81 protein-coding genes and 1 riboswitch (2 of these 82 cut by a window edge) are annotated in these 115343 nt (G+C 58.7%); of the genes, 38 read left to right on the top strand and 43 right to left on the bottom strand.

Going from position 1 to position 115343, the window contains the following annotated elements:
- Both GO988_RS02220 and GO988_RS02215 read right to left on the bottom strand, forming a co-directional pair.
- Positions 1–1001, bottom strand: the 5' portion of a protein-coding gene (locus GO988_RS02220) for a Na+/H+ antiporter (protein ID WP_198172471.1). It extends 655 nt beyond the left edge of the window; 1001 of the gene's 1656 nt are visible here — the first part of the coding sequence; it begins with the start codon at positions 999–1001; the stop codon falls past the left edge of the window.
- Between the two features lie 173 nt (positions 1002–1174).
- Positions 1175–2149: a Gfo/Idh/MocA family oxidoreductase gene (locus GO988_RS02215; RefSeq protein WP_232341335.1), complete on the bottom strand. Its 975-nt coding sequence runs from the start codon at positions 2147–2149 to the stop codon at positions 1175–1177.
- 317 nt (positions 2150–2466) lie between these two features.
- On the opposite strand from GO988_RS02215, the gene GO988_RS02210 reads away from it, so the two are divergent.
- Entirely contained in the window at positions 2467–3615 is a 1149-nt protein-coding gene (locus tag GO988_RS02210) for a glycosyltransferase family 61 protein (protein ID WP_157561897.1), read from the top strand.
- On the opposite strand, the gene GO988_RS02205 is transcribed toward GO988_RS02210, so the two are convergent.
- Both GO988_RS02205 and GO988_RS02200 read right to left on the bottom strand, forming a co-directional pair.
- Entirely contained in the window at positions 3616–4887 is a 1272-nt protein-coding gene (locus tag GO988_RS02205) for a homoserine dehydrogenase (protein WP_157561896.1), read from the bottom strand.
- A gap of 56 nt (positions 4888–4943) precedes the next feature.
- On the bottom strand, positions 4944–6149 hold the full coding sequence (locus GO988_RS02200) for a trans-sulfuration enzyme family protein (protein WP_157561895.1): 1206 nt from the start codon (positions 6147–6149) through the stop codon (positions 4944–4946).
- 147 nt (positions 6150–6296) lie between these two features.
- A riboswitch (SAM riboswitch) is annotated at positions 6297–6416 on the bottom strand.
- Positions 6417–6800: 384 nt separating this feature from the next.
- On the opposite strand from GO988_RS02200, the gene GO988_RS02195 reads away from it, so the two are divergent.
- The 3 genes from GO988_RS02195 to GO988_RS02185 are packed head-to-tail and all read left to right on the top strand — an operon-like array spanning position 6801 to position 10713.
- Positions 6801–7388: a (2Fe-2S)-binding protein gene (locus tag GO988_RS02195; protein ID WP_157561894.1), complete on the top strand. Its 588-nt coding sequence runs from the start codon at positions 6801–6803 to the stop codon at positions 7386–7388.
- Between the two features lie 10 nt (positions 7389–7398).
- Positions 7399–8436 (top strand): FAD binding domain-containing protein, encoded by a 1038-nt coding sequence (locus GO988_RS02190; protein ID WP_157561893.1) that lies wholly within the window; start codon positions 7399–7401, stop codon positions 8434–8436.
- 6 nt (positions 8437–8442) lie between these two features.
- Positions 8443–10713 (top strand): xanthine dehydrogenase family protein molybdopterin-binding subunit, encoded by a 2271-nt coding sequence (locus GO988_RS02185; RefSeq protein ID WP_157561892.1) that lies wholly within the window; start codon positions 8443–8445, stop codon positions 10711–10713.
- A 112-nt stretch (positions 10714–10825) separates the two neighbouring features.
- On the opposite strand, the gene GO988_RS02180 is transcribed toward GO988_RS02185, so the two are convergent.
- A complete protein-coding gene (locus GO988_RS02180; protein ID WP_157561891.1) occupies positions 10826–11860 on the bottom strand; it encodes an Atu2307/SP_0267 family LLM class monooxygenase in 1035 nt (344 codons plus the stop codon).
- Between the two features lie 666 nt (positions 11861–12526).
- On the opposite strand from GO988_RS02180, the gene purE reads away from it, so the two are divergent.
- Complete coding sequence (gene purE / locus GO988_RS02175) at positions 12527–13060, top strand: 5-(carboxyamino)imidazole ribonucleotide mutase (protein WP_157561890.1); 534 nt, start codon at positions 12527–12529, stop codon at positions 13058–13060.
- A gap of 23 nt (positions 13061–13083) precedes the next feature.
- Entirely contained in the window at positions 13084–14307 is a 1224-nt protein-coding gene (locus GO988_RS02170; RefSeq protein WP_157561889.1) for a 5-(carboxyamino)imidazole ribonucleotide synthase, read from the top strand.
- 191 nt (positions 14308–14498) lie between these two features.
- Here the strand turns inward: GO988_RS02170 and GO988_RS02165 are convergent, their stop codons facing one another.
- Positions 14499–15392 carry an NAD(P)H-binding protein gene (locus tag GO988_RS02165; RefSeq protein ID WP_157561888.1) on the bottom strand — a complete coding sequence of 298 codons (894 nt, stop codon included), beginning with the start codon at positions 15390–15392 and terminating at the stop codon, positions 14499–14501.
- A gap of 220 nt (positions 15393–15612) precedes the next feature.
- Positions 15613–16482 carry an AraC family transcriptional regulator gene (locus GO988_RS02160; RefSeq protein WP_157561887.1) on the bottom strand — a complete coding sequence of 290 codons (870 nt, stop codon included), beginning with the start codon at positions 16480–16482 and terminating at the stop codon, positions 15613–15615.
- 125 nt (positions 16483–16607) lie between these two features.
- Between GO988_RS02160 and GO988_RS02155 the strand changes: the two genes are divergently transcribed.
- Positions 16608–17738, top strand: coding sequence for an XdhC family protein (locus tag GO988_RS02155; RefSeq protein ID WP_157561886.1), 1131 nt, complete (start codon positions 16608–16610; stop codon positions 17736–17738).
- A gap of 21 nt (positions 17739–17759) precedes the next feature.
- Here GO988_RS02155 and preA read toward each other — a convergent pair whose 3' ends face one another.
- The 9 genes from preA to GO988_RS02110 form a co-directional block, all read right to left on the bottom strand.
- Complete coding sequence (preA, locus tag GO988_RS02150; protein WP_157561885.1) at positions 17760–19133, bottom strand: NAD-dependent dihydropyrimidine dehydrogenase subunit PreA; 1374 nt, start codon at positions 19131–19133, stop codon at positions 17760–17762.
- Between the two features lie 23 nt (positions 19134–19156).
- Positions 19157–20482: an FAD-dependent oxidoreductase gene (locus GO988_RS02145; protein ID WP_157561884.1), complete on the bottom strand. Its 1326-nt coding sequence runs from the start codon at positions 20480–20482 to the stop codon at positions 19157–19159.
- A gap of 152 nt (positions 20483–20634) precedes the next feature.
- Complete coding sequence (locus GO988_RS02140; RefSeq protein ID WP_232341334.1) at positions 20635–21501, bottom strand: nitrilase-related carbon-nitrogen hydrolase; 867 nt, start codon at positions 21499–21501, stop codon at positions 20635–20637.
- Positions 21502–21582: 81 nt separating this feature from the next.
- Positions 21583–22017, bottom strand: coding sequence for a nucleoside deaminase (locus tag GO988_RS02135; RefSeq protein ID WP_157561883.1), 435 nt, complete (start codon positions 22015–22017; stop codon positions 21583–21585).
- 237 nt (positions 22018–22254) lie between these two features.
- Positions 22255–23631 (bottom strand): dihydropyrimidinase, encoded by a 1377-nt coding sequence (gene hydA / locus GO988_RS02130; protein WP_157561882.1) that lies wholly within the window; start codon positions 23629–23631, stop codon positions 22255–22257.
- Positions 23632–23744: 113 nt separating this feature from the next.
- Positions 23745–25097, bottom strand: coding sequence for an aminotransferase class III-fold pyridoxal phosphate-dependent enzyme (locus GO988_RS02125; RefSeq protein ID WP_157561881.1), 1353 nt, complete (start codon positions 25095–25097; stop codon positions 23745–23747).
- Between the two features lie 190 nt (positions 25098–25287).
- Positions 25288–26757 carry a CoA-acylating methylmalonate-semialdehyde dehydrogenase gene (locus GO988_RS02120; RefSeq protein WP_232341333.1) on the bottom strand — a complete coding sequence of 490 codons (1470 nt, stop codon included), beginning with the start codon at positions 26755–26757 and terminating at the stop codon, positions 25288–25290.
- A gap of 233 nt (positions 26758–26990) precedes the next feature.
- Positions 26991–27332, bottom strand: a complete 342-nt coding sequence (locus GO988_RS02115; RefSeq protein WP_157561880.1) for a hypothetical protein — start codon at positions 27330–27332, stop codon at positions 26991–26993.
- Positions 27333–27833: 501 nt separating this feature from the next.
- The gene (locus GO988_RS02110; protein WP_157561879.1) at positions 27834–30311 is read right to left on the bottom strand and encodes an outer membrane beta-barrel family protein; all 2478 of its coding nucleotides are present in this window, start codon (positions 30309–30311) and stop codon (positions 27834–27836) included.
- A 193-nt stretch (positions 30312–30504) separates the two neighbouring features.
- On the opposite strand from GO988_RS02110, the gene GO988_RS02105 reads away from it, so the two are divergent.
- Both GO988_RS02105 and GO988_RS02100 read left to right on the top strand, forming a co-directional pair.
- Entirely contained in the window at positions 30505–32640 is a 2136-nt protein-coding gene (locus GO988_RS02105) for a TonB-dependent receptor family protein (RefSeq protein ID WP_157561878.1), read from the top strand.
- A gap of 236 nt (positions 32641–32876) precedes the next feature.
- Positions 32877–33107 carry a hypothetical protein gene (locus GO988_RS02100; RefSeq protein WP_157561877.1) on the top strand — a complete coding sequence of 77 codons (231 nt, stop codon included), beginning with the start codon at positions 32877–32879 and terminating at the stop codon, positions 33105–33107.
- A 110-nt stretch (positions 33108–33217) separates the two neighbouring features.
- On the opposite strand, the gene GO988_RS02095 is transcribed toward GO988_RS02100, so the two are convergent.
- Positions 33218–35371 carry a hypothetical protein gene (locus GO988_RS02095; protein WP_157561876.1) on the bottom strand — a complete coding sequence of 718 codons (2154 nt, stop codon included), beginning with the start codon at positions 35369–35371 and terminating at the stop codon, positions 33218–33220.
- A 211-nt stretch (positions 35372–35582) separates the two neighbouring features.
- Between GO988_RS02095 and GO988_RS02090 the strand changes: the two genes are divergently transcribed.
- Positions 35583–36443 carry a hypothetical protein gene (locus GO988_RS02090; RefSeq protein WP_157561875.1) on the top strand — a complete coding sequence of 287 codons (861 nt, stop codon included), beginning with the start codon at positions 35583–35585 and terminating at the stop codon, positions 36441–36443.
- A gap of 113 nt (positions 36444–36556) precedes the next feature.
- On the opposite strand, the gene GO988_RS02085 is transcribed toward GO988_RS02090, so the two are convergent.
- From GO988_RS02085 to GO988_RS02060, 6 genes are all read right to left on the bottom strand, one after another.
- Positions 36557–37069 carry a gluconokinase gene (locus GO988_RS02085; protein WP_157561874.1) on the bottom strand — a complete coding sequence of 171 codons (513 nt, stop codon included), beginning with the start codon at positions 37067–37069 and terminating at the stop codon, positions 36557–36559.
- Between the two features lie 98 nt (positions 37070–37167).
- Positions 37168–37794, bottom strand: coding sequence for a cyclase family protein (locus tag GO988_RS02080; protein WP_157561873.1), 627 nt, complete (start codon positions 37792–37794; stop codon positions 37168–37170).
- Between the two features lie 166 nt (positions 37795–37960).
- Entirely contained in the window at positions 37961–40582 is a 2622-nt protein-coding gene (locus GO988_RS02075; RefSeq protein ID WP_157561872.1) for an MGH1-like glycoside hydrolase domain-containing protein, read from the bottom strand.
- 93 nt (positions 40583–40675) lie between these two features.
- The gene (locus GO988_RS02070; protein ID WP_157561871.1) at positions 40676–41491 is read right to left on the bottom strand and encodes a glucose 1-dehydrogenase; all 816 of its coding nucleotides are present in this window, start codon (positions 41489–41491) and stop codon (positions 40676–40678) included.
- A gap of 159 nt (positions 41492–41650) precedes the next feature.
- Positions 41651–42391, bottom strand: coding sequence for a LytR/AlgR family response regulator transcription factor (locus GO988_RS02065; RefSeq protein WP_157561870.1), 741 nt, complete (start codon positions 42389–42391; stop codon positions 41651–41653).
- A gap of 134 nt (positions 42392–42525) precedes the next feature.
- Positions 42526–43653, bottom strand: a complete 1128-nt coding sequence (locus GO988_RS02060; RefSeq protein ID WP_157561869.1) for a sensor histidine kinase — start codon at positions 43651–43653, stop codon at positions 42526–42528.
- Between the two features lie 176 nt (positions 43654–43829).
- Here GO988_RS02060 and GO988_RS02055 point away from each other — a divergent pair, with 176 nt between their 5' ends.
- From GO988_RS02055 to GO988_RS02030, 6 genes are all read left to right on the top strand, one after another.
- Positions 43830–45851 carry a 7TM diverse intracellular signaling domain-containing protein gene (locus GO988_RS02055; RefSeq protein ID WP_157561868.1) on the top strand — a complete coding sequence of 674 codons (2022 nt, stop codon included), beginning with the start codon at positions 43830–43832 and terminating at the stop codon, positions 45849–45851.
- 509 nt (positions 45852–46360) lie between these two features.
- Positions 46361–49486, top strand: a complete 3126-nt coding sequence (locus GO988_RS02050; RefSeq protein WP_157561867.1) for a SusC/RagA family TonB-linked outer membrane protein — start codon at positions 46361–46363, stop codon at positions 49484–49486.
- A gap of 23 nt (positions 49487–49509) precedes the next feature.
- Positions 49510–51054, top strand: coding sequence for a RagB/SusD family nutrient uptake outer membrane protein (locus GO988_RS02045; RefSeq protein WP_157561866.1), 1545 nt, complete (start codon positions 49510–49512; stop codon positions 51052–51054).
- 36 nt (positions 51055–51090) lie between these two features.
- Positions 51091–52356: a PKD domain-containing protein gene (locus tag GO988_RS02040; RefSeq protein WP_157561865.1), complete on the top strand. Its 1266-nt coding sequence runs from the start codon at positions 51091–51093 to the stop codon at positions 52354–52356.
- 74 nt (positions 52357–52430) lie between these two features.
- The gene (locus tag GO988_RS02035) at positions 52431–53318 is read left to right on the top strand and encodes a glycoside hydrolase family 16 protein (RefSeq protein WP_157561864.1); all 888 of its coding nucleotides are present in this window, start codon (positions 52431–52433) and stop codon (positions 53316–53318) included.
- A 299-nt stretch (positions 53319–53617) separates the two neighbouring features.
- Positions 53618–58132 carry a Pls/PosA family non-ribosomal peptide synthetase gene (locus GO988_RS02030; RefSeq protein WP_157561863.1) on the top strand — a complete coding sequence of 1505 codons (4515 nt, stop codon included), beginning with the start codon at positions 53618–53620 and terminating at the stop codon, positions 58130–58132.
- A 122-nt stretch (positions 58133–58254) separates the two neighbouring features.
- Here GO988_RS02030 and GO988_RS02025 read toward each other — a convergent pair whose 3' ends face one another.
- Entirely contained in the window at positions 58255–58443 is a 189-nt protein-coding gene (locus tag GO988_RS02025) for a hypothetical protein (RefSeq protein WP_157561862.1), read from the bottom strand.
- Positions 58444–58671: 228 nt separating this feature from the next.
- On the opposite strand from GO988_RS02025, the gene GO988_RS02020 reads away from it, so the two are divergent.
- The 3 genes from GO988_RS02020 (at position 58672) to GO988_RS02010 (ending at position 62861) form a co-directional block, all read left to right on the top strand.
- A complete protein-coding gene (locus tag GO988_RS02020; RefSeq protein ID WP_157561861.1) occupies positions 58672–59352 on the top strand; it encodes a 3'-5' exonuclease in 681 nt (226 codons plus the stop codon).
- A 66-nt stretch (positions 59353–59418) separates the two neighbouring features.
- On the top strand, positions 59419–61326 hold the full coding sequence (locus GO988_RS02015; RefSeq protein ID WP_157561860.1) for a DUF294 nucleotidyltransferase-like domain-containing protein: 1908 nt from the start codon (positions 59419–59421) through the stop codon (positions 61324–61326).
- Between the two features lie 263 nt (positions 61327–61589).
- Positions 61590–62861 (top strand): hemopexin repeat-containing protein, encoded by a 1272-nt coding sequence (locus tag GO988_RS02010; protein ID WP_157561859.1) that lies wholly within the window; start codon positions 61590–61592, stop codon positions 62859–62861.
- A gap of 51 nt (positions 62862–62912) precedes the next feature.
- Here the strand turns inward: GO988_RS02010 and GO988_RS02005 are convergent, their stop codons facing one another.
- Positions 62913–63968, bottom strand: a complete 1056-nt coding sequence (locus GO988_RS02005) for a LacI family DNA-binding transcriptional regulator (protein ID WP_157561858.1) — start codon at positions 63966–63968, stop codon at positions 62913–62915.
- 272 nt (positions 63969–64240) lie between these two features.
- On the opposite strand from GO988_RS02005, the gene GO988_RS02000 reads away from it, so the two are divergent.
- Positions 64241–67558 (top strand): AsmA-like C-terminal region-containing protein, encoded by a 3318-nt coding sequence (locus tag GO988_RS02000; RefSeq protein WP_157561857.1) that lies wholly within the window; start codon positions 64241–64243, stop codon positions 67556–67558.
- A 71-nt stretch (positions 67559–67629) separates the two neighbouring features.
- Here the strand turns inward: GO988_RS02000 and mgrA are convergent, their stop codons facing one another.
- Entirely contained in the window at positions 67630–68625 is a 996-nt protein-coding gene (gene mgrA / locus GO988_RS01995; protein WP_157561856.1) for an L-glyceraldehyde 3-phosphate reductase, read from the bottom strand.
- Between the two features lie 268 nt (positions 68626–68893).
- Between mgrA and GO988_RS01990 the strand changes: the two genes are divergently transcribed.
- From GO988_RS01990 to GO988_RS01980, 3 genes are all read left to right on the top strand, one after another.
- Complete coding sequence (locus tag GO988_RS01990; RefSeq protein WP_157561855.1) at positions 68894–71158, top strand: heavy metal translocating P-type ATPase; 2265 nt, start codon at positions 68894–68896, stop codon at positions 71156–71158.
- 134 nt (positions 71159–71292) lie between these two features.
- On the top strand, positions 71293–73296 hold the full coding sequence (locus GO988_RS01985) for a CocE/NonD family hydrolase (protein WP_198172470.1): 2004 nt from the start codon (positions 71293–71295) through the stop codon (positions 73294–73296).
- Between the two features lie 120 nt (positions 73297–73416).
- Positions 73417–73914, top strand: a complete 498-nt coding sequence (locus GO988_RS01980) for a cupin domain-containing protein (RefSeq protein WP_198172469.1) — start codon at positions 73417–73419, stop codon at positions 73912–73914.
- 80 nt (positions 73915–73994) lie between these two features.
- On the opposite strand, the gene GO988_RS01975 is transcribed toward GO988_RS01980, so the two are convergent.
- The 7 genes from GO988_RS01975 to GO988_RS01945 form a co-directional block, all read right to left on the bottom strand.
- Positions 73995–74381, bottom strand: coding sequence for a nuclear transport factor 2 family protein (locus GO988_RS01975; protein ID WP_157561853.1), 387 nt, complete (start codon positions 74379–74381; stop codon positions 73995–73997).
- 156 nt (positions 74382–74537) lie between these two features.
- Positions 74538–75617 (bottom strand): DNA polymerase IV, encoded by a 1080-nt coding sequence (gene dinB / locus GO988_RS01970; RefSeq protein ID WP_157561852.1) that lies wholly within the window; start codon positions 75615–75617, stop codon positions 74538–74540.
- 128 nt (positions 75618–75745) lie between these two features.
- Positions 75746–77464: an ATP-binding protein gene (locus tag GO988_RS01965; protein ID WP_157561851.1), complete on the bottom strand. Its 1719-nt coding sequence runs from the start codon at positions 77462–77464 to the stop codon at positions 75746–75748.
- 23 nt (positions 77465–77487) lie between these two features.
- On the bottom strand, positions 77488–77808 hold the full coding sequence (locus GO988_RS01960; RefSeq protein WP_157561850.1) for a circadian clock KaiB family protein: 321 nt from the start codon (positions 77806–77808) through the stop codon (positions 77488–77490).
- Between the two features lie 9 nt (positions 77809–77817).
- Positions 77818–78120 (bottom strand): circadian clock KaiB family protein, encoded by a 303-nt coding sequence (locus GO988_RS01955; RefSeq protein WP_157561849.1) that lies wholly within the window; start codon positions 78118–78120, stop codon positions 77818–77820.
- 32 nt (positions 78121–78152) lie between these two features.
- Entirely contained in the window at positions 78153–79916 is a 1764-nt protein-coding gene (gene kaiC / locus GO988_RS01950; RefSeq protein WP_157561848.1) for a circadian clock protein KaiC, read from the bottom strand.
- A gap of 62 nt (positions 79917–79978) precedes the next feature.
- Entirely contained in the window at positions 79979–80593 is a 615-nt protein-coding gene (locus tag GO988_RS01945) for a sce7726 family protein (RefSeq protein ID WP_198172468.1), read from the bottom strand.
- Between the two features lie 55 nt (positions 80594–80648).
- Between GO988_RS01945 and GO988_RS01940 the strand changes: the two genes are divergently transcribed.
- The 7 genes from GO988_RS01940 to GO988_RS01910 all read left to right on the top strand — a co-directional run bounded on the left by GO988_RS01940 (position 80649) and on the right by GO988_RS01910 (position 86927).
- Positions 80649–81029: a group III truncated hemoglobin gene (locus tag GO988_RS01940; protein WP_157561846.1), complete on the top strand. Its 381-nt coding sequence runs from the start codon at positions 80649–80651 to the stop codon at positions 81027–81029.
- Positions 81030–81089: 60 nt separating this feature from the next.
- Positions 81090–81566: a DinB family protein gene (locus GO988_RS01935; RefSeq protein WP_157561845.1), complete on the top strand. Its 477-nt coding sequence runs from the start codon at positions 81090–81092 to the stop codon at positions 81564–81566.
- A gap of 121 nt (positions 81567–81687) precedes the next feature.
- Positions 81688–82371 (top strand): outer membrane beta-barrel protein, encoded by a 684-nt coding sequence (locus GO988_RS01930; protein WP_157561844.1) that lies wholly within the window; start codon positions 81688–81690, stop codon positions 82369–82371.
- A gap of 629 nt (positions 82372–83000) precedes the next feature.
- Positions 83001–83936, top strand: coding sequence for a glucose-1-phosphate cytidylyltransferase (gene rfbF / locus GO988_RS01925; RefSeq protein WP_157561843.1), 936 nt, complete (start codon positions 83001–83003; stop codon positions 83934–83936).
- Between the two features lie 82 nt (positions 83937–84018).
- Entirely contained in the window at positions 84019–84939 is a 921-nt protein-coding gene (locus GO988_RS01920) for an NAD-dependent epimerase/dehydratase family protein (RefSeq protein ID WP_198172530.1), read from the top strand.
- Between the two features lie 44 nt (positions 84940–84983).
- A complete protein-coding gene (gene rfbC, locus GO988_RS01915; RefSeq protein ID WP_157561842.1) occupies positions 84984–85544 on the top strand; it encodes a dTDP-4-dehydrorhamnose 3,5-epimerase in 561 nt (186 codons plus the stop codon).
- 39 nt (positions 85545–85583) lie between these two features.
- Entirely contained in the window at positions 85584–86927 is a 1344-nt protein-coding gene (locus GO988_RS01910) for an NAD(P)H-dependent oxidoreductase (protein ID WP_157561841.1), read from the top strand.
- A gap of 215 nt (positions 86928–87142) precedes the next feature.
- On the opposite strand, the gene GO988_RS01905 is transcribed toward GO988_RS01910, so the two are convergent.
- Positions 87143–88147: an exostosin domain-containing protein gene (locus GO988_RS01905; RefSeq protein WP_198172467.1), complete on the bottom strand. Its 1005-nt coding sequence runs from the start codon at positions 88145–88147 to the stop codon at positions 87143–87145.
- Between the two features lie 576 nt (positions 88148–88723).
- Between GO988_RS01905 and GO988_RS01900 the strand changes: the two genes are divergently transcribed.
- From GO988_RS01900 to GO988_RS01880, 5 genes are all read left to right on the top strand, one after another.
- Positions 88724–89716 (top strand): hypothetical protein, encoded by a 993-nt coding sequence (locus tag GO988_RS01900; RefSeq protein ID WP_157561839.1) that lies wholly within the window; start codon positions 88724–88726, stop codon positions 89714–89716.
- Between the two features lie 113 nt (positions 89717–89829).
- Positions 89830–91608 carry an OmpA family protein gene (locus tag GO988_RS01895; RefSeq protein WP_157561838.1) on the top strand — a complete coding sequence of 593 codons (1779 nt, stop codon included), beginning with the start codon at positions 89830–89832 and terminating at the stop codon, positions 91606–91608.
- Positions 91609–91784: 176 nt separating this feature from the next.
- Positions 91785–92558: an ABC transporter permease gene (locus GO988_RS01890; RefSeq protein ID WP_157561837.1), complete on the top strand. Its 774-nt coding sequence runs from the start codon at positions 91785–91787 to the stop codon at positions 92556–92558.
- A gap of 174 nt (positions 92559–92732) precedes the next feature.
- Positions 92733–93566, top strand: coding sequence for an ATP-binding cassette domain-containing protein (locus GO988_RS01885; RefSeq protein WP_157561836.1), 834 nt, complete (start codon positions 92733–92735; stop codon positions 93564–93566).
- Positions 93567–93782: 216 nt separating this feature from the next.
- Positions 93783–94658 (top strand): alpha/beta fold hydrolase, encoded by an 876-nt coding sequence (locus tag GO988_RS01880; protein WP_157561835.1) that lies wholly within the window; start codon positions 93783–93785, stop codon positions 94656–94658.
- Between the two features lie 239 nt (positions 94659–94897).
- Here GO988_RS01880 and GO988_RS01870 read toward each other — a convergent pair whose 3' ends face one another.
- The 6 genes from GO988_RS01870 to GO988_RS01845 all read right to left on the bottom strand — a co-directional run bounded on the left by GO988_RS01870 (position 94898) and on the right by GO988_RS01845 (position 106461).
- Complete coding sequence (locus GO988_RS01870) at positions 94898–96361, bottom strand: ATP-dependent nuclease (RefSeq protein WP_157561834.1); 1464 nt, start codon at positions 96359–96361, stop codon at positions 94898–94900.
- Positions 96362–96378: 17 nt separating this feature from the next.
- A complete protein-coding gene (locus tag GO988_RS01865; RefSeq protein WP_157561833.1) occupies positions 96379–97605 on the bottom strand; it encodes a DUF262 domain-containing protein in 1227 nt (408 codons plus the stop codon).
- Between the two features lie 200 nt (positions 97606–97805).
- Positions 97806–102698 (bottom strand): DNA repair ATPase, encoded by a 4893-nt coding sequence (locus tag GO988_RS01860; protein WP_157561832.1) that lies wholly within the window; start codon positions 102696–102698, stop codon positions 97806–97808.
- Between the two features lie 85 nt (positions 102699–102783).
- Complete coding sequence (locus GO988_RS01855) at positions 102784–104952, bottom strand: flotillin family protein (protein ID WP_157561831.1); 2169 nt, start codon at positions 104950–104952, stop codon at positions 102784–102786.
- 94 nt (positions 104953–105046) lie between these two features.
- On the bottom strand, positions 105047–105688 hold the full coding sequence (locus tag GO988_RS01850) for a hypothetical protein (RefSeq protein ID WP_157561830.1): 642 nt from the start codon (positions 105686–105688) through the stop codon (positions 105047–105049).
- Positions 105689–105753: 65 nt separating this feature from the next.
- Positions 105754–106461, bottom strand: coding sequence for a PspA/IM30 family protein (locus GO988_RS01845; RefSeq protein WP_157561829.1), 708 nt, complete (start codon positions 106459–106461; stop codon positions 105754–105756).
- An 842-nt stretch (positions 106462–107303) separates the two neighbouring features.
- Here GO988_RS01845 and GO988_RS01840 point away from each other — a divergent pair.
- The gene (locus GO988_RS01840) at positions 107304–107903 is read left to right on the top strand and encodes a DUF3575 domain-containing protein (RefSeq protein WP_198172466.1); all 600 of its coding nucleotides are present in this window, start codon (positions 107304–107306) and stop codon (positions 107901–107903) included.
- A 253-nt stretch (positions 107904–108156) separates the two neighbouring features.
- On the opposite strand, the gene GO988_RS01835 is transcribed toward GO988_RS01840, so the two are convergent.
- Together GO988_RS01835 and GO988_RS01830 are read right to left on the bottom strand one after the other, a co-directional pair.
- Positions 108157–109821, bottom strand: coding sequence for a Dyp-type peroxidase (locus tag GO988_RS01835; RefSeq protein WP_157561827.1), 1665 nt, complete (start codon positions 109819–109821; stop codon positions 108157–108159).
- 365 nt (positions 109822–110186) lie between these two features.
- A complete protein-coding gene (locus tag GO988_RS01830) occupies positions 110187–110636 on the bottom strand; it encodes a GNAT family N-acetyltransferase (protein WP_157561826.1) in 450 nt (149 codons plus the stop codon).
- 433 nt (positions 110637–111069) lie between these two features.
- On the opposite strand from GO988_RS01830, the gene GO988_RS01825 reads away from it, so the two are divergent.
- Positions 111070–112425: a sigma-54-dependent transcriptional regulator gene (locus tag GO988_RS01825; RefSeq protein WP_157561825.1), complete on the top strand. Its 1356-nt coding sequence runs from the start codon at positions 111070–111072 to the stop codon at positions 112423–112425.
- 35 nt (positions 112426–112460) lie between these two features.
- Complete coding sequence (locus tag GO988_RS01820; RefSeq protein WP_157561824.1) at positions 112461–113372, top strand: MBL fold metallo-hydrolase; 912 nt, start codon at positions 112461–112463, stop codon at positions 113370–113372.
- 199 nt (positions 113373–113571) lie between these two features.
- Here the strand turns inward: GO988_RS01820 and GO988_RS01815 are convergent, their stop codons facing one another.
- Positions 113572–115343, bottom strand: partial view of an OmpA family protein gene (locus GO988_RS01815; RefSeq protein WP_157561823.1) — the 3' portion only. 289 nt of this gene lie beyond the right edge of the window; the window shows 1772 of its 2061 coding nt (coding positions 290–2061); its start codon lies beyond the right edge, outside the window — the gene reads right to left on this strand; the stop codon is at positions 113572–113574.

Below are 115343 nucleotides of genomic sequence, written 5' to 3'. Positions count from 1 at the left end.
CCCAGCCAGCGCCCCAGCCAGTGGCCCAGGTACGAAACCGGAAATACCCAGCCGAGCCGAACAGCAATGGCTACTACGCTCACCAGCAACCCGTAGCCCAGCGTGGGCCAGAATGCCCCCGGCCCCAGCCCGGCCCAAACAGCCCGTAGCTGCAAGCCAATCAAGATAAAAACCAAGCCATTGAGTAGAAAACCCAACACGTTCCAGAAGCTGTGCTTGAGCAAGCGCGTCTGGTTATCGTAGATGTCGTGCGAGCGCCGGCTCATCATCAAGCCCATAAATACCACAGCCAAAACGCCCGAGGCACCGATGTGCTCGGCGGCCAGGTACACGCCAAAAGGCAGCAAAAATGTGAGCGCCGTAATGAGGGTGGCATCGGTGAGAAAATTTTGGATGCGTACCACCACGTACCCTACCCCCAGCCCAAGGGCTGCCCCGCCCACGGCCGCCCACAAGAAGTGCCAGCCCGCATCCCACAGGCCAAACGTGCCACTTACTACCGCCGCCACGGCATAGCGGTAGGCAATAAGCGCCGAGGCGTCGTTCAGCAAGCTTTCACCCTCAAGAATACTCGTGATGCGGCGCGGCAGCCCCAGGCCCTTGGTGACGCTGGTGGCGGCCACGGCATCGGGCGGCGACACAATGGCACCCAGCACAAAGCCCATTGCCCAGCTAAATCCTGGAATAAAATAATGCGCCAAAGCTGCTACCAGCGTGGTAGTGAGCAGCACCAGCCCCACCGCCAGCAGCGAAATAGCCCGCCGATTGGCCACAAACTCGTGCCACGATGTGTTGTAGCTCGCCTCGTACAGCAAGGGGGGTAGGAAGATAAAAAATACCAGGTTGGGGTCGAGCTTCACCGCCGGTAGGCCCGGCACAAAAGCCAGCAGCCCCCCAGCTACTACTAGCAGCACGGGGTAGGGCAGCTTCAGCTTAGGCGCTACAGCAGACAGCCCTACCAGCAAGGCCATGAGCAGAATAACAACAGAAAGGTGCTCCATAGGGGTCGTTATACGGGGCCCACAGCAGAAGCAACTAACCCCCATTATCGCAAAGCCAGCCCAGCCGGTATGCCTCAGTCGCTTGTTCTTGCCTAATTGCTCAGGGTGACGGCACTAGTTCGACCCTAGTCAGCAGTAGGCTAAGCTAGCCGTAATGAAACTAGTAGCTTGCCTTATTCGCCAATAATTTCCAGCTGCCAGGTTAATTCTTCCTCTTTGATGGGGTAGGGCTGGCCGTGGCGAATGGCTTGGTACACTGCTTCAAATAAACCCATGTAGCTGGCGGGCGCGGCGGTATCAAGCGTGGTGGCGAGGGTGCCGCTCGGTTCGGCCACGGTAAGGCGGCCCTCCTCGCCGGGCTGCTCGCGGCCGTAGGCGGGGTCGAGGGGCTTCATGCCGGCTAGTAGCTGCGCCTCCTGCGGGTCGGTACGCTCCTTGCGGTAGCTGCCCTGAGTGCCGTGCAGAATAAAAGCCGGGCCGGGGTCGGCAACGAGCAGGCTGGACGTTAGCCACACATTCAACCCAGCGGGGTAGCGCAGATGAAAGTTGAAAAAGTCTGGCACCTGCGAGCCAGCGCGGTAGCTACCAATTGTTTTTTCGACTGCTAGTGGCCGGCCGAATAAGCTGATTACCTGGTCGAGCAGGTGCGGCCCAAGGTCGTAGACCAAGCCCGAGCCGGGGCGGCCATCCTCCTTAAACACCTTAGTGTGCAGCACTGGCCGGTAGCGGTCAAACCGAAAATGCACCTCGATAAGCTGGCCCAGCTGCCCGCTCTCCACCACCCGCCGCACGGCCGAAAAATCGGTATCCCACCGGCGGTTTTGATAGGCAAACAGCCGGCGGCCTTGTTGACGGGCCAGGTCGCACAATTCCTGCCACTGCGCCACGGACGTAGCCACTGGCTTCTCAACCAATACATGCTTGCCGGCGAGTAGCGCTTGGCGGGCTAGGTCGTGGTGCGTATCGTTTGGAGTATTCACCACCACTAGTTCCAGGGTCGGGTCGGCGAGCAGGGCTTCAATACTGGCGTAGCTGGTAATATCAGGGTAGTCGGCAGCCATGCGCTGCTGGCTGCGCTCTACCACCGACCGCAACTCGAAGCCGGGGTGCTGCGCTAAGAACGGCGCGTGAAAAAGCTTGCCAGACATACCATAGGCCAGCAAACCCGAAGGGATTGGGGAGATATTAGGAATAAGCATAGGTCCAAATATACTTCTTGGCCTTAGCGTAGCGCATAGCACTGAGGCAGCTGGACGAAGCTTCGCAATAGGCGGGCAGAATTAACTCAACAATAGGTGTCTTTACTATTACATTTGTATAAGTACATCTCATTGACATGATATTGCACTTTTCTCGATAATAGTAGTACTGGCCAATAAGTACTACTTATTATGTCAATCTATTTTTAAGCAACCACTACTTTCTGTTTCACACAATTAATTATTATAGTTATCGACCAATTTTTATGAAAAAAACGAAGAAACTACTGAAAAAACTGTTTCCAGTAGTGTTACTTAATAAAGCGCATTTGCACTATAACAAACTGCGCATTAATACCTTTGATAAGGTATTATTCCCAGAACACGCGTTATTAAAGAAAGACTATATTTTGCAGCGCGATGCCTATCCATTCAACGGGACTACCATCGATACCAGGCAGTTAGACCATCGTCTACAGCACCAGATTGAAATCTGGCAAAATTGGACGCAAGATGAATACCTACTTATATACAACCAACCGTGCATAATTGAACCTCGCGCGGGTTGGGCTCTAACTGCTAGCAATAAATTAATTTATGCCTCGCTTGGTTTTAGCAGGGTAGCCTATTTACGTAAGCCAGCTATTGCCGCATTGCGCATGCGCAATAGTAGCATAGAAGAATATACAGAATTAATTTCGTTACGCGACACTGGTGAAGAAAATTATTATCATTTTTATAATGACTTACTAGCTAAGCTTTTCTTTTTAGAAGACAAACTGCATCTAGCAAAGGATATACCTATTTTAATAGCAGCAGCGCTTTATAAAAAGCCGTTTTTTCAGTATTTCCTCCAGCACCCCTATTTACGCGACCGGACATGGATAGTGCAAGACAAACAATACGTACGGAGTTATAAAACGTATTTCTGCAAACCCCTTACTCATACAGCGCCCTATTATGAGCGAGTCCGCTTATTGGCTCTGCCACAAGATATTGCTAGCACAACATTAGAGCGCCGCATCTTTATCACGCGCAGTCCCAAACGCCTACGCTTTATTGAGAACGGCGCAGAAATTGAGCAACTCTGTCTGGATGCAGGCTTTGAAGTAGTAGACTTTGATACTATATCAATAGCAGAGCAGATTCAGACATTAGCAAGTTCGCGCTATGTAATAGGAATTCACGGAGCGGGCCTTGTGAATATGCTCTTTAGAGGTAATAAACCGATGGGGCTGCTAGAGATTTTTCCTCCCGGTGAATATTACGCTTTTCATTATATGCTACTGGCAGCGCAACTCAACTATACTTATGATGGAATGATTGGGGAAATTAGCAAAAATAGATTCTCCGGCAGTTTTTTCGTTTCTCCTGAAGAGTTAAATCAACGCATCCAACATTTATTAAAAAATTAATTAGCGGCTTATTTCATTTACTAATTCGGTTTCTATAGCTGGCCGAGCACCTACTGCTTGGCTAGCAGCCCGCAGCGGACAAGCTAGCCGCACTACGCACACACCTGGCAGGCGCAGCCAAGTAGCCCGCGCCAACTGCCCTAATCCGATAGTGCCGATGAGATAATTGCCCCGCTGGGCCGAGCGCAGTTGCTCGTGCACCACCGTGAAATCGCTTTCATCGGGGACATTGGCTTCGTCCTCAAACGTTACCAGCACGTCTACTTCGGCTGCGTCGGGTGCCAAACTTAGGTGGGCGTTTTGTTGAATTTTTTTGTACTCGTAGCGATAGCCGTAAGTTAGGGCTGATAGGTCGCTGAGCACTGCGGAAGCGGTGGGAAATGCGCCTGCCCCACGGCCTAGAAAGAACTGCCGGTCGGCAAACCCACTCTGCGTCACAAGACCATTGAATTCGTCGTGCACATTCGCCAGCTCGTGGCTGGGCGCTACCAGAGTGGGTAGGACGGCCGCCGCAATAATGCCATTCGGCAGCCGGCGCGCCTCCGCTACCAATTTGATAGCCAGCCCCTGCTCACGGGCGTAAGCCGTAGCCAGTGGGCTGAGACAGTCAATACCCACAGCCAGCAGTTCCTCCGGCCCAGTTACGAGTCCGAAGGCATGGGCCAGTAGCAGTACCAGTTTATTACGAGCGTCAAGGCCCTCTACATCGAGCGCCGGGTTGCTCTCGGCAAAACCCAGCCTTTGGGCCTTGGCCAGGGCATCGGCGTAGGGCTGTCCATCGCGGTTCATGGCCGTGAGGATGTAGTTGGTCGAGCCATTAATAATGCCTTCTACTGAATCGAGCAGGTCGGTGTCGTAGTATTCCTCTAGGTTGCGAATGACGGGTAGGCTGGCGCAAGCAGCAGCTTCATAGAGCAACGGCGTACCCGTCGAGCGCTGCAACTCAATGAGTTCGGGCAGGTGCTCAGCCAGCATTTTTTTATTGGCCGTCACCACGGCTTTTCCATTCAGTAGCGCCTGCTTTACAATAATATAGGCTTCATCAGCATTATCAATCAATTCCACAATTACGTCGAGGCTGGGGTCATCCAGTAGGTCCTGCTTGTCGAAGGTGAATAACTCGGCGGGTAGGGAGCGGGCCTTATTGCGGTCCTTCACTGCGATACGGCCGATGCGAGCGCGCAGGCCGGGCGTGCGTTCTAGCACGGCGTGTAGGCCTTGGCCCACCACGCCAAAGCCAAAGAGGCCGATGGTAATATTGGTGCGAATCATGGTAAAGAATGTAGGGTGGACCCTAGGACCTAGGAGTCCACCCTACGAAGTTTTAATTACGCCAAAGCCGGCTCCAATTCGCCTTCTTTTGTCACTACATGCGCAGCTTTAGCAGCTGCCAATTGGTCGAGAGCCTGAGCCAAATCGGCAATCAAGTCTTCAGCATCTTCCAAGCCCACGCTCAAGCGCACCAAGCCGTCGCACACGCCAGCGGCGCGGCGCTGGTCTACAGGCGTCGACTTATGCGTCATGGTGGCGGGGTGGCAGAGTAAGCTTTTGGCGCCGCCTAGGCTTTCGGCCAATTTAAAATACTTGGTCGAAGTCACCAGCTTTGTAGCGGCTTCGATGGTATCCTCAGCGAGTGCTAGCGCTACAATGCCGCCATGGCCGTCGGGCTGCTGGCGCTGGGCTATTTCGTAGTTAGGATGGCTTTCGAGACCGGGGTAGTACACACGGGCCACCTCAGGGCGCGTTTCGAGGAACTTAGCCACCGCCAAGGCCGACTTGCTGGCCCGCTCGATGCGGAGGGGTAGGGTTTCAATACCGCGAATAACCAGAAAGCAATCGAACGGTCCTAAAATGCCGCCCGAAGCGTTCTGAATAAATTTCAATTCCTTCGCAATCTCAGGGGTCTTGGCTACTGCAATGCCAGCAATGAGGTCGGAGTGACCACCCAGGTATTTGGTGCCACTGTGCACCACGATATCGGCACCTAGCTCGATGGGACGCTGCAAGATGGGCGAAGCAAAGGTGTTATCAACGCAGAGTAGACAATTATGCGCCTTCGCAATAGCCGAAATAGCGGCGATATCCGACACTTTCAGGGTAGGGTTAGAAGGCGATTCCAGCCAGATAAGCTTGGTCTTTTCGGTGATGGTAGCGGCTACATTTTCGGCTACCGTGGTATCACAATACACGATGTCGATGCCCAAGCGGCGATATACATGTTCAAACAGACGAAAGGCGCCGCCGTAAATGTCGTCTATAGCAACTATCTGGTCGCCAGCCGAAAGCAACTTTACTACCGCATCAATCGCGGCCAGGCCGCTGGCGAAAGCATAGCCCGAATGGCCGCCTTCTAGCTCAGCTACCAGGTTTTCGAGGGCGAGGCGGGTAGGGTTGCCCGTACGAGCATAGTCGAACCCCTTATTAACGCCAGGAGCTTCCTGTACATAAGTGGAAGTCTGGTAAATGGGCACTGCAATAGCGCCGGTTTGCTCGTCGACGGGGATGGCGTGGAGGAGGCGAGTGGCAATAGACATGGTAATGGGAAGTTTAGTGTTTGATAAAACAATAAACTCCTGTGTACCTGGCACCTATTCAAGAATCTCTTACCGGAAAGGCATAAAAAAAGCCCTTCCGACAAGTCAGAAGAGCATATACCGTGGCCACGGCAAAGCATCTACGTAGACTTATCTTCTCCTGAAACTTGGCCGGAACCGCGTTTCAGAACAGGAATTAGCACCTTCGCATTGCTGCTGGTTGCTAAGGCATCATAGGGCCTGTCCCTCCGCCTTTCTTGATAAGTGCTCCGGTAAAGGAGCATAGCGCAAAGGTAGAAGCAGAAAATTTGAGAATGCAAGTAGTGAGACAAAATATTTTTTAGCTGCGCTATTAGCGGAAAGATGCTTACCCCCTCTATTTAGCGTGAAACTACACGCTATATTCTCTCTTATATAACGACTTAACCTTACCAGGTATTCCAAAAAATTTATTTCTTATTCATAAGCTACTTCATACCAAATTTATTGCTAGCTATCAAGCTCGTATCTACTAAAATGTTGGGTTAAAAAGCTTATTTAGAACTAGTAAAAACATCAAAACTTCATTGCGGCACGTAGGATTTGAGCAATTCAAAAACGCTGGTTTTGACTAGCTTTTCCGCTTTTTCATTCTCCCTACTCATTGCCCCTATGAGCCTACACTTCATCCAGGAGCCGCTCGATAAAATGCCCCCGGCCGTGGTACCGACCCAGCCGGTAACGCTCAATGTCAACGGCCAAGACCAAACCATTCAGATTGCGCCCTGGACCAGCCTGCTCGACGCCCTGCGCGAGTATATGGACCTGACCGGCACCAAGAAAGGCTGCGACCACGGTCAATGTGGCGCCTGCACCGTACTCGTTAACGGCAAGCGCATTAACTCGTGTCTGGCGCTGGCTACCGTGTACCAGGGCAAGAAAATCGAAACCATTGAAGGCCTCGGCGCTGAGGATAACCTCTCGCCGCTCCAACAGGCGTTTGTGGACCACGATGCTTTCCAGTGCGGCTACTGCACGCCGGGGCAGATTTGCTCGGCGCAGGGCCTCATCAATGAGGGACGCTGCAAAACGGAGGACGAGGTGCGCGAGCACATGAGCGGCAATCTCTGCCGTTGCGGCGCTTATACCAATATCTTGTCGGCCGTGATGGAAGTGCTGCACGACGGTCAAGTAGTGGTAGACAACGGCACGCTCGTGACTATTCCGGCCCAGCCTACTAAATCCAGCTCCGTTAGCTAATTAATTCGCTATGAACAGTTTCACCCTCACCCAAGCTACGGCCGCCGACGAGGCCGTGCGCGACAATACCAGCCACGACGGTGCGGCCTACCTAGGCGGCGGCACCAACCTCGTGGACTTAATGAAGTACAACCTGGAGCGCCCCAGCCACCTCACCAGCCTAGGCTTGCTGCCGCTCACTGACATCACTACCCTGCCTGGCGGCGGCCTGCGCTTGGGCGCGCTGGCTACTAATGCCGACACGGCCTGGCACCCCGAGGTAGAAGCGCGCTACCCACTGCTGAGCCAAACCATCCTAGCTGGGGCTACCCCGCAGTTGCGCAACGCTGCCACCAACGGCGGCAACCTCAACCAGCGCACTCGCTGCTACTATTTCTACGACCTAGCCACACCTTGCAACAAGCGTGAGCCGGGCTCTGGCTGCTCGGCCCTCACCGGCCCCAACCGAGTGTGCGGCGTGCTGGGCACCAGCGAAAGCTGCATTGCTACCCAGCCTAGCGATATGTGCGTGGCCCTGGCGGCCCTAGAAGCCGTGGTGCGCGTGCAAGGCCCTGATGGCGAGCGCACCATCAAATTTGACGACTACCACCGCCTGCCGGGCGACCATCCCGAGAAAGACAATACGCTGAACCCTGGCGAGTTGGTCGTGTCCATCGACCTGCCTGCCGAAGGCTACGCCGACCACTTCACCTACCTCAAGCTGCGCGACCGCAGCAGCTACGCGTTTGCGCTGGTGAGCGTGGCCGTGGGCTTAAAAATGAATGGCAACACTATCGAGAAGGCTCGCTTTGCCCTCGGCGGCGTGGCCCACAAGCCCTGGCGCGACCAGGAGGCCGAAAAGATGCTGGAAGGCCAAACGGCCTCGCCCGACTTGTTCCGCCAAGTGGCCGCCAAGGTGTTTGCCGAGGCCAAAGGCTACGGCGAAGGTTCGCTACACAACTCGTTTAAGATTGAGTTGGGCAAGCGCGCCATCGTGCGGGCGCTCAAGCAGGCCACCGAGATGAGCCAGGTGGTGAACCCGAATGTGTTTTTAAATTCTAATCCGTAAGCTAGTATGAGCCAGACTATTGCTACCCCGCCTACCGTGCGCCTCGACAGCGACGTGATTGGCAAGCCTATTAACCGCACCGACGGCCCGGCCAAAGTAAGTGGCGCGGCCAAGTACGCCGCCGAGTTCGGCGTGACTGGCCCGCTGTGGTACGGCTATATCGTGAACAGCCCCGTAGCCAAGGGCAAAATTACTAAAATCCACGCCGACGAGGTGCTGGCCATTCAGGGCGTGCACAAGGTGTTCTCGCACGAGAATGTGCCCTCCTTTGCGTGGTTCGACCGCGCTTATAAGGACGACGTAGCCCCCGGCGGCTCGCCTTTCCGCCCGCTGCACGAGCCTGAAATCATGTTCAGCCAGCAGCCGGTGGTGCTGGTTGTGGCCGAAACGTTTGAGCTGGCCCGCTACGCGGCTTCGGTGCTGCGCATCGAGTACGACGTGGAGGAGCACAACACGGACCTCAACTCGGTTATCGGCGAAGCCTTCGACGCCCCTAGGGGCAAAACGGGCTTCGTGCCCCCGCCCAAGCCCAAGGGTGATATGAATAAGGCGTTTGCCGAAGCCCCGCACAAGGTGGCCGGCGAGTACATCCACCGCGCGCAGCACCACAACCCGATGGAGATGTTCGCGACCACCGTGGACTGGCTGGGCGATGGCAAGAAGATGAAAATCTACGACAAGACCCAGGGCGCACCCAACGTGCAGCAGTACCTAGCTAAGATTTTCGGGCTGAGCACTGACGAAGCGCGGGTTATTTCGAAGTTTACGGGCGGCGGTTTTGGCTCGGGCTTGCGCCCGCAGTACCAAGTATTTCTGGCCGTGATGGCGGCGCTGGAATTGGAGCACTCGATACGGGTCGTGATGACGCGTTCGCAGATGTTCAGCTTCGGCCACCGGCCCCATACGCTGCAAAAGCTGCGTATTGCCACCGATGAGCAAGGCCACATTCAGGCCTTGGAACACAAGGCGTTGGCCGAGACGTCGCACTTCGAGAACGCGACCGAAACAGTAGTAAACTGGTCGGGTATTCTTTACAATTCGCCCAATACCAACTTCGACTACCAACTGTCGAAAATCGACGTATTCACGCCCCTCGATATGCGGGCGCCCGGCGCGGCCACTGGCAACTTCGCTAGCGAGAGCGCCATTGATGAAATGGCGTATAAGGCTGGCCTCGACCCGCTCGATTTCCGCCTGCTAAACTACACCTACACCGACCCCACCGAAAACAAGCCCTTCACCAGCAAGCGCCTCGATGACTGCTTACACGAAGGCGCCGCCCGTTTCGGCTGGGACCAGCGCAACCCCGAGCCCCGCTCGATGCGCGACGGCAACCTGCTCGTAGGTTGGGGCGTGGCCTCCGGCTGCTGGGATGCTTCCATGCAGAAAGCCGCCGCCAAAGCCGTGCTGTCGGCCGATGGCCACCTCACCGTGAGCAGCGCCACCAACGACCAAGGCGCTGGCACCTACGTTATTATGACCCAAATGGCCGCCCAGACCCTAGGGCTGCCCATGGAACAGGTAACCTTCAACCTCGGCGATACCGAGATGCCCGCGGCCCCCGTGCAGGGCGGCTCCTGGACGGCCAACTCGGTAGGCGCGGCCGTGCAGAATGCCTGCCAGGAAGTAGGCAAGAAGCTGCTCAAGCTGGCCCAAAAGATGGACAACTCGCCCCTCGATGGCGTAGACTTCGAGGACGCGCAGTTCGTGGACGGCCACATCCGCGCCAACGAGGACATCACCCGCTCGGTGGCCATCGAAGACATTCTGGCCGCCAGCGGCGAGAGCAAAATAGAGGCGGAGGGCAAAGCCGGCCCTAACCCCATCAATATGCTGAAGTACTCGATGCACTCGCACAACGCGGCGTTTGTAGAAGTGAAGGTGGACGAGGACCTAGGTACTATCCATGTAACGCGTGTGGTGAATGCCGTGGCCGCCGGCCGCATCCTGAACCCCAAAACTGCTCGCAGCCAAGTGCTGGGTGGCACGGTGTGGGGCCTCAGCATGGCCCTGATGGAGGAAACCTACCTCAACAACGACCTCGGCCGCTACATGAACCACAACTATGCTGAGTATCACATTCCGGTGAACGCCGATATCCACAAAATCGACGTGATTTTTGTGGAGGAGGAAGACGATATCGCCAGCCCCATCGGCGTCAAAGGCGTCGGTGAAATTGGGATGCTAGGCGTCGCCGCTGCTATCGCCAACGCCGTGTACCACGCCACCGGCAAGCGCGTCCGCGAACTGCCGCTGACAAGCGATAAGTTGTTGTAAGATTGAATTGGGTTGAATAGAAAAGCGTCCCGTAACCAATTGGTTACGGGACGCTTTTCTATTCAACCCAATTGATGGGTATTGATTGCGTAGCTCTCACTTTTTCAGAAAATTAGTGAGCCTTGGCTTGGCGTAGCAAAGGCGCGATGCGCGTACCAATCAGCTCAGTGGCTCGGAGGATTTTTTCGTGCGGCAGCACGGCCACGTCCATCTGAAACGTCACCCGTGAGATGCCGCCCAGCGCCTCGCTGTGCCGCTGAATCTTGGTGGCTACTTCTTCGGGATTGCCTACTAGCAAGGCACCTAGGGGGCCAGCCTGCGCGTCGAAGTGCGCCCGCGTGAGGCCACTGCCACCCCGCTCGCGGGCGCGCTTGCTAAACGTGTCGATATAGCCAGGCACAAAATCGGCCACTGCTTCTTCAGTGGTGGGGGCCACGTAGCCCAGCGAGTGCAGGCCCACTTTGAGCTGCTCGGGGGCGTGCCCAGCCCGGCGGCCAGCTTCGCGGTAGAGGTCTACCAGCGGCCGGAAGCGGTGGGTGTCGCCGCCGATGATGGCCACCATCAAGGGCAGACCGAGCGCGCCAGCCCGCACAAACGACTCGGGCGTGCCGCCTACCCCTAGCCAAATAGGTAGCTTCGCCTGCGCCGGACGCGGATACACCCCCTGGCCGGTGAGTGCCGGCCTGTACTGGCCCGACCAACGCACTTTTTCTTGGTCGCGGATGGTTAGCAGCAGCTCCAGCTTTTCGCTGAATAGCTCGTCGTAGTCATTGAGGCTGAAGCCGAACAGCGGAAAAGCCTCGGTGGACGAGCCGCGCCCGACCACCATTTCAGCCCTACCCTGCGAAATCAAATCCAGCGTGGCAAACTCCTGAAATACACGCACTGGATCGGCGGCTGATAGCACCGTGACGGCGCTAGTGAGCCGAATGCGCTTGGTGCGGGCTGCCGCCGCCGCCAAGATGACGGCCGTGGCCGAGTCGAGGTATTCGGCCCGGTGGTGCTCACCGATGCCGAACACGTCGAGCCCCACTTGGTCAGCCCGCTCAATGCGTTCGAGCAGCAGGCGCATAGCCTCGGTACCGCTCAGGTGGTCGCCCCCGTTTTGAAGCAGGTGCGAGGCGAAACTATCAATTCCAACTTCCATCGGATTAAAATAAGGTAGGCTTTAGGAGAGAAGGCGTAAGTTAGAGCTACTGCTTTAGAAAACAAATGTACATACATTTAATGTAAATACATTATTCAAAGTTCCACTCCTACGAAGCTGCCTAATTCGCTTATGCCATGCGCCACAATCAGCTAGCACTGCACCCAGATTCCTCGCCAATTGCTGCTTATAAAGCAGCCACAAATCCCTGAGCGAAATCTTCTAGCTTTAGCTTACCTAGGGCGGGCTTGTGCTGCTCGTAGTCCTAATAATTCACATGCTAGCCGTTAGTAGGCCGACGCTTTATAGCTTGGCCTGCCTCATCCAGATGAGCCTGCCGGTAGCCACCATCTAAGTCGACCAAGCGTTGATAGACCGGACATACTCAGTGAGTTTAGGTGCGGAATCCTGCTGCAGCGCTGGAGGTTAACCAGGCTGGAACCTGTATTTTTCAGGACTCGCCCCGAATTTTAGGAGGCCACTTAGGCTGCCACAGTAAATTTGTGGCCGTGGTAATGGCTTCCCAAGCGAATGTCCATTTCACTGACGGGACAACGCGCAGCTCAGTAGCGGCTGGCCGGATGCGGCTTTTAGCCTGCATTTACGTCCAAAATTCCGTTTTTTCGACCACCTAGGGCTGCCCCGCCCCTTACGATAAGGCTCACCATGAGTACCCCCTCCCCTTCCGATACCCCTAGCCCCAGCGCCACCCTAGATAAGCCATTGGTTGGCGTGGTCATGGGTTCCAGCAGCGACTGGGACACCATGCAGCATGCCGTGCAGATTCTCATGCAGTTTGGCGTGGCCCACGAAGCGCGCGTGGTATCGGCTCACCGCATGCCCGACGACTTGTTTGCCTATGCCGAGCAAGCCGGCCCGCGCGGCTTGCAGGCTATCATTGCCGGCGCAGGGGGGGCTGCCCACCTGCCGGGCATGCTGGCCGCCAAAACCACGCTACCCGTGCTGGGGGTGCCGGTGGCCAGTCGCCACTTGCAGGGGGTAGACTCGCTGCACAGCATCGTGCAGATGCCCAAAGGGATACCCGTGGCCACATTTGCAATTGGCACCGCCGGGGCGGCCAATGCCGCGCTGTTCGCGGTCAGTCTGCTGGCCCTGCACGACCCGGACCTAGCGACCAAGCTGCTGGCGTTTCGCGCCGCTCAAACCGAAGCCGCTCGCGCTATGACGCTGCCCGTATGAACGCCGATAGTCACGTTACAGCCATGACCCCTATTTTCCCAGGCAGTGTAGACGTTGCGGGCCAGCGGGCTACCCTAGGTGTACTAGGAGGCGGCCAATTGGGCCGGATGTTTGTGCATGCCGCCCAGCGCCTGGGGTACTTCACCGCCGTGCTGGAGCCCGACGCGCAAAGCCCAGCTGGGCTGGTGAGTCACCACCACATCCAGACCGGCTACGACGACCCGGCCGGGCTGGCACAGCTGGCCCACCTGTGCCAAGCTATCACCACCGAGTTTGAAAACGTGCCGGCCCAGACCCTGCAAACGCTGGCGCTAACCCGACCCGTAGCGCCTGGCGCGGCCGTGGTGGGCATTGCCCAAAACCGCATCGAGGAAAAAGCTCACTTCGCAGCCTGCGCGGCCGTGTCGGGGGTGACCTGCGCGCCTTATGCGGTGATTGAAACGCCGGCCCAGCTACAGGCCGTGCAGGACGACCGAGCGGATTTGCTGCCCGGCATCCTGAAAACTGCCCGCATGGGCTACGACGGCAAGGGCCAAATCCGCGTCAAAACCGCCGGTGAGCTGGCCGCTGCCTGGGCAGAGCTGGGCAGCGTGGCCTGCGTGTTAGAAAAGATGCTGCCGCTCGCCGCCGAGTGTTCGGTGCTGGTGGCCCGTGGCTGGGACGGCCGGGTCGTCAGCTTCGCCCCGCAGCGCAACGTGCACGTCGGGGGCATTTTGGCCGTGACCCACGCCTACGAAGGAAATATGCCCATCGCCCTGGCCGATAGGGCCCGCGACGCGGCCATTGCCATCGCGCATCACCTTGGCTATGTCGGGGTGCTGTGCGTCGAGTTTTTTGTGGTAGACGACGGCAGCGCGCACGGAGACTTGGTAGTCAACGAGATGGCCCCGCGCCCGCACAACAGCGGCCACTACACGATAGACGCCTGTGACGCGTCGCAGTTTGACTTGCAGGTGCACGCCATGGCGGGCTTGCCCTTGCCCCAGCTGCGCCAGCATTCCCCGGCCATCATGCTCAATCTGCTGGGCGACGTGTGGTTTGACGCTGCTGGTCAACCGCAGGAGCCGGACTGGTACTCCGTGTTGAGCCTACCGGGTACGCACCTGCACCTGTACGGCAAGTTGCAGGCGCGCCCAGGCCGCAAGATGGGCCACCTGACCATCACCGGCCCGGATGTCGCCAGTGTCAAAACCGTGGCGCGGCGTGCCGCGGGGCTGCTCGGCTTGCCAGGGCAGGACGCTATCTAGGGACCAGACTTGTTTCTGACTTGTCTAAATCAGAAAACGTCCATCATGCTTCGACAAGCTCAGCATGATGGACGTTTTTCATAAAACAAAAACACGCTCCGAATTGCTTGCGTTGCGCCAGCGCACCTAGCGACTTTATAAAAACGCCCCGCACCTGTGTAGATGCGGGGCGTTTCGAGTTTTAGAATCGGCTACCTGCCGCTTCCAAAAGCAGCCGCGAACTCCTGGGCGAAATCTTCCAGCTTCACCTTGCTTAAGGCGGGCTTGTGCTGCTCATAGTCCTCGGCTAGGGTGCCGCTGCTCATGCTGGCGTAGATGTCCACGATATCGGCAGCGGTGCTGGGGGGTAGGCCGTTTTGGATGAGGTTGGCGCGCATTTGCTCGTCGGTGAAGGTTACCCAGCGCAGGTCGGGCTGGCCGATGGCGGCCCCTAGTGCCTGTGCTACTTCGTCTTGGGTACGCTCGTCGCTGGCTACATAGCGGATGGTGCGGCTGGCCTGGGCGGCGGGGCTGGTCAACTCTTCGGCGGCCGCGGCGGCAATATCGCTGGGGTGCACCAGCGCCACCCGGTAGTTGCCGGCGCAGTTGGCACCCATAAAGCCAGCGCCTTTTATCATTCCCACAAAGCCGTAATAGTTAGTGAAGAAGGACGTAGGGCGCAGGTGCGTGAGCGCGAGGCCCGGCAGCGCCGCCAGGATTTCCTCCACATCGTGCGAGCCTAGGATGCCGCCGGTGCCGTGGTCGCGGTGGGCGCCCCAGCTGCTGAGTTGCACCACCCGCTGCACCCCCGCTTGCTGGATGGCCTGCGCATAGTGACGACCAATACGTTGGAAATACGCCCGCGAATCGAGTTCGCGGTAGGTGGGCGGCACCATGGCGTACACGGCATCGGCGCCGGCGAAGGTGGCGGCCAGGAAGTCGGCGTCTTCGACTGAGCCAATGGCGGCGGTGGCCCCTAGGGCTTCGATGGTGGCTCGGCGGTCGGGCTGGCTGCTGATGACCGTGACGTTGTGGCCTTGCTGCACTAGCTCGGTAGCAAGCGGCTTGCTAATGTTCCCAAGGGAACCTGTGACGATGATTTTCATAGGGCAAAGCTCCGGCTGGCCGGGGCGCCCTGGAAGGGCGAAAGGGCGGGAAGATTGGGCCGAAGAGCGGAAGCGGCGAAAGCGTTGAGAGACCTTAGCACGTCAGGCTGAACTTGTCGAAGCAGCTCTACTACTTCGTTGAAAAGCGCCTGAATGAAGTAGTAGAGCTGCTTCGACAAGTTCAGCCTGACGCGCAATAAGGATTGGGTAGTCGTCCTCGCTACAATCGCTGCCGGTAGCTAGCTGGCGACACACCGGTATTGTTCCGAAAAAACCGGCCGAACGTGGACTGGTCGGCAAAGTGCAGCGTGTCCGCAATTTGTGCGATGGTCAGGGCTGGGTTTTGTAGTAGTACGCTGGCTTCCAGCAGCACAGCCTCGGCGAGCCACTCTACGGCGCGCTTGCCGGTGGTTTCTTTCACGGTTTCGGCGAGGTGTTTGGGGGTGATGCAGAGCTTGTCGGCATAGAAGGCCAAGCTGCGCTCGGTGGCGTAGTGGCTATTGACCAACTTCTTAAACTCAGCGCTAATCAGCTGGCTACGCGTCTGGATGGCATTCGACGACACATGCTGCGCGCTGTAAATGGGCACAACTTCGTGCAGCAAAATGTGGATGAGGCTCCGCAGGATTTCCTCCCGGTAGGCATGAGGTGCGTCGTATTTCTGCGCGATGGCCCGCAACAAATCCGCGATGGCCTCGGCCTGCGCCGGGGGCAACTCAAAAACGTGCCGGGCATCGCGCTCAAAAAACGAAAAGGTATCGAGGTTTAGGCTGCTGTTAGCCGCGATAAATTCTTTGGTGAAAAAGATGCTCAACGCTTCCATATCAGCCGACATAAACGGCCACTGCTTGATGACGTAGGGTGAGAGCAGCATCACCGAATTGGGGCCGACCTCGTAGGTTTCGAGGTTGACTTTCAGGCGGGCGCTACCGCGCAGGCAGAGGCCGATTTTGTAATAATCGCTGCGATACGGCAGGTCGATGGGCAGGTGAGTCGGCGCGGAGTTTGGCCCCAGAAAGAAAACATCCGTCGGCTTTCCCTGGGGCTCGGAAAAGGTATCTAGCTGAAAAACGGGGATAGTAGCGCTCATAAAGGGCAAAGTACGCGTCGCCGGTTGGGTGCCGGGCACCAATGCAAAACTGTATTTCTTACTAGGCGGTTCTTATAACCCCGCCCCGCCGCCGGGCGTACTGCCAAAGCCAGCCTAAACTACTCATGACTGAACTCCAACGCCTTTTCCTTGCCTACGACCAGCACCGCGCCGCTCAGCGCCCCTGCGCCCTCGCCACGGTGGTGGAAGTCATTGGCTCGGCCTACCGCCGCCCCGGTGCCCGCATGCTCGTGACCGAAGACGGCGAATTAACTGGCGCCATTAGCGGTGGCTGCCTCGAAGGCGATGCCCGGCAGCGGGCGCGGCGGGCCATTTTCCAGGGCGAGCCTGCGCTTGTTACCTATGACACCCGCGACGAGGACGACCCGCGCCACGGCCTCGGCCCCGGTTGCCAGGGCGTCGTGCGCATTTTGCTCGAGCCATTAAACTTTGAAGACGAGGCTAATCCGTTGGAAATCTTGCGCAGCTTTGCCCAGCACCCCGCGCCGGCTGTACTTGCCACTGTATTTGAGACGGATACTACTGGCCTGAAAGCCGCTGTGGGCCAACGCCTGCTGCTCTCCGCGACGGGGGTAGTGCGCGGTACGCCGCTGCTAGCTGTGCCGCTGGCCGAAGCGGCGCATACTACGCTGGCCCAGGGCCAATCGCAGGTGCTTGATATTGAGACTACTGCGGGCCCAGTACGGGCGCTGCTTGAGGTACTCACGCCGCCGCTGCGCCTTGTGGTGTATGGCGCCGGCAACGATGCCCAGCCGCTGGTACATCTTGCTGCCTCCCTCGGCTGGCACATTACGGTGGTCGATGGCCGCCCCAACCTGGCTACCCCCCTTCGTTTCCCCGAGGCGGCTGCGGTGCGCATTGTGCCCGTGCGCGAGCTGGAAACCCAGACGCCCGACCCGCTGGCTTACCACGTACTACTTAGCCACAACTACGCCTACGACTTGGCCGCGCTGCACGCGCTCCTCCCCTCCCCCGCGCCCTACATCGGCTTGCTCGGCCCGCGCCTCAAGGCCCAGCGTTTGCTCGATGAATTAGACACTTCGCCCGCAGCTTTGGTTGAGCAATTGTGTGAGCGCCTGCACAGTCCCATTGGCCTCGACCTGGGTAGTGAAACGCCGGAAGAAATTGCCCTCTGCATTGTGGCCGAGATTCAGGCGCAGCGCAGCGGGCGGCAGGGCCGGCCATTGCGCGAACGGGCCGGCACGGTGCACGTGCCGGCTGATGTCGTTACTTAGCGACTTGCGCTAATAGCGCGCTTATTGCTTACTTACGGCCAGAGCCCGGGCTTTGCCAGGCAGCGTTTTATGGCGCTCCTTGCCCAAGGCCGCCAGCGGCTCGGGTACCCAATGGTGGCGGCCACCGGCGCGCTCATCGTTAAACTCGGTGGGAATGTTGTGCGCAGCAGTGCGCTCATTCCAGGTGAGGTGCTGGGTGCCCTCATCGGTGCGCAGCATCGTAATACACTCGTCCACTGGGCAAACCAGCGAACAAAGATTGCAGCCCACGCAGTTTTCCTCGATGATGGCAGGGGTGCGCGTGCCAGCTTGCAGACGGATGGCCTGGTGCGCGCCATCTTCGCAGGCGGTGTAGCAAAGCTGGCAGCCGATGCACTTGTCGGGGTTGATGCTGGCCTTTACTTGATACTTGAGGTTCAGCTCATTCCAGGGTTTTACGTTGGGTAGGGCTTTACCCACAAAGTCATCAATTCGGTTAAATCCCTTCTCGACCATGTATTGCTCTAGCCCGCTCACCATCTCGCGGATAATGCCGAAGCCAAAGTGCATAGCCGCCGTGCACACCTGCACCGAACTAGCGCCTAGCAAGATGTGCTCTACCGCATCGCGCCAGTTTTCGATGCCCCCAATGCCCGAAATGGGCAACTTGATATGGGGATGCTGCGCGCAATTTTTCAGCATATTGAGGGCGATGGGCTTCACAGCCGGGCCGCAGTAGCCGCCGTTGGTGCCTTGGCCATCCACGATGGGGTAGGGAGAATACTGGTCCAAATCAACCCCCACAATGCTTTGAATAGTGTTTATCAAGGAGATGGCATTAGCCCCCGCGCGCCGCGCCGCCATGGCGGGCTCGGTAATATCCGTGATATTAGGCGTCAGTTTCACAATAACGGGCGTGGTGGCCACCTCCATCACCCACTCCACAATGGTTTGCAGCACCTTAGGCTCCTGCCCCACCGCCGAGCCCATGCCGCGCTCGCACATACCGTGCGGGCAGCCAAAGTTCAGTTCTAGCCCATCGGCCCCAGCATCCTCCGCTGCTCGAATTATCTCGTGCCACTCTTGCCGGCTCCCTACCATAAGCGAAGCAATAACGGCGTGGGCGGGAAACCGCTTTTTCACCTCATAAATCTCGCGCAAATTATCGGCCAACGGCCGGTCCGAAATCAGCTCAATATTATTGAAGCCAATCAGCCGCTTATCGCGGTAATTCACCCCGCCGTAGCGGCTCGACACGTTCACGACGGGTACGCCCAGCGTCTTCCACACCGCGCCGCCCCAGCCCGCATCAAAGGCTTTCATTACTTGGTAGCCAGAATTGGTAGGCGGCGCCGAGGCCAACCAGAACGGATTGGGTGACTTAATACCGGCAAAATTGATGGAGAGGTCGGGCATAGCACTTGAACAAATAGGCAATTTTACTTACTCAAAAAAGCATGAATTCCGCGCGCTGCTACTTTAGCTTCAGCCGCAGCATTTACTACTTCGGCCCCACCGTTGCGAGCATCACCCGAAGTGAAATAGCGCGGGTTAGTCGTTTGGCCCGAGTGGGCATTGGCCACAATGCGGCCCCTCCCATCCATTTCTAACCCCGGAATCAGGCGCAAGAAATCCAGTTGCTTAGCCTGGCCGGTAGCTTTAATTACCATATCGCAAGGCACTATAAACTCTGAACCAGGCACCTCGCTCACTTGCCCATTTACGGTAGCCGTACGCACAAATCGCACCCCTTCCACTACCTCCACTCCCACTACTTCTACGGGCGCCACGTTGAACAATCCTTTCACGCCTACCCCCTTTGCCAGGTCGTACTCAAATGCGTAGGCACCCATTTCGTCTTTGCTGCGGCGATAGGCGAGCGTTACTACTTCGGCGCCCAGGCGGGCAGCTTCGGAGGCGGCATCCATGGCAGTATTGCCGCCGCCTAGCACCACTACCCGTGGCCCTACTGCGATGGCTTGGTGAACTTCTCGCAGTTCCGCAATAAATTCTACCGCGCCCACGCAGTTTGGCAAGTTTTCGCCTGGCAAGCCCAAGCCTGACGTTTTGCCTAAGCCAATACCCAAAAATATGGCGTCGTACTGTGCTTCTAATTCATTGATTTCCGGCAAGGAAGTAATAGGCGAATTATACTTGACCTCGTAGCCAAACTGCCCTTGCAAATACGCCATTTCGGCTAGCGCCTCTTCGTTGGTGATTTTGTAAGGAGCTACCCCATATACCGTCAGCCCCGAAGGCTGCGATTTTGCTTCAAATATTGTTACCTCGTAGCCTAGCGACCGCAATTCGCAAGCACAGGAAATACCCGCTGGCCCAGCGCCGATGACGGCTACTCGGCCGCCATTTGGTGGCCCAGGCCCAAAGAGTTTTTTATTCGCCGCAATTACCTTAGTAGTGGCGTAGCTCTGCAGGCGACCAATTTCTATTGGCTTCACTTCTTGAAGGTTATACACGCAAGCACCTTCACAAAGCACTTCCGTCGGGCACACTTTGCCGCAGGCATTACCGAAGTAATTTGCCTCGTAAATAGTGCGCGCGGCACCCGTATCATTCCCCGTATTTATCTGCCGAATAAACTGCGGAATATCAATACCCGACGGGCAAGCTGTAATACACGGTGCATCGAAGCAAAATAAGCAGCGCGAGCTTTCATACAGCGCTTCGTTGCGGCTCATTAGTGGCTTGAGCTGCGCAAAGTTTTCCGCAAATTCCTGCTCAGTAGTAGGGGTAGAATATTCGGCCATAAACTAATGTTTGACAAAACGTAATGACTGTCCTCGTGAGTAGTGCAAAGCAATTGTCCCAAACAGTTTGGCAGAACGAAATGAAACCAAGAGTTTCGTTCTAATGCGACTGCTTCGCGCTACTCACTGTGCCAGGCGATTTAGCTTACTTTCTACAATTCTACCAATTTTTCGTACGTCTCGGGGCGCCGGTCGCGGAAAAACTGCCAGGTAGCGCGCACCTCGTCAATCATGTCAAGGTCGAATTCGGCTATCAACAATTCATCCTTGTCCTCGCTAGCCTGGCTAATTATTTGGCCGCGCGGGTCTACGAAATAAGAAGTGCCGTAGAAGCGCCCCAAATTCCAGGGTTTTTCCTCCCCTACCCGGTTAATGCAGCCCATAAAATAGCCATTGGCCGCAGCGTGCGCCGGTTGCTCGAGCTTCCAGAGGTACTGCGAAAGACCGGCTACTGTGGCCGACGGATTGTACACAATTTCGGCCCCATTGAGACCAAGCACTCGGGCGCCATCGGGGAAATGCCGGTCGTAGCAGATATACACGCCCACCTTGGCGTACATAGTTTGAAATACGGGGTAGCCTAAATTACCGGGCTTAAAAAAGAATTTCTCCCAAAATCCATTCGTGTGCGGAATATGGTTTTTGCGATACTTGCCCAGGTACGTGCCATCGGCATCAATAACGGCCGCCGTGTTGTAAAGTACGCCCGCCGATTCGCGCTCGTACACGGGCACAATCATGACCATTTGATATTTCTTGGCATATTCGGCCATGCGCTCGGTGGTAGGGCCAGGTACCGCTTCGGCCGACGCATACCATTTGCTATCCTGGCCAGGACAGAAATACGGAGTGCTGAAAATTTCTTGCAAACACAAAATCTGCACTCCCTGGCGCCCAGCTTCCTCAATCAAGGGGATGTGCTTTTGCACCATCGCTTCCTTGATTTCGTCCATAGTGCCTTCGCCTTCGGTCATTGGCAAACTCATTTGAATGAGGCCGGATTTAATTATTCTGGGCATGATGAGTAGGGTAAATTAATGAAGCAAGAAATTTTCAAAACCAAGTACTTATTGCGGGACGCAACTGCCGGCCAATGCCGGTTATTCTTCCATAATATCCTCGTTCCAGAGCGTTGGCTCGGCTTCGATAAATTCATTCATCATATCCACGCACTCCGCTAAATCGAGGTCAATTACTTCGACCCCGTGGCTTTCCATAAATTCGCGGGCTCCGTCGAAGGTGCGCGATTCGCCCACAATGACTTTCGGAATCTTGAATTGCACGATGGTGCCAGCACACATGTAACACGGCATCAACGTACTGTAAATCACCGTATCACGATAAGTTTTTTGCCGACCAGCATTAGTTAGGCAATCCATTTCGCCGTGCTTGATGGCTGAGTCTTCCTGCACGCGCTTGTTGTGGCCCCGGGCCACCAGTTTACCAGCGCGCACCAATACTGAGCCAATCGGAATGCCACCTTGCGAACGCCCTAAACGCGCTTCGTCGATGGCCGCTTGCATAAATTCATCCATACTAAACAAGTTATAAAAGTGGGTTAAAGCTACCCGCTTTCAAGTTAAAGAGAAATTAGGCTGGCAGGTGTTTTTGGTGAAGTATTAGGTAACTCAAAATCAACGTTACACCGCTTACGCGTCACTTCTCTGCTAAATTTTTGAAGCAGCTTAGCCTATAGGATGGGGGTAGGGCTCCAGTAGTTCAACGCTACGAAATGCCCTGTTCATCGCTTTCTAGGCAGTAAGTATAGGCAATTAGAAAACCGGTTTATCGCGCTTAATAAACCGCCCGTATCCTTTGGCCACTTTCGTTTCACCAGCATCTACTGCTACTTGGCCGCGCAATAATACCGTGTCAATTTTGCCGGTCAATTCCCAGCCTTCGTAGGCTGAATAATCGCAATTCATGTGATGGGTTTCGGCCGAAATGGCATGCTTTTTTTGCGGGTCAAAAATTACCAGGTCGGCGTCGGCGCCAATGCTAATGGTGCCTTTGCGCGGGAACATACCGAATATTTTGGCGGCATTTGTAGAAGTGACTTCCACGAATTTTTGTGGTGTAATTCGCCCCTTATTTACACCCTCCGAAAACAATAATTCCATGCGGTGCTCCACAGCAGGATGGCCGTTTGGAATCTTGGCAAAGTCGTCTTTACCCAATAATTTCTGTTCCCACATAAAGGGGCAATGGTCAGTGCCGACTACTTGCACGAGGCCCTGGTTGAGGCCCGCCCAGAGGGTAGCCTGGTCTTTCTTTTCGCGTAGCGGCGGCGACATTACCCACTTAGCGCCTTCGGCCTCGTTTTCGTAAAGCGAGGCATCAAGCAACAGGTATTGAATGCACGTTTCGACTAATACGCGCTGATTGCGCTGGGTAGCGCGGCGCACTTGGTTTAGCGCGCCTTCGCACGTGAGGTGCACGATATAGGCATTGACACCCGTGTAGTTAGCAATATCGGCGAAGCGGCCCGAGGCCTCGGCCTCCGTCACTTCGGGCTGCGAACGGTAGTGGTAGAGCGGGGCGAGCTGGCCCTGCGCCCGGTGCTGGGCCACGAGCGTATCAATCATATCGCCGTTGGTGGCATGGACGGTTACGAGGCCGCCATATTTCCTGACTTCCTGCATTAAGCCCACCAGCTGCGCGTCGTCAATCATGAGCGCGCCTTTGTAAGCCATGAAGGTTTTGAAGGACGTGATGCCTTCGGCAATCATTTCCTGAATTTCCTCTTTGGTATCAGGATTAAAGTCGGTGACGGCCATGTGGAAAGAATAGTCACCTAGGGCGTTTCCGGTGGCGCGCCCGCTCCACTCCTCAAATGCCGAGCGCAGCGAACCACCCTGCTTTTGCAAGATAAAATCGATAACCGTGGTGGTGCCGCCGTGCAGCGCGGCGCGGGTACCAGTCTCGTAGTCGTCGCTGCTAAAAGTACCCATAAAGGGCATCGACAAATGCACGTGCGGGTCGATACCACCGGGCACGATAAGCTTGCCGGTGCAATCAATAACCTGCGCGCCGGCCGGCTGGGGTAGGCCACGGCCGAGCCCCACGATGGTTTCGCCTTCTACTAAAATATCGCAAATACTGTCGGAGTCGGCCGTGACGACGCGGCCGGTTTGCAGAAGTACAGACATAAATTAATGGGCCCCTACCCCCTTGCTCTTAAGAAAGGCAGCCAGGCATTTTTTATTGAAACAGTAAGGCTTCTACGTTCCGCATTCGGCTTCTTGGCCGCAGAGGGGGTAGGCTAATGCGTAGCCGCATCGGCGATTTTGAGCGCCTCGGCGATAATGGCCAAACCTTCGTCTAGCTCATCTCTGGTAATGCTCAGCGGCGGGCAGATGAAAATGTAATTCCAACGCACGAAGGTGTACATACCTAACTCCTTGATTTTGGCCATTACTTGGTTCATCACGCCCATTTGGTCGGGGGTAGCATTCCAAGGCGCCAGGGGCTCTTTGGTTGCGCGGTTTTTTACGAGTTCGAGGCAGCCAAAAAGGCCGGTGTTGCGCCAGTCGCCGATGCTGGGGTGCCGCGTCATCATCTCGGCCACGCGCTGGTCGAGGTAGCGGCCCATCTCGACGGTGTTTTCGAGCAGGTTGTCTTCTTCGTAAATATCGAGCACGGCCACTGCGGCAGCGCACGACACGGGGTGCGCCGAATACGTGAGGCCAAGCGGCAAAGGCTTGTTATCAAACGATTTAGAGATAGCCTCATCGACCATGACCGCACCCAGCGGCAGGTAGCCGGCCGTAATGCCTTTGGCCATGCACATGATATCGACTTTTACGCCGTGATGGTCGGAGCCAAACCACTTGCCGGTGCGCCCAAAGCCGCTCATTACTTCGTCGGCGATGAGCAGGATGCCGTTTTTATCGCAGATTTCGCGCACGCGCTTCCAGTAGCCGGGCGGGTACTTGATGCAGCCCGAAGTACCCGATTCACCTTCCAAAATAATGGCGGCCACGCTGCCCGGGTTTTCGTAGCCGATGATGCGCTCCATGGCATCGGCGGCCCGCTGGGCGCATTCTTCGGGGGTAGTACTGTGCCAGGGGCAACGGTAGGCGTAGGGGTTTTCGACGTGCACCGTGCCGGGCATGGCCTGGCTATCGACGGCAAATTTGCGAGGGTCGCCGCCCACGCTAATGGCCCCGTAGCTGGCACCGTGAAACGATAGATAGAGCGAGACAATCTTATGCCGGCCAGTATAAATGCGGGCCAGCTTCACGGCGTTTTCGATGGCCTCGGCACCACCCAGCGTAAAAAAAGCCTTCGTGAGGTTAGCCGGGGTTATGTCGTTGAGCTTGCGACCCAGGTCGCCGCGCGCCTTGGTTATCATGCCGGGGTAGACGTAGCTCAGCTCGCGCATTTGGGCGGCCACGGCTTCGGTCACGCGCTGGTCGCCGTGGCCGATATTCACATTCATGAGTTGCGACGAGAAGTCAATATAGCGCTTGCCATCGCGGTCCCAGAGGTATACACCCTCGGCCCGCTCAGCACTGATGGGGTTCAGGCCCGCTTGCTTCGACCACGAGAAGAGGGTGTGGTCTAGGTTGTCGCGGAGAATTTGCTCCTGGTCGGTGTCGAGGGTAGGTTGCATGGCAGGTAGTTTAAATCGTTTATCAGCGCTGGTTAATTACCCTTCTTCCTACTAGCAAAAACAGCACTTAATAGTGCTTCCGGTCTACATAAATAATTCTGACCTAACGAAGCGGTAGAGATGCTTCGACAAGCGCAGCAGGACGTGCCTTATATGTGTAGAAGTCTTTTTGGCTAAGTGTCCACCTATTTTAACTCATCCAGTTTACCCGCGACTCCGGATTCCACTTCGTCGTGGTTTTCTTTAGTTGCGTCCAGAACTCGATGGAGCTTTTGCCGGTGATGTCGCAGGCGCCAAATTTTGACTCGTTCCAACCCCCAAACGAGAAGGGCTCGCGGGGCACGGGCACGCCGATGTTGATGCCAATCATGCCGGCGTTGGCGTGGTCCATAACGTAGCGGGCGCTGCTGCCGCTGGCCGTAAAAACGGCGGCAGCATTGCCATACGGGTTGGCGTTTTCGATAGCCAGCGCCTCATCCAGGGTGTTGGTGCGCATGATGGCGAGCACCGGACCAAAGACTTCCTCCTGGGCAATGCGCATGTCAGGCGTCACGTAGTCGATGACAGTGGCACCCACGTAGTAGCCCTCTTCGTGGCCGGGCACTACGGCATTGCGACCATCGAGCAAGACTTTAGCCCCGGCAGCTTCGGCCTCCGTAATGTGCTGTTCGATGCGCGCTTTGGCTTCTTTGCTGATAACAGAACCAAGGTTTTGGCCGGGGATAATTTTGCGGGCTTCCTCCACGATTTTGGCCACAATGCCATCGACGGCGCCCACGCCGACCATGGTAGAGCCAGCCATGCAGCGCTGCCCCGCACAGCCCGACATAGAAGCGGCCACGTTGGAGGCTGTCATCTCCGGATGGGCGTCGGGCAGCACCATCAGGTGGTTTTTGGCGCCACCGAGGGCTACGCAGCGCTTGAGGTTGCTGGTTGCGCGGATGTAAACCACCTTGGCGATTTTGGTCGAGCCCACGAAGGATACAGCTTGAATAGCAGGGTGGTCGCAGATGGCTTCTACGATTTCTCGGTCGCCATTCACAATGTTCAGCACGCCGTCGGGCAGGCCAGCTTCTTTCAGCAGTTCGGCAATTTTCACGGCGCTCAGCGGCACTTGCTCCGAAGGCTTCAAAATCATGGTGTTGCCGAGCACGAGGGCGTTCGGGATGGTCCAATGCGGCACCATGTTCGGGAAGTTGAAGGGGGCAATGCTCGCCACCACGCCCAGCGGCTTGCGTTCGGCGCGGGCCTCTACCCCCTTGCTCACCTCCAAGAACTCGCCTTGGATAAGCTGGGGCATGGAGCAGGCAAATTCTGTTAGTTCGATAGCTTTTTCTACCTCGGCGCGGGCCTCGTCGTACGTCTTGCCGTTTTCTTCGCGCACGAGGTCGGCCAGCGCTTTCATGTCGCGCTCCAGCAGGGTTTTGTAACGGTAAAAAATCTGCACGCGCTCCTTAATCGGCATGGCTGACCACGAAGGGAAGGCGACCTTGGCAGCCTGCACGGCTTCGTCGAGGGCCGCAGCGCTGCTCAGTGGTACAGTCGAAATAAGCTGGCCGCTCAAGGGGCTCATCACATCGAGCGTCGCGGCCGAGCTGTCCACCCCTTGGCCAGCAACGTAGTTGCGAATGGCCGGATACTTCAACGTTTGGACTTCCATGTTATCAGAGGATTAAGCGGGGCGCAAGCTAAGAGTTTTGCGGGATATTTCGCCAATCCTATAATTTTTATTTTGGCCTTCGCTACTAAGGCTCTCCCATAAAACAAAGGGCTTGGCAAAGGCGAAAAGCTATTTTAATAGCTAGGCGATTCTGCTTAAAAATAGGTGGGCCGGCGCTTCCTAGGGTAGGAAACGCCGGCCCAATCACTACTAGTAATAGTGCATAAGGGACGCTACTGCGCCCCGGACTGCCAGTTGCTAGGCTGAGCCAAAATGCTTTCTACTTCCAGTATTAGCGCGGCACTAACCAGCAAATCGTGCAGTAAAAACAGTTCCTCTAGCGAAAACAAGAACACTTGATTAGCTACCGGGCCAGGTAGGCTGAGGCACCGCGCCGTTGCATCGACTACGGATACGGCGTGGTAGGCACATCGCTCGGCTACGATGCCGCGCCACTGCTGCAGTTCGTGGGGTAGCAGGCGCAGGCCCACGTTACCAAAGTATAGGTGCAGGCAGCACTGGCCTGGGCATTGCGCAATGCAACCCAAGGTATTGTGGTGGAGGCAACGCGACATCGCTACTACGCTGGTTTAATGAAAGATGACAAGAATACTGTTGGCTTCTTATCGCAGTAAGCTTAGAGAAGGCCCCAGAAGCGTTGCCTTACTACGCAACGCCAACAGTAGCTTTATTTAGATTTATTCTAAACAGATGCAAAGATATCAAAAGGTAGCCGCACCGCAAGAGCATTATTTAGATAATTTCTAAATAATGCTCTTGCGGTGCGGCTACCTTTTGCTGAGCGTATAATCAGGTGCTAGCTTTTACGTAGCTCCCAAGCCAGTTTCACTGCTACAGCATGGCACCACTATACCTGCAATTGCAGCAGCTACATAGCTTACTAGGGGGTAGGGCCAAATGCTAAAAGAGACGCAAGCTAGTGCGTCTCTTTTTTTAGTGGGCTGAGCAGCTGGGCGGCTGATAGAAAGCGGATTTATTTCCGTCTAGCAATGGTGGCAAAATTGGAAGAGGTAGCCCAACATGCGCTAGGCTAGCCTATCCCCTACCCCTGCTTTCTACTCGAAGCCACCGCCATTGTCCTCTTTTTCCTCTTTGCGGCGCGGCTTGGCGGCTTCGCCGTCGCGGCCAAAACGGTAGCTGAAACTGAGGAAGCCTACCCGCGACTCGCGCTTATTGTAACTCACGGCGTCGAGCCCGTTGCCGTAGGCATTGAAGTTGAAGCGCAGCGTATTAAACACGTCTGAAACCCGCAGCGTGAGGCTACCCCGGTCTTGGGGCAGGAACGTATACTTGGCGGCCGCATCGACGTTGAACGACGTTTGGCGGCGACCCTGGGCCGTTACTACCGGCGAGCGATAGTTGAGCGACACCTGCAAGTCAAGCTTTTTGAGCGGCGTAATCGTCGTGTTTAGTCGGCTTGTGTACACGAAGTTGCTATTTGTGATGTCGCTGCTGGCCACGCTGCCCTGGATGATGCGCCGGAACGCCGAAGCCGTGCCATTCACCTTCCAAAACGAGGCCAGCGGGAAAGAGCCTACTAGCTCCAAGCCGTAGTTTATCTCGTCGCCCAGGTTGATGCGGCTGGTACTCGTGACCTGGTTGCCGGTAAGCGGGTCGGTGACAATCTGGCGGAAAGGCTTGATAGTCTGGCTCTCGACGCTGTAAAACACCGTAGTACTCAGCGAGGCCTTGTTGCCGAACGACTTTTGGTGGCCTAGTTCTACGAGGTCGATGTATTCGGGCAGCAGCGCGGGATTGCCCGTGTTGAAATTGAGCGGGTCGGAGCGGTCCGTAAAAGGGTTCAGCTCACCCTGGTCGGGGCGCTGCACCCGGCGCGAGTAGCTAAGTTGGGCGCGCTGGTCGCGCGGCAGTTCATAAGCCAGCGTGGCACTCGGAAATAAATTCAGGTAGCTGCGCCGAAATTCCTCGCTGGTAGTAACTTGCTGGCCGTGCGTATTTGTCTGCTCAAGACGTAACCCGCCTTGGTAGTGCAGTTTGCCGTGCTCACCGCCCAGGCTAGCGTAGGCCGCCTGAATATACTCTTGGTATAAAAAAATAGACTGTTGGTATAAAACCGGCAGGCTACTCGCAAAATCGTACGTATTATCGTAGCTGCGCCAAGTACTCTTGGCGCCCGTTTCAAGGCGACCTTTTTCGCCCAGCGGCTGCGTAAAATCAACCTGCGCTGCGCCCTGGTTGAGGCGCGTCGTAAAGTTTTGCTGTTGCGTAGCCAAGGCGCCATCGCCCAAATATTGCAGACCAGAAGCAATGGCAGTAGCGCCGCGCAAGGGCGTGTATACTGCGCTGGCGGTTAGCTCGCTGCCGGGCCGGGCGGGCCAAATGCGGCGGTAGTCGAGCGTAATATCAGCCGAGTTGCTGTGGCCGGTGGTAGCATTCTGGCGGTCGCTAGTGCCCACGTACACGGGTTGGCCCAGCGTGCGGTCGTTTTGGCGCGAGTGCAGCGTTTCATCCGCCGCATTTTGGTTGAAGCGCGGCTGCACAGCCAGGGTAAGGGTTTGGTCGGCGGGCAGGCTGTATTCGAGGCCCAGGCGCACGGCGTGCGAAGTAAGGTAAGTTTGGCCGTTGCGGTCTTGGTGCAGAAAAAGCGTGTGCGGCGTGGCCGTAGGTTGCCCGGTAGCCGGGTCGAGTACGGGCGCCACCGTCGTTTGGTCGAGGCTGCCGGTAGTAAAGCGCTGGTCGCGCCGAAAGTCGTACGAGCCAAATGCATTCAGCTTGCCCTTGCGGTAGTTGAGGGTGAGCGAACTCGTATACTTATCGCGGGTACCAGCCCCCACCGACGCCACGCCGTTGAGGCCATCGCGCTGGTTCTTCTTAAGAATAATATTGATGATGCCGCCCGCGCCGGCCGCATCGTAACGCGCCGAAGGGTTGGTAATCACCTCAATGCGGTCGATGCTGCTGGCCGGAATTTGGTCGAGGCTAGTGCCGTTGCCGCCACCCGCCGCGCCGCTGGGCTTACCGTCGATGAAGATGGTGACGCCGCTCGCCCCGCGCAGCGTCACGGCGCCGTTCTGGTCTACAGCTACCGAGGGCACATTTTGGAGCACATCGGTGGCGGTGCCGCCCACGGCGGTCAGGTCTTTCGCTACATTCACCACGCGCTTGTCGAGGTCGGCCGCTACGGTGGGGCGCTCGCCTTGTATCACTACGTCAGCCAGTTGGGTGGCCGCTGAGCGTAGGCGCAACGTACCCAGCTGGGCCAGCGGCGCGGCGCTGCTCAGGCTAAGCACGCGCCGGCCGGGGCGGTAGCCCAGCACATTGGCGCGCAGTACGTAGGTGCCCAGCTTCAGCGCGGAGAGGCCGAATGCGCCCGCTTCGGTGGTCTGGGCATCGGCCACCAGCGTCGAATCGGGGAGGTGCAGCAGCACCACGGAGGCGAAAGGTATTGGCTGGCCGGTAGCCGCATCGAGCAGCGTACCGCGCACGGCGCCGGTTTGGGCCTGAGCTAGCCGGGGCAAGGCGGCTAGCAGCAGCATCGGCAGCAAACCGCCCGCTTTTCTAACATTAAACATACAGCATCAGAATCAGCGGGTAAAGCTACCGGCCGATTCTGTGGGGATTCTGGTAGCGTACTAGAAGGGTTTTGTTCCAAGACGGGCGTAGACCCTGCACCCGCTTACACACCAGGCGTAGCGCGCTCCCACAAGAAATTCTCAAACTTCCGGCTCGCCCAGCCGTTTGGTGCAACAACCTTGTTTTGTATTTATGTTGCATCGCTACCTGCTGGCGGGCCTCCTAAGTTTGCCGGCGCTGCGCCTGGCAGCCCAGGCGTCGGCCACCTCCCCTACCCCCCCCGACACGATTAATGCCCGCGCCTTGCCCTCTGCCACCGTGGTAGGCTATGGGCAGCGGCTGCCCTTGCGGCGCACAGCGGCTGGTGTGGGCGTTATTGATAATACTGTTATCCAGCGCTTTAATGAGAACTCACTGGCTTCGGCAGTGAATACCCTGCCCGGCGTGCGGCTTGAGGAGCGAGCCACGGCCAGCTACCGCATCAGCGTGCGGGGCAGCACGTTGCGCTCGCCGTTTGGGGTGCGCAACGTGAAGCTGTATTACTTCGACATTCCGTATACGGAGGCCAACGGCACTACCCCCCTCAACCTGCTCGACCCCGCGCAGCTTGGCAGAATAGAAGTGCTGAAAGGGCCAGCGGGCAGCGTATACGGCGCCGGCACGGGGGGCGTGGTGCGCCTCGAAAACCGACGCCCGCTGCCCGGCCAAAGCCGGGCGCAGTTGGGCTACTCGGTGGGCTCGTATGGGCTGCGGCGCTTTACGGCGGCGGCCGAAGTGGCGGGCAAGGGCACCAATTATTTTCGGGCCCAGTACGCGCACCAGCAGCTAAGTGGCTACCGCCAGAACAGCGCCCTGCGCCGCGACGTGCTGGCCCTGGATGGCGAAACCGCACCCTCGGCCAAGCAAACACTGGCGGTGCATGCGCTCTATACCGACATCGACTACCAGCTGCCCGGCGGCCTTACTCGGGCGCAGTACGAGCAAGACCCACGCCAGGCGCGGCCGGGCACGGCAGCAGCCCCGGGCACAGTGGTGCAAAAGGGCGCTTACGCCTCGCAAACGGGCTTGCTAGGCATTACGCACGAGTACCGGTTTTCGGATAAATGGAGCACATTAGCCACGCTGTTTGGCCGGGCCAGCCACATTCAGACGCCGTATTTAGTTGACTTTGAGCGCGACGCCAACCTTGGCGGGGGGGGTAGGGCAGTGCTGAACTACCGCGGCGCGCTGGCTGGCCGGGTGCTGCGGGTGCAGGGCGGCGGCGAGTTTCAGGCGTCGTTTCTGGACTCGCGCAGCTACCAGAACCTGGCTGGCGCGCCCGGCCCCTTGCGCTACGACGACGAAATAACAACCCGCACGGGCTTCGTATTTGCGCAGGCCGACTACGAGCTGCCGGCCGGCTTTCTGCTCACGGCCGGCGCCAGCTACAACCGCCTGCGCTACCAGATTGCCCGCGTGTCAAGCGCCGCTACCAACCCCGATGGCTACGTGGTAACGCAGAATTTTCAGCCCAATGTGTCGCCCCGCGTGGCGCTGCTCAAGGAAATTACCAGCCAGGTTTCGGCCTACGCCAGCGTGAGCACCGGCTTTTCGCCGCCCACCGAGGCCGAATTGCGGCCCTCCGATGGCAGCATCAACCGCGACTTACAGGCCGAGCGCGGCACTAGCTACGAGGTGGGCAGCCGCGGCACGCTGCTGCACGAGCGGCTGACGTTTGACGTGGCCCTGTTCGATTTTGAGCTGCGCAACACCATCGTGTCGCGCTCGGATGCGCTGGGTACGCAGCTGTTTGCCAACTCGGGCAACACCCACCAACGCGGCGTGGAGGTGGCCGCCAGCGGCTACCTCTGGCGCCCCGTGCGCGCCAGCCGCAACACCAACGACGGGCAGCCCACCAGCACCAGCTTGCGCGCCTGGGGCAGCTATGCCTACAATCACTTTCGTTTCGGCAGCTACGAATCGGCTACGGGCCAGAGTTTTGGCGGCAACAAGCTCACCGGCACGGCGCCCCACACCCTCAGCGCTGGCCTCGATTTCAGCCAGGAGCTGGGCTTCTATTTCAGCCCTACGGTCAGCCACCAGTCGGCCCTACCCCTCAACGATGCCAACACCGACTACGCGGCCGGCTACTGGATTTTTGGCGGCCGCGCCGGCTGGCGACGTACGCTTTTCAGCAAGCTGGAAATGGACCTCTACGCGGGCGTCGATAACGTGGGTGACCGCCGCTATAGCTTGGGCAACGACCTCAATGCCTTCGGCGGGCGCTACTTCCAGCCCGCGCCGGGCCGCAATTACTACGGCGGGGCTTCGGTGGGCTGGCGCTGGTAGCGGGGGTAGGATACCGCTAGCTTTAAATAAAAAAAACCGATTGCGCAGCCATAAAAGGAAGCGGCAAAACAGCTATCTATTTTACCAATTCTTTATTAGCTGCAACTAACTGCCGAGCTAAAACGCCCTCCAACCTTCTGGGGAACGGGGCGCGTATCAACGGCAGCTACTCGTTCGCCGTACGACGGCTTAGGTTGCTTTTAGGCCTGTATTTTCCCACCCTCTCCCTTTTCTATATGAAACTTACTTTGTTCTTCGTGGCTATTCTAGCGGGTACTTTTGGCACGGCGGCGGCTCAGGCCCCCGGCAGCACAACTACCCCCCTTAAGCGCTCTACCAGCGCTCCTAAGACCGACAAAAACGTCATTATTCGCTCGGGTGGGCAAGGCCACAACAGCGGGCCCGACCCCAAAGGCAAAATCTTGGTAGCGCCTACTACCCCCGCCGCCAGCAGCCCCAAAAAATAGCCGCTCTGGCTAACAAAATTTTCTTCGTTAAGCCACCAAAAGGGGGTAGCAACGCCAAGTTGCTACCCCCTTTTGGTGGCTTAACCTTGTCTACTGACAAGCAGGTATCCCTACAGCGTAACGCCAATGCCCGGCCCAAACAGCAAAAACGGCGTACCCTTGGTGAGCAGGTAGCCCCCGCCCAAGTAGAGGGGAAATGTGAGCCGCGCTCCCGTGCGCACCGGCACCACCGAGCCCAGCACCACAATGCCGAGGTCGCGTTGCACGTCGGCGTTATTAGACAGGTTGAAGGCGTTGAGCGCCACGAAGCCCGCGCCAATGCGGTAGGGCCGCAGGCGGTTAATGCGGTCGGGGGCGTAGAAACTGAGCTGCGCCAACGTGGCCAGGCTGATGCCGCCAAAACTGTTGTACGTGGATTCGCCGGCGTATTTAGTGAGCAAGCCCGCTGGAAAACTCACGCTGATATCGAAGTTGACGTGGCGGCGCAATACCAACTCTATCTGCTGCGAGTAGCCTTTGGTGCTGTACTGCCGGGCATCGTTGCGCACGGTGATAATGATGCGGTACCAGGCGTCGAGGTCGTAGGTTTTGCGGCCCAGCAGGCTATTGAGGCTGAAATTGCCCACCTGGCAGTCGTTGCCTTGGTAGTAGGCGTAGCGCGGCGACGACTCGCCGGGGCAGACAACGAGTTGGTCCACGGTGCGCTGGTCGATGAGGTTGCCCTTGTCGTCCACCGTGCGCACGTCCATGCTCAAATATTGGCGGCCGTAGAGGTTGCCCGCCTCGTCGATGGCGTTGGTATTGAAGCTAAAAACTACGTCGGGGATGGTCTTGTCGTAAAGTACCGGCCCGTTGAGCTGGGTGGCGGGGTGCGGCCCATCGCCGTAGTTCACCTGCACAAAATTGAGCGGGTGGGGCCGCTGGGCCTCTTTCACGTTCAGGCCAAAATCGGTAGCCGTACTGCCATCAAACACTACTACGCGCTTGCGCACGCTGCTTAGCGGCACCTGCACGCGGTAGATGAGGGCTTTTTCGGAGCGCGTGGAGGAATCGGAGGGAATGATGTTGCCGCCGTCGAAGTGGTAGCGGCCCTTCAGCAGCGACTCGCCTTCGAGGCGCACGTCCACCGTTTCGCCGGGGCTGATAGTGGTGTTGCTCGACCAGTCGCCGCCGCGGTGCAGCACGCTGATGGCTGCAATGCGCGGCCGGGGCGTAATGTCAAAATTGGTGATGTACTTAGCCAGGTCGCCATCCTTAATATAGAGGTAGCCATCGGCTTGGCGGTGCGTATTATACACCCGCAACTGGCACAGCACGCGGTCGTTAGACAAATAACTGCGCGTAAAGAGCTCGGCAATGAGCGCACCGCCGGGCTCCTGCTGGGCCTCCATGCGGTAGGTGTGGCGCAGGTCGAAGTTGTGGCCGTCGTCGAGCACAAACTCGGTGCCCTGGCTGCGGCCGGCCTCGTCGTAGGTTACGTCTTTGCGGTCGGCGGTGAGGAAGCGCAGGCGGCTGGCCTTCACCGTAAAATCGAGGCGCAGGGGGGGTAGCAAATAGCTGAGGTGGCCCGCGCCGTCGAGGTGTGGGCGCTCGCTTTGGGCGCGCACCAGCACGGTGTGCGGCCCCAGCGTATTGGGCACAAGGTGCAGAAAAAGGCCGTTTTTCTCGCGGGTCAGCTTGTAGTCGATGTCCTGGTTTTTAGTCCATTCGTTGCTGACGCGCACGTTGGCCAGGTTGTTTGTGCTGATTTCAAGCACCTTCTCTTCGCCAATAAAGAGCTCGGAGCTAGTCAGGCGCACGTCGAGCGTGGTATTGGTGAGGGGTAGCAAACTCACGATTTGCTGGGCCCGTGCCGGGCGGCCCGCCGAATCGGTGGCCGGCGCAAAAGCCAGCCGCACAAACGGCGTCCCGGTGAGGTTGCGAAAGTGCAGCATGCCCCGGTACTCGCCGCCCGGCCCCGCCACCAGCGAGTCCTGCACCACAAAATCGGGCGAGGGCAGCAGGCGCGGCGCCCTACCCCCCGGCCGCAGCGGCACCAGGCGCAGCTCGGCCACCTGGTCGTCGCTGTGGTAGTAGAAGTAGAGGCGCGGCTCGCCGGCCACGGTCAGCATCTGCTCGCCCAGGCTGTAGCGCACTGTGTCGAAGGTGAGCGAGAGGCTGCGCAACAGCGGCGCGGGAGTGGGCGCCTGGGCGCGGGCCGGCGCCGCGCAACCCAACCACCAAGCCAAAATACCTATTACGTAACGCCAATAAAATACTCTCATAGGCGGCAAAGGTCCGTCAGGGCGGCCAGTTGGGGCAAGCTATAGTGCAAATGAGACGTTTTTTTAAAGCCACACCGCGGTGGCAGCCCGCCGTGGCCATGCTACGCAGTAGCTGGCTGGCAAGGGTAGCTACTGCCGCGGGCAGAGCGTAGTATTTCTTCCTCCTTTCACCCGACCTTCGAGCCGCGTTCTCTTCTTATTCCTTTTTTCTGTGATGCGCTGCTCTTTTTGGGGTGGGCTGCCGAGTGCCCTGCTGCTGGGGCAGCTAGCTACCGCCGCACCCGTCCCATCCGATTCGGCCCGGGCCCCTACCCCCCTGCCGCGCCTTACGCTGGGCCTGGCCTCGGCCACCCGCACCACCTACTTGCAGCGGGCGCCCGAGCCAGCCGACGACCAAGGCTACCTGGGTACTACGCTTACCTACCAGGCGCCCCAGGGCTTGCTTAGCTCGCTCTACCTCAACCATTCGTACAACTACCGCAAGCTCGGCGAACCTTTTATTAATTATGGCGAACTGATGGTGGGCTGGCAATCGGTGCGCGATTCGGACACGTACTGGACGGTGCAGTACACGCACCTGTTTTCGTACGGCGAGAGCGCCTTGGTGCAATCGTCGCTGCACAACAACTTCAGCGCCAGCGTTACGCAATTTTTTGGGCTGGTGACGGCCAGCCTCAGCGCCGACGTATTTGTGGGCAAGGCGCACGACGTAGTGCTAACCGCCGACCTCAGCCACCGCTTTCAGCTGCCGGCGTTCGCCCACGACACACTTTCGTTGGAGCCTACTATCGAATTAGGCACGGGCAGCCAGCACTTCTACGCTTCTTCACTGGCCCAAACCACGCAGGTAAAAACCCGCAAGCGCGGCGGCACCACTACCGTCACAGCCGAGCCCAGCTCGCCAGCCTTTAACACACTGGGCTACACGTTGTCGGCGCCGCTCACCTACACGGCAATGCGCTACGCGCTGGCCTTCACGCCGAGCTACCTGGTGCCGCTGCACGTACCGGCAGGGGGTAGCGATACGGCTTTTTTCTATTTCACGCTGGGCATTACGCGCTCCTTTTGGTAAGGCGGTAGCGACGCCACTGGCTCACTCTTGCTTTAGCCAAGTTGCGGGCTCAGGCCAACGCAGCCACTCTATTTCGGGGGTTTATGAGCCTGTAAAGCATTGCCCTACCCCCGCTACGCGGCCGGAGCGGTGGGCAGGTGCAACTGCGCTACAATCTGCGCTACTTGGTTTTCGATGGCATTGTTGATGTCAATACGCAGGCCATACGTGGGTCTTTCGAGCGTAGCGAGCTGCGAGTCAAGCATATTGGCCTTCATGTAGTGGTCGTGGCGCCCTTCGAGGCGCGCGTGCAGTACCGCGGGGTCGCCGTCTAAAAACACCCAGTTCAGGGGCGCTTGGGCGCCGGCTTGCAGCGTTTGGCGGTACGCTTCCTTGAGGGCCGAGCAGGCGAGCACGGCGCCGGTGCTGCGCTCCCACTCCCCAATTTTGGTGGCCAGCGTAGCCAACCAATCGTGGCGGTCGGCATCGGTGAGCGGATGGCCGGCAGCCATTTTAGCTACGTTGGCGGCCGAGTGAAAGTCGTCGCCATCGTAAAACGGCCGGCCTATCTGCTTGGCCAAGCGCTCGCCCACAGTGGTTTTGCCACAGCCCGACACGCCCATGACAATGATGATTGGTTGGTTCATTTTCCTAAGCTAATGGGCTGATACCTGAGAGCTACTAGCGCTGGGCAAGAGAAGTTTAATAAAAAGTCAATAGCCAGCGGCTACCAGCCAGTGGCCCGCTACAAAGGTCGTAGCAGTACTCGCGCCGGAGCACCATCGCTGCCCACAATAAGCAGCGGCAGGCACATCAGCTCATAGGCGCCGGGCGCAATGTGCTGCAAGGCAAGGCCTTCAATCACGCAGATGCCCGCATCGAGCAGGGCGTGGTGCGCGTCGGCCTTTCCTACGGACAGGTAATCGACGCCTACGCATACCACGCCCGCGTCGCGCAGGTGGCGGGCAGCATCGCCGTCGAGGGCCACAAAATCGGGCTGAAACGGCGCGGTGCTCCACTCGCCCGCCGAAATGCGCGTTTTGAACAGCAAGCGGTCGCCGGGCTGAATGTCTAGTTGCTGCACTTCGGCCAGGCTAATGCTTTTGGGGTCTTGGATGGCCACAACCCGCGCCGGCCCCAAAAGGCGGTCGAGGTCGAGGGTAGTAGTGTCGCCGCCGTCGCTGCGGAAGTGCAGCGGCGCATCAACGTGCGTACCGGTATGGGCGCTCAGGTGCAGTTCCGTTACGTTGGCATCATCGCCGCGGTCCTGGCTGAGGGTGCGGCGCACACTTACGCCGAGGTTGTCGGGCCAGTGCACCATCTGGTCGTGCATGGGGGTAGTGGCATCGAGCCAGGGAACGGGGGTAGGCATGCGGCGTTAAGTAATGAGTAGCTAGTGAATAAGGATGTTGCTGACTGTAGCGCAGTTGCCGGCTAGCTTGGCCAGAAAGCAGCAGTTGCACGATACTGCGCAACTGCGTGGTAAGCTCACCGTGCGCTTTATACTGCTTACTCAGGCAAAGGGGGGTAGGCAGCAGCTATGGACGTGGCTGCAACAGCTTCGCAATCAGCCCCGTCCAGCCAGTTTGGTGGCTGGCACCGAGGCCGTGGCCCGTATCGCCGTTGAAATACTCGTTGAATAAGACGTAATCCTTGAAATTAGGGTCGTGCTGCAAGGTGTTATCGGGACCGAAGCAAGCGCGGCGGCCGGTTTCAGGGTCACGCAAAAAGAGCTTGGTGAGGCGCTCAGTAAGAGCGTCCGCTACCCCGAGCAGCGTGGTATACTGGCCCGAACGCACGGGATACTCCACCTTAAAGTCATCCCCAAAATAGTGGTGAAAGCGCTGCAACGCCTCCACTATCATAAAGTTAACCGGCATCCAGATGGGGCCGCGCCAGTTGGAATTACCGCCAAACAAGTCCGTCTGCGATTCGGCCGGCTGGTAGTTCACCGTGATGTCAGTGTCGCGAAAAACGTACGGTTTGTCGGCGTACACGCGCGACAAACTGCGCACCCCATAGTCAGACAGAAACTCCTCCGTGTCGAGCATGCGGGCCAGCAGCCGCTTGAGGCGGTGGCCGCGCAGCAAGCTCAGCAGGCGGGTAGCACCTTTACCGGGCTCCTGCCAGTGCGACACCAGCGCCGCCAGGTGGGGCCGGTTGGCCAGCAGCCAGTTCATGCGAGCCAAAAACTTTGGGGCGCTTTCCAGCAAGCTCTCATCGAGCACCTCTACCGCAAACAGCGGAATCAGGCCCACCATGGTACGCACTTTCAGCAGTTCGTGGCCGCCGTCAGACGTGTTGAGGGCGTCGTAGTAAAACTCATCTTCATCGTCCCAGAGGTTCAGCGCAGCGTTGCCCACGTTGGTCATGGCCTCGGCGATGTATAGGAAATGCTCAAAAAACTTGCTGGCCAAATCCTGGTACACCGGGTTAGTTCGGCTCAACTCCAGCGCGATGCGCATCATATTGAGGGCAAACATGGCCACCCAAGCCGTACCGTCGGCCTGCTCTAGGTAAGCGCCGTGCGGCAGGGTAGCCGACCGGTCGAACACGCCAATGTTGTCGAGCCCCAGAAAGCCGCCCTCGAAGATGTTGCGTCCACCGCGGTCCTTGCGGTTTACCCACCACGTGAAATTGAGGAGCAACCGGTGGAAAACAGTTTGCAAAAAGGCTACGTCGCCCTTGCCGCCTCGCCGCTTCTGGTCCATCTTAAATACCCGGAACGCGGCCCAAGCATGCACCGGCGGGTTCACATCGCCGAAGCGCCATTCGTAGGCCGGCAACTGGCCGTTGGGGTGCATATACCAGTCTTGGCACAGCAGCCGCAACTGGTTTTTAGCAAATTCCGGGTCGAGCTGCGCCAACGGAATACAGTGAAAAGCCAGGTCCCAAGCTGCGTACCAGGGGTACTCCCAAGTATCAGGCATTGAAATAATGTCGTTGTTTTCCAGCGTTTTCCAGTCGGCATTGCGGCCGTGCTGGCGCTCGGGCGGGGGGGCAGGCTGGCCGGGGTCGCCAGTTAGCCAGCTGGCCACATTGTAGTTATAAAACTGCTTGCTCCAGAGCATGCCGGCAAAGGCTTGGCGCTGCACCAGCCGGGCATCGTCGCTGGTCAGGTCGTGCTGTATTACGGCGTAAAAGGCATCGGCTTCGTCCTTGCGCTGCTGGAAGAGTTGGTCAAAATCGGCAAAGGGCTCGGCCTGCCCTACTGGGCCCAGCCGCAGGCGTACCTGCCGGGTAGCACCGGGCGCCAGCGTCAGGTGGTAGTGCGCAGCGGCTTTGGTGCCGGTGCGCGCCGGGTTTAGCGCATTATCTTGGCCATCGACCACATAATTGTTGATGCCATCCTTGAAAAACTGCTCCGCCGAGGCCGTGCCAAACACGCGCTCGCAGTTGGTATTGTTATCGCAAAACAGCAACTGGGGGCTGCCGTCGGTATACCATGTCAGCGCACCCAGGCCACGGTGCGCCACTTGCACGTGGCCCTCGGGCGTAGCACTGAGACTTGGGCGGTAGTCGTCATAGCCCAGCACCCAGGTATTGCGAAACCACGCCTGAGGCAGCACGTGCAGGGTAGCCTCGTCGGGCCCGCGATTCACGAGGGTATACTGAATCAGCAGGTCCTCGGCACTGGCCTTAGCGTATTCAATGAAAACATCGAAGTAGCGGTTTTCGGCAAAAACACCCGTGTCCAGTAGCTCAAACTCGGGGTCGTGGCGGGTGCGCTTGGCATTCTCGGCCAGCAGCTGCTCGTAGGGAAAAGCACCCTGCGGGTACTTGTACAGCAGCTTTTGGTAGGAGTGCGTGGGGGTATTATCCAGGAAATAATACATTTCCTTTACATCTTCGCCGTGGTTACCCTGGGCCCCACTCAGGCCAAAAAGCTGCTCTTTGAGCATCTTATCCTGCCCATTCCAGAGGGCTAGGCTGAGACACAGGTGCTGCTGGTCGTCGCAGAAACCGGCCAGGCCTTCTTCCCCCCAGCGGTAGGCGCGGCTGCGGGCCTGGTCTAGGGTGGTGTAGTTCCAGGCATCGCCGCCGGCCGAATAATCTTCGCGCACAGTACCCCACTGGCGTTCTGATAGGTAGGGGCCAAAGCGCCGCCACAGCTTCTGGTTTTGGTCGGCTTCGGCCAGGCGTTGGTGTTCGGGGGTCATGGCAATAAAATGGAGCGCGAACTCTGCGAGTCCGCGCGTGGGTCGTTTGGCCAGGCGTGCGATGCGCGAACTCGCAGAGTCCGCCCTACGGCCCTACCCCCCCGCCGCAAACCCTGGGTACAGGGTCATGCCGCCGTCCATGAAGATGGTTTGGCCCGTGATGTAGTCGGCCTCGTCCGAGGCAAGCCAAGCGGCCAGTTGGCCAATGTCGTCGGGCTCGCCCACGCGGTCGTACGGGATGAGCTTGAGCAAGCTGGCTTCGGCCTCGGGCGTGCCCCAAGCATCGTGGTTAATATGGGTTTTAATAGCCCCCGGCCCAATGCTGTTGACCCGGATTTTGTGCGGCGCCAGCTCTTGAGCGGTGCTTTTCATGAGCTGCATAATGCCGCCCTTGCTGGTGGCGTAGTTGACGTGCCCGGCCCACGGAATGACTTCGTGCACGCTGCTCATGCAGATAATTTTGCCCAGCGCCTTGCTGACTTCGGGCTGCGGGCCACGCCGGAGAAACTCGCGGGCGGCTTCGCGCACGCATAAAAACTGCCCGGTCAAGTTCACGTCAATCACTTTTTGCCACTGCTCCAGGGTCATGTCCACGAAGGGCGAATCGACCTGGATACCCGCGTTCGACACCACAATGTGCAGGGTGCCGAAATGCTGCACGGCCTGCTGAAACATGGCCTGCACTTGGTCTTCTTTGCTCACATCGGCCTGCACAATGTAGCCCGTGCCGCCGGCATCGGTAATCGTTTTGAGGGTGGCATTGGCGCCATCCGTATCGTGGCCGTAGTTAACGACCACCGAGGCGCCGTTGGCAGCCAAGGCAATGGCAATAGCGGCGCCGATACCGGAGCTGGCGCCCGTCACAAGGGCGTACTGCCCAGCTAAGCGGGGCGAAGATGTTGCGGGCATAAGGCAAAAGCAAGTGAAGCAGCCGCGCAGCGGCCGGGCTAAATAGCCGCGTTTAAGACGCGGGTTGGGCCCCTAAGGTTGTGCTCCTGCCGCCCAATTTGCAATCCTCACCTGTGCTTCATGCCCCAGCTAGTAGCCGGGGGGTAGGCAAGCGGCCGCCTAGCTCCAGCGGCTCAGAAACTGGCCAAATGGCTCCTTGTATTGTTCGCCCACTGGAATGGTTTCGGTGCCAATTTGCACCGTGAGGCGGCGCACGGACTCTATTTTATCGAGGGCCACAATAAACGAGCGGTGAATGCGCATAAAGCGCCGGGCGGGCAGCTTTTCTTCCATCGCCCGCAGGCTCATCAGCGAAAGCAGGGCCCGGGGCGTGCTCTTGAGGTGCACTTTCACGTAGTCTTTCAGGCCTTCCACGTACAGAATATCGTTGAGCGCGACCCGCACAAGCTGATATTCTACTTTGAGGAAAATGTGCTCTTCCTCGGCTGCCGGGGGGGGGGTAGGCTCGCCGGCACCCTGGGCCAACTCGGCGTAGGCGCGGGCTTTGTTGGCGGCGCGCAGAAACTCCTCGTAGTTGAAGGGCTTCACCAAATAGTCGAGCGCATCGACCTTGTAGCTTTCCAGCGCATACTGCGGAAAGGCGGTGGTGAATACGATGCGCGGTGCCTGTGCCTGCTGCCCCAGCACGCGGGCCAGCTCTAGGCCCGTCAGCTCCTGCATTTGAATGTCAAGGAAGGCCACGTCTACTTTCTCTGGGATATCGTGCAGGCCCTTAAGGGCTTCGACGCCGCTGCCGTAGCGGCCAACAAGCTGCAAGAAAGGCGTTTGCTCGATGAAGGTGCAAAGAAGGGCTAAAGCCAGGGGCTCGTCGTCGACGGCAATGCAGGTAATAGGCGTCATTATTTTACTGGTTATTTATTTGCTGATGAAGGGTTAATGAATGGTCCCATTTGGGTAGTTAACGGAAAAATGAATACCCTGGCTTGTTGAAGCTGCGCAGTAACAAGGCCTACCTTCTGTTAACCGTTAACCATTTAGCCATTCACCTCTAATCTCAACTTCACTTCAAACTCGTCGGCGGGGGTGTGCTCCGTCACGGCCAGCGAGTAGTGGCCGGGGTAAAGCAAGTCGAGGCGGCGGCGGGTATTTACTAGGCCGATGCCATTGGAGCCGGCTAGGTCGGTGCCGGCCGCGGCAAACCGGGTATTGCGCACTTCTACCACTACCTCACCGGGCGTAGGCTGTTGCAGGCCAATATAAATGTGGCTAGCCTGGGTGGCGGCCACACCATGCTTAAACGCGTTTTCGACAAACGGCAGCAGCATCATGGGAGCAATGAGGACTTCGTGCACCGGGTCGGGGTGGTCGAACGTCACCTGTACGCGGTCGGTGAGGCGCAGCTGCATCAGGGTAATATAGTCCTGAATAAATGCCACCTCCTTGCTGAGGGGGGTAGGGCCCGCAGCGGTGTCGTAGAGCACGTAGCGCATCATGCGCGAGAGGCGGTGCAAGGCGGCCCGCGCCCGGTCGCCGTCGATGAGCGTAAGCGAATAAATATTGTTGAGGGTGTTAAAAAAGAAGTGCGGATTAATCTGCGCTTTCAGTAGCGAAAGCTCAGCTTCGACGCGCTGCTGGTCGAGGCGCTCGCGCAATTGAGCTTCGCGCTGCCAGTTTTGCACCACCGTAATGGCCGTGCCAATGCCCAACACCAGCAGCGTGATAAGCAAGCTTACCAAGTCGAAGCGCGTGCCCCGGGGCGGGGGTGGCCCCGGCTGGCCGCCGGGCCCCGCACGGCGAGCCAAAGAGCCATCGGCCAAGCGGACTCCTGCCGCCTGAAATGCCTCGTGCATCAGCGTGGGCAAGTGCATAGCCGACTCGAGGGCCCGGCTCAGCAGCAGGATGGTAGCTGCCGTAGCTACCAGCACTGCTACAAACCAGCCCGTGTGCCCGCGCAGAAGCAGGCGCGGCACACTTACGCGCACCGTGAGGTAGAAAGCGGCCACCCACAGCACCCACAGCACGCCCTGCTTTATCCAAAATTGCACGGGCAGCACCACGTGGCCCGCCATGGGCTGAAACAATAACAACGTGAGCGCCAATAGCCCCCAGGCCAGCACGTGAATGAGGGGCGTGAGGTAGCGCCGAAAGGAAAAAGCGGCCATGGTGAATATAGATACTACCCAAAAGTACCGGTGCCGGGCGCCTGCCGCCGCATACTCCCGACTACCAGGCCAATTGTACCGACTGCAACTCGCCTTTCTCCGGCCAAGGTGGTTATTATTTTCCGCTAACTTTAGCTCCTCATTGCTATCCTTTCCCACCCAATCTTACTTTACTTGTGTTAGCTGGTTTATTGCTCGCCTGGCGGCTGGGGCCGCTGGCTTTCTATGGCCGCGCGGTGCGGCCGTGGCTCGCCTTGCTGTGGCTGGGCTTGTTGCCCCACTGGGCCGCCGCTGCGGCCGAAGATACCTTAGTGGTTAGTCCTGCGCACCCAGCCCAGTTTCTAGACACCCGCTTCTACAGCGTGTTTGAAGACACTACCGGGCGCCTACCCCTGCACTTGGTCAGCAGCCCTGCTTGGGCGGGGCGCTTTGCCTCGCTGGCGGGCACGGCGCAGCCCGATAATATTCAGCATCTGGGCAGTACCTATTGGTTGCGGCTTACTGTGTGTGCTCCCCCGCCTACCCCCACCCAAGACTGGTACCTGGAGCTTTACGACGCCCACACCGGCGCCGCCACCTTCTACAGCCCCCACGGGCTAGGGCCTACCCCCCTCGCCTTCGACAGCGTCGTGACGGGAGCCAACTACCCCTTCGCTAGTCGCCCGCAACCTTATAAGAACTTCTTGTTTGGGCTGCCGCAGCGCGGGGGGCAACCGGCTACTTACTACCTGCGCTTGCGCTCCGACACCCGCACCAGCTTCCGGGCAATGCTGCACAGCGGGCCGGGCCTCATCCCCGAGCTCAGCCTGCAATACTGGCTGCTAGGTGGCTTCTACGGCGTTTTGTTCATCATGCTGCTGTACAACCTCTTCCTCTATTTCTTCCTGAAAGAAGTCTCGTACCTGCATTATGTGCTGTACGTACTGAGCGGGGCGCTGCTCTTTTTATCAGAGGATGGCTTGGGCTTTCAGTACTTGTGGCCGGGCAGCCCGCACCTTAACCACTTTATTGGGGCGGCCGCACCGGTGCTGCTGTTGCTCACTTTTGCGCAGTATGCCCGCACCTTTTTAGATACGCCGGCCCGGCTGCCGGCCCTCGACCGGACCATTCGGTGGGTAGTGGCCTTAAGCATGGGCCTGTTGGTGCTCGATATGGCGGTGGTGCACTCGGGTATCAGCTTCTGGCTTTACCTGCTGCCGTACGGCCTGCTTTACTACGCTGCGTGGCGGGCCTACCAAAGTGGGCTGCGGCCCGCCCGCTACCTCTTGCTGGCCCAGGCCTTGGTAGCGGGCAGCTTGGCTTTTCTTATTAGTCGCAAGCTGGGGTTTGCCTTTTACAACAATGCTTACACTGTTTATAGCCTCAACGTAGCCTTTGTGATTGAGGTAGCGGTGCTCAGCTATGCCCTAGCCGACAAAATCAGGGGCATCATGGACACTACCCTGGATACGCAACGGCGCCTGTTGAAGCAGCTGCGCAAAAAGCACCATGCGCAGGACCAATTGGTAGACCAACTGCGCGAAAACCAAGCCCTCAAAGACCAGCTTAACACCGAGCTAGAAGCGCTCGTGGCACGCCGCACCGACGAATTGCGCCAGCAAAATGATACCATCGCCACCCAAAATCGCGAGTTGCTGGAGCGCAATAGCTTGCTGGCGTTGCAATCAGCCGCCATCGAGCAGCTCAACCGTGACCTCAGCCGCGACTTGCAAGCTGAAAAAACGGCCCGCATCCAAGCACGCGAGGTAGACTTTGGCGAGTTCAGCCAATTATTTCCCGACAAGGATGCCTGCCTTCGCTACCTCGCCGACTTGAAGTGGGCTACCGGCTACCGCTGCCGCAAGTGCAGCAACGAAAAAAGCTGCGCCGCCCGCGAGCCTTACGCCCGCCGCTGCACCCGTTGCCGCTACGTGGAGTCGGCTACTACTGGTACGCTACTTCAAAAGTGCAAGTTCGCCGCTGAGAAAGCCCTATATGCTGTCTTCTTATTACACGCCCATCGGGGGCACTACGCCCCCGCCGAATTAGCCCGTGTGCTTGAGTTGCGTCCTGCCACAAGTTGGGCTTTCGCCCAAAAAGTACTTGCTGCTTTACAGCGCCGCCGCCAAGCTGATAACTACGAAGAAGGCGAGCCCTGGACGCACCTGCTACTGGAGGTAGAAATGGAATTGGAGACGCAGGAAATGGGTGACAACTAGTAATCGTTGAGAACAGCAGCTTTCCACCAGTTAAAGGGCATTTCCGACTAAAAAATGTGTTGGTCGGTGTCGCAATCGTTTGCGGACGATTTTTTTTGGCAAAAAGCGATTACTTACTCATTGTTTTTTAGCCTCTCCAAAGGTGTTCTTAAAACGCAACAAACCGCTTTTAGAGCCCCGTAAAGCCCTAAAAGCCGTGTGCTTTAAGCGTAAAATGGTTCGTATCTAAACGAAAAAAAGGGCTTTTAAACCTATTCTGTGAAGGTTTAAGAAGTTTTTTCCTCGGCTATCCTTGCTATTTTTGACCTCTGAGAAAATTGTCACCTAGCAGGTAGTAGTCTTTTTAAGCTTCTCCATCCGGGTGATACCGTCTCAGTCAATAGTAACCACCTAATCACTTAGCCCCTTTCTCTGCTTATCCCACCCAATGCCCACCGCCATGACAGACTAATCCTGCTACTGTTCTTCGTCTTCATTTACTAGTCCCACCCAAAATTTCATTCACCTTCATGAAGCGCAAGCTCTATTTGACTCCACCGTTTCGCCATGCAGCGCTGCTGCTAGCGTGTGGGCTACCAATTACCACGCGGGCGGCTCTCCCAGAATTATACAATTCCACACTTAACGTAACGGCTGATGTGCCTGTGACCGGCCGTGTGGTTGGTGCCGACGGCAACGCCCTACCTGGGGTAACAGTGCTCGTGCGCGGCACTACTACTGGTGCCTCCACCGATGCCGATGGCCGCTTCTCGCTGCGAGCGCCTGAAGGCAGCACACTGCTGTTCAGCTTCGTGGGCTACGTATCGCAATCGGTAGCGCTAACGAGTGCCAACGCCGGTTCTTTTAACGTATCACTACGCGAAGACACCCAGCAACTTAACGAAGTAGTAGTAGTGGGCTACGGCACCCAGGAACGAGGTAGCGTAACCGGCGCCATCTCGTCGGTAAACGGGCCAGAGCTCACGCGCCAGCCCGTGGCCGACGTTACGCAGGCGCTCCAAGGCAAGGCTTCGGGCGTAACCATTACCTCAAACGGCGGCGCTCCTGGTGGTGCAGCCGGTACCTCGGTGCGGATTCGCGGGATAACGTCTGCTGGCAACAACTCGCCCTTGTATGTTGTGGACGGCTTTCCATTGCCAACTCCGGGCGATGGCAGCGAAAATCAGCTTAACGCCATCAGCCCTAACGATATCGAAACCATTGATATCCTGAAGGATGCTTCGGCTACGGCTATTTATGGGGTGCGCGCAGCCAACGGGGTAGTCATCATCACGACCAAGCGCGGCAAAGCCGGCAGAGCCACAGTGAATGTGGATGCTTATGCAGGCGTGCAAAACGTGACCCGCAAGCTCGATTTGCTTAACGCGCAGCAATATGCGGTTATCAATAATGAAAACCGGATTGCTGCGGGCCTACCCATTGTAGTAGATAAGCTGCGCGACCCAGCAGCGCTAGGAACGGGCACCAACTGGCAGGATTTGGTTTTCCGGCGGGCCAAAATTCAGAACTACTCGCTGTCGACGACGGGGGGTAGCGAGAAGGCTAGCTATGCGCTGTCGGCCACGTATTTCCAGCAGGACGGCACCATTGTAGGCTCTCAATTTGAACGCTTTACACTGCGCGCCAACGGCGATGTACGGGTAAATAAGATTCTGAAAATCGGCAATAGCATCTCGCTAACTCACCTGGAGGACCGCCAAATCACGTCGAACAGCGGCGAGTATGGCACGGTGCAGCAGGCACTGCGTATTCCGGCTACGGTGCAGGCCTATCGGCCCGATGGCTTCTGGTATGAGCCTACTGGCTCAACCGATAACTTCATCGAGGAAAACCCCTTAGCCGCGGCGCTGCTGAACAACCAGAAGTTTTCGCGTAACCGCGCCATCACGACGTTCTACGCCGAATTGGAGCCGCTGAAAGGGCTGCGCTTCCGTACCAACGTGGGTGCTGACCTGATTTTCGACAACTTCAACTCTTTCCGGCCCACGGCGCCGATTTTGGCTGGCTATACTTCGCGCTACAACATTGCCGGCGCATCGGCCACGTCTAGCTACGCGCCAAGCTACCTCATCGAGAACACGGCCACTTACGACCGCCTATTTGGTGGCAAGCACCAGGTAACTTTCCTGCTGGGCCAGTCGGCGCAGGAATTTAACTATAGCAACGTAGAGGCTTACCGCACGCTGTACTTGCGCAACGACCTGCAAACCATCAACTCAGGTCCGATTAATACGCAGCTAGCCAACGCAGGCACTATCAACCCAGCGCAGCATTTGGCCAGCTACTTCGGCCGTCTCAACTACGAGTTTGCCGGCAAGTACCTGCTGTCGGCCGTAGCCCGCTACGATGGCTCGTCGGTATTTCCTCCCGGCAACAAGTTCGGCTTCTTCCCCGGCGTATCGGCCGGCTGGCGCATCTCGGAGGAAGAATTCCTCAAAGGCAACAGCACGATTAGCAACCTAAAGCTGCGTGCGGGCTACGGCAAAGTAGGTAATCCCCTGAACGCGGGTCGGTTTGCTTACCTCTACTCCATCAACTTCGGTATCACGTATCCGTTTGGCCCCGACGGCACGCTCAACACAGGTGGTGCCCCTACCCGCCTCGCCAACCCCAACCTGCGCTGGGAAAACAACAACCAGACGAACGTGGGCCTGGACATGGGCTTCTTGGACAACCGCATCGAGTTGTCTGTTGACCTCTACAACCGTAACTCGCCCAACCTGATTGCGCCGGTGCCGGTGGCTAACCTGTCAGGCACCTATGAGGCAGTAAACACCAACGCAGCCTCGGCCTATAACCGCGGCATCGACGTATCGCTGACTACCCACAACTTCACGGGCTCGGGCGAAACGCTGGGCTGGACTACCACCCTCAACGTATCGGCCTACAAAACGCGCCTCGAATCGTTGGGTGCTGGCCTGCCCTACAACGGCTTAGGCTCGCTGAGCGGCACCATCGTACGCTACGACCAAGGCCAGGCCTTCGGCGCCTTCTACGGCTACGTGGCCGATGGCTTGTTCCAGACTGCTGACGACGTGAAGAACCACGCTACCCAGCAGGCAGGTACCGCCCCCGGCGACATCCGCTTTAAGGACTTGAACGGCGATGGTGTGGTGAACGCCGACGACCGCACGTTTATCGGTAACCCGAACCCGAATTTTAACTTCGGCATTACCAACACCTTGAACTACAAAGGATTTGACCTGAGCTTCTTCATTCAGGGCGTACAGGGCAACGACATCTACAACCTGAACCGCTACCTCACGGAGAGTGCTTTGTATGGCCAATCGAACGGCAGCACGCGGGTGCTCAACCGCTGGACCGGGCCCGGCACCAGCAACGACGTGCCCCGCGCCATCAACGGTGACCCCAATAACAACCTGCGGGTATCGACCTACTACATCGAGGATGGCTCGTACGTGCGCCTCAAAAACCTGACGTTGGGCTACACGCTGCCTAAGAGCATCCTGACTCGCCTCACGGCTACGCAGTTGCGCGTGTATTTCACGGCGCAAAACCTGGTTACGCTCACCAAATACAGCGGCTACGACCCCGAGGTAAGCGCCAGTGGCGTCGACCTAGGCATCTATCCGCAGGCGCGGGTATTTATGGGTGGCGTCAACATCGGGTTTTAATCTTCTTTCAATTCCCACTAGCAATGATTAATACGAAATACACCTGCGGCGCCTTCTTATTATCCTTGGGCTTGCTCACCGGCTGCGGCGAGAAGTTCTTGGATGAGAAGCCTGCCGACCAGATTACGGACGCTAACTTTTACCAAACCCAGACCGACGCCATCCAGGCCGTAACGGCTTCTTACAGCGAGCTCACTAAAGAAGGCCAGTACAACGCGGCCCTGTGGGCCATGGATATTATGGCCGACATCTCGACGGTGGGCGGCGGCGGCGGCGGCGACGGCATCGAGTACCAGCAGCTCGAAAACTTTAGCATTCCGACCACCAACTTTGTGGCCACGCGCCTCTGGCAGGGTAGCTACATCGGCTTGGGGCGCTGCAATATTGTGCTGCAGAAAGTGCCGCTCATCACTAACATCGACCCCGCTATCCAGAAGCGCTGCCTCGGCGAGGCGCAGTTTCTGCGGGCTAAGTTCTATTTCGACCTGGTGCGCGCCTTCGGCGATGTGCCCTTGCTCCTTACCCCCCCCGCCAGCGTGAGCGACGCTAACATTGCCCGCTCGCCCGCAGCCGACGTGTATAAGCAGATTGAGCAGGATTTGCTTGCGGCCATTACCAACCTCCCTACCTCCTATAGTGGCGCCGACCTAGGCCGCGCCACCAAGTGGGCTGCCACGGGCCTGCTGGCCAAGGTGTACCTCACCGAAGGCAATAAGACCGGCGCAGCCGAGCAGGCCCGCGCGGTTATCAACGGCTCGGGCAAGAGCATGTGGGCCAATTACGGCGATAACTTCAAGGTGGAGAACGAGAACGGCAAGGAGTCGCTGTTCGAAATTCAGTACATCAACGGCCGCAACCAGTACGACCGCAACAGCGTGGGCTTCGCGGGCAACGAGTTCTTTGGCCCACGCGGCCAGGGCATTACTCCGCAAAACGGCTACGGCTTCAACGTGCCTGAGCCTGACTTTGTAAATGGCTACGAAGCCGGTGACACCCGCAAGGCCGTCACCATTTGGGCCCCTGGCGATACCTACCCAGCTGACCCCACCAACCCCGGCGTGCGTACGCAGCCTAAGTCGCTGCCCGGCTCGCCGTTTGGCTACGACTGCAAAAAGTGGTTTGTGGGCAAGGTGAACACCAACGTGTGGGATTCACCCCTCAACATTCCAGTGCTGCGCTTAGCAGAGATGTACCTCATTCTGGCCGAAGCCGTAGGGCCGACTACCGAGGGGCTAGAAGCTATTAACAAGGTGCGCCGCCGCTCGTTTGGACTCGACTACAACACGCCTTCGGCGGCTCACGACCTGACTGCTTCGAGTGGCAACTTCACCGATGCCGTTATCCGCGAGCGCAAGTACGAGCTGGCATTTGAGTTTGACCGGTGGTTTGATTTGAAGCGCCTCAACGGCACGGCCAACGGCCTGCTGCCCGTGATGACGGCCCAGACCAACTACCTGCGCACACTTGGCATTCAGCGCGGCACGCCTACGGCTAACAACCTGGTGCTGCCCATTCCGCAGTCGGAGCGCGACGCTAACCCCAATCTGTCTCAGAACCCAGGCTACTAAGCCCCTTTTCACGGAAAATTTTAGCCTATCTCCTTCATGAAAAATACTTGGAACAAAGCAGCCTGGGCGCTAGTAGCCAGCCCACTGCTTTTGGCTTCTTGCAACAAAAACGACAAGGGCAGCCTGGAAGGCGCCGCGCCCACGGCTAGCTTCACCAGCGTGGTCAATGCGTCGCAGTACCCCGTTACGGTCACTTTTACTGATAACAGCCAGAACGGCTTTGTTAACCAGTGGGACTTTGGCGATGGCACGCTCGGCACCGGCACCACCGTTACGCACACCTACACGCAGGCTGGCACTTACAAAGTGCGCCTGGTAGAGTCGGGCCGGGGTGGCACCGGCTCGACGCCCCAAACCGACGTGGTTATTCCATCGTCGTGCGGCAGCGCGGGTTTTTCGGTGCTGACCAACTGCCAGAGCAACGCGGCTTCGGCGCGGGTATTCACGTACTCCAACGCGGCCGGCGCTATCAAGCGCCTCGATGCCAACAATAACGTTATCTCTTCTTCGGCGGCCAACTCGCTCTCCTCCTGCCAGGCCGACGACCAGTTCACGTTTAGCGGCACTTCGGCTAGCTATACCTACGAGAGCAACGGGGGCACCTACGCCAACGGTGCCTGCGGCGATTCGCAGTCGGGCGGCACGACTTTCGTGTACAAGCCAGGTACGGGCACGTCGTTGGGCCAGATTATTTTGGGTAAGGCAGGTGCCTTCATCGGCGAGCCAGTTGCCGTTACGAACCTGACCTACGACATCATCGAAGCCAGCAGCACTGTGCTGCGCCTGCGTGGCACGCTTGCCGACGGCACCAAAACGGAGGTGACGTTGGTACCCTACGACGCCGTAACCCGCGTGAAGCAGCTGCTGACCAACGGCACCCAGAAAACTTGGCTGCTGGATAACTCGCAGGGCGCCGCCATTGTGGTGGGCACCGAAAGCGCCCCTACCCAGTATTACGCCGGTGGCGCAGTGGGCAGCCTGCCCGGTTGCCAGGCCGATGACGAATTCACGTTCTCGGCGGCCAATGTGTACACCTACGATGCCAAGGGCGAAACGCTGGTAGCGCCCGCTGGCACTTGCCAAGCCCCGCGCTCGGGCTCTTCGCCCTTCACGTTTGGGCCGGCCGATGGCGCCGGGCAAGCGCAGTTTGTGCTAACCAAAGCGGGCTCGTTCATCGGCATTACCGATGCTCCCGACCTCACGTACCGCATCCTATCCATCACCGATAAGAACATGCTACTGCGCGCCGGCACCGGCAAAAACGGCGGCACCATCTTCACCATGAAGCTAGTGGCTAAGTAAGCGCGCCGCCCAGCTATTTTTCAACTTTGAAGTGCCCGGTGAACTAGTTTATCGGGCACCTCCTTTTCCCTGCCATGCTACCTCTCTCCTTTTCCCTACCCCCCCGCGCTCGCTTGGGCACTAGCTTCTTGCTGGCCCTGGCCCTGAGTTCCTGCACCGAAAACAAGACGCCCGATATTCCGGCGCCTACCCCCAACCCCGTTAGCACGGCCCCCAATGCTGAGGTGCGCGACTTTGCCCAGTATACCGAGCTGATGTGGAGCGACGAGTTTAATGGTGCCGGCCCGGCCGATGCTACCAAGTGGGCCTATGACACGGGCAATAACAATGGCTGGGGCAACCAAGAGCTGGAAACCTACACCACTTCGACTGACAACGTTTCCCAAAATGGCGGCAACCTCGTCATTCAGGCCATGCGGCAGGCGGGCAGCACCGGCTATACCTCGGGCCGCATCCTCACCAAGGGCAAGCAAAGCTTCCAGTACGGGCGCATTGATGTGCGGGCTAAGCTGCCGCAGGGCCAGGGCATTTGGCCCGCCATCTGGATGCTGGGCAGCGACATCGACCAGAATAACTGGCCCAAGTGCGGCGAAATCGACATCATGGAGCTGCGCGGCCAGGAGCCTACCAAGATTCTCTCAACCATGCACTACGGCACTACCACCGCCGACCACCAGTACAAGGGCATCGACAACGTGAAGCTGCCCGGCAACGCCAGCTACGCCGCCGATTTCCACGTGTACAGCATCGTGCGCGCCAAAGACCAGATGCAGTTCTTCGTAGATGGGGCCAAGTACTACACCTTCACGAGCAGCGATGCCTCGCCCTACCCCTTCAACAACCCGTTCTTCATGGTGCTGAACGTGGCCGTGGGCGGCAACTTCCTGGGCAACCCCGACGCCTCCACTGTGTTTCCGCAGCAAATGCAGGTCGATTACGTTCGGTATTATCAGTACAAGTAAGAAAGCAAAACCGCCTACCCCCTGCCTGCAACGGCGCCACTTCGGTGGCGCCGTTTTTGTTGGCGGCCACTGCGAATTGGTGGGGTTGGTGGGCTACATTTTTGGGGTTGACAGAGAGCTTGTCCGTATTTACGAAAGCGGCCAGATTGATTTTTGGCATCTTGGCCGCGCGTTTTGGCGTAGGCTTTGCACAAAGAGCAAAACCCACCTGTTCAGGTATAAGGCCGTGAATTTCACCGGTCAACAAGCTCATTCAGTGTTCATGTCGGGCAGTTCTATTTAGTGTTTTCTGTTTGTCCATGACTCCGACCACCGACCTATCCGCAGCTACCTTAGCGGGTGCCGACCAACCCGCGAAAGAAGCTAACCTGGCGCTCGTTTTTCGCCAAAAAGAAGCGTTGCTGGCTGACTACCTGGCGGCTTTTGCGGTGGTTTACTACCGGCAGCCGGCCGAGCGGGCGCCCGCGCAAGTGCAGGCCACGCTGCACATCGAAACGGCCGACACGGTGTTTCCGCCAGCTACCGTCACGCTCCAGCTCGCCGACACCTTCACGCTGGGCGAGGTGGCCGCCGAAGCGGCCAGCCGCCTGCCCATGGTGCTGGCTGGCGTGGCCGAAGAGCTGGGCGCGGCCATCACGCGCTGCCGGCTGTCGTTTCCGGCACCCGAGGCCCAAACCCCCGAGCAAACGTGGTGCGTCACGGTGGCCTTCGGCACCGGGCTCGATGAGGCGCCTACCCTCGGCTTTAGCTGTCCCGGTTCGCCCACCGCGCCGCGCGAGACCGTGTATTTGCCCGCGCACGTGCAGGCAGTTTTTGCCCAACTTAGCAGCAACCCAGCCGAGCCGGTGGGCTACGTGTTCTTTCTAGCCGAGGAGGAAGTAACGCAGTTGCGCCAATTTCAGACGGTACCGCCGCAGGTGCCCGAAGGCGGCCCCCAGCAACTACACCAACTGTTCGAGCAAACTGCTCGCGCTTACCCCAACCAAGTGGCCTTGAGCTGGCTGGGCCAGCACTGCACCTACCACGAACTCAACGAGCAGGCTGACCAGCTGGCCGCGCGCTTGCAGCAACAGGGCGTGCGGGTCGGCGATTTTGTAGGCTTGTTCATGGCCAAATCGGTCGAACTGTACGTAGGCATGCTGGCCGTGCTCAAGGCTGGGGCGGCTTACGTGCCGCTCGACCTTTCATTTCCGGCCGACCGCGTCACCTACATCCTCGGCGACTGCGGCGCCCGCGCCCTGCTCACCCACCACGCGCTGCCCGCAGGCTTTGACACTTGGCCGGGCCTGGTTATCGACCTGAGTTTGCCGGCCCTGGCCCTACCCCCCCGCGTAGTGCCGGCGGCGGTGGGGCCCGATTCTATCGCCTACGTCATTTACACCTCGGGCACCACGGGCCTGCCTAAGGGCGTGCTCATTCCGCACCGCAGCATCTGCCACTTGGTGCGGGCCGAGCAGGTATTATTTCAGCCTACCCCCCAAGACCGGGTGGTGCAAGGCTTTTCGGTGGCCTTCGATGCCTCGCTCGAAGAGCTGTGGCTAGCTTGGGGCGCGGGCGGCACCCTGGTGCCGGTGCCCGAAGAAACCATGAAAGCGCCCGACGCGCTACCCAGCTTTCTAGTCGAAAACCAGGTCACGATTTTCTCTACGGTGCCCACGCTGCTCTCGCTGTTGCCAGCGGGCATTCCTACGCTGCGGCTGCTCATTTTGGGCGGCGAAGTATGTCCGCCCGAACTGCTAACTAAGTGGGCCAGCCGCCAATGCCGCGTGGTAAATACCTACGGCCCCACCGAAGCCACCGTCGTGGCTACGGCCGCCGACTTTGTACCCGGCCAGCGCCTCACCATCGGGCGGCCGCTGGCGGGCTACGAGGTGCTGCTGCTCGACCAATTGGGCCAGCTCGTACCGCTGGGCGCGGCTGGCGAGCTGTGCATTGGCGGCGCGGCGCTGGCCGCCGGCTACCTCAATCGCCCCGAGCTGAGCGCGGCCAAATTCAATACCGTCAGCGAGTTGCAGAATGGCTTTGCGGGTCGCCTCTACCGCACCGGCGATTTGGCGCGCTTTGAGATCGATGGCAATATTGACTTTTTGGGCCGGATTGATACGCAGGTGAAAATCCGGGGTTTCCGGGTCGAACTGGCCGAAATTGAGAGCTTGCTCTTGCAGTGGCCCGGCATTCGCAATGCGGCCGTAGCCCTCAAGGAAGGTGCCGATGGCGTCAAAAAACTCATTGCCTACCTCATCCTCGACCCCAACCAACTGCTCGACGAAAAAGCCGTGCGCGCTTACCTGCGCGAGCGCCTGGCGCCCTACATGCTGCCCGCCGCGCTCGTGCCCCTCACGGCGTTTCCGCTGCTCACCAGCGGCAAGGTCGACCGCAAGGCCCTGCCCTACCCCGTCGGCGGCGCCCAAGCGCCCACCCGCGAGCTGGCTCTACCCCGCACGCCGCTCGAAAGCGCCATTTACGTCGCCTGGCAGAAACGTTTCGACACCGCCGACCTATCCATCACCGACGACTTTTTCGAAATTGGGGGCAACTCACTGCTTGCCTCGCTCATCATTTCCGAGATGCGCCAGCTGCCTGATTTTCAAGGCCTATCGGTGAAGGAAATGTACACCCGCCGCACCATCGAGGCGCTAGCAGCGGCCGTGGCGGCACAAGCAGCTGGCAGCTCTACCCCGCCCACCGACGCGCCAGCGGCCCCTCCTTTACTGCGAGCCTCCTACGCCACGCGGGTGGCCACGGCGGCCTTGCAGTTGGTGAGTATTGCGGTGTTTTATGCCGTGCCGGTGCTGCTGCTCAATCTGTCGTTGCTCTATCGCCAGGCCATTGCGGGGTGGTCGTACCCGGCTTTGCTGGCGGCGGGCGCAGCGTCGGTGCTCCTGTACGTGCCGCTGGCCTGCCTGGTGGTGGTGCTAATGAAGTGGCTGGTTATCGGGCGCTTCCAGGCCGGCGAGTACCCGCTGTGGGGCTTCTATTACTTCCGGTTTTGGGTTGTAAAAAAGCTGGTGGAAGCCGCGCCCACTCAGCTATTGTCGGCCACGCCATTTTTGGCAGTTTTCTACCGCCTGCTGGGCGCTAAAATTGGCAAAAACGTGTACCTCGGCAGCACGCGCCTGCTATGTTTTGACCTGCTAACCATCGGCGACGGCGCCAGCGTGGCCCGCGAGGCGGCGCTGCTGGGCTACCGCGTCGAGCACGACCGCCTCATCATCGGCCCCATCACGGTGGGTCAAAATGGCTACGTAGGCCTGCGCGCCATCATGGAAGGCGATACCAGCTTGGGCGAAGCGGCTGAGCTAGACGACCTCTCGGTGCTGCCCGCCGGCCAGCAGGTGCCGGCCCGCGAAGGCTGGCTGGGCTCGCCGGCGCAGCGCACCCGCGCGGTGGCCCCTACCCCCCCGCGGGCAACGAGGCCAGCCGGGGCGGGCTACCTCGTAGCGCAGGCGCTGGCCCTTGCGCTCATGCTATTGGTGCCGTCGGGGGCCTCATTGCCTATTCTGGCCATTATATATGAGATGGGCGAGCGCGTCGGCGCCGAAGCCTCGCTACTGGCTATGTTGCCCCTCGCGGCCCTCTACGTGCTACTGCTAATGGGCGCCCTGGCCCTCACCAAGCGCTTGGTGGCTGGCCGCCAGGCCGATGGCACCCTACCCCTGCACAGCCTGGCCTACGTGCGCCACTGGGTAGCCGATGCTGTGCTGGCGCAAAGCCTGGCGTTGCTTAAGTCACTCTACGCCACCATCTACACGCCGTACTGGCTGCGGCTACTAGGCGCCAAAATAGGCTACCGGGCCGAGGTTTCGACCCTCAACCACATCTCGGCCGACCACCTCACGGTGGGAGCTGGCGCGTTTCTGGCCGACTCGGTGAGCGTGGGTGCGCCCCGCGTGCAGCACGGCGTAGTTAGCATTACGCCCACGGTGGTGGGGCCGCGTACTTTCATTGGCAACGGAGCGGTGCTGGCGGGCGGCACTGTACTGGGGATGAACAACTTGATTGGCGCTTTGTCGTCGGCGCCGCTCGTTACGCCGCCTGATGGCACGTCGTGGGTGGGCTCGCCGGCCTTTCTACTGCCCAACCGGCCGGTGTCGACCTCCTTTGCTCCCGAATTGACTTTTGCCCCGCCTACCCACCTGGTTTGGGCGCGGGCCATCATCGAGATTTTCAAGATTATCCTGCCCTTTACCTTCACTTTTATCACGTTTGCGGTGCTCTACCACTACTGCTGGCGGCACTTGCAGTACTACCCCTTTTGGAGTAGTGTGGGGGTAGGCACCGGCGTGTTGGTGGGCCTGATTTTCGGTTTTTCGCTGCTTACGGCGCTGCTCAAGTGGGTGCTTATCGGCCGCTACAAGCCGTCCGAAAAGCCGTTGTGGTCGTCGTTTGTGTGGCGCAACGAATTAGTTAACTCTCTGTGCGAAAGCTACGTGTACACCTATTGGGAAGCACCGCTGCTGGGTACGCCGTTCGCTACTTGGTTTTTCCAGCTTATGGGCAGCCATTTTGGCCACTCGGTGTACATGGATACCACCGAAATCACAGAATTTGACCTGGCCTGGGTGGCCGACCACGCCGTGCTCAACAACGGCGCCACCATCCAAACGCACCTCTTCGAAGACCGCGTCATGAAGATGTCGACCCTGCGCATTGGCCGCTATGCCACGGTGGGCACTTCTTCGGTGGTGTTATACGATTCCGTAATTGGGCCTGGTGCCACCCTCAAGAGCCTTTCGCTACTCATGAAAGGCGAGCAGCTACCCGCTAATACGCGCTGGCAAGGTATTCCAAGCGCCTTTATTTCGGCTGGCTAGGGCTAGATAACCTATTTATATAAACACAAAAAATGGCCACCTCAAGCTACCTCCGCTCTCATGAGGGGGGTAGGCTGGGGTGGCCTTTTGGTTCGCAGCCGGTGGCTGGCTACCGCCTGTGCTTACTTGGTAGTTCTCTGTTTGGTGGCTGCCGTAATTGGCGGCACCGCTTTGCGGGCCGCGGCACTAGTAGTGGGCCGGGCGCGGCGCGGCGGGGTAGCCGGCGCACCCAGGTACTCACCTCGGCCAATGCCTAAAATTTGGGAGATAAGTTGCAGGCGGTCAGCCGACATAGTTGGGTAAGTTTTCATGGTGTGAAAGAAGGATAAGCAGGAAGTACAGCAAATATTGGTACCACCCATTGTCGGCACAATACCGACTTTTAGGTATTTTTCTCCGCTAGCCTATATACTCCTTTTCGCTCTGTATGGTTTACGCCCAATTATATATAAGCTAAATGCTACTCGCTATGCCCTATAAAAGAGGTTAAGCGCCAAAGTCTTCGTAACTTTATTGCCCATCCCACCCGCCTTATCGCCGTGTCCGACTACCTGCTCTTCGTCGATACCGAGACGTCGGGTCTGCCCACCGATTGGCGGCGGGCTTACGGCGAGCCAGGTGCTTGGCCCCACGTTGTGCAGGTTTCGTGGCTGGTTTATACCCACGCGGGCGAGTTGGTGAAGACCGAAAACCACTACGTGCGGCCCAGCGACTACGACATCAGCCCCGCGTCGGCGCAGGTGCACGGGCTCACGCTGGCCTACTTGCACGAGCACGGGGAGCCCCGCCGCCAGGTAATGCAGTGCCTGCACGACGACCTGCGGTACTACCAGCCCATGGTAGTAGGCCACTTCGTAGAGCTTGACTACCACATGATTGGCGTCAGCTTTCACCGCGCTGGCCTCTCCAACGCCTTGCTCGGGCTGCCCACGTTTTGCACCATGCGCCTCACTAAGCGCTTCTGGCAGCCGCTGCACCAGCAGTACCTGCGGCTGGCCGATTTGTACCAGCGGCAATTTGGCCGGCCCATGCTGCACCAGCACGATGCGCTAGTCGATGCGGAGGCCACCGCCCAGTGCTTTTTCGATTTGCGCCGCAAGGGCGACATCGATGAGCAGGCCCTGGCCGACGGCCCCCAGCTACTGCCCCCAGCTGGCATTCCGCCCCCGCCTTCGCTGCGCGAGTCGTTTCGGAAGTTCTGGCGCGGGCCCGCGGCGTAGCTGCCGGCCCTGCTACCCTACCCCCCGAGTTGCTACCAAGCGGCGCCGGCCTACTAACTTGTGCCCATGACTGACCGCCTGGCTTTCCTCCAAACCGTTGCGCCCTTCGACCAGCTACCGCCCGAGGTGCTCGAAGAAGTGGCGGGCCTGCTGCAAGAGGTGCACCACGCCCGCGAGGCCATCATCTACCGCCAGGGCGAAACCAAGCTGCGCGGCGTTGACCTGGTAGTAGAAGGCGCCTACGACACGTTTTTTTACGATGCCCAGGGCACGCGCCGCTTGCCCGAAGATTACGGCCCCGGCACTTGCTACGGCGGCGTGTCGGTGCTGCTCAACAAAAAGCGCTCGCTGCGTACCGTGCGGGCACACGCCGGCACGCGCGTTTACTTTCTGCACCGCAACGACTTTCGAAGCTTGTGCCTGGGCTATGAGTCTTTCTTCCAGTATTTTACCACGCGCTACGGCCGGTTGATGCTCGACGATGAGTACGCTCAATTTGTGCAGCCCGGTGCCCAAAGCCCACAAAATTTCATCGCCGCCGACCAGCTCTACTCGAAGCGCATGGCTACCGTAGAGCTGCGCGAGGTGCTCGCCTGCCCCGCCAGCACGCCTACCCACGAGGTGGCCCGGCGCATGGCCCGCGCCCGCAGCAGTTGCTACTTCGTGCTCGATGAGGAGGGGGGTAGCATTATCGGCTACGTCACGGATATCACGCTGCGCGACAAGGTGGTAGCCGGCCTCGGCGATGCCCGTCAGCCCATTGGCACGTTCCTCGACGCCCCTACCCTATCTATTAGCAGTGAGGCCTTTGTGTATGAGGCACTGCTGCTGATGTTCCGCACCAAAACCCGGTATTTGCTGGTAGAAAGCAAGGGTACTTACCTGGGGTTTATCAGCCGCAACAAGTTACTTACCGACCAAGCACAATCGCCCTTCCTGTTTATTCAGGGCGTGAAGCAGGCCGTGTCGCAACTAGAATTGCGGCGCAACTGGCAGAAAGTGCCCGACATTGTGCACCAATTGCTCGACCGCGGCGTGAAGCCCGAAATCGTTAACCAAGTCATCACGACGGTGGCCGATACCATTGCCCTCAAAGTAATTGAGGGGGTGATTCAGGAGTTGGGGCCGCCGCCGGCCAAGTTCGTATTCATGGTGCTGGGCTCGGAAGGCCGGCAGGAGCAAACCCTGCTTACCGACCAGGACAACGCTATCATTTACGAAGACAAAGCGAACGAGCAGCGCGAGCTGGTACGCGAGTACTTTTTGCATTTTTCCGAATTGGTGTCCGACCGGCTCAATGCCATTGGATTCAGTTTCTGCGACGGCGGCTTTATGGCCAAAAACCCCAAATGGACACACTCGCTCTCGCACTGGAAACGCAACTACCAGGAGTGGCTGCACGAGTCGAACCCCGAGGCGGTGATGCGTTTCGCGGCGTTTTTCGACTGCCGCTACCTCTATGGCGAAGAAGCCATTATGGACGAGCTACGCGTGTTTCTGGATGCTGAATTGCAGCAGCCGCTCGACCGCTTTTTGCACTACATGGCCCGCAATGCTTTGCAGTACGAGCCGCCGCTGACGTTTTTTAATAACATTCGCACCTTTGCGGTGGGCGACCAGCAAGTGATTAACCTGAAGAAAGTGATGTCGCCCATCGTGGACTTGGTGCGCGTGTTCTCGCTCAAGAACCGGGTTTTTGTCACCAATACCGGTGCCCGCCTAGCAGCCTTGCGCGAGCTGGGTATCTTCCGCGACAAGGACTACCACGAGTTGCTACAGTCGTATTACTACCTCATGGGCATGCGCCTCAAAAAGCAGGCTGCCCAAATGATGCACGACAAGTTACCCCCCGACAACTACCTCGACCCTAAGGCTTTGACTAAGGTTGAACTTGTGACGCTCAAAGAAATTTTCAAAGTTATTGCCGATTTCCAGCTAAAAATCAAGGTTAGCTTTTCGAAAGCGCTGCAATAAAGACGTTTTTATGTAGGGGCATTTTAAGCCCCCACTTACGCTTGCTCGTCAAGCCTAAGTGCCGGCTATGCTCGAGGCTGGCGCAAACTTGGCGGGCTGGGCCCTACCACCTTCATCTCGTGTCGCACTTATTAGTAGCTCGCCGGCCGAGCTGCTGCACTTTTCAGTGGTAGCACTGATGTAGCGGTGGGCAAGGGATAGGGTTCTTTGCGGGCAGTCGACCTCGCGCAGCGCAGCTCGCCTTTACTTTATGTGTACCACACATGGCTAAGCAATGGATTAACGCGGCGCTGGATGGCGGGCCGGGTTTTGCCGATAAGTCGTACTTTTTCCACGATAATCAGTACGTCCGTTACGATTGGCAACCGGGCCAGGACCGGGCCGAGTTTGGCACCGTGCTCACGGCGCCCGCCTGGAATATGCCGCCCCTTTTTGCCGACAACCCCGACGGCATGCTCGATGGCCAAGGCCCTTACCAAGGCAAGGTTTACTTTTTTAAAGGCAACCAGTACAGCCGCTACGACTGGGCCGGCAACTGCCAGGACGCAGGCTACCCGCAGGCCCTTTCTGCTTGGGGCTTACAGGGCGCGTTTGCCAGCATCGATGCCTGCATGAACGGCCAATTGGGGTACGCTCCGTATGCTTATTTCTTGAAAGGCAGCCAGTACATGCGCTATGAGTGGGCCACCGACCGCCTGTCGGAAGGCTACCCCCGGCCGCTGACTGCCTGGGGTTTAAAAGGAGCTTTTGCCAGCGGTATTGATGCCTGCGTGGCAGGCAAAGGTGATTATGCTGGTAAATCGTACTTATTTAAGGGGGACCAGTACGTGCGCTTCGACTGGAAAACGGGCCAGGTTGACGCCGACCCCCAGCCTATTTTGGGCAACTGGCCGGGCCTGCTCGAGCTAGTAGCAGCGGGTAGGGCAAAGACTACGGCCGCGCAGTGGCTAGCACAGGCGCAGCAGCAAGTGGTGGCGTACACGGCCGCACTCAATGGTGGGCCAGCTTTTGGCTTCAACCAAACGGTATTTGAGCAGGCCTTGGCCACGCACTTCCACCTGGCGCCTACCCTGCCCACGCCGCAGCGCCTCCAGTACCTGACGGCCATCAACCAGACCATGAGCGCGATATGGCCCAAGTGGGACGCTAGCCAGACGCTGTTTAAGGCCCGCACCGATGCCGAGGCCACGGCCGATGGCGGCACCAAAAATGGCAAGCCAGTTCGGGCTTATTTCACAGGCGTGTTTATTGGTTTCTCCGAGAATTTTGTGCGGGATACCGGCCCCTATTGTCAAGCCGCCGTCTTGGTTCACGAGACGGTGCACGCCGTTGACGCCGTGAGTGGGGAGCCTAATAACCACATTCCGGAGTGGTTTGAGCTACCCCGACCCAAAACCGGAGACGCGCCGCCAAAATATTATGCCGAGCAAACCCAGGACGAGGCCCTGCATAACCCGTCGAGCTACGCCGCCTTCGCGCAACACATTTTTTATGGTGAGGACCGCCGCTACGGGGCCGGCCGGCCCACTGACTAGCGTAGGCACAACCACTTCCTAAACAAGCAAGTAGCAAGCTGGCCGCCCCTTTTACTCCTTACCCCCCTGCCCATCGTGCAGCGACGACTCGCGCACGATAAGCTTGGGCTTGAGCACAATAGGGCGGGGCGGATTTTTGGACTTGCTGGTGGGCAGCATTTTTTGCAGCAACTGCACGGCAGTTTGGCCCATTTGCTCGCAGCGTTGGTCCACGGAGGTGAGACTTGGCTCGGTAAGGGCCGTGAATACTTCGTTGCTAAAGCCCGCCACGGCTAAGTCTTGCGGCACGCGCAGGCCCTGCTTTTTGGCAATTTGCAGGGCACCCACGGCCACTAGGTCGTTGGAAGAAAATAGGCCATCGGGGCGCTGGGCGGCGGGGCGGCGCAGCAGCTGGCGCATGGCGGTGGCGCCGCCGGCCTGCGTTTGCTCACAGAAGATGGTCAGGCGCGGGTCGGGCGCGAGGCCGTGGGCCGCCAGCGCATCGAGGTAGCCCTGGTGGCGATTTTTGAGAATGCTTAGGTTGAACGGGCCGGTGAGGTGCGCAATGCGGCGGCAGCCCTGGGCGAGCAAGTGCTCGATTACCTGGTAGGCCCCGAGGTAGTCGTTGAGCGTTACGGTGCTCACATTCTGGCCTTTGAAGCCCTCGACGGTGCGGTCGAAAAATACCAGTGGCACATTTTGCTGACGCACATCTTCGAAGTGGCTGAAATCTTGCGTGGTGTTGGCCAGCGATACCAGAATACCTGCCACTTGGGCACCCATCATCAGTTCGATAGCCTGTTTTTCCTGCTGTACGTCCTCGTTCGATTGGCAAATCATGACGTTGAAGCCCGCTGCGCTGGCCTCGGTGGCAATGCCGTGGATGACCTGCGGAAAAAAATACCCCGTGATGTGCGGCACCAGCACGCCCAGCGTATTGCTGCGCCCGCGGCGCAGGCCCGCCGCTAGCGGGTTGGGGTGGTAGTTGAGCTCCTTGGCCAGCTGGCGCACGCGCACCTTGGTGGCCTCGCTCACATCGTGGTGGTCGGCCAGCGCCCGCGAAATAGTGGAAGCTGACAGACCTAGAGCCTTGGCCAAGTCGGTGATGGAGGCGCGGCGATGGAGCATGAGCGGAAGAAATACGTGGGTCAAACGGAAAGCAACTACCTAACAGCCGGCGGGTGCGCGTTGCATTATTTAGCAAAGATTGGCGTTGGTGCCAGTATCCCTGCCCCCGCAAGGCCGCAAAATAGCACCCCCTACGCCAATAAGCCCGGCCCTACCCCCTGCCTAACGCGCGAGCTGGCCAGTCGAAACAATAGTACCTACGTATGTGGGGCAATAGCTGGGCTAATTAAATAGTAACTTGCCGTGTTTGCCCGGCAATCGTAGTTTGCTTTATGAAGTCGTTTTCCCTCTGGCGCGTGCTGGGTGTTGGCTTTTTTCTCTTGCTGCTGGCGCTTGGGCTGGCCGGCTGGCTGCTGAGCAGCCGCTACGGCCAGCGCTATGCCCGGCAGCTGGTGCGCGAGCAACTCACCCGCAACTCGGAGCTGGTGCTGGCGCCGTTCGACGTCGACTTCTCGCTGTGGCAAGACTTTCCGCACCTCACGGCTTCGCTTAATCACCTTACCCTCACCGACACTACCCACCGCCGCGCGGTGCCCGTGATGCGGGTGGGCCGCGCCGATATGCGCCTCGAACTGCGCGAGCTGCTGCACGGCCGGGTGCAGGTAACGCGCCTAACGCTGCACGACGTGGCCATTGGGCAGCGGGTAGATTCGCTGGGCCACAGCTGGGGCCTGCGCGGCAAGCAGCGGCCGGCACAAGCAAAAGCACCTAAAATCAATCTGGCGCTGGATTCTATCATTATTCACAATTTTGGGATATTTACGCGCAACGACTACATCCACAGCGCCTTAAAAGGGCGCGTTTTTCAGGCGCGGCTATCGGCGGTAATTAAAGGGGGCGTGTTGCAGGTGCAAGGCCGCTTGCAAGGCCGGCTCGACCAGTTGCGCAACCGCAGCGGCAACCTCCTCACCAACGAACCAGTGCAGATGTGGCTGCACTACCGCTATGATTTTGCGCAGCGCCAGGGCAAGTTCTCCAATACCAGCGCGACCCTCAACGGCGACACCATCCACATCAGCGGCACCCACACGGCCGACATGGCGAGCGGGGCCGGCCCACCCCGGGGCACAGTGCTCGACCTGCGCTTTGCCGGCTCCCAGCCGCTGCTGGAGGTGCTGCACGCGGTACTGCCGCCCAGCGTGCGGCCCCTGCTTACGGGGGCGGCCAGCACGAGCAAGGCCCAAATTACCTACTTGATGTCGGGCCTGAGCGGGCCGCTGGTACGGCCGCACATTGTATTGCACTTTGGCTTGCAAGGGGCCAATATTAAGTGGCCCGATTCGGCGCGGCGCATCGACCACTGGGATTTGCAGGGCACTTACGACAACGGCCCCGCCCACTTGCCCCAAACGATGTCGGTGCGCCTCAACCAGTGCCGCATCTACTCGCCGGTGGGCCAGCTCGATGTAGCTTTTCTACTGCGCGATTTCCGGCGGCCCTTCATCGATGGGCACCTGCGGGGGCGCACTCAATTGCCCCAACTAGTGGCGCTGCTGTCGCCGGGCCGCTGGCACGCCCACCAGGGCACCGCCGACCTCGACGTGCACCTGCACGGCCTGCTGCCGGCCATGGGCCCGCGCCGGCGCGGCGATTTCCGCAAGAATATGTCGGTGCGGGGGGTAGCTACGCTGCACGATGCGGCCTTCGAACTGGCCGGCCGCCACAGCGACCTGCGCCAGCTTAACGTGCGCATCGGCATGAACGACAGCCTGTGGCACCTTTCCAATGCCTCGGGGATGCTAGGCGGCATGAAGTTTCAGGCCACTGCTACTACCACGTATCTGCTGGATTACCTGACGGGCCAACACCCTACTACCACCATCCGGGGAGATTTTACGGTGGATGAGTTGGACCTGGGCAGCATGCGCCAGATGTTGCGGCCGGGGCAAGCGGTGCTGCTAGCCAACACCCGCCGCGTCCGCCGCCAGCCGCGCACCCTGGCGGCGCGCCAGCGCATTGCCACCACGCTGGGCAGCCACCTCATCCCGCCGGGGATGCTGCTCGATGTAGCGCTGCGATGTGGCCGCCTGGCCCTGGCCACCGACACCCTGCGCGACTTGGCGGTGCGGGTGCGCCACGATGGCGAGCGCATGCAGCTGACAGGCATTAAGGGCAAGCTCTGGGATGGGGTGGTCACGGGCGAGGCCCAGTGGCCCACCGACTCAGCCAACCGTGTGGCGCCGGTGTCCTACGCCGTTGATTTTCATTTTGACACCCTCAGCTACAAGCATCTGTTGAGCCGGCTTTCGCACCCGCCGCGGCGCTCGGCCAAGACGCCGCGCAGCCCCGCCATCCGCGAGCTGCTGCTGGCGGCCAATGGCAAGCTGAGCTACGAAATCAATACCATGCTGCTGCCCAATGGCGAAAGCTTGCGCGACATGCACATGCGTTTCGACAAGGAAGGCTCGACGCTACGCCTGCCCTACCTGCACTTCATTGCCCCGCAGGGGGGGGTAGGCACCGGCTCGGCCATCGCGGTGCTGTCGGGCCTGCACCTGGTGGCCGCCGATGCTACTCTCGACCTGCGCTATCCTACCCTCGACGTGCCCGAATTGCTGCGGATGCTGGCCAGCGTGGCGCCGCCGCCCGCCGACTCGGCGGCCGCGGCGGCCCGCCAAGTGGCGCGCACGGCTCGCCGCACGCGCCGCACGGCCCGGCTGGGACCGCAGAGTTCGCTCATTACCGATGGCCGTTTTTCGGCCCTGCTGCACGTAGAGGCCGACCAAGTGCACTACGGCGCGGTGCACGGCCGCGACTTTCGGCTGGTGTCGCGGTTGCAGGAGGGCGAGGCGCTGCTCGACGACTGCACCGTAAATACCTTCGACGGCCGCGTGACGCTGCGCGGCCGCCTTATTACCAACGCCGGGCGCCAGCACCACCCCTTGCAGGTGCAGGCGTTGCTGGAGGATATTAAGCTGCCCGAGCTGTTTGGCACTGCCACCGACATGCAGCTCAACGTGCTCAGTCGCGACAATATTCAGGGCACGCTGCGCTGCGCTGCCGCCCTGCGCACCGACCTCGACGCCAAGTTTTTACCTGACCTGGAACAAACCAACGGCTACGTGCGCGCCAACATTCGCGACCTGGAGCTGGTGAATGTCGAAGCCCTCGAAGACGCTTTTAAGCTACTGAAAAAGCGCACCGGCCACTTGTTTTTTGAGCCCGTGAGCAGCGAGTTTGTGTTGAGCCGGGGCCAGCTGCTTATTCCCAGCTTGCGGCTGAACAGTAACCTGACCGAGCTCGAAGTCAGCGGCCGCTACGACTTGGACGGCCGCGCCAACCTCTTCATCGGCATGAACCCGGTGCACGCCTTTTTGGGCAACAACGACAAGCGCATCACCCGCATTCAGGCCGGCGAAACCGTGAGCCGCCGCGACCCCAAGCTTACCTACGTCAACCTGAGCCGCGAACTGCCGCATACCAAGTACCACGTCAAGCTTTTTCAGAAGAAAGAGCAGCACGACGCCCAAGTGGCCCTGCGCCGGCAAACCCGCCAAATCATTCTTACGCAGCGCCTCGACACTACGCTGCGGCTGCTACCCCGCACGCCGCTCACGGCCCCCCCGCCCCGGCTCATCACGGCCCCATGAGTGAAAAACCAGCTACAAAAAAGCCCTACCCCCCGGCGCGGGGGGTAGGGCTTTTCGCTTAGGCAAGCTCCCTATTTCACTATTTCGTCGATGCGCGCCAGTTCCTCGCCGCTGAACTGGTAATTGGCCAAGCAGCCCACGGCGTCGGTAATCTGCTGCGGCTTGCTGGCCCCCACAATCACGGAGGTGATGCGCGGGTCGCGCAGCACCCAGGCCAGCGCCATTTGGGCCAGCGACTGCCCGCGGGCCTGGGCCAAGTCATTGAGCTGCCGCGCCTTTTCGAGGTTGGCCGGGGTGAGTTGGCCTTCCTCAATGGCGCCGTTGCCCAGGCGCCGCGCCGCCCGCGAGTCGGCGGGTATACCCTGCAAGTACTTATCCGTCAGCACGCCCTGCGCCAGCGACGAGAACGCGATGCCGCCTACCCCCTCCTCGGCCAGCACGTCGAGCAGGCCGTTTTCTACCTCGCGCACCAGCAACGAATACTTGGGCTGGTGGATGAGGCAGGGAGTACCCAACTCGCGCAATACGGCGCAGGCGCGGCGAGTTTCGGCGGGCGAGTAGCTCGAAATGCCCACGTACAGGGCCTTGCCCTGGCGCACCAGCGCGTCGAGCGCACCCATGCTTTCTTCGAGGGGGGTAGCGGGGTCGGGGCGGTGGTGGTAGTAGATATCGACGTAGTCGAGGCCCATGCGGCGCAGGCTTTGGTCGAGGCTGGCTACCAGGTATTTGCGCGAGCCGCCATCACCGTAGGGGCCGGGCCACATGCCGTAACCAGCTTTGGTAGAAATAACCAATTCGTCGCGGTACGCCCGAAAATCGTCCTTATACAACCGCCCAAACGTCTCCTCGGCGCCCCCGGCGGGCGGGCCGTAGTTGTTGGCCAGGTCGAAGTGCGTGATACCCGCGTCGAAGGCCGTGCGCAGGATGGCGCGGCAGTTGGCGAGCGTATCTACTTCCCCAAAATTTTGCCACAGCCCCACCGACACGGCGGGCAGCTGCAAGCCGCTGCGGCCGCAGCGGCGGTATTCCATCGAGTCGTAGCGGGCGGGGTTGGGGGAGTAAGGCATGATATGGGGAGGAGATAAACCAGTTTACGCGGTCAAAACTACTCGCAGCCCGCTAGGTTTGGGCCACTGCCGCGGTTAGCAGCTTCGCTACCCCCCGCCAACCGCTCGCAGCCTATGGGTTAGCCCGCCGGCGGGCGACGAATTATGCACTTCAGCGGCCGGATTTAATACCAACTTCGGCGCAGGTCAGCTGTTCCTTTATGGATGGGTTATGAGCAACCGACAAATATTTCAAGTACCTCATAGCCAGCATTTACAATACCCAACTATGGAATCCGCTACTAAAACGGAGACGCTCGACATCGAAGGCATGACCTGTGCTTCGTGCGCGGCATTCGTGGAGAAGTCGCTCAGCCGTACGCCGGGCGTGCAGCGGGCGCTCGTCAATTTTGCCACCGAGAAAGCCACCATCGAGTACCTGCCGGGCCAGGCTACCCCCGCCACGCTGAAGGAGGCCGTGGTCAGCGCGGGCTACGGCGTCACGGAGCGCGCGCCCGACACCAGCGCCGCCGAGCGCAGCGCCGAGCTAGACCGCCAAAAAGCGCTGGCCTACCAGCACCTCAAGCGCCGCTTTGCCGTGGCCGCGGGCCTGGCCCTCGTCATCATGCCGCTGAGTATGCTCATGCTCTGGCCCGCGCTAGCCGCGCACGTGCCTATGCAGGGGCTCAATTACTTCCTACTAGCCCTGGCCCTACCCGTGCTGGGCTACAGTGGGCGCGAGTTCTACGCATCGGCCTGGAGCGGCTTTCGGCACCGCACCGCCAACATGGATACCCTGATTGCAGTGGGCACCGGGGCGGCGTTTCTCTACAGCGTGGCCGCCACCGTAGCGCCGGGCTTTTTCACGCGCCAAGGCATCCAGCCGGCGGTGTACTACGACACCACGGCCACCATCATCGCGCTCATTTTGCTGGGCAAAGTGCTGGAGTTGCGGGCCAAAACCCAGACGTCGGCCGCCATTCGTTCGCTGCTGGGCCGGCAGGCCAAAACCGCCCGCGTGGTGCGCCCCAGTGGCACCGAAGTAGACGTGCCCCTGGCGCAGGTGCAGCTCGGCGATGTAGTGCTGGTGCGCCCCGGCGAAAAAGTGGCCACCGACGGCGTTATCACCGAAGGCCATTCCTCGCTCGACGAAGCCATGCTCACCGGCGAAAGCCTACCCGTGGAGAAGGGGGTAGGCGACTCCGTGTTTGGCGCTACGCTTAATAAAACCGGCTCTTTCCGCTTTAAAGTGACCAAAGTGGGCGCCGATACCCTGCTAGCGCACATCGTGAAGCTGGTGGAAGATGCCCAAGGCAGCCGCGCGCCCATTCAGCGGCTAGCCGACAAGGTGAGCGCCGTGTTTGTGCCCACGGTGGTGGTGATTGCCCTACTCACATTTGTGCTGTGGTTTGCTTTGGCGCCGGTGGGCACCCGCCTGCCGCTGGCGCTGGTCAACTTCGTGGCCGTGCTCATCATTGCTTGCCCGTGCGCGCTGGGCCTAGCCACGCCCACGGCCATCATGGTGAGTACCGGCAAAGGCGCCGAGCAGGGCGTGCTCATTCGCAACGCCGAAGCGCTGGAAAAGGCCTATAAAGTCGATACCGTGCTGCTAGACAAAACCGGCACCATCACCCACGGCGAACCCGCCGTGACGGATTTCTTCGCCCCCGGCCAAGACCTGGCCCACTTGTTAGCGCTGGTGGCCGCCGTCGAGCGCCAGAGCGAGCACCCGCTGGCCGCCGCCGTAGTGCGCTACGCCGATGCCCAGGGGGGTAGCAAGCTGGCTACCAGTAGCTTTCAAGCGATAGCGGGCAAAGGCGCCGCCGCCACGGTAGCCGGCCAGGCCGTGCTCATCGGCAACTACCGCCTGCTGGCCGATGCTGGCCTCACCTCTCCCCCCCCGCTGGCGGCCCAGGCCGAGCAGCTGCTGAGCCAAGCGAAAACCGTACTCTACGTGGCCGTAGCTGGCCAGGCCGTGGGCCTCCTCGGCGTGGCCGATACCGTGCGCGACACCTCGGCGGCAGCCATTAAGCGCTTGCAAGCCCAGGGCATTGAAGTGGTGATGATGACGGGCGACAACCCCCAGACAGCCGCCCAAGTGGCCGCGCAAGTCGGCATCACGCGCTACTTTGCCGAAGTCCTACCCCCGGATAAAGCGGCCACGGTGAAGGCCTTGCAGGCCGAAGGCCGCACCGTAGCCATGGTTGGCGATGGCCTTAATGACGCGCCCGCGCTGGCCCAGGCCGACATCGGCCTGGCCATCGGCGCGGGCACCGATGTGGCGATGGAAGCCGCTGGCATCACCCTCATGCGCTCCGACCTTCACGGCGTGGTCACGGCCATTGAGCTGTCGCGCCAGACTATTCGCACCATTAAGCAAAACTTGTTTTTCGCGTTCATTTACAACGCATTGGGCATTCCAATTGCGGCCGGGTTGCTGTATCCTTTTTTCGGCATTCTGCTCTCGCCCATGCTGGCGGCCGGGGCCATGGCCCTTAGCTCGGTGTCGGTGCTTACCAACTCGCTGCGGCTGCGCCATTTCTCTGCTCGCTAATTCCTACTCTACCCCCTCGTTCGCAAGCTGGGGGCTTTGGCGGCGGCTTGTATGCGAGCGGGCAGGGGGGTAGGCGGCGCCAATTGCTAGCCGGGCGTTACTTTCCAGCTTTCCAAACGCTTTTTGCCCTAGTTATGCCCCGCCCCGGCTCTCTGTTTTTTGGCTTGACTTTACTAGCTATTGGCGCACGGCCGGCCGCCGCTCAAACCCCGGCGCCCACCCGCGCCCAAGACTCGCTGTTTGTGCGCCAAAACTACCGCAAGCTCGAAAAGCTGCTGCCCATGCGCGACGGGGTGCAGCTCGCCACCCTCATTTACGTGCCGCTCGATGCTTCCAAGGCGCATCCCTACCCCTTCCTGCTAGAGCGCACGCCCTACTCGGCCGGCCCGCGCGGCGCCGATGCCTACCCCACCCGCGGCCCCGGCCCCAGCCGCGAGCTAAGCCAGGAAAAATACATCTTTGTGTACCAAGATGTGCGCGGGCGCTACCTCAGCGAAGGGCAGTTTGAGGAGATGACCCCCGCCCTACCCCCCGCCGCTACTGGCAAGGCCCGGCGCCCCGCCAAGGGCCAAACGCCGCCCCACGACGAAAGCACCGACACCTACGATACCATCGAGTGGCTGCTTCAAAATGTGGCCGGCAACAACGGCCGCGCTGGCCTCCTAGGCATCTCTTACCCTGGCTTTTACGCCACAGCCAGCCTGCCCAACGCCCACCCCGCGCTGAAAGCCGTGTCGCCCCAGGCCCCGGTTACGGACGAGTTTTTGGGGGATGACGCGCGGCACAATGGCGCGTTTTTTCTACTCGACAACTTCGATTTCACAAATTATTTCGACGTGCCCCGGCCCCAGCCAGTGGCTACGTATGCGGAACTGTTTCCGCTGAAAATCAACGACGCTTACTCGTTCTTCCAGCAGCTTGGGCCGCTCAAAAATGCCAATGCACCGCAGTATTTCAACGGCCGGGCGCGCATCTGGAACGAGTACCTGGCGCACGATACCTACGACGCGTATTGGCAGGCGCGCAACATTCGGCCGCACCTTACGGGCGTGCGGCCGGCTGTGCTGGTTGTGGGCGGCTGGTTCGACGCCGAAGACCTGTTTGGTGCGCTGCACACCTACCAAGCCATCGAAAAGCAGAACCCCGGCGCCACCAACCGCCTCGTGATGGGCCCCTGGACCCACGGCGCCTGGAGCCGCCCCGACTGGAGCAACTTCGGCCCGCTTAGTTTTGGCCAGAACACCGCGGAGCACTACCGCCGCACCTTAGAAACGCCATTTTTCAACTATTACCTCAAAGACAAAGGCGCGTTTAACCCCGCCGAGGCTACGCTGTTCGACACCGGCACCAACGAGTGGAAAACCTACCCTACCTGGCCGCCAAAAAGGGTTGAAAGCCAGCCGTTGTATTTCGAGCCTGACCATTTCCTGGCTACCGCCAAGGAGTTGGAGGCTACCACCAAGCTTAGCGGCGCGGCAACGAATCCGCTTCTTATGCGGGCGCCGGGGTTTGATAGGCTGGCGGCAACTTTTGACGAGTACGTGAGCGACCCGGCCCACCCGGTGCCGTACACCAACGGCGTATTTGCGGGCCGCAACAACCAGTATATGATAGAAGACCAGCGCTTTGCCGCGCAGCGGCCCGACGTACTGGTGTACCAAACCGAGCCGCTAACGCAGGACCTGACCGTGGCAGGCCCCCTGGTGGCGGACCTCTGGGTGAGCACCTCGGGTACCGACGCTGACTTCATAGTCAAGCTCATCGACGTACTGCCCGACGATACCCCTACCCCCGCGCCCAACCCCGACCATCTAACCCTGGCCGGGGCACAACGCCTGGTGCGCGCCGATGTGTTCCGGGGCCGCTTTCGCAACAGCTTTGAGCACCCCGAGCCATTTCGCCCCCATGTGCCTACTCAAGTAAAATATGAGCTCAACGACGTGCTACATACCTTTAAGCAAGGCCACCGGCTGATGGTGCAGGTGCAAAGCACCTGGTTTCCGCTCGTAGACCGTAATCCGCAGCCCCTCATGAGCTTGCCTACTGGCCAAGAGCCTGATTTTCAAAAGGCCACCATTCGCATTTACCACGAGCCGGCGCATCAATCGGCCATCCGGCTGCCGGTGCTGGGGAAGTAGCCGCGTAGCTGCCGCACGCCTTATTGCCGTACAAATCCCTCTATGAAACGGCGAACCTTCCTGCCCTTATTGGGCCTGGCACCTCTTGGCTTGGCCGCCGGCCTCCGTAGCGCGCACCTTATGCAACCCGAAAAATTTCTTTTCAAGGACGACGGGCAAATCCCTAACAGCCCCTACCCCCTGCTGCTGTACCGGCAGGCGTTTGTGGCCCGCGATGCGGCGGGCGCCGCGTGGCTAGAAAGCAAATTTGCCCAGCATAACTGGACTAACTCCTGGCGCAACGGCGTGTATCCATTTCACCACTACCACAGTACCTCGCACGAAGTGCTGGGCGTGTACGCGGGTTCGGCCCTGCTGCACGTGGGCGGCGAGGCGGGCCAACAGGTAGCCGTGCAGGCCGGCGACATCCTCGTGATTCCGGCGGGGGTAGGGCACAAAAACCTGGGTAGCCAGGGTTTAGGCATAGTGGGCGCCTACCCCGACGGCCGCGCCTGGGACGTGAACCGCGGCCTGCCCGGCGAGCGCCCCCAAACCGACAAAAACATCGCCGCGCTTCCACTTCCCAGCACCGACCCACTCCTCGGGAAAGCTGGCGGCCTACTAACTAGCTGGAAGTAGATAAGTATACCCCAGCTCGTGCGCCAGCGCTAGACGCGCCCCCCGAGCTGGGGTATATTCTAGTCTTGAACCGTTTTGGGCTATGCAGCTTGCTTTTGGGCGTGCCAAAGCACGAGTTGCCAGCCTTTTTCGGCGGTTTTGATGTAGACTACTACGTATTTGATGCGGGTAAAGGAGGGCTGGCCATCGGCGCCGGGGCCAAGGTCAATCTGGATGAGAGCGTTGACGATGGCCGTGTGGTCGTCGTTATAAGGGCGCACGGTTAGGGCCTCGATGTCTACTTTGTCGTAGCGGCTCTGGCCGCTGGCAATGGAGGCGAGGTAGCTGGCTTTGCCGTCTTGGTGGCCATTGGAGTGGGTGTAAATGAGGTCGTCGGCAAAAATGCGTTCGAGCGTGGGCAAGTCTTTGGCTACTTGCGCGTCGAAGCGCTGGCGCTCCAGTTGTTCTATTTCCTGAATGGCAGACATTGGGTAGTGGTGAATGGGTACGTATTCGCGTAAAAGAACAGCAGGCTACCGCAGCAAACGCTGGGCCTGGCCATTGCCTAGCCAATAAGTCTTTGACGCTGAGCACAATACTTAATTCGGCAACTTGGCGCTTTCTGCTTCCGTAGCCCTACCCTCTCAAAAAAGCGTCAGCTGCCCGCTGGGGTTCGGCGCCTCCCCTACCCCCAAGTTAGCGAGCGAGATGCCCACCAGGCGCACGCCCTTGGGCAGGGGTAGCAGGGCCGCCAGCAGCTCGTGGCCGTGGCGCTCCAGCTCGCGCTGGTTGGGCACGGGCGCCGGCAGCGTACGGCTCCGGGTTATCTGCTGAAAGTCAGCGTATTTTACTTTAAGCGTGACGGTACGGCCCGACTCGCCGGTGCGGGCACAATAGGCCCACACCTTGGCCACCACCGGCAACAGGGCGGCCAGCAAGTCGGGCAGTTCGTGGAGGTCTTGGGCAAAAGTGGTTTCGGCGCCCACCGACTTGCGCAGGCGGTCGGCCTGCACGGGGCGGTGGTCTTCGGCACGGGCAATGGCGTAGTAGTAGCGGCCAGCTTTGCCAAAATGCTGCGTTAGCAGCGCCTCGGGCTGCTGGCGCAAATCGGCACCGGTGAAGATGCCCAGCTGGTTGAGGCGCGCCGCCGTTACCGGCCCAATGCCGTGAAACTGCCCCACCGCCAGCGCCTCCACAAACGCCAGCCCGCGCCCCGGCGGAATCACGTATTGGCCGTTGGGCTTGCGAAAATCGGAGGCCAGCTTGGCCAGAAACTTATTGTACGACACGCCCGCCGAAGCCGTGAGCTGGGTGCGAGCCAGGATTTGGGCCCGAATGGCCTGGGCAATTTTGCTGGCCAGCGGCTCGTGCTGGAGGTTGTGCGTCACGTCGAGGTAGGCTTCGTCGAGGGCTACGGGCTCGATAAGGGGCGTGTACTCGGCAAATATTTCGCGGATTTGCCCCGACACTTCCTTGTACACCTCGAAGCGCGGCGGCACAAACAGCAGCTCGGGGCACAGCCGCCGCGCCGTGCTGGCGGGCATGGCAGAGCGCACCCCGTACTGGCGCGCCTCGTAGCTGGCGGCCATCACCACGCCGCGCTCGCGAGTGCCGCCCACGGCCAGCGGCCGGCCGCGCAGCGCCGGGTCGTCGCGCTGCTCCACGGAGGCGTAAAACGCATCCATGTCGAGGTGAATGATTTTGCGGATTTCGGGCGAAGTCAACTCTTTCGTAAATCGAAGCCAGGCCAACTGCCTACCCCTGCCCGCCGGGGCGGGGGGTAGGGCAACTGAGCCGCCGCGGCAGGTGGCGTTAAGCTATAAGCTAAACACCTTGGGCGGCGCCGGTGGTTCTACGGGGCTGGCTGCTGCGGCAAGTACACCACAAAGGTCGAGCCCACGCCCAGTTCGCTCTGCACCTCAATGCGCCCCCCCGCGTTTTCCACCATTTTCTTCACCATATACAAGCCAATACCGGTGCCTTCGACGTGGCTATGCAGGCGCTGAAACAGGCCAAATAGCTTTTGCAGGCCAGCGGCATCCAAGCCCAAGCCATTGTCTTGCACCGTAAGCTGTACGTAGCCATCGGGGCGGCAATGGGCGCGCAGCTGCACGCGCAGCGGCCGCTCGGGCGAGCGGTATTTAATGGCATTGCTGAGCAGGTTATACACCACCGAGCGCAGGTTTTTTTCCAGGAAGGGCACCGGCGGGCAGCTGTCCATATCCAGCTCCAGCTGGGCCGACGCCGCTTGCATAAGCGGCTCTAGGTCGAGGCACACATCGTGCACCACGGCGGGCAGGCTCACCAAGGCGGAGTTTTCGGAGCCGCGTTGGAGCTTCGCCACATCGGTCAGCTGTTCGATGGTGCGCTTAAAGCGCTCCACCGAGTCGCCCATCAGCCGCAGGATGTTAGCTACCGGCGCAGCGCGCTCGGTGGGCAGCTCGTCGAGCAGCGCATGCAGCAAGCCCTCAATGTTATTGACGGGTTGCTTGAGGTCGTGCGAGGCCGTGTACACAAAATTGTCGAGGTCAGCGTTGACGCGCGTCAGCTCCGCGTTGTTGTCGCGCAGCTGGCGCTGGGCTTCGGCAATGCGGCCCAGCGCCAGCTTGTGCTCGTGGATGTCGGTGAACGTGCCAATCCACTGAATAAGCTGGCCCTGCTCGTTGAAGGAGGGGTAGGCGCGGCCCAGCATCCAGCGGTACTCGCCAGCGGCGTTTTCAAGGCGGCATTCTACTTCCAGCACCGCGCCAGTATCCAGGCTGTGCTGCCACATGGCCATGGCGGCCGCGTGGTCGTCGGCGTGGATGCGGCTGGTTATCTGCAAGTCGGAGCGCCGCGCATTCTCCCCCGCAAAGTCATACCAGCGGCGGTTGAGGTAGGAGTTGAGGCCGGCGGGCGTGGCCGTCCAGGCTATCTGCGGAATGCCCTCCAGCAGGCGTTGGGCTTCGGCAGCGGCCTGCTCTACTACCTGGCGGGCAGCCTGCTGGTGCACCAGCTCCTCATTTTTGGCCGCAATTAGCCTGTTCTGCTCAGTTACGACCGCCCGGATGCCAGCAATTTCTTGCTGCGCCGACAAATCGGTGACCAGCACGGCCAGCGCCCGCGCCCCGTCAAATACCTGCACGTTCATCGACACCGCCGAGGGGAGCAGTTCGCCGCCGCGGCTTACCAGCGGCAATTCGCCCCGCGCTTTGCCGGCCCAGCCCCGCACCAGCAGCCCAGCCCAGTACTCGCGGAAGGCGGGGGGCACGAAGCCATCGAGGCGATGGCCCATCAGCTCGGCCAGGGGGCAACCCAGCAGCCCGGCCAGGGCCGCGTTGCAGTACAGCACCGTGCCGTCGGGGCTAAGCAACAAGGCGCCCTCATTCATCTGCTCAATGAGGGTGCGGTAAACGTGGTCGGCGCCTTCGAGGGTAAAAATGCGCGGCCCATCGGCGCCCTGAATCGCTAGCGCATCAATGGCGCCGGTGCGCACGGCCGTAATTAGCTCTTCGGCTTCGCGCAACTGCTCGCGTAGCTCATCGTTTTCACGAGCTAGGGTAGCGGCGAGCAGCGTAGCGTGGTCGTTCATGCGGTGAATAGGAGCCGGAGCTTCTAGAAGGGCGGCAGCGATAAGCCCAGCACGGCCAGCACCTTGGCGCGGTCCGAGAGGTCGCCCACGAGCTGGCGCCGGGGTAGGGGCCGCTGGCGCAGCAGCGTAGGGGCCGCCACAATCTGTTCGCGCCGGGCTAACTCGGGCTGCTGGTAAATATCAATAATTAGCAGCTCGTAGCGGCCGGGCAAGTACAACTCACAAATTTCTTTGATGTTGCGCACCGCCCGCGTCGAGTTGGGGGTAGCACCCGTAATAAATAGCTGAAAAATATAATCAGCTTCAACAAGTAGCGGCGAGGCCGGGGCGGCGGGGGGTAGCATGGGCACGGGCTAGGCAGAAGCCCGCGGGCGAATATCCAGGCCCACCAGCACCCGCTCCTCGTTGGAGAGGTCGCCGATAATCTTGCGAATGGGCTCGGGCACTTTGCGCACCAGCGTTGGGATGGCCAGTATCTGGTCGCCCTCGGCTAACTGCGGATGCTCCAACAAATCAATTACTTCCAAGCTGTAGCGCCCTTGCAGGTACTGCTCGCAGTAGCGCTTGAGGTTGGCCAGGGCAGCCGCCGACTTGGGCGTTTGGCCCGCTACATACAGGCGCAGCTCCCAGCGGTTGTCGTCGAGGGACGGGGGCATATCCGCAAAAGCTTCCTTCGGTTCTATCATCACTAGTCTTGTACGAGGGGCTGAGCTGGGGCGTTGGGCCCAGCGGGGGGGGTAGGCAGCCGGGCCTGGCTGCCGCTGGCAATGGCGCTGTGCCCTTGGTTGATGGCTTGCTGGCGGGCGTGCTCCTCGTCGTTGACGCGGCGCAGCTCCTCCTCCACCGACTCAAACTCGGTGCGCAGGTTGGCAATAGTGGCGTCGAGCACCCGGCGCTTGCGCTCCAGCTCGCGGTCTTTGCGCTCGAGCTCGTACTGCTGGGCCACCAGCCGGGCCTGCTCCTGGGCGCGCTGGGTGAGGCGGCTGGCGCCCGTCACGATACCTGCCGGCCCGATAACTACGTCGAGCAACTCGATGCCCGCGTCGGTTACCAAGAACTCGCGCACCTGGTTGGAGTGCGACATGCCGCGGGCCTTGAGGATGCTCAGGCCGCGGTTGCGTTCGCCTACGCCTTCGAGGTCGCGTACCGAAATCCAGGTATCAACCAACGACGACACGCCTTCTTCGGTCATTTCCATGCGCCCGTCGCGGGCGCTAATCAGGGCCGTAAACAAGGCCGTGATGCCGTTTACTTTCAAAAAATCGATGAGCCGCGTGAGCATGCTGCGCACCTCACTGAGGGTGCCCACCGAAATGAGGTTACTAATGGGGTCGATGACAACGGCTTGCGGCTTAAACTGGGCAATAGCCTTGTGCACCGTCACGAGGTGGCGCTCGAGGCCGTTGAGGGTAGGCCGCGAGGCCTCGATGCGCAGCAGCCCTTGGTCGAGGCAGGGCTGCAAGTTGATGTTCACCGAGTGCATGTTGCGAATAAGCTGGGCCGGCGACTCTTCGAAGGCGAAGTACAGGCAGCGCTCGCCGCGCTGGCAGGCCGCCAGGGCAAACGAGGCGGCCAGGGTGGTTTTGGCCGTGCCCGCCGTGCCGGTAATGAGGGTGCTCGTACCCCGGTACCAGCCGCCGCGCGTGAACATGGTATCGAGGCCGGGCACGCCCGACGACACTACCTCGTTCGACACCTGGTGTTCGAGGCGCAACGACGTCACGGGCAGCACCGAAATGCCATCTTCGCTGATGATGTAGGGGTATTCGTTGGTGCCGTGGGTGCTGCCGCGGTACTTCACAATGCGCAGCCGCCGGGTCGTAATCTGGTCGATAACGCGGTTATCGAGCAAAATCACGCAGTCCGACACGTATTCTTCCAAGCCCTGGCGGGTAAGCGTGCCCTCGCCGCGCTCGGCCGTGATAATGGTCGTCACGCCCTTATCCTTGAGCCAGCGAAACAACCGGCGGATTTCGGAGCGCAGCACGCTTTCGTTGGGAAAGCCCGAAAACAGCGCCTCAATGGTGTCGAGCACTACGCGCTTGGCCCCGATGGAGTCGATGGCGTAGCCCAGGCGAATAAACAGGCCGTCGAGGTCGTACTCGCCGGTTTCTTCAATTTCCGAGCGGTCGACGTGCACGTGGTCGACGCGCAGCTGCTTGCTAGCCTGCAAGGCCTTCAGGTCGAAGCCCAACGACGTGACGTTGGCGGCCAGCTCGTCGGCAGTTTCTTCAAACGTCATCAGCACGCCTGGCTCGCCAAAGTCGCGGATGCCGCGCACCAAAAACTCAACGGCCAATAGGGTTTTGCCGCAGCCCGCGCTGCCGCACACCAGCGTAGGCCGGCCCAGAGGTAAGCCGCCCTCGGTTACTTCATCAAGCCCCTCAATGCCCGAGGGCGCTTTAGGCAGCTTCGACAAAGTATTGAGTGGCCGGTCAATATGGTCTTGCATGAATAAAATAAAGAGAATTAAGATAGGAAAGGTACACCGCTAAGCCCGCACTTAGGCTGGCCCTACCCCCGCCGATGCGCTTGGCGGCGCTGCCTCACCCGGGCTGCGCGCTCGCGCTCGGCTTTGCGCTCTTCGCGCAGCAGCAGGCGCTCGGGCAGGCGGGCAATGAGGCGCTCGCGCACGTATTGCGCCAGGCTAGAGAGTGGAATGGTGTGCGAGGTGCGCAAGTACTGCGCCACCTCGCGGCTGCGCAGGGTGCTGGCTCCGGCCAGGCCCCGCGCCAGCAAAAACTGCTTTACTTCCTCTAGCAGCAGCATACGGGCCAGGGGCGGGCGCTGCACGGTGGCGTTGTAGCTGGCTGCGCGGTGCGGGCGCAGGGCGGGCTGCGCCGCCTCGGCCACCAGCACGCCTACCCACTCGGGCAGCAGCGGCAGCAGCTTGGCCAGGTGCTTTTCGGTAACTACAAACGTCACGAAGTCATATACTTCGGCGTAGCACCGCAGTTGGTTGGGCACGCGCTGCAAGGTATCACCGTCGCCCTTCACCTCGTAGCCGTGCATAAAGGCGGGCGTGATGTGCACCACATCGGCGCGGGTGGTGCCGGTGGGTAGCTCGTCCACGTACACGCCGCCCGCGAGCAGGGGGTAGAGGCGGGCGCGGATTTCGGGGTCATTCATCGCAAGCCCAAAGCTACCTTGCATCGGTTTCGTTTTCCTTCGCTCCCTACCCCCCATGTCCGACATCAGCACTGAGGCCGACGTTAAAACGCTGGTCGATAGCTTTTATGAGCGCGTGCAGCAGGATGCGCTGCTGGCCCCCATTTTTCTTGACTTCGCCCACGTCGATTTCAGCCACCACCTGCCGCAGCTCTACGACTTTTGGAGCGGCATTTTGCTGGGCACCAACCGCTACCGGGGCTTTCCTATGCGCAAGCATTTTCCGCTGCCTATTAGCCTGGCGCACTTTCAGCAGTGGCTGGCGCTATTTACGGCGGCGGTCGATGCGCACTTTGCCGGGCCCACGGCCGAGCTGGCCAAGCAGCAGGCCGTGCACATTGGGCGCGTGTTTGCCACGCGCCTTGGCCTGCTCCAGCCCACGATTGATGGGGCGTAGCCCCTACTTACACTGTAATTATATACTACGTCGAGCTTCTCATTCCCTACCCCCTCTTTTATGGACCAGCCTACCCGCACCGCCCTGGTGGCCGAACTAACCCAGCTGCTGGCCGGCGGCAATGCCCACGCCACCTTCGAGCAGGCCTGCGCCGACCTGCCGGCGCCCTTGCGCAACCAAGCGGTGCCGGAGGTGCCCTATACCATCTGGCAGCTGGTCGAGCACGTGCGCATTGCCCAGTGGGACATCGTGGAGTTTTGCCTGAACCCGGCCCACAAGTCGCCCAAGTGGCCCGACGGCTACTGGTCTAAAAGTGCCGTGGATGAGGCCGGTTGGCAGGCCACACTGGCGCAAATCGCCCACGACCAGCAGCGGTTTATTCAGCTGCTCGAAGCCCCCACCACCGACCTATTTGCCCCCCTGCCGCACGGCGATGGGCAAAATATTTTCCGCGAAGCCCTTTTGATTGGCGACCACGCGGCCTACCACACCGGCGAAATCATTCTGGTGCGGCGCCTGCTGCACGCCTGGCACTAAGGTAGCCAGCGCGGCTAGCGCTAGACCACGGCTCTATTTGAGTATTTCAACACTGCTGTGCAACGCTTGGGCAGGCCACGGCTTCTTAGGGGTAGCTTCGTTTTTTCACTTCCCCGACTTTATGCCTTTCACCCAACTCGCCTGCGGTGCCCTGCTGCTGAGTTTGCCCACTGCCAGCCTGGCGCAAGGCGCCGACCCGGCCCCTACCCCTCGCTTTTACGGCGGGCTGGCATTTTATAGCAGCGACTACCAGCGGCTGGGCAACTACTACCCAGGACTACGCTTGCCCGTGCAGGGCACCGTGGGCTACCAGCTGCGGCCCCGCTTGGCAGTACAGCTGGGGGTAGCGTACAGCGGCTCGTCGTATGACTACGCCAATGCCGGCCTGCGCTACAACGGCCCCAACACGGCCAGCACCTACTACCAGTACAGCGGCACCAATGGCCTGCGCAGCACGTCAATAGCGCTGCTGGGGCGCTATACCCTCACGCGCAAGCCGGCCCACCGCGTGCAGTTCGACCTGCTCGCCGGCTTTACCCTGGAGCATTCGGCGTACCGGGAAGCCGGGAGCGTGCTCGACAGCGTGCAGCAGGGTAGCGCGGTAGCCTCGACTTTCGACGAGCGCTATGCCCATGATAACCTGCTGTTTGGCGCGGGCCCCAGCGTGCGCTACCGCCTGGGCGCCCACTTCGAACTGCTGTACGACTTGCTGTACAACGCCAACATCAGCACCAACCGGCTGTACCAAATTCAGGGCGTCACGACTAGCAGCGCGCTGGGCCTGCGCTACCGGTTTGGCCGCTGAAAACTGCTACTAAAACCGAACACTAAAAAAGTCTCGCCGGCCGGCGAGACTTTTTTAGTGTTCGGCCGGGAATGCGGCAATCTCCACTATTCGCGGGCTACGCTAATTTATTACCGGTGCAGCACCTGGCTGCTGCCCACGCTAGGGCTTAGGGCAGCCAACCAGCAGCACTGGCTTTAAGAGGATAATAACCTTAGCCGGCCACGATGCTACCGCTTTGGCTTGCAATAAGATTAGCATGGGCTCAGCAGAGCAATAATACTAAAATAAGAAGATTAACTATTTCAGTTACTTCTATTTATAGTGCTATAAACTTTCGCTTTTTATATAGTATTCTACCTACAAAATACCAAACCAGCTTACGAGTATAACCAGACTCACAATATCATCAGAACCAAGCGAATGACTGCCTTAAATAGTTGCCCACTTAACAAATAGAAACTTTATTTGCGGCAAACTTCACCAAAAACTCATTTTCTCTTTACCCGCATACCCGCAGGCTGGTAGTGTTTCGGCCTTTTGCAAAGTGCCTATTATTTCTATTTTGCTGCTGACCTACTTACTGGCTGGCTGGGCCACAGCCCCCAGCTTAGCTTCTTTTTTCCTTCCCACCCTTTGTAGATTTTTTCATGAAAGCGGTAATCCTAGCCGGTGGCTACGGCACTCGCATCAGCGAGGAAAGCGGCATCCGGCCCAAACCCATGGTAGAGATTGGCGGCAAGCCTATCCTATGGCACATTCTCAAAATTTATGCCCACCACGGCATCACCGATTTTGTGATTTGCTGCGGTTACAAGGGGCATATGATTAAGCAGTATTTCGCTGATTATTTTTTGCTCAATTCGGACGTGACTTTCCGCATGGACCGCAACGAGATGCGCATTCACCGCAGCAATGCCGAGCCGTGGACGGTGACGCTGGTGCACACGGGCCACAACACCATGACGGGTGGCCGGCTGCGGCGGGTGCGCGAATATGTAGGCGACGATACGTTTTGCCTGACCTATGGCGACGGGGTGAGCAACGTAGACATCAGCGCGGCTGTGGCCCACCACCGCGAGCAAGGGTGCCTGGCTACCCTCACGGCCGTGCGCCAGCCGGGCCGCTTTGGCGTGTTCAACCTGAACGAAGAGTCGGCGGCGGTGCTGGACTTTACCGAAAAACCCACGGGCGCCGATACTCCCTGGATTAACGGCGGCTTTTTTGTGCTTGAGCCGGGCGTGTTTGACTACATCGAGGGCGACGAAACCATTTGGGAAAAAGGCCCCCTGGAGCAGCTGGCCGCGCAAGGCCAGCTAACTGCTTTCCGCCACTCGGGCTTTTGGCAGCCCATGGATACCCTGCACGACAAAAACGTGCTGGAGTCGTTGTGGCAGAAGGGCGAAGCACCCTGGCACGTGTGGGGCCCCGAGCCACAATGGGTTCCCGCACCCGTGCTGTTTGCGGCCCCAGAGGCGCGCGGGCGCGCCCTACCCCTCTCCCTGGCCTTGTCACGGGCAATATGGGCTACGTTGGCCCCGGCGTGGTCGAGCACCTACGCCAGATTTTTCCAGCAGCTGAATTGATTGGTTACGACCTGGGCCTGTTTGCCCACTGCCTCACGGGCGCCGAACGCCTGCCCGAATCGCGCGCCAGGAGTTTGGCGATGTGCGCCAGGTGCCGGCCGCGCTGCTGGCCGGCGTGGATGCCCTTGTGCACCTGGCGGCCATCTCGAACGACCCCATGGGCAACGCCTACGAGGCCGTGACGATGGAAATAAACCACCGCGCCGGCATCGCGCTGGCCCGGCAGGCCAAGGCAGCTGGCGTGCGCGCCTTCGTGTTTGCCAGCTCGTGCAGCATCTACGGCATGGGCGGCGAAGACGCCAAAACCGAGACTTCGGGCGTGAACCCGCTCACGGCCTACGCCCGCTCGAAGGTGGCGAGCGAGCAGGACTTGGCCCCGCTGGCCGACGACGACTTTGTGGTAACCTGCCTGCGCTTTGCCACCGCCTGCGGCTGGAGCGACCGCCTGCGGCTCGACCTAGTACTCAACGACTTTGTAGCCAGCGCCGTCGCCACGGGCGAAATCAGCATTCTGAGCGATGGCACGCCCTGGCGCCCGCTCATCCACGTGCGCGACATGGCGCGGGCCATTGAGTGGGCCATCGGCCGCGCGGCGGCTAACGGCGGCCATTTCCTGGCCGTGAATGCCGGCTCGGCCGAGTGGAACTACCGCGTGAAGGAGCTGGCCGAGGCAGTGGCCGCCGCCCTGCCCGGCACCCGCGTGCACGTAAACCCCGCCGCCGCGCCCGACCTGCGCTCCTACCGCGTCGATTTTCGCTTGTTTGCACAATTGGCCCCCGGCCACCAGCCCCAGCACAGCCTGGCCGCCACCATTGCCGAGCTGCACGAAAAGCTGCTGGACATGGGCTTCCGCGACCCCAATTTCCGCGGCTCGCGCCTCATGCGCCTACGCGTGCTGGCCACCCTGCGCGAGCAAGGCAAACTTACCGAGCAGCTAACCTGGGCCGGCACCCCGGCCCCGCGCCCTACCCCCCTGCCGCTGGCCGAGGCTGTGGCGGCGTAGCCGCCGGCCAGAGTTGCTGCTCGTTTTCTACTACTGACTTAGTTATGATTTTTACGGAGACTAAACTGGCGGGCGCCTTCATCGTTGATGTGGAGCGCCGCACCGACGAGCGCGGCTTTTTTGGCCGCTCGTGGTGCGCGGATGAGTTTGCCGCGCACGGCATCTACCTGCCCCCGCTGCAAGCCAACCTGTCGCACAACCCGACCCAGGGCACGCTGCGCGGCATGCACTACCAGCTGCCGCCCCACGAGGAAAGCAAGCTAGTGCGCTGCACCCGCGGCGCCCTCTACGACGTGATAGTGGACCTGCGCGAAGAATCCTCGACCTACGGCCAGTGGGTGGGGGTAGAGCTGACGGCCGACAACTTCCGGCAGCTGTTTGTGCCGGGGCGCTTTGCCCACGGCTTCCTCACGCTGGCCCCCAACACCGACGCCGCCTACCAGGTATCGGCCAAGTACGCGCCCGGGGCCGAGCGCGGCCTGCGCTGGAACGACTCCGCCCTGGCCATCGCCTGGCCCGCCGTGCCGCAGCTGGTGTCGGCCAAAGACCAGGCGCACCCCGACTTTCAGCCGCTGGCCATCCCTACCCCCGCCGCTAGCTACTAGGGCGGCGGCCACCCTGTTCACTGCTTCTTTTTAGTAGGTATGCTATTAATTGACAACGCCTTGAAAGCTCGCCAAGCCGCCGGGCGCCCCATTCGGGTGGGCATGGTGGGCGCGGGCTTTATGGGCCGGGGCGTGGCCCGGCAAATTTGCCGCTACGTGCCCGGCATGACGCTGGTGGCGATTGCCAACCGCACGCTTTCGCAAGCCCGCCGGGCCTACGACGAGGCCGGCGAACTGGGCACGCAGGAGGTGTCGTCGGTAGCAGCGCTGGAGCGCTGCATCGAGCTGGGCCAGCCTGCCATCACCGACGATGCCCTGCTGCTGAGCCGCGCGGGCGGCCTCGATGTCCTCATCGAAGTAACCGGGGCCGTGGAGCACGGCGCGCACGTGGTGCTCGAAGCCATCCGGCACGGCAAGCACGTGGTGTTGCTCAATGCCGAGCTCGACGGCACGGCGGGCTCCATCCTGAAAGTGTATGCCGACCGGGCGGGGGTAGTGTACACCGTATCGGATGGCGACCAGCCCGGCGTGACGCTCAACCTGGCGCGCTTCGTGCTTGGCCTGGGCGTGAAGCCCGTGCTGTGCGGCAACATCAAGGGCCTGCACGACCCCTACCGCAACCCCACTACCCAAGAGGGCTTTGCGCGCCAGTGGGGCCAGAACCCGAGCATGGTCACGAGCTTTGCCGATGGCAGCAAAATCAGTTTTGAGCAGGCCGTTATTGCCAACGCCCTGGGCATGGACGTGGCCCAGCGCGGCATGCTGGGGCCCACCGTGGCGCCCGGCACCCCCATTAGCAAAGCCGCCGAGTGGTACCCCCAGGACCTGCTGCTGAGCGGCGGCCCCGGCATTGTGGACTACGTGGTGGGCGCCGAGCCCGGCCCCGGTGTCTTCGTGCTGGGCACCCACGACGACCCGGTGCAGCAGCACTACCTCAAGCTCTACAAGCTGGGCCCCGGCCCGCTGTATTGCTTCTATACGCCCTACCACCTCTGCCACTTCGAAACGCCCAACTCGGTGGCGCGCGCCGCTTTATTTCACGATGCGGCCCTCGCCCCGCAGGGTGCCCCGCGAGTAGAAGTAGTCACGGCTGCCAAAATTGACCTGAAGGCCGGCGAAACCCTCGACGGCATTGGCCACTACATGACGTACGGGCTGGCCGAAAACTACCCCCTCGCCCGCCAGCAAAACCTGCTACCCCTTGGGGTGGCCGAAGGCTGCATGCTGCGCCACGACGTACCGAAAGACCAAGTCCTCACCTACGCCGACGTGGTAGTGCCCGAGGGCCGCCTAATCGACCAGCTGCGCCGGGAGCAGGATGCTTACTTTGGCACGCCCGCGCCAGCCGCAGCTGCCCTAGCCGCCGAGGAAAGTCGCTATTGATTTAGGCGCCTTTTTGGGCCGCTGCCGCTTGGCCCTCCTTTAAAAGCCCGGCTCCCTAGCCCCCTACTTGTTGGGGCCGGAGGGCGAACTTTTAAAAGCCCGGCTCCCTAGCCCCCTACTTGTTGGGGCCGGAGGGCGAACTTTTAAATGAGGGCGGGGGTCAAGTTTTCAATTTGGTACGCGGGCGGCGCCCTACCCCCATCAAATACGGTGAGCTAGTTTTTTTTGGCGGAAGCCAGCAGCGGCTGCGCCAATTCTTTCACCTTGCGCACCACCGTTTTGCTGAGCCCGTACCGCATAAAAACCAGGGAATGGCGAACGGCAACCTCCAGCCCAAATTTCTTGCGCACATCCAGGGCAAGAATCGAATCTACGAAGTAATTAAACAGCGTATCGGGCGCAAAACTTTCCTCCCATACCTGCCGGGCCAGCTTCGCTTTTTCTTGCCAGTGCAGCTCTTCTTTTTCCAAAATCTGCGGAATTTCGCTGACGCGGCTTTCGGGCACAAACACGGCAAATTTTGTCCAGTCGGCGCCAGCGGGGCACACCAATTCGTCGGAAATAATAACGGGCACCCGCCCGGCGCGCAGGGTTTCGAACAACCGAATGGAAGACGGCCCAAACCCCTTGGGGCACAGCACAAACTTGCTGTTGGTGAGCAAGTTGGCGTAGCGCAATTGCAGGTCTTTCGGCCTGTCGTTCACGTACATGGCTACGTTAGAAATCAGTACGTTTCCGCGCGGATGCGTCAGCTTGGCCACCTCGTGGCGGACGGGCGAGCTGGTGGTGGCGCCGTAAAAAGAGAACAGGAATTGTGGCTCGTTCGAAAAATCGCAGGTGATGTACGGGTTTATCGTTTCGACGTAGGGGCCGGCTGCCATGCGCGCCGGGGCAAACCGGTTTTTGGGCATGCACATGTACATGCCCGGCAAAATATACCAAGGCTTGTCGTGGGGATTGTACATGAAAACTTTTGCCGGGTATTTCTTAACCAACGGATGGTTTTTTAGCGCCGAAAAAAAGTAGTCTGCGTGGTAGCGCGAGTTCTCGATAAAGAGAATAATATCCGCTTCGTCGGGGCTCGAAACTACGGTGTGCTTTTGAACGCGGTCTTGCGCCGCGAATGCTCGAAAAGCCGAAATCGGCTCGGGGTCGGGGTAGGCGGAAGTCACGTAGACTTTTGCCCCAGGTGCAACAGTTGAAAGAGTAGAATTATTCATACGCAGCGGCGTAAAACGATGCATTGAAAGGAGGCCTGCGCTAAGCGGCTGGCTGGGCTATCGGGCAAGAAATACGCCATTTCCACTACAAGCCCGGGCAGGCAAGTTCTTGTAGAATACTTAGCGGCTATATAGCGGCTACATGCCGCGAAATATACCAGCTAAAAGCGCACGAGGGGCGTGGTTGGGCGTGATTAAAACCGTCATTTTGGACCTTCTCAGACGCGCACGCAGCAGCTAGCCGCCGTACGCTATTGGGCGGGCGGTAGTCCGTTCTTTTTGCTGGGCTGCCAACTCAGCTGCCGCCATTAGCGGGGGTAGGCGCTGGCTGCACCTGGGCCTATCGGCTAGGTTGGCCATTGCCGTTTTAGCAAAAATTGCTTTCCATTTTGAAAAAAAAGTGCTGAATACATTTTTAGTACAGCAGCCTTTTACAATGTAAAATTCTTATAATCTGTACGTTAACTGCAAGGCATTTTCGCAATAGCTAATCCGGCACTGGTATTGGCATAAGGAAAGGGTGCCCGCTGAGCGGCGGGCTTTTTAGCAACCCCTACCCCCTTTACCTCCGTGCACATGAACACACTTGCTTCGTTTTCTTCCGATTCGCGCCTGCCCAAGTGGCAGCAACCCGAAAAAGTCGCCGGCTGGGTAGTGCTGGGCGGCGCGGCTGCGGCCGGCGTGTACTACTGGGGGCAGATTGTGCCCTACCTCGTTGACATCGTGTTCAATAGCGTGAAGCTAGGCATTGGGCTAGGAGCGCTGTTCGTGCTGTTTTTGCTGGGCACGAATAAGCGAATCCAGACCGGGCTCTGGTACGCTGGGCAGCGGGTGCTGCGCACGCTGGCGGGCATCTTCGTCAACACCGACCCCATTGGCATCATGGAGGACTACATCTCGAACACCGAGAAGGAGGCCCGCCAGATGGAAGGCGAAATCGGCCACATCGAGGGCGCCCATGAGCTGGTAAAGCGCAAGCTCGCCGCCAACGAAGCCCAGATGAAGGAGTACCTGGCCCTGGCCGACTCGGCCACGCGCCAAAACGAAAAGGACGCTGCTGAGGCCTACGCCAGCCGCGCCGCCCAAATCCTGGACTACAACCAGCGCCTTCAGCCCATGGCCACTACCACGGCCAACGTGAGCGTGGTGATGCGCCAAATTCTGAAGGCCGCCCTGCGCCAGATTGACGGCAGCAAGTTTAAAGTGGGCCTCTTGAAAGACGAATACGAGCTCGTGAAACGCACCAGCTCAGGCATGCGTGCCGCCATGAACATCCTGCGCGGCGACCCCGACAAGAAGTACTTCTTCGACCTCGCTACCGACCGCGTGGCCCAGGATATGGCCCAGCAACTTGGCCAGATTAAGCAGGCCATGCGCTACTCGCAGGAGTTCGTGAAAGAGATGGACATCCAGAACGGCGTGATGAGCGAGAAAGGCCAGCGCCTGCTCGACCGCTACCAGAAGGGTGACTTCAACGCCTTGCTGGACAACACCAAGGCACCCGTTTCCACTTCCGTAGCTGCTACCAAACAACGCTCCGATGATGCCTATTCTAGCCTGCTTGATTAGTGGCTGCCTGGCGCTGCTGCTGATTGCGGTGCTGCTGTAGCACCCCTACCCCCGGCGGCGCGGGGCACCTCCCCGCGCCACTTTTCCCTCACCTTTTCTTTCTCTTATTCATAATGACAACCCGCGGTAAAATTGTGCTGGGCGTGCTCTTCTTCGCCCTGCTTTACTTTGGCATTAACAAGCTGATTGCCAGCAATCAGTTCTTCAAGAAAGCTGATACGCAGTCGGTGCTGCTTAGCTCCATCGAGCTACCCGCTGCGCAAAGCAGCAACCGCGCTACTCTGGTGGTGCCGCTGGCCCCGCTGCCCGGCACCGCGCCCGCCGAAGACGGCGCCCCCGTGGTGTGGGAAGTGATGGCCTGGAACAGCCAAATGGCCGGCATGCTCGCCAACGGCGGCCCGCGCACCACGCAGGGCTCGGCGCTGGCCGCCAACAAGGTTGATATGCAGATTGTGCGCCAGGATGACGTATCAAAAATGCAGGCCGACTTGGTAAAAAACGCCCTGGATTTGCAAAGCAACCCGCAGACACCGGGCCTGATTGTGAGCATCATGGGCGACGGCCTACCCGCCTTTTCGGCCGTGCAGAGCCAGCTCGAAAAGGCCGGCACGCAACTCCAGATTATTCCGTATTCGGTGGGCAAATCGTTTGGCGAAGACAAGCTGATGGGGCCGAAGGAGTGGCTGGAAAACCCCAAGGCGGCCCTCGGCAAAACCATTGCCTGCTACCTGCGCGACGGCGACCAGAACATTGCCCTGAAATGGTGCGCCGATAACGGCCTGAAGGTGAACCCCGACGAAACGACCTACGACCCCGAAGCCGTAAACTTCATGGCGGCCAGCGACTTTTTGGTGGCGGCCGAGAAGTACATCACCGGCAAGCCCGAGAGCCGCGTGAAGGTGGTGGGCGGCCACAGCACCGGCGTGCAGGTGGACGTAGCCGCCGACGCCGTTGCCACCTGGACGCCCGGCGACGTGAACATCGCCAAGCAAAAAGGCGGCCTCGTGAACATCGTTTCGACCAAGGACTACTCCAACCAGATGCCCAACATTATGGTGACCACCAAGCGCTGGTACGACGCCCACCAGCCGGCCGTAAAGAGCATCATGACGGCCTTTGCCGTGGCCGGCGACCAAGTAAAAAGCCACCCCGAGGCCCTAACCCGCGCCGCCGATATTTCGGCCCAGGTGTACGGCGACCAGGACAAGCCCGGCGCCTACTGGCTGAAATACTACAAGGGCACCAGCGAGGCCGACCGCACCGGCCAGGTGGTAGAATTGGGGGGTAGCAAAGCCTTCAACTTCAACGACAACCTGACGCTTTTTGGCCTCGACAATGGCGGCACCAACATTTACGCCGCCGTGTACAAAACCTTTGGCGACGTGCAGAAACGCCTCTACCCCAAGGAGCTACCCAGCTACGTGCCGCTCACCCAAATGCTCGACCTGACGCTGCTGAAGCAGCTGCAAGCCCAGTACAAAGGCAAAACCCTCGCGCCCGCTGAAACCCAGCAGTTTGCCGCCGACGATGAAATCCGCCGCAGCGTGAGCAAACGCGCCTGGAACATCGAGTTCAACACTGGCCAGAGCACCTTTACCCCCGCCGCCCAGCGCGAGCTAAGCCAGCTCTTCGACGACCTTGTGGTAGCCGGCCGCCTCAAAGTGGCCGTGCACGGCTACACCGACAACACCGGCAACCCTGCTGCTAACCAGCAGCTTTCGGAAGCCCGCGCCGAGGCCGTGGCCCACTGGCTAGAAGCTAAAAGTGCCAGCGCCTTCCCGCAGGGCCGCGTGCAGGTGTACGCCCACGGCGCCGCCGAGCCAGTAGCCAGCAATGCCACGGAAGCCGGCAAGGCCCTAAACCGCCGCGTGGAGGTGGTGCTGGGCAACTAAGCTAGCTTCTACATAAGCCCCGACACGCTACCTAAGCACTGTGTCATGCGGAGCACAGCCGAAGCATCTCTACCGGTGAACCTACCCTTAACGCTGGCAATGAAGCGGTAGAGATGCTTCGACTTCGCTCCGCTGCGCTCAGCATGACAGTCGTTTAGGTTAACCACAGCCCTACTATGAACTCCCTTTTCATTCCTAATGCTCACCCGCGCCGCGCCACGTTTGCCGCGCTGGTGGCGGCTCAGGTTTTCCTGCTGCTGGCTATCTGGCTGTTCTACCCCCTCCAGATTTTCCCACGCCTCGGCGAGGTGCTGCGGGCATTGGGTAGCCTCATCACCAGCCAGGGCTTGCTGCAAGAGTTGTGGGCTAGCCTCACCACGGCCTGGCAGGCGCTGGGCATCGCAACGGGGCTAGCGCTGGTGATTTCCTACCTTACGGCGCTGCCGTTTTTCCGGCCGCTGGCCTATGCTGCCAGTAAAATGCGCTACCTCACGCTCACGGGGCTCACGTTTTTCATGGCCTTGCTGCTCAGCTCGGGGCACCAGGTAAAACTAACGGTGCTGGTGTTTGGGGCCACGGTATACCTCGTGACGGGCATGACGCAGGTTATCCTCGGCACCACGCAGGAGGAACTGGACCACGCCCGCACGCTGGGCCTGGGCGAGTGGGGTAGCTTTTGGGAAGTGGTGGTGCGCGGCAAGCTCGCCGCTATGCTCGAAGTAGTGCGCCAAAACTTCGCCATTATCTGGACCTTGATAACGCTCGTGGAAACGCTCTATCAGTCGGAGGGCGGCATCGGCTTGCTACTCTACAAGCAAAATCGCTACCTGCACCTCGACGGCGTGCTAGCCATTCAGCTCGTGATTTTGGCGGTGGGCATGGCGCAAGACTACGCGTTTGAGGCGATTAAGAAAGCCGTATTTCCCTATGCGGGGCTAGGGGCAGCCTGACGCAGGCGCCTCGTCACCCTCCCCCGAAAAGAAGGAGGTAGCCTAACGACTACAACGATATCTTTTTAAATAACAAGCCTAGAAGACCTCCAACTTTACCGCAGCCCCCTTACTAAAGCGCAGGGGACCAGCCGCGCAGGAGTTTTGTGAGGCACCACGTTAGACGATTTTCCCATGACCGCCCTACCCCACTCCTACAAATCACCGCTGCTTACCCTCGACCACGTGTCGATGCGCTACGGCGACGACCTCATCCTACGCGACCTCAATGCCCAGGTGCTCGACGTAATTCGGCCCGGCATCAGCCAGGGGCAGGTGGTGGGCATTTATGGGCGCTCGGGCATTGGCAAGTCGGTGCTGTGCCGGCTGCTGGCGGGCCTGGCAGCCCCAAGCACCGGCACCGTGCTGGTAGGCGAGGCGCAGGAGCCCGTGCAGGCCGGCATGGTGGGCTACGTGCAGCAGCGCTACCCCCTCTTCCTGCACTACTCCTTGCGCGACAACCTCTTGCTGGCCGCTCGCCGCCACCACGACCCAGCCGAGGCCAAGGTGCGGGTCGAACATTATCTCGAACGGTTTGGCCTCTTGGCCCACGCCCGCAAATACCCGGCGCACCTCTCGGGTGGGCAGCGGCAGCGGGCGGCCATTGCGCAACAGCTGCTGTGCTCTGAGCACTTGATTTTGCTTGATGAGCCGTTTTCGGGCCTCGATGTAGCGATGATTGACGAAGTCAAGAAAATCATCGTGGAGGTCACGACCATGGACGAGCTAAACACCGTGCTCATCGTGTCGCACGACATTGCCACCACCACCGCCCTCGCCGACCGCCTCTGGCTACTGGCCCCCGAGCGCAGCCCCGACACCGGCCAGTTGCTGCCCGGCGCTACCCTCAGCCCCCGCCACCAGTACAACCTAGCCCAGCTCGGCCTGGCCTGGCACCCCGCCGTAGAAAGCGAGCCCGAATTTGTGGAATTTGTGGAAGGTATCAAGCAGGAAATCCGGTTGACGTAGGTACTGGCGCGTGTTTGGAAATTGAGAAAACATCATTTCTGTCATGCTGAGCTTGTCGAAGCATCTCTACCGCTTCATTGAAAAGCCGCTCAATGAAGCGGTAGAGATACTTCGACAAGCTCAGCATGACACGAAGGTTGAAACCTCAAACACGTTCTTAGAAATCGCTATATTCGTCGGCGCGGCGGTGTCACTCTGGCCATTGCGCCTGGTTTTATGCGATTTATATTGCTAATCGGGCTGTGGCTGTGGGCTGTGGCATCTCTTGCCCAGCCGGTGCGCCCGCACTACGTCCGAGTGGCTGATTCGCAGCTTTACGTGGAGGAAAGTGGCCACGGCCCGGTGCTGCTCCTGCTGCACGGCGGCCTGCTCGACCACCGCCAATGGGCCCCGCAGGTGCGGGCTTGGAGCCGCCACTTCCGGGTGCTGAACTGCGATATGCGCAAGCACGGCCTCACCCACGACGGCGACTCGACCGTCCTAAGCTCCGACGCCCTAGCCACCGTACTCGACTCGCTGCACGCGCCCACGGCCTACGTGCTAGGCCACTCGCTGGGCAGTGTGGCGGCCCTCGACCTGGCGCTGGCTTACCCCCAGCGGGTGCGCCGACTAGTGCTGGCCGCCCCCGGCCTCATTGGCTACGACCTCAACCACGACTCGGTACTGGTGGCCAACAGCCGCCTGGAAGACGCCGCCCGGCAGCGCCACGACACGCTCAGCTACATCGAGTACTTTGTGCGCTCGTGGGTAGACGGCCCGCACCGCCAGCCCGCCCAAACGCCCCCGGCCCTGCGCGCCCGCGCCACCCAGCTGGTGCGCCAAAACCTTACCCGCCACCAGTGGGCCACCCACCTAAAATTCAGCTACGAACCCACGCCCCGCCAGCGCCTGGCCGAGGTGCAGGCCCCTACCCTGGTGCTGGTGGGCAGCCTCGATATGCAGGATATTCTCACCATCAGCCAGGAGCTAGGGCAGCGGCTGCCACATGTCCGCCGCGTGGTGCTGCCGGGAGCCGCCCATTTGCTCAACCTAGAGCAGCCCCAGCGCTTTACCCGCGAGGTGCAGGCTTTTCTATTGGAAAAGGAAAAGTAGCCTATGCTACCACGGCAATGTCTACTTCTTCGGCACCTAGGGGGCCGGGGTCGTAGCTAAACGGTTCGAGCTGGCCGTGGGCGGCACTGGCAGCTAGGGCTTTTACTTCAGCCATTGGGCAGGTAGTGGTTTGGTTTGGAGAAGGGTAAAACAGGCGTTTCACTCGGAAACGGGCAGTTGCTTCCTCCAACCGTTAGCGGGCGGCTAGGTTTAGGGTTTTGGTGTGATATGGTTTAAACTCAACTAGTAAAATTTCTTTGTATACCGGTAAAGCACGCCAAAGCATCCGGCTCATTTTCAGTATCCTCAATCCAAACGCGAAACATATTATTCAGCATATGCTCTTCACTAATGGCTAAGAAATCAGATAAATCTCTCGACCAATCATGGTGATTCGAAGCTTCGAATTGATTCAATCCTAATTCTAAATCTTGCTCACGAACAGCTAACCTACTTGCTAGGATTGAGTAATTTCTCCTAAAATAATTACGCAGAATAATCTCTGGCGCAGACGATGTTGGCAAGAAATCATAGTACCAATCTATTCTTCTTCTGTCTATTACACTAGCTCCGGCGTCACGTTGGTCCCCATCATAAAGGCCGATTATTTTCAACCAATTGTTTGAAGTTTTAGGCATAGAATATAAAATAGAAGAAATTGCAGATACAGAACCGGCTATAACTATATCAAATCTCCTTGCTAAATCACCATCAAAATGCGCTAATATAATCTTTGCAAAAATCTTACTTGCTAAATCCTCAACAAATAATATACCCGTATAAGAGAAAGAAATTCCAAGAATCATATTCAATTGAAAGTGATTCGGGTTTTCTATGATAGATATTCCGGCAGCACTTTTAGATACTATCTTTATATGGCTTAATGGAACATTAGAAACAATACCCATCGAATGAGTAGTAATAATTGACCATATACCTTTTTTCAGACTAGCATTTGCAACATAATTCATTAAATGAATTTGTGCTTTAGGAGATATAAATGATTCTGGTTCCTCAAGGAAAAGAATAGAATTATTAGCTGCTCGCCTTATAGACCAAATAAGTAAGTGAGCAGCTAACTCCCCTAGGCCCATCATCTCTATTCCATATGAAACACCATTTTCAAGCACTTGAAAATATGGGATAACATCTTCAAAACCACTAACTTCATTTTCACCAAAATCATCTATCTCATAAACATTACACGATTCATAATTTTTACCTGTAACATAAGAAAGAAGATTTAATTCCTCAGCGTCATACTCCACCGACCCGAATGTTTCCAATATTTCTTGTTTATCAGATAAAGAGGAGAAAAAGTCAATTAACCTAGAACTTTTGTTAGCAGATTCTATATAATTTATCTCGGAAGATATTTCTGCACCATTAACTATACCATGTTTTGTATATGAATTTGCATTGCCATTCTCAGAAACACTAACAACTAAGCTAGAGCCACCAAATCTATTTTTAATAGAGTATGGCAAAGGCTCTGAAATATTTTTAATTGACAGCAATAACGCATTAAGCAGAGTTGTTTTTCCAACGCCATTTGCCCCACATATTATTGTTATACCACCAGAGAAAGATAACCTTCCGCTTCCCAAACCTAAGACGTTGGAAAACTCTAGGCCAAGAATCTTACTCTGAAATTGCTTTCTGTACAACCCACGCCAAACATCTAATGCTTTTGCAAAACGCATAATACGAGATTAACAGATTATTCAATATGACCATTCCAACCATTTTCAATCATTTTTGCAACATAATTTTCAGCACTTCCTCTCGCAAATTTTCCATAATTATGTAAACCTTTAGCTATAAAATCAACCTTATCATAATTCATCGGCATGAAACCCATATTATCGCCATCGGAAAATAAGACAAATAATGTCCAGACAACAATATCCCTAGAAAGGACAGATGAAACGTCTGCTACCCGAGCACTCGCTCTATCATTATAAATTGCCATCAAATTACTTTCAAATTCAGTTCCTTTATATTGAATAAATTCATCATCATACATAAAATTAGCTTGACGAACACTAAGAATATTCTTAGAAGATAAACGGAGCCATTCGAAATACCTTGCATATCTTACAAAATACAAGTCATTGAAATGCGGATTATTATGTATATTATCACATATAAACCACATCCACGTATAGAGCGTAGCCTTATTAAATTTAAAAATACCGCTACTAATACTTAAAGCATCATGCAAAAAATAAATCCCTCTTTCAACAAGAGTTATAGTTTTGCCGCTAAATGGCTCATCAAATCTGTATCTATTTGTCAAGCTATAGGCGGTAACTTTTTGCAATAAATCACCAACCTCTAATGAATAGCATACCCTTGCTATAATATCATCATAAGCCATTCTAGAATTTGAAAAGCCTATATCTTCTTTCCCGAGCCCTAAAACATTTAGTAACTCAACTAAACCTTTTATTTGCCCTCTTGCCTCGCCATAAAAAGCATTTCTTTGCTCAGCAGAAGTTAAAGAAACAGGCTGATTAAGCCTGAAAAACAATTCCCCTGGCTCCTGTGGAGAATAATCAGTTATTTTAAAAAGCCGGATTGTAAATTGGTCAAATCTTCGACGCCATTTGTCAGCCAAGTCAATGTAATATAATCCATTTAAATTAAGAATATCATCATTGACAGGGGCAATAGTTCCATCTATATAAAAGATACCATTGACAAAATCCCTTATTGCAGCTAACCTCTGCTGTCCATCTAAAACATCAAGTTTAGATGAATCTTTAACCTCAACTACATGGATAGGAGGTATATGCCAATCTCTAAGTATACTATCAATTAATCTTTGCTTTTTTGCGATACTCCATACTTCTCCTCTCTGGAAATCTGGCTGGAGATTAATATCGCCATCTTGAATACGTTTAATAATCGTACTTATGTCCGGGTCGGATGGTAGTAAGCGCATGTGCGTTCATCTAATGTAAAAATCAAATAGAAGCTCTGTCGCTTCCTATGAGCCGAGCCATCCTAAACATCTTTTATGTATACTTAAGGCATCTCTACTTGTCACACAAGCCCTGTATGTCTGCCGAAGTTTAGGAATCTATCATCAAGTATAAGGCAGAGGAGTGTTAGTGAGTCAGCTTCTTGCTATACTTTACACCCCTACTCCCGCCCCAGCGCCTCGCGGATGCCGCCGATGCCGCCGGCGATATGCTCTAGCTGGGTGAGGACCTGGAGCAGCTGGCCGCCGCTGCTGGCGCGCAGGTTGCGGGCGAAGGTGGCTTTGATGTCGGCCCAGCGGGTGGCGTCGGCGGGAGTTTGCCAGCCGAGCAGCTCGCGGAGCTTGAGCAGGTTGGCTTCGGTGCCGCTGGTGAGGGTCTGGGCTTCGCTGGTGTAGTGGGTGGCGAGCAGGGCCTGGATTTCGGCGTCGTTCTGGATGGGGCTGACTTTTTCGGCCAGCTTGCTCATGTTGCGGTACGAGCCCTGGAGCTTGAAGGGCGGCTCGGTGCGGTAGTCGTTGGCCTGGGCCGCCGAGCGGATATACTCCTCGTTGACGCGGGCCACCACGTCGCGCAGCGTCAGCAGCTTTTGCAGCACGGCCACGTACTCCGCGATTTCCTGGGGCGAGTGGGTGGCCTCGAAGGTGAGGCCGGTGCTGTCGCCGGTTTCGGCCAGGCGCAGCAGCGGGTACACGTCGGCCTGGCTTTTGGCCACGAGGCGGGCCAGGGTGGGGTTGGCCACCAGCGCGTTTTCGATATAGCTGAGCAAAAAGGCGGGCCGGGTGTCGCCGATGATGTCGCCGAGGTTGTAGATGTCGGCGCGGTTGGCGAGCATGTCGGGGATGCGGAACTGCTCGCCCGACTCGGTGTAGGGATTGCCGGCCATCACCACGGCCACCTTGCGGCCCCGGAAATCGTAGGTTTTGGCGCGGCCCTGGTACACGCCCTCTATTTTGCGCTGGGCGTCGCAGAGCGAGATAAACTTCTGCAAAAACTCGGGGTTGCAGTGCTGAATATCATCGAGATATAGCATCACGTTGTCGCCCATCTCGAAGGCCAGGTTGAGCTTCAGCAGCTCTTCGCGGGCGCCGGAGTTGGGGGCCTGGGCGGGGTCTACGCTGACGACGGCGTGGCCGATGGCCGGGCCGTTGATTTTCATAAAAATCAGCCCCAGGCGGTTGGCCACGTATTCGAGCAGGGTGGTTTTGCCGTAGCCGGGCGGCGAAATGAGCAGCAGTAGGCCCATGAGGTCGGTGCGCTTGTCGGCCCCTGCCGTGCCGATTTGCTTGGCCAGGTTGGCCCCGATAAGCGGCAGATACACCTCATCAATGAGCTTATTGCGCACAAACGAGGCCAGCACCCGCGGCCGAAACTCGCTGAGGCGCAGCTCGTCGGCGGCGCGGGCCAGCAGGTCTTTTTTGAGGTGCTGGAAGGCCTCGAACTGCGGCACCACCGTCTGGACGTAGCGGTGCAGCCGCTGCCGAAACTCCGGTAGGTTCAGTACATACGTGCGGTCCTGAATAAGTGGGTGGCTGCCTTGCAGCCCAGTAAGTATTTCGCGCAACGGCGTCTGCACCACGCGGGCCGCATCGTGGGTCGCGGTAACCAGCAGCTGCGCAGCCTCCTCTTGAAAATCAAGTAGCTCCTCCCCTACCCCCGCTTGCTGCGCAAACGACCGCAGCCACTGCCGCACCAGTTGAAACTGCGCGGCGGGCTGGTCGGCCAGCGTCGCCACGGAGCTTGTGTACTGCTCCTGGGCGTTGCGCTCGGCCAGCGAGCGCTGAAATTGCTGCACCAGTTCGCTGGATTCGGCGGCAATGACAAACGTTTCGCCGCGGGTCAACTCATAGAATAGATACTCGCCTGCTTCGGCCACGTCATCCAGCGCAAACAGCCCGGTAGCCTCGGCAAAGTCCGCCACGGCCTGCTGCAATTCCTGCATCAGACCCCGAAACTCGCGCGCATCGGGAAACACTTGCAGCAGCACCCCAATGCCATGCAACTGCCGCTGCCAACTGGTGCGGTTGGCCTCGGGCGCAAAGCGCTGCCAGTAGAGCGCCGCGGCCGCCCGCAGCTTGCTCGGGTAACGCAGCAAGCCGGCGGCGCGCGTGAGGCGCACGAGCGCGGCGAGTAGCACAGCGGCATCGGCATCGTGCACGCCTTTGAGGTAGCCCTCGGCGTAGCGCGGCGCCATAAACTGCTGCACGTAACTCGTTATCTCTTCGGTAGTTAGCTTGGATAACTCTTCGACAGATAATGTGGCAGGCACCTCGCCGTGGGTGGGGGTAGGGCGCTCGGCGGCCTGCATCACCAGCCACGCCAGGTATTCGGCCCGGTACACCGTCGCGTTTTCCGAGGCCACAGTTTGGTCCCACACGGGGCGGGCCGTGAGCACGGCGGGGTCCGTCACTTTCTGGAAGAAATTGGTGCCCGTAAGGTGGTAATGCAGTTCACCATCGCGTAGCACCATGGTAAGGTCCAGCGGCTGGGTGTTAACGGTAAAAGCGTAAGAACCAAACTTTAACGCCTGCCCGCCATCCGTAAACAGCTCGGCGCGGTCTTTGAGCTGGCGCACGGCATCTTCCTTCACCGTTTTGAGGCGGCTCTGCAATTCATCGGCCTTCACGGTGTCACCAAGGGCTAGCAAATCCTGCACCGTTTGGCGCACTTTTTCGACCAGCATATCAGCGGCAAAATAGCCGTTAATATCGGCCAGCGTTTCGAGGCGCGTGAGCCGGTTTTGCACTGCTTTAATAATACGCTCGGCCGATTGCGCCAGCGCCGAAGCCCGTTGATTGCGCGCTTCCACCAAGCTCACCTTGCGCGCCTCAAACGCCTCGTACACCGTTTCGCGGCGCTCCGCAATTTGGGTAAGAAATTGGTCGAAGTCGGGGAATTTACCTTCCAATTCTTCTAGCTGCACCAGCAGCTTAGTGCTGTATTCATCGCACTTAGCAGGCGTATCACTGAGGTCCAGATAATTCACTAAAGCCTGCTCCAGTAGCTTGAGCTGAGCTGTGAATTCGGCCTGCGCCTCGGTGCCAGCCAGCGCCTGCCGTCGCCGTTTCAAGGCCGCCCGAATTTGATTGAAGCCCGCGTAAATCGTGGAAATACTATCGATAATGCGCGTGGTTTGCGTAGGGTCATCCATCGGCAAATTGCCCACTACTTCAATCAGTAGCTCCAGCTCGCTCGATACGGCGTTGGCTTCCTTTTCACGCTCGTTGGCCTCGCTCACTTTCTGTATTTTTTCTACGCTATCGGCGATGGCTTGCACGCGGGTAGCGTAGGGTTTCAGCGCGTCGGGCCGCAGCAGAAATTCGATGGTTTGGCCGGCAACCTGCTTGCTCGTCTCAGCGAGGTCGGTGGCGGCTTTTTCTACAACGGGCACATCTACGTAACGGAGTTCTTTCAGCGAAATCACCTCGCCCCGCGTGGCGCGCAGTTCGGCTAGCAGCCGCACGTATTCGTTAACTTCCGTCACGTCGGCCATGCGGCTGATGCGGGCGCGTAATTCGTCGGCCTGGCTTAGTGCGTGCTGCACGGCCTCGGCCGTGCTCTTTCGGATACCGCGCACTTTATCAAACTCTTCCACCGCCGCCGTAGCCGTTTGCTGAATGTCGCGTAGCGGCTCAGCTAGGTTTTGGGCGTCGGGGTCACCTAGCCAGTAGTACACGTCGGCCAGGGTGGTCGTGCGCCGAATTAGGTCGAGGTATAAGCCCGAATAACTATCCTCTTTGCCTACTAGCGTTAGTACTTCCTGCACTTCCGCCATGGCCCGCACAATCTCCTTGTTGCCTAGCTTATACAGCGCCGAATCCTGCGTCACTGGTAGCTCAAAATCGGGGGCTACGTATGGCGTTTGCCAGATTTGAACCGCGTGGTGCTTTTTGGCTTCGGCATCGGGCCGCAAGTAGCACAATTCCCCATCCTCAAACAAGGCGTAGCCGCTGCACACAATGGGGTTATCTACCCGTTGCGCAATTAGGTTGTACGACAATAATAAATACGTACCGTTCTCCTTATTGTAAAATACATACAGGAAGTCCTCCCCGTTAGGCGATGCAATGCGCTTCTCAAACAGCATGTCGCGCAAGCTATTTTCGAATAATTTTCCTTCGCCAGTTTGTAAATAAAACCCGTGCGGAAAAATCAGCCCTTGGCCGTCGGGTAGCAGTACGCAAGCGTCAGCCAGGGCGTCGAGGCGCTGGGCCGTGCGCAGCTTACTATTGAACAAGAAATACCGGTACGCCTGCTCTTGGTAAGGCCGAATTTTCAACAGAATTAAATTGTCAATTACGGCGTACTGAATTTCGGAATCGTCAAGTGTCTGGTCTTTATCAGCTACTGGCTCGGCCAATATTCCGCGGCCGGTTTCGGTATTATTCTCAACTTTAATAGTTAAGTCGCCTCCGATTGTTTCAACAAAAACCTTGTTTTCGATGCTAATATGCGGGTATTTGCCAGCCACTTGCATATCGCGCGTGGCGCGCTTCCAGGTGAATTCGTGCTGCGCCGGAAATGTATACTCGTGGTCGCTGCGATTGTCGAGGTAGGTAAGCGTATCATCCTTCAGCAGCCACTTAAAAGTCTTGATATCATTCGGGGTTTTACCCACCCGAAATATCATGAATAAATGTGGCCCTAGCACCGCAAATTTCACAAATTGGGTGCTCTTATAATACCGGTATAAATTCCGAAATTCCTCTAAAAATTGCGAGCTTTCCAGCAGCTTCAAATCTAGCGACCGAAACTCACGGTTGGTATATTCATATACCCCGAAAACATCGCTCAATTCCGTTTCCGTTTTCAAGCCAATTACGACGTTGAAACCAAAGATGAATTTGTTACCCACCGGCACCATATCCCACGGCACGCAATTATTGGTGGTCGTGATGCGCGTCGTTCCGAGCAAGCGTGTATCGATGGCCCCGAATACAGTTTTGCGTTCAATATTCAATTTTTCGAGCCGCGCTTGCAGGTCAGCGCCGCTCCTTTGCAAACGGCTGCGAAGGATTTCGTAGGTACCGCCTTCGAGTTGGGGAGTGGGTTCCATAGGAGGGGAATTGCCCCATTGGTTAGCATCCACTCCTACTAGAAGTTGGCTAGCCAATGGGGCAACTAAGGGAGAATTAACATCTTTATTTCAAATCAATCGACTTCACCGATTTATCGCTTATCCCCAGGGCTGCTGCTGTACTAGCCAGCTGCGAAATCGTGCTTCGCGTAGTTTCATCACCCGCTTTATTCATCATTTGCAGGAGTAGCGCAGAGACACTCAGGTTTTTCATGTCTTCGCTGCTCAGGCCAAATTGATTGACAAATTTTCGCAGGTTGGTTTTGAAATCGCCGCCCCTATTGTGGTCAAAAAATGTGCCTTTCACCGTGCTAAGCACCTCACTGTTGTGCACGGCACGGTCGATAGATTTGCCTTTCGTAATGGACCCAATAATCTGGTCGAAGAACATAGTTTCGCCGCCAACGATGTCAATTTTAGCGGCTTTCAAGGCTGCCCCAATCACGTCGGCTTGCGAGGCCGCAATATCCTTTTGGATATTGATTTGAGCCAGTTCCACTGACTTTTCTTTGTCTAGGCGCAGTTTGAATTCTTCGTGGTCTTTGCCTACCCCGTCGAGTTTTTTCATGGCGTCGGCCTTGGCTTCAATACCCTTAGCTTCAACGGTGAATTTCTGTTCATTGACAACAGCTTCTGCTAAGCCTTTTTTCTGGTCAGCGACGGCACGGGCTTCTACCACGTTCGCATCAGCGAGGCCTTTTTCGCGGTTGACTTTGGCGGCAACAAAGCCGATTTTTTCGTCGGCTTCAGCCTGGGCAGTGGCTTTGACTTGAATGGCCTGGGCTTCGGCGGCCGAGGTAAGTTGCATCACGGCGGCGTGGGTTTCACCTTCTTTCTGGTGCGCCACGGCTTTGGCCTGCATTACCTGGGCCTCGGCTAGGCCCACGGCGGCGGCTTTGCTAGCCTCGGCATCGGCCATGATGCGGATACCTTGGGCACGATGGTCGGCGGCCGTACGCTCGCCCTCGGCGTCTATTACAACCTGCTTCGCGCGGAATTCTGCCGCTTGCTTTTCCATCTCGGCAGTACCAACGAAGTTGATGGTGCTGGTTTCGTTTAGCTGCTGGGCGGCAGTCACGGCCACCAACTTTTCACGGTCAGCCTGGGCCTGAGCGCGGGTATCTTTAATGCGTTCTTCTTCCTGCACGGTCGCTTTTTCTACCGTAATGCGCTCGCGGATGATTACCTGAATATTCTTGCGCTCCTCTTCCAGCGCCTTATCTTTTTCGATTTGGGCCAGGGCCACCATGCGCTCGCGCTCATTGGCTTCCAAGGCTTTGGCCTGGGCTACCCGCTCGGTTTCGATGGCGTCGGTGCGCTGTTTGTTGCGCTCAGCCACCAAGATTTGCCGGTCGCGGTTTTGCTCCGAAACCTTAATTTCTTCCTCCGTAACGATGCGCGCCTTCTCGCCTTTCAGGCGCTCTTCCTGACGCACTTTTTCGGTTTCGGCAGCTTCGCGAGCTTTTATGCTGGCAATTTCGCGGTACTGCTTTTCCTGATTCTCGGCCAGTTGTTTTTCGAGCTGCAAGATGGTTTCCTGAGCTTCTACATCTTGCTTTTTAATCGTTTTCTGCTGGTCGCGCTGAATCTGATTGGCTTGGATTTTCTGCTCCGACGTCAGCGCAATAATCTTCTTAATGCCTTCCGCATCCAAAATATTATCCTGGTTGAGCGACGACAAAGGCGTTTGCTCCAAGTAATCAATGGCACAATCGTCGAGCACATAGCCGTTCAAATCGGTACCAATAATGCGCAGAATTTCCTGCTTGAATTGCTCGCGTGAATTATATAATTCAATAAAATCAAAGTGCTTGCCCACCGTTTTCAGCGCTTCCGAAAACTTGGCGTCAAACAGCGCTTCGAGGGCTAGCGGGTCGGACGCCCGATGCGCGCCAATGCTTTGTGCTACGTTTACTACATCGTCGTGCGTTTTATTTACCCGCACGAAAAAATTCACCTTCACGTCGGCGCGCATGTTGTCTTTGCACACCAAGCCTTCGGCCCCCGCGCGGGAGATGATGATAGTTTTTAACTTAATATCCATTACCTCCAGCTTGTGCAGCACAGGCACAATAAGGATACCGGAAAAGGACACTTTAGTATCGCCCATACCAGTGCGTACCAGGGCTTCGCCTTGCACAGCCTTCTGGTACATACGGGCCACAATAGCAATAAATCCAATTAATAAGACGCCGAGCACCAATAAAACAGCCCAGGAAATTTGTGTAACCATGAGAAAAAGTAAAAATGCCGAATAGGTAAAAATTGAAATGGAAATTCAAAATCAGGAAGTAAAATCTTCGCCTTAATGCAGCCTTAAGGGATTGCTACCCCATGGTATACGCCTCTATTAAGTAGCAGCGCCGCTGGGCATCGTAATCAATTACCAGGGCGGATTCGCCTTTTGCCAGCGCGCGCGACAAGGCACGCACGTTGAGCATGAGCGGCGCACCGTCGATGTGCACAGTAGCCTGGCCGAGTTGGTCGGTGGTGGCGGGTAGCAGCACGGTGCACACTTTGCCTAGGGCAACAGCACCGCCGTCGTGGTCTTTTTCGAGCGCTGCAAACAGTTTGACGAAGGGTAGCGTCAGGAATTTGGCCAGAAAAATACTTCCCACAAATAGCGGCAGCAGAAATGCCAGTCCCCGCAGCAGCGACGTGTTGCCGGTGTAGTAATTGGCCAGGATACTGCCCACCCACAGCGGCAGCGCCACGAAGCTGATAAATACCATCAGCGGGATGCGACCTAGGTTGAAAAATGCCAGTGCGCCATTAAGCCAGTCGGAGTCGCCGCTGGGTAGGTGGGCCCCATCCGTATGCACCTCCAGGTGGCCTCCGAGGTGCAGGTCGGCCGTTTTAAAGTCCAGCAATCCGACAATAACCGTGAGCCAGTACAACAGTACAAACACCAGCAACCCGGTGGCAACCAGGTTGGGGGGTAGTACGGCAGCTTGTAAAAGTTCAGTCATAAAGTAAGCGCCTTCCAGTCGAGGTAACTATCGCTGGCTAGCTCCATTCATTACACGGCGTAGGCCTATCTAGTAAGGCCAAGCTTGGCTTTGAGGGCTTGTAAGTCTTCGGCCGCCTGCCCTACCCCTGCCTGCCCGATGGCCTTATCAATCTCGGCATCAACGCTCTTGCTCTCCTGCGCAAGCTCACCGTACGACTCGGCCAGCGCCTCCTGCACGGCTACTTTTTCCTTCATGCGTTCGAGCAAGGCTACTGTTCCCGACGAGTCGAGCTGCGCCAATTGCTTGTTGATGTTGACGGTGGCGGTGCTCACCACGACGCGGGCTTTAAGGGTTTTCAGTTCGTTTTCCCACTGGCTGATGGTGGCTTTTAGTGTCTGCACGCTCTGGTCGAGTTGGGCGGCCGACTGCTCAAACCTGGCTTGGTCCTGGGCTGAGCGGGTAGCGTGGGTTTCGTTTTCAGCTTTTTTGAGCAGCGCCTCAGTGGCAAGGCGGTCAGCTTCGGCGGGGTCGAGGTCGCCTTTGTGGGCGCGTTGCAGCAGCAATACGGCCTTATTTTCATAATCGGCGGCCTTGGCGCGGAAGGCTTCAGTTTCGTTGCGGGCACGGATAGCCATAGCCTTCACTTCGGCCAAGCCATGAAGGGCTTTGTCTAGGTCTTGGCGCAGGTCGCGCAGGCCTTGCTCGGTGAGGTTGATGGGGTCTTCGAGCTGATTGACAGCGGCGTGGGCTTCCGACTGTCCGATTTTGAAAAGGCGCTGCAAGATATTCATGTCGCAGAAAATGAGGAGGGTAAGACTTGGAAAACTAAGTCAGCGCACAATCAAAATTTTTGAGCTACTGAGCTGAAAGGCAAGGAGAAGTATAGGAGGTAACTAAGCAATTATAGTCGTTATCTATGGCTGAGTTAAGAGCGCTCGGCTTTACCGGCTCAGCCCCGGTAAAAGTAGCGCAAACTCCGACATATAATTAGAAAGCGCTTGCGCTTAATGTTGCACTTTGACGCTAAGATTCTTCAGTAGCTACCCCGCGAAGGGAAACCTTATAATGCATTGCCAACCTGTTTGCAACGCTTCACTAGCCGCGGCAAAGCGACTCTTGGTCAATAGCAGTTTTCCAATTCACGTCGCCCCTATATTTATTGGCGTATTAATACTTGGCAAGGTTCTATTTTGCTACATAACTGCCTCGCTATTTCGCACGACATCACCGCCCTTGCCGACCACCTCTGGCTGCTGCCCCCTGGGGTAGCGCTGGCACCAGCTGGCTACCGCCTGGCACTACCCCCGTCCCCCGCCACCAGTTTAATTCGGCTCAGTGCAACCTGGTTTAGCACCCAACGTGGAGTCCACACTTGAATTCACTTAGTATTCGTGGCCGAGAAGTAGGCAGGAAATACGGGGCAGCTAGCGCGTATGGCGCTAACTATTAAACCAGCTAAACCAACGAGCGGTGGCGAGGCTAGCGGGTTAAGTACCTTGGCGGCATGAAGCAACTCTTACCGTTTTTGTTAGCTGTACTACCCTCTTTTAGCTGTGCGCAATCCGCCTTTCCTTTTCCAGATAAACTTCCGGTAAAAGCGCCCGTTTCACCGCCTTCGGTGCCAGCGCTTACCTTGAATTTTTCGCCTCTCGCTACGCTCGACCCAAATACTAGCACGCTACTTTTTGGCGTTGAATACCGCCTAAGCCAGCGGATAGGGGTAGCGGCAGAATATGGCGCCCGCTTTCGCCCGCTTCAACTCACTGGCTTCGGCCTGACCAAGAATAAAAACGATTACCACTACTACAAAATTAAGGCGGAGGTGCGCTACTACTTGCCGCCCATCGATAAGCACCCGCACCAGGAGATATATATGGCGCTGCAACCGTTCTTCGTGCCGCAGACCTATACCCGCTACAACGATAACTACGTTGTGAACGACATTCACATCGGCTACGACCGGGCCGATGTCAAGAAAACGGTAACGGGCCTAGATTTTAAGCTGGGCTTCATTTGGCACTACGGCCCCAGCTGGCAGCTCGAAGTAGGCGGCGGCCTGGGCATCCGCCACGTTTCCGTGGCTTACCAAACCGACCGCGAGTTTTTGGAGCAACGAGCTAATCAGTTTCAGGTCAACATGTTCAACCAAAGCGAAAAGCCCGGCTCGGGCCTCGATTTTGACGTGGCCACCGTATGCAAAGTCGGCTACCGTTTTGGCCTGCCGCGGCGGTAGCCAATGGCTGCATAGCCGCTACGGGTCCCTACCCCCTCGTTAGTTTCTGAGCGGTTAGTGCCTGGGCACCAGCCACGGGCTACCCAGTATTTTACTTGCTTCTGCCGCTAGCTATTGCTTTCGGCCTAGTTTAGGCGGGTCTGGCACCCAGGTTTGCCCAATACTTGGTTGGGCTTAAAACTAAAATTGGGGGAGGCAGGCTACGTGGTAGGTAGCCTGCCTCCCCCAATTTTAGCTTTAAGCTCGGTGCTAGCTAAGAATGTACATTCACGACGCCGGCGCCGACATCGGCTTTATCGGGCACGAAAAGCTGGAGCATAGGGTCTAGCACCACCACCTTTTGGAGCAGGCCCGGGTCGAGGTGAAACAGGGTTTCGTCATTCAGCTGATGAAGCAGCTGCTCGTTACGCATTGCCGGGCCGCCGGGCTGCTCGGCCACGCTGGGCGTTTTGGCAATAGTGCCAGTAATAACTGGTTTGGGCCGCAGGCTCTGCAACATGCTCAGGCTGGGCGCGAAGAAGTACTCGCCGCCTCGCATAGTGATGAAGTCGCCGAAGGGCACGTCTTTTCTAGTGTTGGCGCCGTAGCCAGTGGGCCAGTGGTACACAGTAGCTCCCGCGGGCTGGCCAATAAGGGGGTCTTTGCCCGTGCCGGGTTGCGAAAAATCGGGGCTGTTCACCCACGACTGCTGCACAAATTCAAACTGGTTGGCTATGTTGGCCACGTAGCACATAAACAGCAGCCCTACCCCCCCCGTTGGCTGGTCCTCGGGCTTATCGGATAAGTCGCCGTTGGCATCACGGATGCGGGGCTTATCCTCGAAGGGAATCCCGCGGCGCACCAGTCGTTTGTCTTTATTAAACACTGGCCCGGCGCCGTCGGTGCGCGCCGCCGACTTGCGGATGTGCGCAAAGAATGGGCATTTCGACGCGCTGTTTGGGTCAGCAAAATCGAAGTTGTTCTCCTGGTGCCCCAGCGGCGGATTAGTGGCATCGCCGTGCAGCATTACCGGTGTGCCGTCCTCGAAGCGGCCCACGGCCCAGGCGCCAATCAGCTCGGCTTGCTCGGCTTGGGCTTCCGTCCAGGTGGCTTCGTTAGCAGGCAGGTTGAAGACGGCTTTGGCCACCTCTTTCTCGCGGGTTTTGAAGCCGCGCACGTTCTGCTCCAGCTTTCTAAACACGAAGTAGCTGCCCATACTGTTGGCATCTTTGCCGCCGGGGTCGGCCACCAGCATCAGCGAAGGCGTGGCCTGGGGGTTCCACTTAGTGCGGTCGCCCGGGGCGGGCAGCTCGTTGGCAAAAAACACCGGCTGGCTGATGCCGTCCACATAGTTATTGTGCTCAATGCCTTCGCCTTTGGCGTTGCGCAGCACCACGCCGCGCTCCACGGCTACCACATCGGCCTTGCCCATCAACGACAGCTTGATGGCCCGTGTAAGCGAGCGGGCCTGGTGGACGTCGGCATCGGCAATAAGCACCATGGCGTGAATCACGCCGTTGGCGCCGTTCAGGCCGGGGCTCCAAGTGGACGGGTTAGGGTCTTTTAGCGCCGGGCCGGAGGCCTTCATGCCAGCCCGGAATTTATCGGTAGTGACACCCGGCATTTTGTCTGCCACGCCCAGGTATTTGTAGCCTTCGGCCGACAAAAAAAACGACGTGAAGATGCTACCCGGAATACGCTCGTCGTGAAACAGTTGGGTTTCGTCGAACTGCTTGCGAGCCGTGGTTACGAAGACGCTGCTGAAGTTGGCAATCCAGGTGCGCACCGCGTTAGTCTGCCCAGTTTTGAAGCTCAAAAACAGGTTGAAGGTAAACTGCCGGCCGTGGCCTTTCAGGATGTTGCCCTGCAAGTCGCTGAGGATGGGGTCGGCGGGATTAACGGGAAATTGGGAGAGAAACTGGGCTGCTGGCATATGCATGGACGGGTAAAGGGTGGAATACAGTATCAACTTGCCCGCTAAGCACTGATGCTTCGGGGCCCACCCGCGGCACTTGCCGCCAATAAGCAGGCTTCAGGGCAACTAAGTCATTATTTTAAGCGGCAGCTACTCTCTTTTCTCAGCCCCTGCTGGCCCTACCCTCTTCCTAATCGCCCTACCTCACTGCCATCATTCACTACGATTGCAACCTCTTCATTGTATTTTCAGAAAGCATCGCAAAAGTATGGCTACCCCCTCCCACGCGCATCAGTGCCAACACTGAATATCAATTAAATAGCCACCTTGCTCCCTTCAGGCGCATAAGCCAGTAGTAGCCCGCTGGGTCGCGTTGGCTTCGCTAAGCCCTACCCCCTCACCATGTGCACGTGCGGAATCCCGTCTTCCAGATACCCTTCGCCTTCCTGCACAAAGCCAAAGCTTTCGTAGAAAGCCAGTAAATACTGCTGCGCCCCAATCTTGATGGGCTGCCGCCCAAACTGCGCCTCGCACTGGGCAATGGCCTCGTGCAGCAGCTGCCGGCCCAAGCCGTGGCCCCGGTGGCGCGGCGACGTCACGACCCGCCCAATGCTGGCCTGCGCGTAGCTACGCCCCGCCGCAAACAAGCGGGCATACGCCGCCAGCTCGCCCGCTTCGGTGTGGCCCAGCAGGTGCAGGGCGGCCTGGTCGTGCCCATCAATATCCTGGAAGGCGCAGGTTTGCTCTACTACAAAGACTTCGCTGCGGAGCTGTAACAGGGCGTAGAGTTCGGCAAGCGTGAGGGTGTCGAAAGGCTTGGTAGTCCAGTGCAGGGGCATTCGCGGGGGTAGGTTAGTCGGTTGAAGGCACAAAGAAAGTCGGCAAGATTTTCTATTTTAAATCAAGAAGCTACGTAGCCCTGATTCAGCCCTCTCCTATCGAAATAACAGGCGTCGCATACTAATTTGATTTTAGCGAATTCTTCCGACTCATCGTTCCACTCACCAATTCCCCTAGCACTTCATCGCAAGCGTCGCACCAGGCATTGAGTGCTTCGTTTGCGTAGGTTGCATTAGGGTCCGTATCGAAGGGTTCGTAGAAGCCGACCGGTGTATGCAGATTCAGATGCTGACAGACGTAGGCAGGGTAGCGCGCTCCATGCGTACCACACGCTACTACTTTTTGAGTATCACTCATTAATTACGGGTTAAAAATTCGAAAGGTAGCAGCCGCTGCCTGCCGTTCTTTGCAGCCGTAAAAGCCACTCTACCCATGCCCACCGGAACCCTGCTCCTCATCGACGACGAAGCGCGCTTGCGCCAGCTACTGGCGCAAGTTTTGGAGCTGGAAGGCTACACTGTGGTGCAAGCGCCCGACGCCTACCGGGGCCTGGCGCTGCTGGGCCAGCACGCGGCCGAGGTGCTGGTGGTGCTCAGCGACGTGAAGCTGCCCGATGCCCACGGCGTCGATTTGCTACCCCGCTTTAAGGCGCTGGCGCCCGAGGCCGAGGTGGTGCTGCTTACGGCCTTCGGCACCATTCCCGACGGAGTGCGGGCCATGAAGCAGGGCGCATTTGACTACCTCACAAAGGGCGATTTTGAGCAGCAGCTGGTGGTAGTGGTAGAGCGCGCCGCCGAAAAAGCGCGCCTGCGCCGCCGCGTAGCCGAGCTCGAAAAGCGTATGGGCCAGGCGCATACCTTTGAGAGCATGATAGGCGAGGCGCCCGCCCTGCGCCGCGCCCAAGACCTGGCCCGCCAGGTGGCACCCACCGACAGCACCGTGCTGCTCGAAGGCCCTACCGGCGCGGGCAAGGAGCTGTTTGCCCAGGCGCTGCACCAGGCCAGCGGGCGCAAAAGCAAGCCCTTCGTAGCCGTCAACTGCTCAGCCTTCCCCAAAGATTTGCTCGAATCGGAGCTGTTTGGCTACAAAAAAGGGGCCTTCACGGGGGCACTTGCCGATAAAAAAGGCCTGCTCGAAGAAGCTAACGGTGGCACACTGTTTCTAGACGAAATCGGCGAACTGGAGCTGAACGTGCAGGCTAAGTTTCTGCGGGTGCTGGAGCTGCAACAGTTCACCAAGCTTGGCGACACCAAGCCGACGAGCGTGAACGTGCGCCTAGTGGCCGCTACTAATCGCAATCTTAAGCAGGAGGCTGCCGAAGGGCGCTTTCGGCCCGACTTGTACTACCGGCTGTCGGTGTTTACCATCGTGGTGCCGCCGCTCAGCGCCCGCCCGACCGATGTGCCACTGCTAGCCGCGTTTTTCTTGCAACATTTCGCCGCACGGCTAGCTAAGCGCCTACCCGGCTTCGAGCCCGAAACCCTGGACTTATTGCAGCGCTACCCCTGGCCTGGCAATGTGCGCGAACTCAAAAACGTGCTGGAGCGCGCCGCCATTTTGGCCCCGGTGGGCCAGCCGCTGGCAGCAACGTACCTGCCCGATGAGTTTCACGTGGGGCGCCCTACTCCCCCACTGGCCGACGACGAAAGCCTGCGCGGGTTGGAAGCCCGGCATATCCGCAAGCTCATGGGCGAGCTAAGCGGCAATAAGCCCGAGGTGGCCAAAAAGCTGGGGATAGGGCTCACTACGCTCTACCGGAAGCTGCAGGAGTATGGGGTAGAGGGGTAGGGCGCCCGCCAGGATAGCCGCTTTACTTTGCTGCCATGAAAGCCCCGCTCCTCGCGTGCCTCCTTGGCCTCACTTTTTCGGCGTTTGCGCAAAATCAACAGCTTATTGTCCTCGGCGTAGCGCAAGATGCGGGCTACCCCCAGCTTGGCGCCGCCCAAGAGTTTGCGGCCGTAGAGCTGGGGCAGCGCACGCGGCAAAAAGTGGTGGCGCTGGGGTTAGTGGATGAAAAAGCCGAGCAAAAATTCTTGCTGGAGGCTACGCCCGATATGCCCGACCAGCTTTTCGCGCTCAATGCCTTTTGGCCCACGCCCGGCACACTGCCAACGGGCATTTTTCTTACCCACGGCCACATCGGCCACTACACCGGCCTGATGTACCTGGGGCGCGAGGCGAGCGGGGCTACCGCCGTGCCCGTGTACGCTATGCCGCGCATGGCACGCTTCCTGACCACGAACGCCCCGTGGAGCCAGCTGGTCACGCTCCAGAACATCAAGCTATTGCCCCTGGCCGATGGCCAGGAAATCACCCTTAATCCGGCGCTGAAAATCAAGCCGTTTCTGGTGCCGCACCGCGATGAGTTTACCGAAACCGTGGGCTTCGAGATTACGGGTAAGCACCGGAAAGCCGTCTTCATTCCTGATATTGACAAGTGGAGCAAGTGGTCGCAAAACTTGCTCGACGTTATCAAGCACGCGGATTATGTGCTGCTCGACGCTACCTTTTACCGCGACGGAGAAATTGCGCGGCCAATGGCCGAAGTGCCGCATCCCTTTGTAGAAGAGACCATTAAACTGCTGCATAGCTTGCCAGCGAAGGAGCGAGCCAAGGTGTATTTTCTGCACTTCAACCACACCAATCCCCTGCTGCAACCCGATAGCCCCGAGCGGCGCGCCGTGCTACAGCAAGGGTTTCGGGTGGCGGAGGAAGGGCTGACGCTGGATTTGTGAGCCGGGCGGGCTGGTTAGAGGGGGTAAGAAAGGTTGCGTACAACCCAAAAAAACGTCATGCAGAGCGTAGCGAAGCATCTCGCGTGCAGCAGTAATCCAATCGTTCAACGAGGTGAGCGAGATGCTTCGCTGCGCTCTGCATGACGTTCTTTTGGGTTGTACGCAACCTTTCTTACCCCCTCTCAGAAGCTGCACCAGGCTACTTACCCGTCACCTTAAACTCGGTGCGGCGGTTGAGTTGGCGGCCGCCTTTGGTAGTGTTGGGCACCACGGGGCGGGTATCGCCGTAGCCGGCGGCGGTGAGGCGGCTGGCGGCAATGCCGTGCTCGGTGAGGTAGGCTACCACCGCCTGGGCCCGGCGCTGGCTGAGGTCTTGGTTGGCGGCCGGCTTGCCCACGTTGTCGGTGTGGCCGGCCATTTCGAGCTTGATAGCGGGCTGCTCGGTGAGTAGCTTGTGCAGGCGTTCGAGTTCGGCGGTGCTTTCGGGACGCAGGGTGGCTTTGCCGGTGTCGAAGAAGATGTTGTTGAGCACGATAACGACGCCTACCTCCAGCTTTTTAAGCAGTACATCCTTCACCACTTCGGCGTAGGCGGCGGTGGCGGGCAGGTCGAAGTTTTCGGAGTGAAACAGGTAGCCTTCCTGCCGCACTACAATGCCGTAGTTGGTGCCCGAAGGCAAACTTACGAGGTACTTGCCCGAGGTAGCGTTGCTGTGGAAGGTGGCAATAGTTTGGCCCGAAGCGTTGTCAATCAAGTCGATGTTGGCTTCGAGCGGCTGGCGGCTGGCGGCATCCGTGACGGTGCCCTTGAGGATAGTAACCTGGGCCGTGGCCACGGCCACGGGCGGCGCGAGCAGCGTTTGGGGCTGGGGCGCGAGGCGCGAAGCCAGCAGCTGGCTTTCTTCGCTGAGCAGAGGCGGCTTTTCGGGGCCTAGGAAGGTGATGCGGTAAATGTCTTTGCCGCCTACCCCCCCCGGCCGGTCGGAGGAATAATAGCCGTGCCGGCCCGAGGCGGAAGCCACAAAAAACACGTCGTCGTCGGGGGTGTTGATGGGCCAGCCCAGGTTTTCGGGGGTTGTCCACTGGCCGTTGCGCAGCGTCGATTTAAAGATATCGTAGCCGCCCATTGAGTTGTGGCCTTCGGAGGAAAAGTACATGGTTTTGCCGTCGGGCATCACAAACACAGCTTCTTCGCCGTAGGGCGTGTTGATGGTGGTGCCCAGGTTTTCGGCCGGCTTGGTGCCGTCCAACTCCACCTTATAAATGTCGTGGCCACCGTGCCCGCCCTCGGGCTTATCGCTCACAAAGTACAGGTAGCGACCATCGTAGGAGTACGCGGCCGACGACTCGTGGTAGCGCGAATTGATGCGAGCACCCAGGCGCTGGGGCTTGTCCCAAGCCGTACCCTTGAGGCCCGATTCGTAGATGTCGCCGTTGTTTTTGTCCACGTACACCAGCAAGCGCTGGCCGTCGGGCGCCAGGCCCACGGTGGCGTCGTGGCCGTCGGTGTTCACGGGCGAGCCGAGGGTAGCGGCGGGGCGCCAGTTTTTGCCCGCCCAGGCGGTTTGGTAAATATCCTCAAAGTAGCTGTCGCCGTTGGGGTCTTTGGGCGCGTTGGGGCCGCCAGGGCGGCGCGAGGTAAAAAGCAGCGTCGCCTCATCGGCCGACACTACGGGCCCGTAGTCGGAGTACGGCGAGTTGACCTCCGGCCCGGCATTGTCGATAAAGACGCGCACCGGGTGCTTGGCTAGCTCCTGGCCATTGCGGCACTCCCGAATGCGGTTGGCCACGTCGCTCGCCGTGATGGGCGCTTCGCCTTCGGCCAGTTTAGTACTGCTGCCGGGCGTGCACTGTTGGTATTCCTTAATGGCTTCGGCCCACTTGGCATTGAGGTGCAGCGCACGGGCCAGCAGGTAATGCTGGCGCGGCGTGCTGGCCGGAGCCAGCGCCTGGGCCCGCTTGAGGAAAGGCA

This window comes from Hymenobacter ginkgonis (assembly GCF_009755225.1).
GTDB classification, from domain to species: Bacteria; Bacteroidota; Bacteroidia; order Cytophagales; family Hymenobacteraceae; genus Hymenobacter; species Hymenobacter ginkgonis.
The sequence above is the reverse complement of the archived record's forward strand: the minus strand, read 5'-3'. Positions and strand labels throughout refer to the sequence as shown.

Coding starts and splice junctions, on each gene's coding strand:
- GO988_RS01990 (WP_157561855.1), top strand. CDS start 68,894: ATGGAATCCGCTACTAAAACGGAGACGCTCGACATCGAAGGCATGACC.
- GO988_RS01845 (WP_157561829.1), bottom strand. CDS start 106,461: ATGAATATCTTGCAGCGCCTTTTCAAAATCGGACAGTCGGAAGCCCAC.
- GO988_RS01820 (WP_157561824.1), top strand. CDS start 112,461: ATGAAAGCCCCGCTCCTCGCGTGCCTCCTTGGCCTCACTTTTTCGGCG.
- GO988_RS02035 (WP_157561864.1), top strand. CDS start 52,431: ATGCTACCTCTCTCCTTTTCCCTACCCCCCCGCGCTCGCTTGGGCACT.
- GO988_RS02120 (WP_232341333.1), bottom strand. CDS start 26,757: ATGGAAGTCCAAACGTTGAAGTATCCGGCCATTCGCAACTACGTTGCT.
- GO988_RS02110 (WP_157561879.1), bottom strand. CDS start 30,311: ATGTTTAATGTTAGAAAAGCGGGCGGTTTGCTGCCGATGCTGCTGCTA.
- GO988_RS02015 (WP_157561860.1), top strand. CDS start 59,419: ATGACTGACCGCCTGGCTTTCCTCCAAACCGTTGCGCCCTTCGACCAG.
- GO988_RS02045 (WP_157561866.1), top strand. CDS start 49,510: ATGATTAATACGAAATACACCTGCGGCGCCTTCTTATTATCCTTGGGC.
- GO988_RS02115 (WP_157561880.1), bottom strand. CDS start 27,332: ATGTCGCGTTGCCTCCACCACAATACCTTGGGTTGCATTGCGCAATGC.
- GO988_RS02215 (WP_232341335.1), bottom strand. CDS start 2,149: ATGTCTGGCAAGCTTTTTCACGCGCCGTTCTTAGCGCAGCACCCCGGC.
- rfbC (WP_157561842.1), top strand. CDS start 84,984: ATGATTTTTACGGAGACTAAACTGGCGGGCGCCTTCATCGTTGATGTG.
- kaiC (WP_157561848.1), bottom strand. CDS start 79,916: ATGCAAGACCATATTGACCGGCCACTCAATACTTTGTCGAAGCTGCCT.
- GO988_RS01975 (WP_157561853.1), bottom strand. CDS start 74,381: ATGTCTGCCATTCAGGAAATAGAACAACTGGAGCGCCAGCGCTTCGAC.
- GO988_RS02005 (WP_157561858.1), bottom strand. CDS start 63,968: ATGCTCCATCGCCGCGCCTCCATCACCGACTTGGCCAAGGCTCTAGGT.
- GO988_RS02000 (WP_157561857.1), top strand. CDS start 64,241: ATGAAGTCGTTTTCCCTCTGGCGCGTGCTGGGTGTTGGCTTTTTTCTC.
- GO988_RS01935 (WP_157561845.1), top strand. CDS start 81,090: ATGGACCAGCCTACCCGCACCGCCCTGGTGGCCGAACTAACCCAGCTG.
- GO988_RS02160 (WP_157561887.1), bottom strand. CDS start 16,482: ATGAGCGCTACTATCCCCGTTTTTCAGCTAGATACCTTTTCCGAGCCC.
- GO988_RS02070 (WP_157561871.1), bottom strand. CDS start 41,491: ATGCCCGCAACATCTTCGCCCCGCTTAGCTGGGCAGTACGCCCTTGTG.
- rfbF (WP_157561843.1), top strand. CDS start 83,001: ATGAAAGCGGTAATCCTAGCCGGTGGCTACGGCACTCGCATCAGCGAG.
- GO988_RS02200 (WP_157561895.1), bottom strand. CDS start 6,149: ATGTCTATTGCCACTCGCCTCCTCCACGCCATCCCCGTCGACGAGCAA.
- GO988_RS02155 (WP_157561886.1), top strand. CDS start 16,608: ATGACTGAACTCCAACGCCTTTTCCTTGCCTACGACCAGCACCGCGCC.
- GO988_RS01890 (WP_157561837.1), top strand. CDS start 91,785: ATGAACTCCCTTTTCATTCCTAATGCTCACCCGCGCCGCGCCACGTTT.
- GO988_RS01930 (WP_157561844.1), top strand. CDS start 81,688: ATGCCTTTCACCCAACTCGCCTGCGGTGCCCTGCTGCTGAGTTTGCCC.
- GO988_RS01900 (WP_157561839.1), top strand. CDS start 88,724: ATGAACACACTTGCTTCGTTTTCTTCCGATTCGCGCCTGCCCAAGTGG.
- mgrA (WP_157561856.1), bottom strand. CDS start 68,625: ATGCCTTACTCCCCCAACCCCGCCCGCTACGACTCGATGGAATACCGC.
- GO988_RS01860 (WP_157561832.1), bottom strand. CDS start 102,698: ATGGAACCCACTCCCCAACTCGAAGGCGGTACCTACGAAATCCTTCGC.
- GO988_RS02140 (WP_232341334.1), bottom strand. CDS start 21,501: ATGCCCAGAATAATTAAATCCGGCCTCATTCAAATGAGTTTGCCAATG.
- GO988_RS01850 (WP_157561830.1), bottom strand. CDS start 105,688: ATGACTGAACTTTTACAAGCTGCCGTACTACCCCCCAACCTGGTTGCC.
- GO988_RS02125 (WP_157561881.1), bottom strand. CDS start 25,097: ATGCAACCTACCCTCGACACCGACCAGGAGCAAATTCTCCGCGACAAC.
- GO988_RS02170 (WP_157561889.1), top strand. CDS start 13,084: ATGACCCCTATTTTCCCAGGCAGTGTAGACGTTGCGGGCCAGCGGGCT.
- GO988_RS01985 (WP_198172470.1), top strand. CDS start 71,293: ATGCCCCGCCCCGGCTCTCTGTTTTTTGGCTTGACTTTACTAGCTATT.
- GO988_RS01955 (WP_157561849.1), bottom strand. CDS start 78,120: ATGCCCCCGTCCCTCGACGACAACCGCTGGGAGCTGCGCCTGTATGTA.
- GO988_RS02185 (WP_157561892.1), top strand. CDS start 8,443: ATGAGCCAGACTATTGCTACCCCGCCTACCGTGCGCCTCGACAGCGAC.
- GO988_RS02145 (WP_157561884.1), bottom strand. CDS start 20,482: ATGGCCGAATATTCTACCCCTACTACTGAGCAGGAATTTGCGGAAAAC.
- GO988_RS02105 (WP_157561878.1), top strand. CDS start 30,505: ATGTTGCATCGCTACCTGCTGGCGGGCCTCCTAAGTTTGCCGGCGCTG.
- GO988_RS01825 (WP_157561825.1), top strand. CDS start 111,070: ATGCCCACCGGAACCCTGCTCCTCATCGACGACGAAGCGCGCTTGCGC.
- GO988_RS02095 (WP_157561876.1), bottom strand. CDS start 35,371: ATGAGAGTATTTTATTGGCGTTACGTAATAGGTATTTTGGCTTGGTGG.
- GO988_RS01880 (WP_157561835.1), top strand. CDS start 93,783: ATGCGATTTATATTGCTAATCGGGCTGTGGCTGTGGGCTGTGGCATCT.
- GO988_RS02025 (WP_157561862.1), bottom strand. CDS start 58,443: ATGAAAACTTACCCAACTATGTCGGCTGACCGCCTGCAACTTATCTCC.
- GO988_RS01895 (WP_157561838.1), top strand. CDS start 89,830: ATGACAACCCGCGGTAAAATTGTGCTGGGCGTGCTCTTCTTCGCCCTG.
- GO988_RS02080 (WP_157561873.1), bottom strand. CDS start 37,794: ATGCCTACCCCCGTTCCCTGGCTCGATGCCACTACCCCCATGCACGAC.
- GO988_RS02205 (WP_157561896.1), bottom strand. CDS start 4,887: ATGATTCGCACCAATATTACCATCGGCCTCTTTGGCTTTGGCGTGGTG.
- GO988_RS01940 (WP_157561846.1), top strand. CDS start 80,649: ATGTCCGACATCAGCACTGAGGCCGACGTTAAAACGCTGGTCGATAGC.
- GO988_RS02100 (WP_157561877.1), top strand. CDS start 32,877: ATGAAACTTACTTTGTTCTTCGTGGCTATTCTAGCGGGTACTTTTGGC.
- GO988_RS01835 (WP_157561827.1), bottom strand. CDS start 109,821: ATGCATATGCCAGCAGCCCAGTTTCTCTCCCAATTTCCCGTTAATCCC.
- GO988_RS02085 (WP_157561874.1), bottom strand. CDS start 37,069: ATGAACCAACCAATCATCATTGTCATGGGCGTGTCGGGCTGTGGCAAA.
- GO988_RS01865 (WP_157561833.1), bottom strand. CDS start 97,605: ATGCGCTTACTACCATCCGACCCGGACATAAGTACGATTATTAAACGT.
- GO988_RS01905 (WP_198172467.1), bottom strand. CDS start 88,147: ATGAATAATTCTACTCTTTCAACTGTTGCACCTGGGGCAAAAGTCTAC.
- hydA (WP_157561882.1), bottom strand. CDS start 23,631: ATGTCTGTACTTCTGCAAACCGGCCGCGTCGTCACGGCCGACTCCGAC.
- GO988_RS01855 (WP_157561831.1), bottom strand. CDS start 104,952: ATGGTTACACAAATTTCCTGGGCTGTTTTATTGGTGCTCGGCGTCTTA.
- GO988_RS02210 (WP_157561897.1), top strand. CDS start 2,467: ATGAAAAAAACGAAGAAACTACTGAAAAAACTGTTTCCAGTAGTGTTA.
- GO988_RS02040 (WP_157561865.1), top strand. CDS start 51,091: ATGAAAAATACTTGGAACAAAGCAGCCTGGGCGCTAGTAGCCAGCCCA.
- GO988_RS02195 (WP_157561894.1), top strand. CDS start 6,801: ATGAGCCTACACTTCATCCAGGAGCCGCTCGATAAAATGCCCCCGGCC.
- GO988_RS01965 (WP_157561851.1), bottom strand. CDS start 77,464: ATGAACGACCACGCTACGCTGCTCGCCGCTACCCTAGCTCGTGAAAAC.
- GO988_RS02075 (WP_157561872.1), bottom strand. CDS start 40,582: ATGACCCCCGAACACCAACGCCTGGCCGAAGCCGACCAAAACCAGAAG.
- GO988_RS02135 (WP_157561883.1), bottom strand. CDS start 22,017: ATGGATGAATTTATGCAAGCGGCCATCGACGAAGCGCGTTTAGGGCGT.
- GO988_RS01870 (WP_157561834.1), bottom strand. CDS start 96,361: ATGCGTTTTGCAAAAGCATTAGATGTTTGGCGTGGGTTGTACAGAAAG.
- GO988_RS02010 (WP_157561859.1), top strand. CDS start 61,590: ATGGCTAAGCAATGGATTAACGCGGCGCTGGATGGCGGGCCGGGTTTT.
- GO988_RS02065 (WP_157561870.1), bottom strand. CDS start 42,391: ATGACGCCTATTACCTGCATTGCCGTCGACGACGAGCCCCTGGCTTTA.
- GO988_RS01980 (WP_198172469.1), top strand. CDS start 73,417: ATGCAACCCGAAAAATTTCTTTTCAAGGACGACGGGCAAATCCCTAAC.
- GO988_RS02190 (WP_157561893.1), top strand. CDS start 7,399: ATGAACAGTTTCACCCTCACCCAAGCTACGGCCGCCGACGAGGCCGTG.
- GO988_RS01945 (WP_198172468.1), bottom strand. CDS start 80,593: ATGAATGACCCCGAAATCCGCGCCCGCCTCTACCCCCTGCTCGCGGGC.
- GO988_RS01960 (WP_157561850.1), bottom strand. CDS start 77,808: ATGCTACCCCCCGCCGCCCCGGCCTCGCCGCTACTTGTTGAAGCTGAT.
- preA (WP_157561885.1), bottom strand. CDS start 19,133: ATGCCCGACCTCTCCATCAATTTTGCCGGTATTAAGTCACCCAATCCG.
- purE (WP_157561890.1), top strand. CDS start 12,527: ATGAGTACCCCCTCCCCTTCCGATACCCCTAGCCCCAGCGCCACCCTA.
- GO988_RS02030 (WP_157561863.1), top strand. CDS start 53,618: ATGACTCCGACCACCGACCTATCCGCAGCTACCTTAGCGGGTGCCGAC.
- GO988_RS02180 (WP_157561891.1), bottom strand. CDS start 11,860: ATGGAAGTTGGAATTGATAGTTTCGCCTCGCACCTGCTTCAAAACGGG.
- GO988_RS01910 (WP_157561841.1), top strand. CDS start 85,584: ATGCTATTAATTGACAACGCCTTGAAAGCTCGCCAAGCCGCCGGGCGC.
- GO988_RS02060 (WP_157561869.1), bottom strand. CDS start 43,653: ATGGCCGCTTTTTCCTTTCGGCGCTACCTCACGCCCCTCATTCACGTG.
- GO988_RS02165 (WP_157561888.1), bottom strand. CDS start 15,392: ATGAAAATCATCGTCACAGGTTCCCTTGGGAACATTAGCAAGCCGCTT.
- GO988_RS02050 (WP_157561867.1), top strand. CDS start 46,361: ATGAAGCGCAAGCTCTATTTGACTCCACCGTTTCGCCATGCAGCGCTG.
- GO988_RS01830 (WP_157561826.1), bottom strand. CDS start 110,636: ATGCCCCTGCACTGGACTACCAAGCCTTTCGACACCCTCACGCTTGCC.
- GO988_RS01885 (WP_157561836.1), top strand. CDS start 92,733: ATGACCGCCCTACCCCACTCCTACAAATCACCGCTGCTTACCCTCGAC.